Here is a 115,343-nt window from a genome sequence, read left to right as displayed (position 1 = left end):
ACGCGCCCGGCCCGATCGGGCGGTGCGCCGGGACAGTGGATCACGGCCCACAACCGATCAGGGCCATCCGGGCGCGTTCCTGACCAATCCTTTACCTTTCGCGCACAGGCGAACTCACGCCACGGCGACGACCTCGACCGCCGCCTCGCGCCGTGGGTCCCCGGCGGCCTCGAGCCGGCCGTCCTCGCGGCGGTACGCCGCGCCCACCCCGCCGAAGTACATCTGGTGGGTGCCCTGGTCGGACCCGCGCAGCCCCGCCTCGCGCACCGCGAGGGCGATGCGCTCGTCGCTCTCGTGCTCGACGACGACCGTGCCGTCGTCGTCGAACCGCACGTGCAGCCGCGGCGCCTCGATGGCGTGCCGCAGGTCGGCGCCGTGGAGGCAGCCCTGGGCGAGCACCTGCATGAGGGCGGTCGTGATGCGGTCAGCCCCCGGTGAGCCGATCGCGAGCACCCGACCGTCGCGGGTGCGGCCCGTCGTGGGTGCCATGTTCGAGGCCAGCCGGATGCCGGGCACGAGGCGGTGCAGCCCCAGCCGGTTGAGCTCGGGCTCACCGAGGGCGTTGTTGAGCAGCATCCCGGTGCCGGGGACCGTGATCCCGGCGCCGTAGCCGCTCGACATCGTGACGGCGCAGGCGGTGCCGTCGGAGTCGACGACGGAGACGTTCGCGGTGCTCGAGCTCGTCGGGAGCCCTGCGAGCCCGTGCCGGTCGACGGTGAGGAGCAGCTCGTGGCCGGCCGCGTCGAGGTCGGGGGCGAGGTCGTGCACCGAGCGGCGGTAGGCGAGCACCGCGCGCTGGATCTCGATGATGTCCGGCCAGTGCCAGTACCCACGGCGGCCCATCTCCCCGAGCATGACGGCGAGCATCGGCCCTCCGACCGACGGCGGAGGGTTGACCGCGAGGTCCCAGTCCCCGACGGTGCGGCGCACGGGCGGCCGCACGAGCGGGGTGTACTCGGCGAGGTCGCGGTGGGTGATGAGGCCCCCGTGCGCCGCCATGTCGTCGACCATCGCCCGCCCGACCTGCCCCGTCGTCAGCACCGAGGCGCCCTCGCGGGCCACGAGGTCGAGCACGTCGGCGAGGAGGTGGTTCGTCATGACGTCACCGGCCACGACCGGCGAGCCGTCGTCGCGCGTCACGACGCGGAACGCCTCCGGGTCCTCGCCGAACAGGGAGCGGGCGGTGTGCGACAGGTACTTCGCGGCGGCGCCACCGACGACGAACCCGTCGCTGCAGGCGCGGGCCGCGGGGGCGACGACGTCGGCCCACGGCACCGTGCCGAGCTCCTCGACGGCGAGCTCGCACGCGACGACGGCGCCCGGGGTCGCGACCGAGCCGTGGCCGGCGAACAGGGTGACACCTCCGCCGTAGTCGGTCGTCACCTCGTGCACCCCGGCGCCGAAGCGCTCGGCCGGCAGCCCGCGTCCCGGCATCTCGACGTTGCCGTCGAGCACGACGGGGTCGCCCGCGGCGGGCCAGACCGACACGTAGGCCCCGCCGGCGAGGGAGACGATGCCCGGCTCGGTGCTCATCGCCGTCATCGCCGCGGCGACGGCGACGTCGACGGCGTTGCCGCCGGCCAGCGCGACCTCTCGCCCGGCCGCGAGGGAGACCGGCCCGGTCGCCGCGATCGCCACGCGTCCACCCATGCCTCGCATCCTGCCACCGGGGCGTGGTGCCGGCGGGTCCGCGTCCGGCAGCCGTCACCCCCCGCGGGCTCAGGCGCAACACCCCCACCCCCCCGCGGAGTCAGGAGCACCCCACCACCCCCCGCGGACTCAGGTGCACCCCGCCCACTCAGGGGCGTGCACGGCCCTGAGTGGGCGGGGTGCACCTGACTCCGCGGGGGCGCTCGTCCCGGTAGCCTGCCGGGTCATGACCCGCGCGCCCCTCGGCCTCATCGCCGGCACCGGCTTCTACGACCTCGGGGCGCTCGTGGACCCGGCGGAGCACACGGTGCCGACCGCGTTCGGCGACGCCCGCGTCGTGCGGGGCACGTGGCACGGCATCCCGGTCGTCTTCCTGACCCGCCACGGTGCCGGGCACTCGGTCCCGCCGCACCTCGTCAACTACCGCGCCAACATCCGCGCCCTCGCCGACCTCGGGGTCCGCGACGTCGTCGCCGTCAACGTCACCGGCTCCATCGACCCCGACCTGCGCCCCGGCGACCTGCTCTGCCTCGACGACTTCCTCGACCTGACGCGGCAGCGGCCGGTCACCTTCTTCGACGGCTCCGGGCCCGAGGGGGTCGTGCACACCGACGTCGTCGAGCCGTACCACCCGGCGATCCGGCGCGAGATCCTGGATGCCGCCTCAACCGCCGGCCGCCCGGTGCGGGACGGCGGGGTCTACGCGTGCTTCGAGGGGCCCCGGTTCGAGACCCGCGCCGAGGTCCGGCTCGCCCGCCTCGCGGGCGCCGACGTCGCGGGCATGACCGGTGTCCCCGAGGTGACGCTCGCCCTCGAGGCGGGCCTGCGCTACGCCGCGATCTCGCTCGTCGTCAACCCCGCGTCCGGGGTCGGCGACTCCGACGAGCCCATCACGATGGACGAGATCAACGCCGTCCTGCGCACCTCCTCCGCCGCCGTCCTCGAGATCCTCGACGAGCTCGTCCACACCCGCGCGACCTTCCCCGACCCCACCGACCCCGACCCCACCGAGCCCTTCGCATGACCCGCGTCGTCATCACCAACGCCACCTACCTCGTCACCGTCGACGAGCACGACCGCGTCCTCACCGACGCGACCATCACCATCGACGACGGCCGCATCACCGCCATCACGACGCGCGAAGCAGGACAGCCGGGGGCGGGGCGCCCGCTGGCCGGGCCACCAGTGCCGGAGGCGGTCGCGACGCCGGCGGGTGGCCGCGGACCCGAGCCGGAGGCGGAGCCGGGTTCGGCGGGGCGGCCGCCGGCTGGGTCTGGCGGGAGCACGGGAGTCCGCACAGCGGGCGAGCGTGCGGATGGGCTGCGGCCGCCCCCCGAACCCGGCGCAGCCGGAGGCGACGTCGAGGGCGCCCCCGCGGACGTGGTCGTCATCGACGCCCGAGGCAAGCTGGTGATGCCGGGGCTGGTCAACCTGCACACCCACCTCCCCATGACCCTCCTGCGCGGCCTGGCCGAGGACGTCGATCTCCAGGGCTTCCTGACCCGCGTGTGGGCGGCCGAGGGTGCGGTCATGGACCCGGAGACCGTCGAGCTCGGCGCCACCCTCGGCGCCCTCGAGTCCCTCCTCGGCGGGTGCACGACCCAGCTCGACATGTACTTCCACCACGAGGCCGCCCACCGGGGCGCCGTCGCAGCCGGCAGCCGGCACGTCATCGGCCCGGTCTTCTTCGACGGCCCCGGCCCGGACGGCCTCGCGTGGGCCGAGCGCCTCGCCGCGATGCGCGCTTGGCCCGGGCTGCTCGACGAGATCGGCGGCCCCGCGGTGCCGGTCGCCGCGATGCCGCACGCGACGTACACGTGCCGCCCCGAGGGGTTCGCCGACGTGGTGGGCACGCTGCGCGAGCTGCTCGCCGAGGGCGACCGACCCGGCATCCTCACGACGCACGTGTCGGAGAACGAGGCCGAGAACGCCGGCATCCGCGAGCGCTACGACGCCACCCCGACCGAGCTGCTCGCGCGCTCGGGGTGGGTCGAGCCCGACCTGCCGCTCGTCGTGGGCCACGGTGTCCACCTGACCGCCGGCGACCGCGACGTGCTCGCCGCGTCCGGGGCGGCGGTCGGGCACTGCCCGGGCTCGAACCTCAAGCTCGCGAGCGGAGCCCTGGCGTGGGAGACGGTGCGGGCCAGCGGAGTTCGCCTCGGCCTCGGCACCGACGGCTGCTCGAGCTCGAACGACCTCGACATGTGGCGGGCGATGCGCCAGGCGGCACTCCTGGCCCGGCTCACGAGCGGGCGCCCGGACGTCGCGAGCGCGCACGACGTGCTGCGGGCCGCGACGATCGAGGGGGCCCGCGCGCTCGGGCTCGGCGACGAGCTCGGGTCGGTCGAGGTGGGCAAGCGGGCCGACCTCGTGCTGCTCGACCTCGCCGCGCCCCACCTGACCCCCGTGCACGACGTGGCCGCGCTCCTCGTCTTCGCCGCCGGCCGGGGGGACGTCACCGACGTCCTCGTCGACGGCGAGCCGGTCGTCCGCGACCGCCGGAGCACGCGGGTCGACACGGCCGACCTCCTTGCCCGGGCGCGGGCCCGGGGCGACGTCGCGCTCGCCGCCGTGGAGGGTGCATGACGGCGGAGAGCGCGGAGCAGGTCATCGAGCGGCTCGCGATGACTCCGATCCCGGAGGAGGGTGCGTGGTTCGTCGCGGGCCCGCGCACCCAGGGCCTCAACGCGATCACGGTGCTGCTCACCGACCGCCCCGACGGCTTCTCGGCGATGCACCGGCTCGCCGTCGACGAGGGCTGGCAGTGGCTGGCGGGCGCCCCGGCGGCGCTGCTGCGCCTGCGCCGTGGCGGAACCGGCGTGCTCAACTACGTCGGCCCGCAGTCGAGCCAGTTCCTCGTGCGCCACGGCACGTGGATGGGCGCGTCGACGCTCGGCGAGTGGACCCTCCTGTCCTGCTGGTGCGCCCCCGCCTTCCGCCCCGAGCACTTCGAGCTCGGCGACCGGGCCGAGCTCGTCGAGCGCTACCCGTCGTACGCCACGGAGATCACCGCGCTGACCCGCGACGAGCCGGTCGGGCGGATGCGGTGACGGCGCTCGTCACGGGCGCGAGCGGTGGCCTCGGCCGGGCCGTCGCCGTCGCGCTCGCCGACGCCGGCCACGACGTCGGCGTCCACTACCGCGGCGACGTCGAGGGGGCGGCAGCCACCGTCGCGGCCGTCGAGGATGCCGGGCAGCTCGCCGTCTCGCTGCACGCGGACCTCGACGTCGTGCGCGCCGAGGCGCTCGACGCCGCCTGCGACGCGCTCCTCGACGCGTGCGCCGCCGGGGTCGGCGTGCCCGACGTCGTCGTGCTCAACGCCTTCCCCCAGCAGGTCGTCGCGTGGGACGACCTCGACACCGCCGCGTGGGACGCCTACCACCGGGCCGGACTGCGCCCGACGACCGCCCTGCTGCACCGGGCCGCGGCGCGCCTCGGCCCCGGGGGGGTCGTCGTCGTCATCGGCTCCGTCGAGGGCTTCCGGCCGGCCCACGGGCACACCCCGTATGCCGTCGCGAAGGCGGCGCTGCACCACCTCGCCGCCGCCGCGGCATCCGCGCTGGGTCGCCGCGGCATCCGGGTGGTGGCGGTGGCACCCGGGCTCGTCGCGCGCGAGGGCCTGGAGCAGGCCTGGCCGGACGGCGTCGAGCGGTGGCGCCGGGCCAGCGCGCTCGGGCGCCCGGTGACCGCCGGGGAGGTCGCCGCCACGGTGGCGTTCCTCGCCTCAGGGGCAGCATCCGGCATCACGGGCACCACGGTCAGCGTCGACGCCGGATGGTCCGCCTCCCCCGCATGGTGACTTCTCGCCAGTACCGGCGTGTGTATCTCGTCACCACCCCCCTCTGGCGAGGTAACAACAGGGCAACGACACTCGGGGGTCTGCCCGTGGGACACGGCCCACGACGTAGCATCTGCACGTCTGAACCCATCTCCGAGGAGAACCTCCATGAAGTCCACGCGTTACCTCGTCGCAGCGCCCGCGGCGCTCGCCCTGGCCCTGGCCGGCTGTGGCGGCAGCACCGGCAACACCGACACCCCCGACGCCACCGGCTCCGCTGCTGCAGGTGCGCCCACCGACGACAGCAACTGCGCTGACGCAGAGGTCTTCTGCATCGGCCTCGTCACCGACACCGGCAAGGTCGACGACAAGTCGTTCAACCAGTCCGCCCACGAGGGCGCCATGGCCGCGGCCAAGGAGGCCAACGGCTTCTACAAGTACGTCGAGACCCAGGACGCCAAGGACTACGCGGCGAACATGGCTCAGTTCACCAACAAGAAGTACGACGCGGTCGTCACCGTCGGCTTCCTCATGACCGACGCGACCGTCGCCGCGGCGACCGCGAGCCCCGAGACCCGTTTCATCGGCGTCGACCAGGCCTACGACGCCAAGACGGTCACCGTGAAGAACCTCACCGGGCTGATCTTCCCCGAGGACCAGGCGGGCTACGGCGCCGGCTACCTCGCGGGCCTGATGACCAAGACGAACAAGCTCGGCCAGGTGCTCGGTCTGGAGATCCCGCCGGTGCAGAAGTTCGCGAAGGGCTTCGAGGCGGGCGCCAAGGCCGCCAACCCGGCCGTCACCGTCTCCACCGTCTACCACCCCGCCGCCGACAACGCGTTCACCGACCCGGTGTGGGGTGCCGGCGAGGCCAAGAAGCAGCTCGCCCAGGGCGCGGACATCATCTTCGGCGCCGGTGGCCAGACGGGCAACGGCGCGCTGCAGGAGGTCGCCAAGGCCTCCGGTGCGGGCACCGACAAGTTCTGCATCGGCGTCGACACCGACCAGTGGGACACCGTCCCGGCCGCGCAGCCCTGCCTCATCACCTCCGCGATGAAGCTCATCACCGAGGGCGTGACCGTCATCGGCGTCAAGGCCAAGGACGGCGACTTCACCGAGCTGCAGACGCTCGGCAAGGCCGGCCTCGCGCCGTACCACGACTTCGAGGACGTCGTCCCGGCCGACGTCAAGGCCAAGGTCGACGAGGTCGTCAAGCAGATGGAGGCCGGAACGCTGCAGACCGGCGTGACGCTCTGACACCAGTGACTGCGGGTCGCGCGCGAGCCTGACCCGAGCCACCGCGACACCGGGGGCGGGCATCCGAACGGGTGCCCGCCCCCGGCGCGTCACCACCACCTCGACGAGTCCCCGTCCCCGTCCTCGACGCGGCGCCTTTTCCCCCGGGCCGCGACACGCCACACTGTGGGGCACCCACCGACATTGGAGTCACATGTCCGAGACACCCACGGTGGCCGAGCAGGCCGCCGCCCCACCGCCCCCCGAGGGATCGTCGTCGGGCGACCAGCGCCCGCCCCGGCAGCCGCTGGCGTACCTGCTCACCCACCAGAGCGGCGTCGTCATCGTCGTGGCCCTCGTCATCGCGCTGCTCGTCGGGGCGGTGCTCATCCGCTACCAGGGGGTCAACCCGTGGTACGCCTACGAGACGCTCATCCGTGAGGCCATCCTCGTCGAGGGCGGGCTGACCCGCACCCTGCAGAAGACCGCACCGCTCGTGCTCACCGGCCTCGCGGTCGTCATCCCGCTGCGCGTCGGCCTGTTCAACATCGGTGGTCAGGGCCAGCTCATCTTCGGCGCCATGTTCGGCGCGTGGGCCGCGTACGCCCTCGGTGGCCTCGGTTTCGTCGGCGCCCTCGCCGGCATGGTCGCGGGCATCGCTGCCGGGGCGTTCATCGGATGGATCGCGGGCGTGCTCAAGGCCACCCGCGGGGTCCACGAGGTCATCACGACGATCATGCTCAACTACATCGCCGCCGGCGTCACGTGGTGGCTCGTCACCGGGCCGCTCCAGGCCGAGTCGTCGAAGACGAGCGGCATCCCGCAGACCGAGCTCATCGCCGAGGAGGCGCGCGTCGGCGCCGTCGCCGGCATCCCGATCGGCTTCGTCATCGCGGTCGCCCTGGCCATCGCCTGCTGGTGGATGCTCTCCAAGACCACCCTGGGCTTCCGGCTGAACACCGTGGGTGCCAACAAGCACGCCGCCGGCTACGCCGGCATCTCGATCAAGCGGATCATCGCCCTGTCGATGGTGCTCGGCGGTGGGCTGGCCGGCCTCGCGGGCGCGCTCGAGGCCGGGGGCACGCTCCACCGGTTCGAGCCGGCCATCGGCGGCACCCTCGGCTTCGACGGCATCACCATCGCCCTGCTCGCGCGGGCCAACCCGCTCGCGACCCTGCCCGCGGCGTTCCTCGTCGGCGTGCTGCGCACCGGCGCCCCCGGGCTGCAGTTCGCGACCGGCATCGCGCCGGAGATCGTCGACCTGCTCCTCGCGATCATCCTGCTCATGGTCTCGATCCCGGTCCTCGGCAAGTGGATCTTCCGCAGCCGGGCCGACAAGGTCACCGCCGCGTCGACGAGCTGGGGGAACTGACATGACGACCGAGTGGATCGCCAAGAACCGCACGACGCTCATCGTCACGGTGGTCGTGCTCGTCGCGGCCTACGTCTTCTACTACGCCGCCAACGACATCGCCCCGAGCATGTACACCTCGGCGTGGGGCTACGCCATCCCGCTCGTCCTCGCCGCCCTCGTCGGCGTCATCGGCGAGCGCTCGGGCGTGGTGAACATCGGCATCGAGGGACAGATGCTCGTGGCGGCCTTCGCCGGCTTCTTCGCGGCGGCCTACAGCGGGTCGCTCATCGTCGGCGTCCTGTCCGGCATCGGCAGCGGGCTCATCCTCGGCGGCTTCCTCGCCTGGACGACCGTGAAGTGGCGGATGGACCAGATCATCGCCGGCGTGGTGCTCAACATCATCGCCACCGGCATCACGTCGTTCTACTACCAGCCCGGAAAGCTGCTGCCGGGGCTCATGCCGAGCTTCGACGTGCCGCTGCTGTCGATGATCCCGCTCATCGGCGACGTGTTCTTCTCGGGCACGAGCATCTTCGCGACGCTCGCGATCGTCGCGGCGCTCGCCGTGCACTTCGGGCTGTTCCACACCCGGTGGGGCCTGCGGACCCGCTCGGTCGGCGAGTACCCGTCGGCCGCCGACACCGCCGGCATCAACGTCGAGCGCCTGCGCCTCATCAACGTCACGCTCGCCGGCTCGCTCGCCGGCTGTGCGGGGGTCTACCTGTCGATGGACGCGTCGTCGTCGTTCGAGCGCAACATGGTCGCCGGCCGAGGCTTCCTCGCCCTCGCGATCATGATCATGGGTGCCTGGCGGCCGCTGCGGGCCTTCGTCATGGCCATCTTCTTCGGCTTCATCAACGCCGTCGCCTCGCAGCTGCAGCAGAGCGGCAACATCGACGTCCCGCCGCAGCTCACGGGCACGCTCCCCTTCGTCGTCACGATCATCGTGCTCGCGATCGCCGCCGGCAGGGTGAGGGCACCGGGGGCCGTCGGACAGCCGTACGTCAAGGGAGACCAGTGATGCCCGAAGTACCCGAGTACGACCCCAGCCCGGCGCCGGACACCAACCCGGATCACCTCAAGGCCATCGTGACGAACGAGGCGTTGCTCGAGCTGCCCCCGGAGAAGTCCGGCTTCGGCGAGGGCAACGTCGGCGAGGTGCTCCTCGACATCACCGGGCTGTCGAAGAGCTTCGGGACGGTCAAGGCCAACCGCGACATCACGATGCACGTGCGCCGTGGCGAGATCGTCGCGCTGCTCGGCGAGAACGGTGCGGGCAAGTCGACCCTCGTCAACCAGATCTTCGGCCTCATCACCCCCGACACCGGCACGGTGAGCGTCAAGGGCGACACGACCCCGATCAAGGACCCACGCGACGCGATCCTGCGCGGCATCGGCATGGTGCACCAGCACTTCCAGCTCGTGCCGGTCATGACCGTCGCCGAGAACATGATGCTCGGGCACGAGCCGACCCGCCTCGGGACGATGCTCGACCTCGAGAGCGCCCGCGAGATGGTGCGCACCCTGTCCGCCAAGCACGGCCTGCCCGTCGACCCCGACACCGAGGTCGAGGACCTCCCGGTCGGCACCCAGCAGCGGGTCGAGATCCTCAAGGCGCTCTCGCGCAAGGTCGACCTGCTCATCCTCGACGAGCCGACCGCGGTGCTCACCCCACAGGAGACCGACGAGCTGCTCGGCGTCATGAAGGAGCTCGCGGCGTCGGGCACGTCGATCGTGTTCATCACGCACAAGCTGCGCGAGGTGCTCGCCGTGTCCGACCGGGTCTACGTCCTGCGCCAGGGCGCGGTCGTCGGCGAGGTCAACACCAAGGAGACCGACGCCCGCGGGCTCGCGACGATGATGGTCGGCCGCGAGGTCGTCCTGTCGATCGACAAGGCCGACGCGACGCCGGCCGAGACGGTGCTCAGCATCCACGACCTCCACGTCAAGGACGACCGCGACCTCGGTGCGGTCAACGGCTTCACCCTCGACGTGCGCGCCGGTGAGATCGTCGGGGTCGCGGGCGTCGAGGGCAACGGCCAGCGCGAGCTCGTCGAGGCGCTCGCGGGGATGCGCAAGGTCGTCTCCGGCACGATGACCCTCGGTGACCTCGACCTCACGAAGGCCAACCCGTACCAGACCCACCACGCAGGGGTCGGGCACATCCCCGAGGACCGCGAGAAGCACGGGCTCGTCGCCTCGTACTCCATCGCCGACAACCTCGTGCTCAACGAGTTCGACCAGGCGCCCTACGCCAAGAGCGGGGTGCGCCAGTTCGACCAGGTCAAGGAGCACGCCGAGGCGGTGCGCACCGAGTTCGACATCCGCTCCTCGAGCGTGCACCAGACCTCGGGCTCGCTGTCCGGCGGGAACAAGCAGAAGGTCGTCGTCGCGCGGGAGATGTCCTTCAAGCCCAGGCTGCTCATGGCCGCCCAGCCGACCCGCGGCGTCGACGTCGGGTCGATCGAGTTCATCCACCGGCGGATCGTCGACGCGCGCGACGCCGGGGCCGCCGTGCTCCTCGTCTCGGCCGAGCTCGACGAGATCCTGTCGCTGTCGGACCGGATCGCCGTCGTCCACGGCGGCAAGGTCGTCGCGGAGATGCCCGGTCGCGGCGCCGACCGCACCGAGATCGGGCGCCTCATGGCCGGGGACCACTGAGCCGGATGCCGTGCGCGGCCTCCCGCGGAGTCAGCAGCACCTCGCGGCTCCGGATGTTTTCGCCGGCTCAGGAGGTTCTCGCCGGCTCAGGGCCGGGTACGCCCCTGACCGGGCGGAGTGCTCCTGACTCCGCGGGAAGATCGTTGGTTACGTTTTCGTAGGTTACGTTGCCGTAGGTTACGCTCGCGTATGTGAGTGCACCCACCGTCGACCGACCGACCCCGGCCGCAGGGATGCCGCGTGCCCGCCTCGGCGCCCACGCCCCCGGCCCCCTCGGGGGCGTCGTGCGTGGCGCCCGCCGCGTCGCCGAGGCGCTCGCCACCCCGCTCGTGCCGGCCGACTACCTCGACCTCATCGACCCGCTGCGCTCGGGCGCCGAGCTGCGCGGCCGCATCGTCGACGTCCGCCCGGAGACCGCGGATGCCGTCACCCTCGTCATCCGTCCCGGGCGCGGCTGGCTCGGCCACGTGCCCGGGCAGTACATCCGCATCGGCATCGACATCGACGGCGTGCGTCACTGGCGCGCCTACAGCCTGACCCACCGCGCCGACGGATCGCCCGCGGCCGGCATCCCGGCCGGGTGCATCGCGATCACGACCAAGGCCATCCCCGACGGCCGGGTCTCGAACCACCTCGTCACCCGGGCCCGGCCCGGCACGCTCGTCATGCTCGACCAGGCGACCGGCGACTTCACCCTGCCGAGCCCCGCCCCGGCCAAGGTCCTCTTCCTCACCGCGGGCAGTGGCATCACCCCCGTCATGGGCATGCTGCGCAACCACCTCGACGAGCTCTGCGACGTCGCCCAGGTGCACTGCGCGCCGACGGCGTCCGACGTCATCTTCGCGAGCGAGCTGCAGTCGTATGCCGCGAGCGGTCGCCTCGCGCTCGCCCTCAACCTCGACGACGAGCACGGCGTGCTCGACCTGCAGCGGCTCGACACCCTCGTGCCCGACTGGCGCGAGCGCGAGACGTGGACGTGCGGGCCCACCGGCCTCCTCGACGCCGCCGAGGCCCACTGGGCGAGCGCCGGCATCGCCGACCGGCTGCACACCGAGCGCTTCCGTCCGACCCTCGTCGAACCCGGCGAGGGCGGGGAGATCACCTTCCTCGCCAGTGACGTCACCGTCGACGCCGACGGCGGCACCCCGATCCTCGACGCCGGCGAGGACGCCGGCGTCCTCATGCCGAGCGGATGCCGGATGGGCATCTGCTTCGGCTGCGTCGTCACGATGCGCCAGGGTGCGATCCGCGACCTGCGCACCGGAGAGGTCACCGTCGTCGAGCCCGGCGACGAGCTGCCCGTGCAGACCTGCGTCAACGCCGTCGCCGGGTCCTGCGACCTCGAGCTGTAGCCCACCTGCCGTACCGAGATCGACCCATTGGGCGATGTCGCTACGGCGCACTGCACGACCGACAGACCCGGACCACCTGACCGCCCGCCCGCGAGACCCGGAAGGACACCCCCATGACCCTCGCACCCGAGCGCCACACCGTCTCCCCCACCGCGCCGCACCACGTCGCCGCCACCCACGCGTCGACCAAGCCGCACGGCATCAACCCGCGCCTGTCGGTGACGAGCGCGACCCCGCGCCCGCAGCGCCCGGCCTTGAAGAAGTCGGGCCGCCCCAACCCGGCCGCGCACCTGACCCCCGAGCAGATCGAGGGCATCGGCGTCGAGCTCGACGCCCTGCGCAAGGAGGTCATGGACAGCCGCGGCGCTCGTGACGCGGCCTACATCCGCAAGGTCATCCGCGTCCAGCGCTACCTCGAGATGGGCAGCCGCGCCGTGCTGCTGTTCTCGGGCGTCAAGGTCAAGGGTGTGCGCCCGGCGTGGTGGATCGGCACCGCCGGCCTGTCCGTGGCCAAGATCCTCGAGAACATGGAGATCGGCCACAACATCATGCACGGCCAGTGGGACTGGATGCGTGACCCGAAGATCCACTCGACCGCGTGGGAGTGGGACAACGCCTCGCCGTCGAGCCAGTGGAAGCACAGCCACAACGAGATCCACCACACCTTCACCAACGTGCTGGGCCGCGACAACGACCTCGGCTACGGCATCCTGCGTGTCGACGAGGACCAGCGGTGGAGCCCGTTCTTCCTCTTCCAGCCCATCTGGCACGTCGGGAACGCGCTCCTCTTCGAGTACTCGATCGCGGCGTACGACCTCGAGCTGGGCGGCTACCTCGCCAAGCGCAAGCGGATGAGCGAGGAGGAGAAGGCGAAGTTCCGGCGCGACGCGCGCGAGGTCGTCGACAAGATCAAGCGCCAGGCGACGAAGGACTACGTCGTCCACCCGGCCCTGTCCGCGGCCACCTTCACCGGGTCGGCGCGCACGACGCTCACCGCGAACGTCGTCGCCAACCTCGTGCGCAACGTGTGGACGAACACCGTCATCATCTGCGGCCACTTCCCACCCGGCATCGCGACCTTCGAGAAGACGTCGATCGACGGTGAGACCCGCGGCGAGTGGTACCTGCGCCAGATGCTCGGCTCGGGCAACATCAGCGGTTCGCCGGCGATGCACGTCATGACCGGCAACCTCAGCCACCAGATCGAGCACCACCTCTACCCGGACATGCCGAGCAACCGCTACGCCGAGATCGCCCCCCGGGTCAAGGACCTCATGGAGCGCCACGACCTGCCGTACGTCGAGGGCAACCTCGCCAAGCAGGCGGCCTCGGTGTACTGGAAGGTCGTGCAGCTCTCGCTCCCGAACCAGGTCGAGGGCCGCCGCCGCCGCGACATCGTGCGCCTGTCGCTGAAGAAGGCGTGGAAGAAGAAGTCCCTCGGCCGGTTCTGACCGCTTGCGTCCGGCAGGTTGGGCCCTGCAACCCCCAAGGTGCCGGACGCTACGGGGTCAGGGGTGGGCCGAGCCACCGAGCTGCTCGGCGAACCAGTAGCCGGAGTCCTTGATGGTGCGCGCCTGCGTCTCGAAGTCGACGTGCACGAGGCCGAACCGCGGGGTGAGTCCCTCCGCCCACTCGAAGTTGTCGAGGAGCGACCACGCGAAGTAGCCGTCCACGGGGACGCCCCGGGCCCGGGCCGCGGCGACCTGCGCGAGGTGGCGCGCGTAGTAGTCGATGCGACGGTGGTCGTGGACGCGGCCGCTGACGAGCTGCTCGGGGAACGAGGCGCCGCCCTCGGTGACGACGATCCTGCGAAAGGCGCCGTAGGCGTGCACCGCGTCCAGTGCCAGGCCGAGCCCTTCGGGAATGATCTCCCAGCCCAGGGAGGTGAGCTCGTGCCCGTGCTCCGCGCCACCGAACCGAGGGACGGTCCACAACCCGGGGATCGGCAGGAACGGGGCCCGCAGCCGCGTGTAGTACTGGACGCCGAGGAAGTCGAGGTCGGCGACGGCATCCGTGGTGTCGCCGTCCCGGATGAACGGGCGCACCCCGAGCAGCAGGGGCGACTCGCGCCACGGGTAGCCCAGGCCGAGCAGCGGCTCGAGGAAGGCCCGGTTGAGCACGGCGTCCGCAGCCCGCTCGGCCACGCGGGCGAGCGGTCCCGGGCCGCTCCCGATCGGGGGGCTGAGGTAGTGCGTGGTGCCGACGGTGGCATCCGGGTCGGCGGCGCGCAGCGCGCGGGAGCCGAGTCCGGTGGCGAGGTTGACGTGGTGCAGCGCAGCGAAGTACGCGGGCAGGGATCGCCGTCCCGGGGCCATCGCCCCGGTGACGTGACCCGAGATGACGATGTTGAGCGGCTCGTTGAAGAGCATCCAGTGGTCGACGCGGTCGCCCAGCGCCTCCGCCACGACGGTGACGTAGTCGCAGTAGCGGTGCACCGTGTCGCGGGCCGTCCAGCCCCCTCGGTCCTCCAGGGCCTGCGGCAGGTCCCAGTGGAACAGCGTCACCCACGGCTCCACCCCCGCCTCGAGGCAGGCGTCGACGACGCGGGCGTAGTGGTCGAGCCCTCGCCGGTTCACCGGGCGGATGCCGGCCGGCATGATCCGGGGCCAGGACAGGGAGAAGCGGTAGGCACCGAACCCGAGGGCCTTGACGAGGGCGATGTCCTCGGCGTAGCGCCGGTAGGAGTCGGTGGCGACGTCGGCGGTGCTGCCGTCCTTGACCGGGGTCCGGCCGTGGCGGTCGCGCTGATGGGTGAAGGTGTCCCAGATGGACGGGCCCTTGCCGTCGGCGGTGGGCGAGCCCTCGATCTGGAAGGCGGCCGTGGCGACGCCCCAGGTGAAGTCGGGCCCGAGGGCGGCGAGGTCAGCCAGCTCGCCCGGGTTCACGGCACCCCCCTGACCTTGACGACGAGCACCGCCCCGAGCACGGTGACGACCGCGGCGGCGACGTAGAGACTCTGGTAGGCGACGTCATAGCCGCTGGGCCGCAGCGCGGTGATCCAGACACTCGCGACGAGCGGCGCCAGCACCTGGGGCAGCGCGTTCGCGATGTTGATGATGCCGAGGTCGCGGGCCCGGTCCCCGGCACTGGGCAGCACTCGCGAGATGAGCGCGAGGTCGACCGCGGTGTACGCGCCGAAGCCGGCTCCCATGATGACCGCGGCGACGGTGGCGGCCTCCTGGGTGCGGGCGAAGGAGAGTACGAGGATCGCCCCGGCGCACACGAGCGAGGCGCCGATGACGAACGGCTTGACCCGGCCCACCCGGTCGGACACCGGCCCTGCGACGAGCGCGGACACGAGGAGGGCGACGATGTAGAACTGCAGGATGGCCGCCACCGTGTCCCCGGCCTCGTCGGGGGACCTCCCCAGCACGTCACGGGTGAAGTAGAGGAGGTAGCTCGTGACGAAGGCGGTCCCGAGGATCACGAGGAAGCGGGTGAGGAAGACCCACGCGAAGTCCGGGTGCGCCCGGGGGCTGACCCAGAAGGCGCGGCTGAAGGTCCCCAGGTGGAAGGCTGGGATGCGGTCGCGCTCCAGCCGTGGGTCCCTCATCCTGGCCACGAAGAGCACCGCCGTCATGAGCACGACGACGGCCACCACGAGGTAGCGGGCCCGCTGGCCGTCCGCTGCGGTGTTGTCCCCGGGCACGAGGGTCGCGATGAGGGAGCCGACGATCACGCCGAGTGGCTGCGCGGCCCCGACGACGGCACCGACCGTGCCCCGTTGGGCGACGGGCGCCTGGTCCGGCAGCATCGCGGTCACCGCGGCGTAGGACGCGTTGAGGGTGAGCTGTCCGAGGGCCCACCCGAGCACCAGCCCGCCGATCGTCGTGAGCCCACCCATGAGGGCCAGGACCGCGACCGCCGCCAGGGTCGGCCACAGCACCCAGGTGCGGCGCCGCCCGAGCCGGGCGGACGTGCGGTCCGAGAAGGCGCCGGCCAGCGGGCTCGCGACGAGCGACACGAACGCGCCGACCGCCACGACCACCCCGAGGCTGGACTCCTTGGATGCCGGGGCGATCGCCTCCACCTGGAGCGGGAGGAGGAACTGGATCGGGGTGAAGAACGCGGTCCAGATCCCGAGGTTGGTCAGCGCGAGGACGGCGATGAAGCCCCGTCCGACCCTGTCGACGGGCTCCGCCAACGGGTCGAGGGCCGGTGCCGGCGACTCGGGTGCCATGACGCCCTCCTGGGTGGTGGTGGCCTGCGACGGTGCGCCGGCCGGGGGGTGCTTGCGTCCGGCATGTCGGGGCCCCCTGGCCCAATATGCCGGACGCAACGGGGTGCTCCAGCCTCCCAGAAGGCGGGTCGGCGAGGACCGATGAACGCGGCATCCCCCGCCGCGCAACACCTCGCGGACGGCATCTCGCCCGGCGGCCGCCATGCGGCATCATGGTTCGCAATCGTCCTGACAAAATGCGGTCCGGCGCGAGGAGGCACCCGCGTGGAGCTCGCCTCCGGTCCGGCCGCCCTGGCCCTGATGGCGCTCGGCGCCCTCGTCATCGGCTACTCCAAGACCGCACTCGGCGGACTGGCGGTGGTGGCCGTGGCCATCTTCGCCACCGTCATGCCGGCCAAGGAGTCCACGGCGGCGATCCTCACCATCCTCATCGTCGGCGACGTCATCGCGTGCTGGCACTACCGCCGGGACCCCGACTGGTCGCTGATCCGTCGCCTCCTGCCCGCCGTCGTGCCGGGGCTGCTCCTCGGCACGCTCTTCCTGGGGGCCATCGACGACGAGGCGCTGCGCCGGTCGATCGGGGCGGTGCTCCTCGTGCTGCTCCTGCTCCAGCTGGGCGTCAGGTGGCGGTCGGGCGACGCCCCCTCGACAGTGCACCGCCACCCCGCCGCGGCGTGGGCGGCCGGGTCGGGGATGGGGTTCACGACGATGACGGCCAACGCCGCCGGCGCCGTCATGACGCTCTACCTGTCCGCCGCAGGGATCGACAAGCGCCGCTTCGTCGGCACGAGCGCGTGGTTCTTCCTCATCGTCAACCTCGCCAAGGTGCCGTTCTCGGTCGGGCTCGGGCTGCTCCACGCCGACGACGTCGTCCGCGCGCTCGTGCTCTCGCCGGCCGTCCTGGTCGGAGGGCTGCTCGGCTACGCGACCGTGCGGCTCATCAGCCAGCGGACCTTCGACGTGGCGGTGCTGCTCGCCTCGGCCTTCGCGGCGGGAGCGCTGCTCGTCGGCTGACCCCGGGTCGTGGGTCGGGCCCGGCCGATCCGGGCGGAGGCGAGGGCCCGGCATCCATGGTGGGCGAGGTGCGTGCAGGGCGGAAGGAAGTCCTTTCGCCCTGAAAGGACCTCCACGCATGGACCCCGCGGGGCACCGCGGGGGTGTGACCGTCGACGGACAAGTACCGGGCGAGCGGAAGTCCTTTCACCCTGAAAGCATTTCCGGCCGGACCCACAGGGCACCGCGGTGGCAACGACGTCCGGCACGCGGCTAGCGTGGGCGAGGTGCAGCCGACCGGTCGACCGCCCCGCCCGCCTGCCGCGCCGCCCCGCCCGGCCGCTGGACCGCCCCGCCCGCCCGCTGCGCCGCCCCGCCCACCTGCTGCGCCGCCCCGCCTGCCCGCTGCGCCGGCGCCATGACCCCGCCCCCGACCCCGCCCTACGCCGTCGTCGGCGGCGGTCCCGCGGCCGGCGCCGGGGCACGCGCCCTCGCTGCGGCCGGTGCGGACGTCGTCCTGCTCACCGCGGAGGACCGCCCGCCCTACGACCGGACCGTGCTGTCCAAGGACTTCCTGCTCACCCCCGGCTCGGTCGTCCCACCGGTGTGGCCCCCGGATGCCGGCTGGCGGCAGCACATCGACGTCCGCACCGGGGCGACCGTCGTCGCGCTCGACCCCGATGCGCGCGAGCTGACGACGGCATCCGGTGAGCGGGTCGTGTTCGAGGCGGTGCTCCTCGCCCCCGGGGCCGAGCCGCGGCGGCTCGGCGTCCCCGGTGCGGACGGGCCGGGTGTGCACCACCTGCGCGACGTCGCCGATGCCGCCCGCCTGTCCGAGGCCATGGACGCGGCCCGACGGCTCGTCGTCGTGGGTGGCGGCGTCATCGGGCTCGAGGTCGCTGCCGCGGCAGCCATGCGCGGCCTGGACGTCGAGGTCGTCGAGGCGACCCGCCGCGTCCTGGGCCGCGGCGTGCCGGCAGCCGTCGCGGACCGGCTCCTCGCGCTCCACGCGCGGCACGGTGTGAGCGTGCGAACGTCGACGTCGCCGGATGCCGTGCAGCGCGATGCCTCGGGTGCCCTCACCGGGGTGCTGCTCGCCGACGGTGTCGTGCTGCCCGCCGACCTCGTCGTCGCCGGGATCGGGGTGCGCCCGCGGGAGGAGCTCGCCGTCGCCGCGGGGCTCACCTGCGACGACGGCATCCTCGTCGACCCCTCCGGGCGCACCTCGCACCCGGCCGTCTTCGCGGCGGGCGACGCCGTCCGGACGCGACGGCCCGGCGAGCTGCCCGGCATCCGGCTCGAGTCGTTCACGGCCGCGGGGCGGCAGGGTGAGGTGGCCGCACACGCGATGCTCGGCGGCGACGACGCCTTCACCGACGTGCCGTGGTGGTGGTCCGACCAGTACGACGCGACCCTGCAGGCCATCGGGGTCCCGCCCGTGCGGGCCCGCGAGAGGGTCCGCGAGGAGGTCGTCGAGGTGCCGGACGGCCTGCTCGTCCTGTCCTTCGTGGACGACCGGCTCGTGGCGGCGTGCGGCGCGACCTCCGGCCCGGCCATCGCCCGGCCGGTGCGTGCCGCGGGGCCGGTCATCGCCGCCGGCGCGACCGTCGACGTCGCCGCCCTCCGAGCCGCCGGCCACGACCTCGCGGCCCTGGCGTCGGTGCTGCGCTCGGCGGCGCGGGCCTCGGGCGGGTCAGGTGTTCCGGGGGAAGCCCAGCTCGATGCCGCCGTGGCTCGGGTCGAGCCACCGTGACGTGACGACCTTGCCACGGGTGAAGAAGTTGACTCCCTCCATGCCGTGCGCGTGGCTGTCACCGAAGAGCGAGTTCTTCCAGCCACCGAAGGAGTAGTACGCCATCGGCACGGGGATCGGCACGTTGATGCCCACCATGCCGACCTCGACCTCGTTCTGGAAGCGCCGGGCAGCGCCGCCGTCGTTGGTGAAGATCGCCGTGCCGTTGCCGTAGGGGTTGTCGTTGATGAGCTCCAGCCCCTCGTCGTAGGACTGCACGCGGACCACCGAGAGCACCGGACCGAAGATCTCGTCCTGGTAGATGGACATGTCCCTCGAGACGTGGTCGAACAGGGTCGGCCGGAGGAAGTAGCCCTCACCGTCGGCGTCGACGTCGCCCTCGCGCCCGTCGACGACGAGGGTGGCCCCCGCCTCGACGCCGGCGTCGAGGTACGACGCCACCTTGTCGCGGTGCTGCGCCGTGACGAGTGGCCCCATGTCGCAGCCCCGCCGGCCGTCACCGGTGACGAGCTTGCCCATGCGGTCGGTGATCTTGCTGACGAGCTCGTCGGCGACCGGCTCGACGGCGAGGAGCGCGGAGATGGCCATGCAGCGCTCGCCCGCCGAGCCGAAGCCGGCGTTGATGGCGGCGTCGGCGGCGAGGTCGAGGTCGGCGTCGGGCAGGACGAGCATGTGGTTCTTCGCCCCGCCCAGGGCCTGGACGCGCTTGCCGTGGGCGGTCCCGGTCTCGTAGACGTACCTTGCGATCGGCGTCGAGCCCACGAACGAGACGGCCTTGACGTCGGGGTGGGTCAGCAGCGCGTCGACGGCCTCCTTGTCGCCGTGGACGACGTTGAGCACGCCGTCGGGAAGCCCGGCCTCCTTCCACAGGGCGGCGACGGCGTTGACGGCCGACGGGTCCTTCTCGCTGGGCTTGATGACGACGGCGTTGCCGCACGCGATCGCGATGGGCACGAACCACAGCGGCACCATCGCCGGGAAGTTGAACGGGCTGATGACCGCGACCACGCCCAGGCTCTGACGGATCGAGTAGACGTCGACCTTGGTGGAGACGTTCTCGGAGAAGCCGCCCTTGAGCAGGTGCGGGATGCCGCACGCGAACTCCGCGACCTCGAGGCCGCGGGTGACCTCGCCGAGCGCGTCGGAGAGCACCTTGCCGTGCTCGGCCGTGATGAGCGCGGCGATGTCCTCCTTGCGCTCGTTGAGCAGCTCTCGGAAGCGGAAGAGCACCTGGGTGCGTTGGGTCAGCGAGGCCCGCTGCCAGGACGACTCCCACGCGCTCCTCGCGGAGGTGACGACCTCGTCGACGAGGGCGGCCGACGCGAGGTCGAGCTCGCCCGTCCGTTCGCCCGTGGCGGGGTCGAACACAGGGCTGGTGCGCTCGGAGCGGCCCTGCCACGGGGCGCCGCCGACGAGGTGGGTGATGCGGGTGGGGGTCGTGCTCACGGTTATCGGTCCTTGTCGTGCGATGAGGTGGAATCAGTGTGTCAGAGCGCGTACTGGTTGTGGAATGCGCGGCCGGATGCCGGGTCGCACCGTCCGATCAGTTGCCCGCGCCATGGAGGGCCGGTCGTTCGGCGAGGACGACCGGCACGGGGCGGCCGGTGGCCAGCGAGGCCATCCCGGCGGTGCTCACGGCCGTCGCGGCGTACCCGTCCCAGCCGGACGGCCCGATGGGCCGGCCGGCACGCACGGCATCCGCCCAGGCCTGCACCTCGACGTCGTAGGCCCGGGCGAACCGGGTGCGGTAGTCGTCGGGCACGACGCCACCCCACGTCCCGCCGCCGCCCGTGGCGTGCGTGGTGAGCACGCCGGTCGCCACGAGTCCCGCCGTGAGTGAGCCACGTTCGGTGACGGCCTCGAAACGCACCTCGTAGCCCACCTGGCTGTTGACGAAGACCTCGTTCGTGACCAGCCCGCCGCCCGACATCCGGAAGATCGCGACCTGGGGGTCGACGACGCCCAGCCCGGCGTGCGAGGTGGGGGTCGGCGAGAGCACGGTGACCTCGGTGATCTCCTCGCCGAAGAGGAACCGGGAGGCGTCGACCTCGTGGACGAGGCTGTCGCGCACGATCATCTCGGAGCGGAAGTCGGCGTTCGGCACGGAGCGGTTGCGGTGGGTGTTGTGCAGGAGCAGCAGCCGCCCGTGCGCTCCCGACCGGAGAGCGGCCTCGACCTGCGCGTACTCGGGGTCGAAGCGGCGCATGAAGCCGACCGTGACGAGCCGGCGGCCGAGCGCGGCCTCCGCCTCGACGATGCGCAGCGAGGATGCCTCGTCCATCGTCAGCGGCTTCTCGCACAGGACCGGCTTGCCGTGCTCGAGGCACGCGAGGACCTGCTCCTCGTGGACGACCCCGGGCGAGGCGAGGACGACGGCGTCGACGTCCGGGGACGCGACGAGCTCGAGGGCGTCGGCCACCACGCGCACGGTCGGGCGCTCGGTCGAGCGCCGGGCCGAGCGCCCGGCCGAGCGCCCGGCCGGGTGCTCGTCCAGGCGTTCGGCGAGCGCCTCGGCCCGCGGGACGTCGGGGTCGGCGACCGCGACGAGCCGGACGCCTGCCGTGCGGGTCGCGAGGCGCTGCGCATGGTCGGAGCCCATGGGCCCGACGCCGACGACACCGACCCGAAGAGGGGTGGAGGACACGGTCACCGGTCCTGCGGCGCGGCCGGCGCCAGGTAGGGCCGCTGGTGCTTCTTGGCGTCGCGGTAGGCCGCCGCCGCCGCCTGCGTGCTGTCGAGCCCCGACACCTGCGCCACCGGCACGTCCCACCACGACCCGCTGCCCGGGGAGTGGACCCGCGGGTCGGTCTCGACGTGGATGACGACCGGTCCCGTGTCCCGGGGAGCCGCCTTCGCCTGGGCGAGCGCCGCCTCGAGCCCGGCCCGGTCGTGCACCTCGATGACGTGGGCGCCCAGGCTGCGGGCGTTGGCGGCGAGGTCGACCGGCAGGTGGCCGCCGTCGAGGCGGCCGTCGGGCCCGCGGAACTCGTAGCTCGTCCCGAAGCGCTGGGAGCCCAGCCCCTCCGACAACGAGCCGATCGAGTGGAAGCCGTGGTTCTGCACGAGGACGACGATGATCTTGACCCGCTCCTGCACGGCGACGACGAGCTCGGTCGGCATCATGAGGTAGCCGCCGTCACCGACCATCGCGAAGACGTCCCGGCCGCCGTCGGCGAGGGCGACCCCGAGCGCGCCGGGGATCTCGTACCCCATGCAGGAGTAGCCGTACTCGACGTGGTAGCCCCGGTGGTCACGCACCCGCCACAGCTTGTGCAGGTCCCCGGGCATCGACCCTGCCGCGCACACGACGACGTCGTGGGGGTCGCTGAGCTCGTTGACCACCCCGATGACGGCGGCCTGGGTCAGCAGCCCGGCGGCGAGCCGGTCGGTGACGGTCGCAGGTGGGTCGTACGCGGCATCCACCTGCTCGTCCCACTCGCGCCGCAGGCTCGCGACCCGGTCGGCGTAGCCCGGCTCGACGGTGTGCCCCCGGACCGCTGCCGTGAGGGCGGTGAGCCCCTCGCGGGCGTCCGCGACGAGGGACAGCCCGCTGTGCTTGCCCGCGTCGAAGCCGGCGACGTTGAGGCTGACGAAGCACACCCCGGCATCCCGGAAGGCCGTACGCGAGGCCGTCGTGAAGTCGGACCACCGGGTACCGACGCCGATGACGAGGTCCGCCTCGTGGGCGAGCACGTTCGCGGCCGTCGTGCCGGTGGACCCGATGGCACCGACGAGCTGCGGGTGGCCGTGCACGAGCGAGCCCTTCCCGGCCTGGGTCTCGGCGACGGGGATGCCGGTGGCCTCCGCGAGCTCCGCGAGCGCGTCGTGCGCCCCGGAGTAGCGCACGCCGCCACCGGCGACGACGAGCGGGCGGCGGGAGGAGCGCACGGCATCGGCCACCGCGAGGACCCGCGCCGCCTCGGCCGGCGGGCGGGCGACGTGCCACACGCGGTCGGCGAACAGCTCGACGGGCCAGTCGAACGCCTCGGCCTGCACGTCCTGGGGGAGGGAGATCGTCACGGCTCCGGTCTCGACGGGGTCGGCGAGCACCCGCATCGCGCCGAGCAGGGCCGACGGCAGCTGCTCGGGACGGTCGACCTGGTCGTAGAAGCGCGAGAGCGGGCGGAAGGCGTCGTTGACCGACACGTCGGCGGCGTGCGGCAGCTCGAGCTCCTGGAGCACCGGGGCGCTGACCCGGGTCGCGAAGGTGCCCGACGGCAGCAGGAGCACCGGGATGCGGTTGATCGTCGCGAGCGCTGCGCCGGTGAGCATGTTCGTCGAGCCGGGCCCGACGGATGCCGTGACCGCCCACGTCGAGAGCCGGTCGCGGTGCTTGGCGAAGCCGACCGCGGTGTGCACCATGGCCTGCTCGTTGCGACCGAGGACGTAGGGCAGGCCCGGGCGCTCACCGGCATCCGTGGCCCGCAGCTCCTCCTCGAGGAGCGCCTGGCCGATCCCGGCGACGTTGCCGTGGCCGAAGATGCCGAGGCAGCCCACGACGAGGCGCTGGCGCTCGCCGTCGCGCTCGCTCCACTGGTGGGCGAGGAAGCGCACGACCGCCTGGGCGACGGTGAGCCGGACGGTGTCGGTCATCGGGTGCCTCCCACGGGCAGTCGGGGGTCGAGGTCGTCGTCGGCCCAGGTGTCGCGGACCCACGCATGGGCCGGGTCGTCGCAGATCCGCCAGGCCCGCTCCGGGCCGGGGCCGGCCATGACGTTGAGGTAGTACAGGTCGGCGTCGGGCGCCGCGACCGCCGGGCCGTGCCACCCGTGCGGGACGAGCACGACGTCACCCGTGCGGACCTCCGTGAGCACGTCGATGGGGCGGTCCCCCGCACCGTAGACCCGCAGGTAGCCGACCGGGTCGGTGCCGCGCGGGTCGGTCGAGCGCGTCTCCACGTAGTAGATCTCCTCGAGCGCGGTCTCCTCGCCGGGGCGCTCCTCGTCGTGCTTGTGCGGGGGCCACGAGCTCCAGTTGCCGGCGGGGGTGACGACCTCGCAGACGAGGAGGGAGTCGGCGTCGAGGGTGTCGGGCAGGCCCATGTTGCGCACCTCACGGCTCGCCGGGCCCGCTCCCCGCAGCTCGACGGGCACCTCGGATGCCGTGACGTGCCGGCAGGGCTTCGGGGTGTCGGCCCTGGTCGCCGGTGCCCCGCAGAGGGCGACGCGCCCGGCATCCGGGCTCGTGCTCGTGACCCGCAGTCGGGAGCCCTTCCCCGCGTAGAAGACGTCGGTCGGCCCGTCGAACACCGAGGCGCGCCCGTGGAGCGCGGCCGTGTGCGTCGACCCGTCGGCCTCGGTCACCTCGACCCGGAAGGAGCCGACGAGGGGCACGACGAGCGTCTCCTCGTCGCCGCCGTCGTGCTCGAGGGACCCGCCCGGTGGGGTCGTCGCCACCCGCAGCCGGGTGTGCTCCCAGTGCTGGACGGGGTTCGTCGCCGTCGGGGTCACCGCGACCTCGAAGGCGCCGTCGGAGGAGGAGCCCAGCGGGCGCACGTAGGCCGCGTTGTCGGCGCCGACACTCATGCGGCACCACCGTGCACGAGCTCGGCCGCGGCGTCCACGGCGGCGGCGACGTCTCCGTCGGGTGGGTAGAGCAGCGCCCGGCCCAGGACGAGGCCACGCACGCCGGGCAGCTCGAGCGCACCGGCCCAGGTCGCCTGCGCCTGTCCCGGAGCCTCGTGCGGGTCGCCACCGAGGAGGAGCGTGGGGAGCGTCGTCGCGTCCATGACCCGGGCGAGGTCGTCGACGACGGGCAGCTTGAGCCAGGTGTGCGCGCTCGAGGGACCCAGGCCGGACGCGACCTGGACCGCCCGGATCACCGAGTCGGCGTCGAGGAGGTTGCGCACCCGGCCCGCCTCGACGAGCGACCAGAACGGCTCGACCATCGCCATCCGTCCGTGCGACGCGAGCTCGCCCACGGCGCGCGCGCAGGCCTCGAGGGTGGCCACGGTGCCGACGTCCTCCAGCGCGATGCGGGTGAGCATCTTGCCCCCGTCGAGACCCCGGTCCCGGATCTCGCGGGCGGTGTAGCCGGTGAACCGGTCGTCGAGCTCCCACGCGGAGCCCTGGAGCCCGCCACGGTTCATCGACCCGATGACGACCCTGCCCTCGAGGGCGCCGAGGAGGAGGAGGTCGTCGAGCACGTCGGGTGTCCCCAGCACGCCGTCGACACCCGGTCGCTCCAGGGCGGTGGTCAGCCGGGCCAGCAGGTCGGTGCGGCTCGCCATGGCCATCGGGTCCGCGCCGACGCCGAGGGCGGCGCGCGCGGGGTGGTCGGCCGCGACGAGGAGCAGTCGCCCGTCGGCCGGCAGCAACGGGCGCAGGGTGCGCTCGTCCCAGGCCGCGGCGATCCGCCCGGGCTCGCGGGCCCGGATCTCGGTGAGGGCAGCGGTGTCGACGGCGCTCCCGGTCACGGCGGTCACCTTCCTGCGCCCGCGAGGGCGGCCTCGACCTCGGCGGTCGTGGGCATCGCGGTCGAGCACTCGAGTCGGCCGGCGACGAGGGCCCCGGCGACGTTGGCGAAGCGGATCGTGCGTTCCAGGTCCCACCCCGAGAGCAGCCCGTGGACGAGTGCGCCACCGAAGGAGTCCCCGGCGCCGAGGCCGTTGACCACCTCGACGGGGAACGCCTCGACCTCGACCCGCTCGTCGCGGGTGGCGGCGAGCACCCCCCTCGGGCCCTGCTTCACGACGGCCAGCTCGAGGCCCCGGTCGAGCAGGGCGTCGGCGGCGCGGTGCGGGTCCGTCTCGCCGACGGCCACCTCGCACTCCTCGCGGTTGCCGACGGCCACGGTCACGTGCTCCAGCGCGCGGCCCACCTCGGCGCAGGCCAGCACCGGGTCGGCCCAGAACATCGGGCGGTAGTCGAGGTCCAGCACGGTGTGGCGCTGTCGGCCACGGGCGGCCCACGCCACATGGTGGCTCGAGCGTGACGGCTCCTGGGACAGGCCGGTGACGGTCGCCCAGAACACCCGTGCGTCACGAATCGCCTCGAGAGGGAGGTCGCCCGCCTCGAGGAGGAGGTCGGGTGCCGTGGGCCAGCGGTAGAACCACAGGGGGAAGTCGTCTGGGGGGAACACCTCGCAGAAGGTGACCGGGGTGGGCGGACCCGCCGCGTGGTGCACCGCGATGGATGCCGGGTCGACGCCCAGGCGCTCGGCCTCGAGTCGCACGTAGCGGCCGAAGGCGTCGTCGCCGACCTTCGTCACGAGGCGCACGGAGTGGCCGTGGCGGGCCGCGGCCACGGCCACGTTCGTCGCGCTGCCCCCGAGGAACTTCTGGAAGGTGCTCACCTCCTCCAGGCCCACGCCGTGCTGGAGGGGGTAGATGTCGACGCCGGTGCGTCCCATCGCGACGACCTCCGGCGCGTGCCCGGCCATCGTGCTCATGGTGTCACCGCCAGGTCGTCGGCCACGGCGAGGATGTGGGCGACGCAGGCCCGCACGTCGGTGACGGGGTCCACCCCGGTGTCGGCCGGCGCCCCCGTCAGGATGGTGTCCTGCTCGAGGACGTACCACCCGGCGTAGCCGGCCCCCTCGAGCGCGCGGACGATGGCCGCGATGTCGACGTCGCCCGCGCCGAGCGGCACGTACATCCCCCGGGCGACACCCTCGGTGTAGGACAGCTCCCCGGCGCGGACCCGTTCGGCGAGGTCGAGCCGCACGTCCTTGAGGTGGACGTGCCCGATGCGGTCGGGGTGCTCGACGGCGACCCGCACCGGGTCGCCCCCACCGATGAGCAGGTGCCCGGTGTCGAGGCAGAGGGAGACGTGGCTGCCCGCGAGCACCCGGTCGGTCTCGTCGCCCGTCTCGACCATCGTCCCCACATGCGGGTGCAGCGTGGCCAGCAGGCCGCGTGCTGCGGCGGCGTCGCTGACGCGGTTGAGGGTGTGCAGCAGGGTGCGCCACTGGTCGTCGTCGAGGGCGGGTCGCTCGTCGTAGCCCTCCGCCCCGGTGGCCGCAGCGATGACCACGGTCGATGCCCCTGCGGCGACGAGGCCGTCCATCGCGTCCTCGACGGTCGGCAGGGGGTCGGTGTCGGCGCCGTGGAGCACGACGGGGACGAACTGGCCGACGGCGCGCAGCCCGGCATCCGCCAGGGTGCGGGCCTTCGCGTCGGGCGCGTCGGGGAGGAAGCCGTCGGGGCCGAACTCCGTCGCCGAAAGGCCGACGGCGCGCATGTCGCCGAGGACCCGCTCCGGGGGGAGCTGGTGGCCCCAGCCCGGGACCTCGCACACTCCCCAGGAGATGGGGGCGCCGGCGATGCGGTCGCGCAGGGGGGTCGAGGTGGTCGTGGGGCTCATCCGCAGGTCCTTCGTCACGTCGTTGCGATGTCGGTGAGGTCGACGGGTCGACCGGAGTGGAGGGAGAGGGTGCACGCCTGCGCGACCCGGAAGGCCTCGAGGGCGTCGCGCACGGTGCACGGGCTCGGCGCCTCACCGCGAGCCACGGCGAGGAAGTGGGTCAGCTCGGTCCGGTAGGCCGGACCGAAGCGGTCCATGAAGGAGTCGTGCACCGGCCCGTGGGGGAAGTCGACGTCGTCCTCGACCGACCGCAGCGCGAGGGACTCGTCGAGCCCGACCGAGACCGAGCCCTGCGAGCCGAGCACCTCCAGACGCACGTCGTGACCCTGGGCGTGGTAGCGCGTCGTCGAGAGCAGGGCCATCGTGCCGTCGTCGAGGGTGAGCAGGGCCGCCGCCGAGTCGACGTCACCGGCCTCGGCGAAGAAGGGCTCGCCCTTGTTCCCACCCGTCGCGTAGACCGTCACGACCTCGCGGCCGGTCAAGAACCGCACGACGTCGCAGTCGTGGACGGAGCAGTCGAGGAAGATGCCGCCCGAGGTCGGGACGTATCCCGGCTCGGGCGGTCGGCGGTCGCTCGTGTTCGCCCTCAGGGTGTGGACGAAGCCCAGCTCTCCGGACCGCACGGCGTCCCGGGCCCGGCGGTAGCCCGTGTCGAAGCGGCGCTGGAAGCCGACGTGCACGGGCACGCCCGACGACTCGACGACGCGCACGACGTCGATCGTCTCCTCGAGGGTGGCTGCCACGGGCTTCTCGCAGAAGGTCGGGAGCCCTGCGGTCACGCCCGCCCGGAGGAGGTGGGCGTGACCGGGGGTGGACGTGGCGACGACGAGCGCGTCGATGCCCGAGGTCAGGAGGGAGTCGACGGCCGAGGTCCGCGCCCTCGGGGCCGAGGCCGCAACCGTGGCGGCCGCCTCGGGGCGTTCGTCGGCGACGACGAGCTCGTCCACCCCGTCGAGCGCTGCCAGCGTCGTCGCGTGGAACGCCCCGATGCGGCCTGCGCCGGCGAGTCCGATCCGCATGTGACCTCCTTTGTAAGGACATACTGACATCTCCACCCGCGCGCTGTACAGTCCGTGCCATGCCACCCCGGGTCGTCGACGTGCGCATCGACCGCACGTCCCCGGTGCCACTGTGGCACCAGCTGTACGAGCAGCTGACGGCCGCGGTCCACGACGGCCGCCTCCAGCCGGGCGACCCGTTCGAGAACGAGCTCGCCCTCGCCGCCCGACTCTCCCTCTCGCGACCCACGGTCCGGCGCGCCATGCAGGAGATGGTCGACCAGGGCCTCCTCGTGCGCCGCCGGGGCATCGGCACGACGGTCGCGAACCGCAAGATCCACCGTCGTGCGGCGCTGTCGAGCCTGCACGACGACCTCGTGCGCGCGGGACAGACGCCGACCACCGCGGTCCTCGACCTCCGCACGGTCCGGGACGTTCGCGCCGCAGCGGCCCTCGACCTCCCGGGCTCCACCGAGCTCCTCGCGCTCGTGCGGCTGCGCTCGACCGACGGCGCCCCGCTCGCCGTCCTCCACAACTGGCTCCCGCCCGCCTACGCGGACATCACGCCCGAGGAGCTCGAGGCGGACGGCCTCTACGCCGCGCTCCGGGCCCGCGGGGCGACCCCCGTCGTCGCGCACCAGAGCGTCGGGGCCCGGATGCCGACGCGCGAGGAGCGCCGTCGGCTCGCCATCGTGGGCACCCAGCCCGTGCTGACGATGACGCGCACGGCCTTCGCCGCCACCGGGGACGCGATCGAGTTCGGCGACCACTGCTACCGGGCGGACGACTACTCCCTCGACCTCATGCTCGACGAACGCTGACGGCGGCGGTCCCCTCGGCCGCGCGGACGGCATCCGGGGACGGTGCGGGCCAGCGGGAGCCCGCCCGTAGGCTTGACCCTCGTGACGGACACCCCCAGCCCCGCCCCCCAGGGCGGCCAGCCCGAGGCCGACCTGCCCGAGCAGATGCGGGTCCGGCGCGAGAAGCGGGACCGGATGCTCGCGGCCGGCATCCAGCCCCACCCGGTCTCCGTCGATCGCACCCACTCCCTGTTCGAGGTCCGGGAACGCTGGGCGCACCTCGAGGCCGGCGAGGAGACCCGGGACGTCGTCGGAATCGCCGGCCGGGTCGTGTTCGTCCGCACGACCGGCAAGCTCGCATTCGCCACCCTCCAGGAGGGTGTCGGCACCCGGCTCCAGGTGATGCTCAGCCTCGCCGAGGTCGGCGAGGAGGCGCTCGCGGCCTTCAAGGCCGAGGTCGACCTCGGCGACCACGTCTTCGTCGAGGGTCGGGTCATCAGCTCGCGCCGCGGCGAGCTGTCGGTCCTCGCGACACGGTGGCAGATGGCGAGCAAGGCGCTGCGGCCGCTGCCGGTGCTGCACAAGGAGCTCTCCGAGGAGAGCAGGGTGCGCCAGCGCTACGCCGACCTCGTCGTGCGCCAGGAGGCCCGGGACATGGTGCGCACCAAGGCCACCGCCCTGCGCGCCATCCGCGCGGTGCTCGACGGGCAGGGCTACGTCGAGGTCGAGACCCCCGTCATCCAGCTCGTCCACGGCGGTGCCGCGGCCCGCCCGTTCCGCACCCACATGAACGCCTTCGACCAGGAGATGGTGCTGCGGATCGCCCTCGAGCTCAACCTCAAGAAGGCCGTCGTCGGAGGCGTCGACCGGGTCTACGAGATGGGCCGGATCTTCCGCAACGAGGGGGTCGACGCGACGCACTCCCCCGAGTTCACGATGCTCGAGGCGTACCAGGCGTGGGGCGACCAGCGCAGCATCGGCGCCCTCATGCGCGACCTGTACCTCGGCGTCGCCGACGCGCTCGGGTCACGGGTCGTCGAGACGCCGGCCGGCACCGTCGACCTCGGCGGCAACTGGCGCTGGCTGCCGGTGTACGACGCCGTGAGCGCGGTCGTCGGCGGGGCCGTGACCCCCCAGACCCCGAAGGAGACGCTCCTGCGGTACGCCGAGGCGCACGGCGTCGACGTCGACCCGGGGCTGGAGAAGGACAAGGTCTTCCTCGAGCTGCTCGGTGAGCTCGTCGAGCCCACCCTCGTCCAGCCGACCTTCCTGTGCGACTACCCCGCCATCGCGCAGCCGCTCGCCCGCCCGCACCGCGAGAAGGCGGGCCTCATCGAGGCCTGGGACCTCATCATCGCCGGGGTGGAGCGGGGCACCGGCTTCTCCGAGCTCGTCGACCCGGTCGTGCAGCGCGAGGTGCTGACCGCCCAGTCGCTGCGGGCGGCCGGCGGTGACCCCGAGGCGATGCAGCTCGACGAGGACTTCCTGCGGGCCCTCGAGTACGGGGCGCCGCCGATGGGCGGGCTCGGGCTGGGCGTCGACCGCCTCATCATGCTGTTCACCGGCGCAAACATTCGCGAGACCATTCTTTTCCCCCACCTGAAGCCGGAGGCCTGAGCCGTGTCCGACGTCTGGCCCTATGTCGCGGCCATCGTCCCGACCATTGTCGTCGCGACCCTTTTCTACTTCCTCATCAAGGGGATGATGGAGGGTGACCGCCGCGAGCGACTCGCCCAGTCCCGGTTCGAGGCGGCGCAGGATCGCGAGCGAGCCCGGTCCGAGGATGCCGCCGCGGATTCCGCCGGGCGCGAGGCCGCGACCCCGGAGCGTGGGAATGCGGAGGACGAATCCGGGAAAACCTCGGGGGAATGACCGATCTTTACTCATGCTTTACCTACGAGGGAATGCACTGATAGCGTTTCCACGGCATCCTTGGCGGTGCCCGGACACCCCCCGCACCCCCTGAAGGGAAAGCCAATGGCAAAGAAGGTCCAGGTTCTCCTCGTCGACGACGTCGACAAGAGCAGCCCTGCTGACGAGACCGTCTCCTTCGCGCTCGACGGCGTGAGCTACGAGATCGACCTGACCGCGGACAACGCCGCGAAGCTGCGCGACGACCTCGCGGTCTGGATCGGTCATGCCGAGCGCACCGGAGGCCGCCGCTCCACCGGCCGGGCCGCCGCGAAGGGCTCGGGCCGCAAGGCCGACCTCGGCGCCGTGCGCGCCTGGGCGCGCGAGAACGGCCACCAGGTCAGCGACCGCGGCCGCATCTCGGCCGAGGTCCAGGCCGCCTACGACAAGGCCCACGCCTGAGCACCGAGCACGACCCCGAAGCGGCGCCCGTCGACCCGGCGGGCGTCGCTTCGCTCATGTCGCGGCGGCACGCGTGGCTGCGCTTCACCGTCGGCGGGCCACCGCTCGCGCACGACCTCACGACGGATGCCGTCGCCTGGCAGGAGCAGCTGCGGGCGCTGCAGGGACGGTGGTACGACGTCGACGCCCCGCCGCAGGTGGCCGCGGCGTTCGTGCTCCAGTGGCTGCTGCAGGTGCCGGCCCACACGGCCGCGCACGCCGCGGCGAGCGGCCCGTGGCGGGCCGTGCTCCCCGGGCTCACCTTCGAGCTGGGGGGGTCGCTCGTCCCGTCCCAGGTGCGGTTCGCCGGGCTCGCCGGGGATGCCGGGTCGCTCGGCGAGCGGCTGGCGCGCGCCGAGCAGGACTACCGCGCGGTCGCCGTGCCGGTCGCGACGGCATACCGCTCGCTCGTGCGGCTCGGGCCGCACACCCGGGCGGCGATGGTCGACGACATGTGGGTCGCGGCACGCCGCGAGGCCGAGGGGGCGGCGGGGCTGCTGCGCCCCGGGGCGGCTGCGCGCGAGTCGTGCTGCCTCCTCTACGCCCTGCCGGGATGCGTCGAGTGCGCCGGCTGCCCACGCCTGCGCGCAGCGTCCCGCAGGTGGGGGCCCTGACAGCGTCCGGCAGGTTGGGGCCCTGAGCCCCCGAAGTGCCGGACGTCAGTGGACGCCGGCCCGCAGCGTCCGGCAGGTTGGGGCCCTACGCCCCCGAAGTGCCGGACGCACCGGGCGCGACGGGGTCAGGGGAGGTCAGCCAGCAGGTCGCCATCACGAGCGACCCGCTCGAGCACCTCGTCGTACATCAGCTGGTGCAACGAGTCCGGCTGGGCTGCGCCCCGTTCCACCTCCTCCCAGGTCCGAGGAGCGGCGACCCACGGCAGCTCCCGGCCGCGCATCGAGTAGGGGCTGATCGTCGTCTTCGCGGCGACGTTCTGGCTCCAGTCGAGGAACACCTTCCCCGGCCGCAGGGACTTCGTCATCTTCCACAGCACGAGCTCGGGATGCCGCTTGGTCATCTCCTGCGCCAGCTGCATCGCGAGGTCACGCACCTCGTCGCTCGTGAGGTCGCCCCCGAGAGCGGCGTACAGCTGCATCCCCTTGCTGCCGGAGGTCACGGGGAACAGGTCGAGGCCGAGGGCGGCGAGCCGGTCCCGGACGAGCAGGGCGACCTGGGCGCACTCGTGGAGCCCCGCCGGTCGGCCCGGGTCGAGGTCGATGACGAGACGGTCGGGCTTCCGCCGTTCCCCGTCGGAGTCGACGGTCCACTGGGGGACGTGCACCTCGAGCGAGTTGAGGTTGACGAGGTAGGTGAGGTCGGCCAGGTCGGTGACGAGCGGGTAGGTGACGTCGTCGATGGGCACGCGCGGCAGCCAGCTCGGCGCCCCGGACGGCAGGTTCTTCTCGAAGAAGCTCTCGTCCTCGACCCCGTGCGGCCAGCGGACCCGGGTCACCGGGCGGTTCGCGACGTGCGGCAGGAGGAGCGGGGCGATCCGGGCGTAGTAGCTCAGCACCTCGCCCTTCGTCGTCTCGGTCGAGGGGTACATGACCTTGTCGAGGCTCGTGAGCCGCAGGGTCCTGCCGGCGACCTCGACGCGGGTCACCTCCGGGACGTACTCAGGCATCGTCGACCTCCTCAGGCATCGTCGACCTCCTCGAGGTCGGCCGGGGTGAGGTCGGTGCGCACCCCGAGGTAGGCGGGCTGGCGCAGCCGGTGCTGCCCCGTGAGCTCGAGCGCGCGGACCTCGATCACGACCCGGGGCTCGACCCACGTCGTGCCGTTCGCGTCGATGCCGGGCACCTCGTCGGCGAACGGGGAACCGTCGCGGCGGAGGGGACGCAGACGGGCGGCGAGCGCCTCGCCTGCGGTGCCGGCGAGGCCCGACCCGACGCGGCCGGCATACCGCCACCCGCCCGAGCCGTCGGGCAGCCCGACGAGCACGGCGCCGAGCCGACCGGTCGAGCCGACCTCCGGGCGCCACCCGCCGACGACGACCGACCGGCTGGAGCGGTGTGCGGTCTTGCGCCAGTCCGGCGAGCGGCGGCCGACCGCGTAGGGGGCCGACCGACGCTTGCTCACGATCCCCTCGAGGCCCTGGTCAGCGGTGGCGGAGAGCAGCTGCTGCCCGTCGTCGTAGACCGGCGGTACCTGCCAGTGGCGTCCGGTGAGGTCGAGTCGCTCGAGCAGCTCGCGCCGGGCCGTCCACGGCTGGCCGGTGAGGTCGGACCCGAACAGCCGCAGCAGGTCGAAGACCATGAGGGTGACCGGCCGGGTGGCGGCCAGGCGGGCGGCACGGCGCCGGTCGGAGACGTGCATCCGCTCGGTGAGGGCGTGGAAGCTCGGGCGTCCGCCGTCGAGCGCGACGACCTCGCCGTCGAGGAGCATGTCGTCGTAGTGCCGCCCCAGGTCATCGAGCTCGGGGAAGGCCGCGGTGACGTCTCGCTCGCTGCGCGACCACACCGTGACCTCACCGTCGCGCACGTCGACGAGCACGCGCATCCCGTCCCACTTGACCTCGTGCACCCACGCGTCGCCGGCCGGCACGGTCTGCGCGACGGTCGCGAGCATCGGACGAAGAGGTGGCACGGACCCATCCTGCCCACGTCCTGCCCCGCTCCACCCGCCTTGGGTGCGCAAGTGGTCGTCCCGGCGACCGTTTCCGCACCCGAGGGCAGGTTTACGCTGGGAGTCTGCGCCGAGCGCGAGGAGGCGCACGGCAGACGGAAGGGTGGACGGCCATGCGGGCGATCTGGAAGGGCGCGGTCTCCTTCGGCCTCGTCAACGTGCCGGTGCGGCTGTACTCCGCGACCGAGAACCACGACGTGCAGTTCCGCCAGGTGCACCGCGAGGACGGCGGGCGCATCCGGTACAAGCGGATCTGCTCCATCGACGGTGAGGAGGTCTCGTACGACGACATCGCCAAGGGTTACGAGACCGAGGACGGCGACATGGTCGTGCTCACCGACGAGGACTTCGCCGACCTGCCGAGCACGTCGTCGAAGGAGATCGGCGTGACGAAGTTCGTCCCGTCCGACCAGATCGACCCGATGTGGCTCGACAAGAGCTACTACCTCGAGCCCGACAAGTCCGCGACCAAGCCGTACGTCCTGCTCCGCGACGCGCTCGAGAAGGAGAAGCGGATGGCGATCTGCACGGTGTCCATCCGCACCCGGATGACGATGGCCGTGCTGCGAGTGCGCGACGGCGTGATCGTCATGCAGACGATGCTCTGGCCCGACGAGATCCGCGCCGCCGACTTCGCGACGGTCACCGAGGACCAGAGCGCGAGCAAGCAGGAGATGGACATGGCGAAGATGCTCATCGACCAGCTCGCGGGCGACTACGACCCCGACGAGTACGAGGACGACTACGCCACCGCCGTCAAGGAGCTCGTCCGCGCCAAGGTCGAGGGTGGCGAGGTGCGCGTCAGGGCCGCCGAACCCGAGGAGAGTGGCGAGGTCGTCGACCTGCTCGCAGCTCTGGCCCGCTCGGTCGAGAAGGCCAAGGCGTCACGCGGCGAGGCGTCCGGGTCCGCCTCCGAGCCGGCAACCGCCGAGGCGGCGGCGAAGTCCACGAAGCCCGGGACGTCGACGGCGAAGAAGACGACGGCCAAGAAGACCGCGGAAAACAAGACCACCGCCAAGAAGACCACGGCGAAGAAGGCGGAGAGGAAGGCCAGCTGACGTGGCGGACGGTCGCAGCCCCGGCGCCGACCCACACCCGGCGGCCGACCCACACCCGGCGGCCGGCCGGCATCCGACGCGCGACCCACACGCGGAGGACGACAGGCGTTCGCGGCCACCGCACGAGGTGCACGCCATCGGCGCCCCGGCCCGCCGGGCCCTGACGAACGCCGGCCTCACGACGTGGGATGCCGTCGACGCGGCTCCCGACGCCGACCTCCTCGCGCTGCACGGGTTCGGCCCCAGGGCGCTGCGCATCCTGCGCACCACCCGCCCGGGCTGAGGGCGACAGGGATGCCGGGCGCGCGACTGTCCGCGCCCCTGACACCCCTGCCGGGCGCGACGCCACCCCCAAAGGGTGCCGAACGCGCGACTCCCCGCGCCCCTGACACCCTTGCCGTACGCCACACCCACCCAAGGGTGCCGAACGCGCGACTCCCCGCGCCCCTGACACCCCTGCCGTACGCGACGCCACCCCCAAGGGTGCCGAACGCGCCACTGTCCGCGCCCCTGACACCCCGGCCGTACGCCACACCACCCCCAAGGGTGCCGAACGCGCCACTGTCCGCGCCCCTGACACCCCACACCCCCTTCCCCTCACCACCCGCGTATGCGGACGCGCGGCATACGCTCTCGCCATGCCCGAAGGCCACACCCTCTTCGCCCTCGCCCGTGACCTCCACGAGGCCTTCGCCGGCACGACGCCCGAGGTCACGAGCCCACAGGGCAAGTTCACCGAGGGCGCCGCCGAGCTGAGCGGGCGCGAGCTGCTGCGGGCGACGTCGCGCGGCAAGCACCTGCTCGTGGAGTTCGCCGACGACCGGTGGCTGCACGTGCACCTCGGCCTCATCGGGTCCTTCACCGTCGACAGCCACGAGTGGACCGCGGAGGTCCCCGCCCTCGGCCAGGTCCGGCTGCGGCTGCGCACCGACCAGCACGTCGCCGACCTGCGCGGCCCGAACCTGTGCGAGGTCGCGAGCCCCGAACGGGTCGACGCGGTGCTCGATGGCCTCGGCCCCGACCCCCTGCGCCCCGATGCCGACCCGGACGTCGCGTGGGCTCGCATCCACCGCTCGTCACGCACCGTCGGTGAGCTGCTCATGGACCAGTCGGTGCTCGCCGGCGTCGGCAACGTCTACCGCTCCGAGGTGCTCTTCCGGCACCGCCTGTCCCCGTTCACCGAGGGCCGCCGGATGCGCCGCGCGTCGTGGCGGCTCGTCTGGGACGACCTCGAACGGCTCATGCCGCTCGGCGTCGCCACGGGGCGCATCGTCACCGTCGAGGACGAGCTGCTCGCGGTCGAGGCGGCGCTCGGCCGCGGCGAGGTGCCGCACCTCACCGAGCGGTCCTCGTACGTCTACAAGCGCGCGGGGATGCCGTGCCTCACGTGCGGCTCCAGGGTGCGCACCCGGGTCGTCGCCGGCCGCAACCTCTTCTGGTGCGGGCGCTGCCAGCGCCGCCACTGACGTCGCCGGCCGCAACCTCTCCTGGTGCGGGCGCTGCCAGCGCCGCCACTGACCCGGACCCGAGCCACCCGCACGCCGAGCGCGCCCGCGGCGGCCCGACCACCCGGCATCCGACCGGCATCCGTCGCCGTCGAACCTCGCTATGCCGAGAGCGAACGCGGAACACCCGCACCCACCCGTCACGTTGGACCCCCCGAAGGACGCGCCGCCCCCGGATGACCGCTCGGTGACGACGAGCGGGACGGACTCAGGCGGCGCGACTAGCATCGAGGTGACTCGACGTCAGGAGAAGCACCATGTTCGAACGGTTCACCGACCGCGCCCGGCGCGTCGTCGTGCTCGCCCAGGAGGAGGCACGCGGGCTCAACCACAACTACATCGGCACCGAGCACATCCTCCTCGGCCTCATCCACGAGGGCGAAGGCGTCGCGAGCAAGGCCCTTGAGAGCCTCGGCATCTCCCTCGAGGCCGTCCGCGAGCAGGTGCAGGAGATCATCGGCCAGGGCCAGCAGGCCCCCACGGGCCACATCCCGTTCACCCCGCGCGCGAAGAAGGTCCTCGAGCTCAGCCTGCGCGAGGCCCTCCAGCTCGGGCACAACTACATCGGCACCGAGCACATCCTCCTCGGCCTCATCCGCGAGGGCGAGGGCGTCGCCGCGCAGGTGCTCGTCAAGCTCGGCGCCGACCTGTCCCGGGTGCGCCAGCAGGTCATCCAGCTCATCTCGGGCTACCAGGGCGGCAAGGAGGGCTCCTCCGGGGGCGCCGGGGCCACCCAGGGCGGCCCCGCCGAGGGCGCCCCCGCGGGCTCGCTCGTGCTCGACCAGTTCGGCCGCAACCTCACCTCCGCCGCCCGCGAGGGCAAGCTCGACCCGGTCATCGGGCGCGAGAAGGAGATCGAGCGGGTCATGCAGGTGCTCTCGCGCCGCACGAAGAACAACCCCGTCCTCATCGGTGAGCCCGGCGTCGGCAAGACGGCAGTCGTCGAGGGCCTGGCCCAGGACATCGTGCGCGGCGAGGTGCCCGAGACCCTCAAGGACAAGCAGCTCTACACCCTCGACCTCGGCGCCCTCGTCGCCGGCAGCCGCTACCGCGGTGACTTCGAGGAGCGGCTGAAGAAGGTGCTCAAGGAGATCCGCACCCGCGGCGACATCGTGCTGTTCATCGACGAGATCCACACCCTCGTCGGTGCCGGTGCGGCCGAGGGAGCCATCGACGCGGCCTCGATCCTCAAGCCGATGCTCGCCCGCGGCGAGCTGCAGGTCATCGGGGCGACGACCCTCGACGAGTACCGCAAGCACATCGAGAAGGATGCCGCGCTCGAGCGCCGCTTCCAGCCGATCCAGGTCGCGGAGCCGACCCTCGCGCACGCGATCGAGATCCTCAAGGGCCTGCGCGACCGCTACGAGGCGCACCACCGGGTGTCCATCACCGACGGCGCTCTCGTCGCCGCCGCGACGATGGCCGACCGATACGTCAACGACCGCTTCCTGCCCGACAAGGCGATCGACCTCATCGACGAGGCGGGAGCGCGACTGCGCATCCGCCGGATGACCGCACCACCAGACCTGCGCGAGTTCGACGAGCGCATCGCCGCCGTCGTGCGCGAGAAGGAGTCGGCCATCGACGGGCAGGACTTCGAGAAGGCCGCGCGCCTGCGCGACGACGAGAAGAACCTGCGCAACGACAAGGCCAAGCGCGAGGCCGAGTGGAAGTCCGGCGACATGGACGTCATCGCCGAGGTCGACGAGGAGCTCATCGCCGAGGTGCTCGCCGCCTCGACCGGCATCCCCGTCTTCAAGCTCACCGAGGAGGAGTCCAGCCGCCTGCTCCACATGGAGGACGAGCTGCACAAGCGGGTCGTCGGCATGGACGACGCCATCAAGGCGCTCTCCCAGGCGATCCGCCGCACCCGCGCCGGCCTGAAGGACCCCCGCCGCCCCGGTGGCTCGTTCATCTTCGCCGGCCCCACGGGCGTCGGGAAGACCGAGCTCGCCAAGACCCTCGCGGAGTTCCTCTTCGGCGACGAGGACAGCCTCATCCAGCTCGACATGTCCGAGTACAGCGAGAAGCACACCGTCTCGCGCCTGTTCGGCTCGCCCCCCGGCTACGTCGGGTACGAGGAGGGCGGCCAGCTCACCGAGAAGGTGCGCCGCAAGCCGTTCAGCGTCGTGCTCTTCGACGAGGTCGAGAAGGCCCACCCGGAGATCTTCAACTCGCTGCTGCAGGTGCTCGAGGACGGCCGGCTCACCGACTCCCAGGGCCGGATGGTCGACTTCAAGAACACCGTCATCATCATGACGACCAACCTCGGGACCCGGGACATCACCAAGGGCTCGCTCGGCTTCTCGGCCGGCCCCGACACCCGCTCGGACTACGACCGGATGAAGGCCAAGGTCATCGACGAGCTCAAGCAGCACTTCCGCCCGGAGTTCCTCAACCGCGTCGACGACACGATCGTCTTCCCGCAGCTCAGCCAGTCCGAGATCGTCCAGATCGTCGACCTCGAGATCGCCAAGCTCGACAAGCGGCTCAAGGACAAGGACATGGGCATGGTGCTCACGCCCGCGGCGAAGAACCTGCTCGCGACCAAGGGCTACGACCCGGTCCTCGGAGCCCGGCCGCTGCGTCGCACGATCCAGCGCGAGATCGAGGACGTGCTGTCCGAGAAGATCCTCTTCGGCGAGCTCAAGGCCGGCGAGATCGTCGCGGTCGACGCCACCGGCGAGGGCAAGGACGCCACGTTCACCTTCGAGGGCGCCCCGAAGGCGCAGGCCATCGAGGTCCCCGTCGTCGCCGCGGAGGGCTGACCGCCACCGGATGCCGTGCCACGGCTCGCGAGGGGCCCCGACCACCCGGTCGGGGCCCCTCGGGCGTCGGTGGGGCCCTCGGACGTCGGTCGGGCCTTGGACTCGGGTCCCTGCCGGTCGGTGACCCTCGGCGCAATCCGCACCAAACCTTGAACGTGCCTTTACCCAACGAGGGCGGCCGGTGCCGCAGACTGGTGCGCAGGCAAGGGCCTCCGGGGCACCTTGCACAGGCGGCCCGCCACCACCCCTGCGGTGCGGGCCGCCGCCAATGCCCGGGACCAGGTGCTCCCAGCGCCGCCGGCGGGACTACGCTCCCCCCGTGCCGACCACCCCGGACCCCACCCCGCCGCCCCCGGCGGCCCCGGTCGTCGTGCGCGCCGCGCGCACGTCCGACGTGCGGGCCATCCGTGCCCTCGTCGCCCCCCTCGCCGAGCGGCGCGTCCTGCTCAACAAGGAGGCCGTCGCCTACTACGAGTCGGTGTCCGACTTCGTCGTCGCGGAGCTCGGCGGCCGCGTCGTCGGGTGCGGGGCGCTCCACGTGCTGTGGGAGGACCTCGGCGAGGTTCGCACCCTCGCCGTCGACCCGTCCGTGCTCGGGCACGGGGTGGGCTCGGCCCTGCTCCAGCGGCTCGTCGACCGGGCGCGCGAGCTGGGGCTGAGCCGGCTGTTCTGCCTGACCTTCGAGACCACGTTCTTCGGGCACCACGGTTTCGAGGTCATCGAGGGCCAGGCCGTCGACCCCGAGGTCTACGCCGAGCTCCTGCGCAGCTACGACGAGGGCATCGCCGAGTTCCTCGACCTCGAGCGGGTCAAGCCGAACACCCTCGGCAACACCCGCATGCTCCGGGTCCTCTGACCCGGGCGGCACTCGACCCGGCGGCGGCACACGCGCCGGCGGCGGCACTCGACCCGGCGGCGGCACACGACCCGGCGGGGGCACGCGCCGCACGCCTGCGCGCTCAGCCGCGTGAGCCGTCCGCGTTCGCGGGTGGGACCTGCTCGGCAGGGCCGATGCCCTGGGCCAGGAACGACCGCTGGGCCGCCAGCACCGCCGCGGCCTCGACGGCTGCTGCCTGCGCCGCCGCGCGCCGCCGCGCGCGTCGCCTGAGCAGCCTTCGGGTGACGAGGACCGCCGAGAGGAGGACGAGCACGAGCACGACGGGAAGGGCGAGACCGACGAGGAGCGCGCGGTCGGCGCGACTCGACGCGGCAGTGGCCGCCTCGGTCGCGGCCGCCAGGGCCCCCGCCTCGAGGTGCCCCGTCGCGTCCGTCGCGAGGTCCTCCACCCCGAGCACGGTGACGCCGAGGTCGCTCAGCGGGTCGCGGTCCTGCCCAGCCACGTCCTGCGCCCGCCCGACGGCGGTGACCGCCGTGGCCGCCGCCGGCAACGTCGCGCCGAGAGCGGCGTACTGCTCGTCGAACTCGGCCTGCTCGTACGACTCTCGGACCGGGTCCGGCACGTCGACGCCGGCGCGCGCCGCGGCATCCTGCACCTCGACCGCCTCGGGGCCGAGCCCGGCCACCTTCTCGTTCACCGACGAAGCCCGCTCGAAGTCCCACGCCGTCATCGCGTCGCGCAAGCCCTCCGGCGGCAGCCAGGCGCCGTCCCCCTCGTCGACCGCCGCGAACGCGGCGCGGGCCTCGGCGCGCGGTGCGAGCTGCGCCCGCTGCTCGGCCGTGAGGGCCCAGCGCTGGAAGACCTGCGCGGCATCCTCCACGCCCCCGCGCACCTCGACGAGGTCGAGCCATCGCGACCAGCTCGTGCGGCCCCCGTCGGCGTCCTTCGTCCCGGGTGGGTCGTAGGCCCGCTCCCCCCGGATGCCGGCACCGACCACCGCGGCCAGCTCGGTGTCGTCGAGGTCGGCGAGCAGCGCACTCGTCGCGGTGTAGGCGGCGGGGTACGCGTAGGCGTCGACGTCCTCGGACCGCCCGCTCGCGGAGCCGTCCCACGCGTTGAGCGGCACGGCATCCTCATCCCGGTACGAGACCCGCTCGCGGTCGGCGGGCTCGCCCCCGGTGGCACGCACCGTCCGCTCCGCGAGCACCTGGGCCAGGCCCTCGAAGACCCACCGCTCGTCGAAGCGCTCACCCGAGACCCACGCGTGCGAGAGCTCGTGGAAGAGCAGGTCGGCATCGAGCCCCTCACCGATGACGATCTCGTCGTCACTCGGGTCGAACCAGCCGTCGTAGCCACGCAGCGAGGGGGAGGCGTCCTCCCGGATCCGCTCGAGACCTCCCGGCCACGGCGTGCCGACGAGGCGTTCGAGGGCGGGGATGCCGGTGGTCACCCGGTCCGCGACGAAGTCGGCCCACTTGGGGTCGTCGGGAAAGCCGTTGAGCAGCAGGGCATTCCCCGACACCTCGACCGCGCGCTCCTCGGCCTTCGCCGGGTCGCGCAGCGACACGACGGCCCAGAACCCGTCCTCCTCCGTCGAGGTCGTCGCGACGTGGGTCGTCGTGGCGCCCTCCGTGCTCGACGTGAAGTCGTCGCTCGTGGCGTCGAAGGTCATGTCGGTCGGCGCCACGACCTCGACGCGGTTGCTCCCCGGGTCTCCGACGCCGTAGACCGCGAAGGTGGCGTAGCCCGGCCCGACCCGGGTGCCGTCCTCGTCGCGCGGCTTCTCGCCCGGCACCGAGAAGGTCAGCTCGATGGTGCGTGAGCGGCCGTAGCGCAGGTCCGGGAACGAGATGCGCGCCAGGCTCGTCGAGGGGTCCTGCGTCGGGGTGAGCCGCACCGGCAGCGACGTCCCGGCGCTGCGGGCCCGCAGGTCCTCGGCGCCGGCGGGCACCGGAACGGTGAAGGCGTCGTAGTAGAAGTAGACATCGCCGCGGTCGGGGGCGACGTTGCGCAGGTCGATCGTCACCGCCGCGTCGACGGTCGTCTGCTTCGCGTCGAGGACGTAGCGGCTCGTCGCGGTCGTCGCGAGGCCCTCGTCCGCCCGCGCCGGCTGCCCGGCGAACAGCGCCCCGACGACCAGGGCGACCCCGGCGACCCGGGCGGTTCGGGTGAGCCGGCCGGTCCGGGCGGTCCGGGCGGTCCGGGCGAGCCGGGCCGTCCTGGCGAGCAGGCCGGTCCGTGTCGTGCCTGCCCCCACCGATGCCTCCGCGCCGCGCTGCACCTCACCCTCTTGGACGTGCTCGGGTGCACTGTATGCCGCGATCCTGAGCGCGGTCAGCAGGTGGCGTCAGGACAGCCGGTCGAGCATCCCCTTCATCTGGGCGATCTGCTTGGTCTGGGTCACCGAGATGTCGGCAGCCGTCTCCTCGATGCGCGCGTCCGTGGCCTTCGCGAGGTGCTCCTCGACCATGGTGATCGCCCCTTCGTGGTGGCGGATCATGAGGGCGAGGAAGAGCCGGTCGGCCTCCGGCCCGGTGGCGGCCGCGAGCCGCGCGAGGTCCGCCTCGCTCGCCATGCCCGGCATCGAGTGCGTGCCGTGGTCGGTGAGGTTGGGGTTCGTCGCCTCGGGCGGCACGGACTGACCGCGCCCCTCGAGCCACCTGGCCATCGCGTCGATCTCGGGCTCCTGCTCATCGCCGATGCGCGAGGCGATGCCCTTGACCTCCGCGTCGGTGAGCTCGGGGAGCACGGCCCGGACCATGACGAGGGCCTGGGCGTGGTGGACGATCATGTCCTGGAGGAAGCGGGCGTCCGCCGGTCGCGCGGTCGGGGTGACCGTCGGTGCGGCCGCCGACCCGGTGAGCGTCGCGTCGGGCTCGCCGGGCTGACCCGGCTGCAGCACAGGGACGCTCGGCGGCGGAGCGGTGACGGCAGCGGCAGACCCGTCGTCTCCGGTGCAGGCGCCCAGGGAGATCACGAGGGCGGCGGCCCCGGCGGCTACCGCGAGGCGCGGTGCTCGGCGTGCGTCGGGGCGGCGGTCAGGGCTCGTCACGCGCGTCACTGTAACCCGGCCGAACCCATGGGATTTCCTTACGTTTCAAACTCCCCACGCCCCCGTCGCGTCGTGCAGTGTGACCGACACCACACCCCTTGCCGGGTGGGCCCGGTCGACCACCGGACCGCGCCGGCCGATCAGATCGAGGTGGACATGACACGGACGAGACTTCTCGCGGTTGCAGCCGCGGGAACCCTCATGCTGGCGCTCGGAGGCGTGGGCGCCGCATCAGCGGGGGACGGCCTCAACGTCTCCGGTACGGACCTGGCCCCCGACCAGATCGGGTACAGCAAGAACATCAAGCACCTGAGCAACACGCCGCACGTCGGTCCGTTCGCGGGCCAGTTCGGCACCGACCTCGCGTTCCAGGGCGACCGCGCCTACGTCGGCAACTACCAGGGGTTCATCATCTACGACATCTCGAACCCGTCGTCCCCCAGGACCCTCGCGCAGGTCAACTGCCCCGGTTCGCAGAACGACATCAGCGTGCGTGGCGACCTGGTCTACCTGTCCACCGACTCATCCCGCTCCGACGACAGCTGCGAGAGCACCGGCCAGCCGGCCACGATCAAGGAGTCGTGGGAGGGCATCAAGATCTTCGACGTCTCCGACGTGACGAAGCCGAAGTACATCAAGTCGGTCGAGACGAAGTGCGGCTCGCACACCCACACCGTCGTGCCGGGTGAGAGCGCTGACTACCTCTACGTCTCGAGCTACGGCCCACGGGACAGCTTCCCCGACTGCCAGGCCCCGCACGACCTCATCTCGATCGTCAAGGTGCCGCACGCCGCCCCGACGAGCGCGACCGTCGTCGAGACACCGGTCCTCTTCCCGGACGGCGGCAACTCCGGCACGGCCGGGTGCCACGACATCACCGCCTACCCGAGCAAGAAGATCGCCGCCGGCGCGTGCATGGGTGACGGCGTCATCATGGACATCTCGGACCCGGAGGACCCGAAGGTGGTCGAGACCGTGCGCGACACCAACTTCGCGTTCTGGCACTCGGCGACCTTCAACAGCGACGGGACCAAGGTCGTCTTCACCGACGAGCTCGGCGGCGGAGCGGGCGCGACGTGCGACGCCGCCACCGGACCCAACCGCGGCGCGAACGCGATCTACGACCTGTCGGCCGGCAACGACCTGACGTTCAAGTCGTACTACAAGATCCCGCGGCACCAGAACACCACCGAGAACTGCGTCGCCCACAACGGGTCGATCATCCCGGTCAAGGGTCGCGACGTCATGGTCCAGTCCTGGTACCAGGGCGGCGTCTCGCTGTGGGAGTTCACCGACTCCACCAGCCCGAAGGAGCTCGACTACTTCGAGCGTGGTCCGCTGTCCCCAAGCAACCTCGGCGGCACGTGGTCCGCGTACTACTACAACGGGTTCGTCTACAGCTCGGACATCCAGAAGGGCTTCGACGTCCTCATGCTCAAGGACCCGACGCTCCGCAAGGCCAACTCCGTGCGGCTCAAGGAGTTCAACGCCCAGACGCAGCCGGTCTACCCGATCAGGTGACCTGCGGCTGACGCATCGGCACGCGGCGCGGCCCACCCCCTCGGGGGTGGGCCGTGTGTCGTCCTGCCTACTCGTCGACGGCGCCGCGCCGGGTCACGGTGACCGGGTCACCGGGTCGGACCCGGCCGGGCACGACGACCCGGGCGTTGAGCCCGCGCAGCCGCAACGGACGGCCGACGGCGCCGTTGACGAAGCGCATCGCCTCCGCCCCGAAGCGTTCGACGAACTTCGCGCAACCCGTGTGCGGCTGCGCGGTCACCTCGATGACCGCGAAACGCAGCGCAGGGTCCCCGATGGTGAGCCGGGAGCCCGCCGGCAGGTTGTCGTGCGACAGGTCGAGGTCGAGGTAGAGCTGGTCGCCCGCGAGCGCCCGCCGCCCGGGCGCGCCGGCGAGGAACCCGACGAGGGGTGCGCTCATGACGTTGAGCTGCATGTCCGGGTGCGGTCCGCCGTCGGCCGTGCGGCTGCTCGGTCGCTGCGACCACGAGTCACCGACGAGCCCCAGCACGACGTCGAGCTCGCCCTCGTGGAGCACCTCCCGATGCCCGACCCGGGGGCGCCGGACGACGAGCTCCAGCGTCCCGGCATCCCGGGGCGCCGCCAGCAGCATCGGGAGGACCGCGGCCAGCTCGTCGGCGGTGCGGTGGGTCGCGCCGGGCGCCTCCCGGACGCTCCACACCGTGGAGACGCCGGAGGCCGTCACGTCACCCACACGAGATGCCGTCGCCATGTCACCGACACCGGATGCCGACGCCGTGTCGTCGGCCTCGGCCGTCGTGCCGGTCCACGTACCCATGCCGACCAGTGTGGCGCGGCGGGAGGTCGCCGCCGACCGGGTTCCACCCCTCGACCCCCTCGACCCGGCGGCGAGTGCGGAGGTCGTCGCCCGGGCGGCGCGGGTTCACGGCGTGTGCGCAACTTCCCGAAGGAAGGAGCTGTCCATGGCTCGTCCGAATCGACTGGGTCGAGGCGCTGCCGGGGCGGGGGTGGAGGCCGCTCAGGCGGGGAGGCGGAACCGGTCGTGCTCGAGTGGCTCGAGCAGGCCGTCCTCGACGAGTGAGCCGATGCACCGCTCGACCTGGCCGGCATCCGGCCCAGCCGCGTCGAGCGCCTCGCGCGTCAGCGGTCCCGGGCTGTCGCGCAGCAGCTGGAGCACCGCACCGCGCACCTGGCGGTCGGTGCCGTGCCACCCCTGGCCGCGCCGGGGCGGCCCGTCATGAGGAGGGCGCCCCGCGAGCACCCACGCGCACCGGTCGAGGAGTGGGCACGCGTCGCAGCGCGGCGCCCGGGCCTGGCAGACGAGGGCCCCGAGCTCCATGACGGCGACGTTCCACGTCGCGGATGTCGGGGCGTCCTCCGGGACGACGGCTGCCGCGAGTGCCGACTCGGCGGCGGTGAGCGACGGAGCGGCGTGCTCGCGCCCCCCGACGGCGCGGGCGAGCACCCGCCGGACGTTCGTGTCGACGACCGTCGTGCGGCGGCCGAAGGCGAACGCGACGACCGCCGCGGCCGTGTACGAGCCCACCCCCGGCAGGGACAGCAGCCCCGCCTCGTCCGAGGGCACCTGCCCGCCGTGGTGCTCGACGACGGCCACCGCCGCCTCGCGCAGCCGCAGGGCCCGGCGCGGGTAACCCAGCCGCCCCCAGGCGCGCACCACCTCCCCCGGCGACTCGGCGGCGAGCGCCGCGGGCGTCGGCCAGCGCTCCATCCACTCCCGCCACACCGGCTCGATCCGCCCGACGGGCGTCTGCTGGGACATGACCTCCGACACGAGCACGCCCCACGGCGAGCACGACGGGTCGCGCCACGGCAGGTCCCGGGCGTGCCCCGCGTACCAGGCGAGCACCGGCCGGTGGAGGGAGCCGGCATCCACCGGCCACCGCCCGGCGTGAGGCACGCCGGGGTGGAGAGGGTCTGACGAGGGGACCACGTGCGGCGAGCGGGTCAGACGTAGCGCTCGAGGATGCTCGACTCGGCGAGCCGGGACAGCCCTTCGCGCACGAGCCGGGCCCGGCCCTCACCGACGCCGTCGACGTCCATGAGGTCGTCGATGTTGGCCGCGAGCAGCTTCTGGAGGCTGCCGAAGTGGCCGACGAGCCGGTCGACGATGGCGCCGGGCAGGCGCGGCACCTTCGACAGCAGCCGGTGCCCGAGCGGGCTCACCGACGAGTCGAGCGAGTCCCCGACGATGGTGAAGCCGATGGCCCGGGCACCCGCGGCGGGGTCGAGGAGCTCGGTGGAGTCGATGGCCTCGAGGTTGGCGATGGCCTCCTCGAGGCTGAACTCGGCCTTGGCCTCGGGCAGGTAGTCGCGGATGACGAGGCCGAGGTCGTCGGACAGCCCGCCGGTGAGCTCCTCGAGCTGGAGGCTGAGCAGGCGCCCGTCGGTGCCGAGCTGGACGACGTACTCCGCGATCTCGTCCTTGATCCGCCGCACCATCTCGAGGCGCTGGAGGACGTTGGCGACGTCGCGCACCGTGACGAGGTCCTCGATCTCGAGGGCCGAGAGGGTGCCGGTGACCTCGTCGAGGCGAGACTTGTAGCGCTCCAGGGTCTGCAGGGCCTGGTTGGCGCGCGACAGGATGGCGCTGGAGTCCTCGAGGACGACGCGGCGCCCGGCAACGTACAGGGCGATGATCCGCATCGACTGGCTCACGGACACGACGGGGAAGCCGGTCTGCTTCGCGACCCGCTCGGCGGTGCGGTGCCGGGTGCCGGACTCGCTCGTCTCGATGCGCGGGTCGGGCACGAGCTGGGTGGCCGCACGCAGGATGCGGGTGACCTCACGGTCGGTGACGATCCCACCGTCCATCTTCGCGAGCTCGCGGAGCCGGGTCGCCGAGAACTCGATGTCGAGGGGAAAGCCCCCGGTCGAGACGGTCTCGACGACCCTGTCGTTGCCGAGGACGATGAGGGCACCGGTGCGTCCGCGCAGGATGCGTTCGAGCCCGTCGCGCAGCTCGGTGCCCGGCGCGACGGCCGCGAGCGTGGTGCGCAGGAGGTCGTCGTCGGACTGCGGCGTCGGCACGCTCACCTCCTGCAGTCTCCGGTCCCCGGGCCGACGCGGTCCGCGGCCAGTGCGGGCATCCTATCCGGGTCCCGAGTGGCGCCGTGCGAAACGGCGCCGGGCAAGAGCCTTCCGGCTCACCGGGGGGCCCGGTCGTGCAACCCGCGCAGCACGGCCTCCGCGACGGTCCCGGCCTCGACGAGCTGCACTCCGTCGGGAACCGGCCCCGCGCCGAGCACCCCCGGCGGAACGACGGCGCGGTCGAAGCCGAGCCGGGCCGCCTCGGCGAGGCGGCGGTGGGCCCCGGTGACCGGCCGGACCTCGCCGGCGAGGCCGACCTCGCCGAAGGCGACCGTGCCGGGCGGGAGCGGCCGGTCGGTGATGGCGCCGGCGAGGGCGAGGCTGACCGCGAGGTCGGCCGCGGGCTCGGTGATGCGCACGCCCCCGACGGTCGACAGGTAGGCGTCGCTGCTGCCGATCGGCGCCTGCGCTCGCTTGTCGAGGACGGCGAGGATCATGTTGACCCGGGCCGGGTCGAGGCCGCTCGTCGCCCGTCGGGGGGTGGCCAGGCTCGACGCGGTGACGAGGGCCTGCACCTCGGTGACGAGCGGCCGGCGACCTTCGAGGGTGACGGTGACGCACGTGCCGGGCACCGCGGCGGTGCGCCCGGACAGGAACAGCCCGCTGGGGTCGGCGAGCCCGACGATCCCGACGTCGGACAGGTCGAAGCAGCCGACCTCGTCGGTCGGGCCGTACCGGTTCTTCACGGCCCGCACGAGGCGCAGCCGCGAGTGCCGGTCGCCCTCGAACTGGACGACGACGTCGACGAGGTGCTCGAGGACGCGCGGGCCGGCGATCGAGCCGTCCTTCGTGACGTGCCCGACGAGCAGGACGGCGATGCCACGCTCCTTGGCGACCTGGATGAGCGAGGCCGCCACCTCGCGCACCTGGCTGACGTTGCCCGCCGAGCCCTCGACCTCGGCGCTGCCGATCGTCTGGACCGAGTCGACGACGACGAGCTCGGGCTGCACGGCATCGACCTGGCCGAGCACGGTCGCGAGGTCGGTCTCGCTCGCGAGGAACAGCGATCGCGCCATCGCCTCGATCCGCTCGGCCCGGGTGCGCACCTGGGCGGCGGACTCCTCACCGCTGACGTAGAGGACCCGGCGGTCGCCGTGCTCGCCCGAGCGGGCGGCCCGCGCCGCGACGTCGAGGAGCAGGGTGGACTTGCCGATGCCGGGCTCGCCCGCGACGAGCACGACCGCACCGGGGACGATGCCGCCACCCAGTACCCGGTCGAACTCCGGTACCCCCGTGGGCCGGGCGACCGCCCGCCGCACGTCGACCTCGCCGATTGGGACCGCGGGCCGCTGCGCCGTGGTCGCCGCCGTCGTGCGCGCGGTGACCGCACCGACCTCGGCGACGCTCCCCCACGCCTGGCACTCGCCGCACCGGCCGACCCACTTCACGGCCTGCCAGCCGCACTCGGCGCAGCGGTAGGCCGCGGAGGGGCGCGCGGGACGTCTCGAGGGGGGGCCGGCCATGCGGCACACGGTATGCGAGGCCGGTGACAGGGGGCCCGGTCGGGCCATTGCCCCGGCGGGGTCCGGACCGGAATGCTGTGGCCATGCGCGTGCTCGTGACCGGTGGCACCGGCATCCTCGTGGATGCCGGTCACGTCCCGCCGCGAGACCGCCCGGCGGTGCGCTGAGCCGCGCCCACCGCCACAGGACGCCCGGCCGACGCCCCGGAGGTCGGCCGGACGCGACGAGGCCCCGGACCGTTCGGTCCGGGGCCTCGGGTGCGCGTCGGCGGATGGTGGGCGCGTCAGCCGGCCACGACGTCGAGCTCGACGGTCGCCTGCACCTCGGGGTGGAGGCGCACGAGCGCGGAGTGCGTGCCCGTCGTCTTGATCGGGGTCGGAACCTCGATGCGGCGCTTGTCGAGCTCCGGGCCGCCGGCCGCCTGGACGGCCGCGGCGATGTCGGCGGTGGAGACGGCGCCGAAGAGGCGGCCCCCGGTGCCGGCGTGGGCGGCGACGGTGATCGCCTTGGACTCGAGGGTGCCCTTGATGGACTGCGCCTCTTCGAGGGACTTCACGGCGCGGACCTCGCGGCCCTTGGCGAGCGCGTCGACCTGCTTCTGGCCGCCCTTGGTCCACGCCGTCGCGAGCCCGCGACGGAAGAGGAAGTTGCGGGCGTAGCCGTCCTTGACGTCGACGACGTCACCGGCGGTGCCGAGGCCGGTGACCTCGTGGGTGAGGATGACCTTCATCGTTCTGGCTCCTTCTCGGGCGGTCAGCGGGACGAGCTCGAGTACGGCAGGAGAGCCATCTCGCGCGCGTTCTTGACGGCGTTGGCGATGAGGCGCTGCTCCTGAACGGTGACACCGGTCACCCGACGAGCGCGGATCTTGCCACGGTCGGAGATGAACTTGCGCAGCAGCGCGGCGTCCTTGTAGTCGATGTTCTCGACCTTCGCCGCCTTGAGCGGGTTGGCCTTCTTCTTGGGCTTGCGAATGGCGGGCTTGGCCATCGTGGTGCTCTCCTTCTGCCGGCGTGCTGCCGGCGGACGAGCCCTGGTCTCCCAGGGATGGTGTCGTTCGGTGATGGGGGGTGCGTCACCGTGGTGGCGCAGCCCCGGATGTCGGTCGGGTCAGAAGGGGGGCTCGTCGTAGCTCGGGGCCTGGCCCCAGCCACCCTGCTGCCCACCCTGCGGCTGCTGCGGCTGCTGGGGGGCCGGCGGGCCACCCCACCCGCCCTGGCCACCCTGCTGGGGAGCCGGCGGGGAGCCACCGGTGGCCCACGGGTCGTGCTGCTGGGCACCACCCTGACCACCGCCGAAGCCGCCCCCGGACCCACCGCGCTCGGCCTTGGTGACCTTCGCCGAGGCGTAGCGCAGCGACGGGCCGACCTCGTCGACGTCGAGCTCGACGACGGTGCGCTTCTCGCCCTCCTTGGTCTCGTACGAGCGCGACTTCAGCCGGCCCGACACGATGACCCGCGTGCCCCGATGGAGCGACTCGGCGATGTTCTCGGCCGCGTCGCGCCAGACGGAGCAGCGCATGAACAGGGTCTCCCCGTCCTTCCACTCGTTGGCCTGCCGGTCGAACGTGCGCGGCGTGGACGCCACGGTGAAGTTCGCGACGGCGGCCCCCGAGGGGGTGAACCGGAGCTCGGGATCGGCAGTGAGGTTGCCGACGATCGTGATGGTGGTCTCGCCTGCCATGGGTCAGGGGGCTCCTTCGTCAGTCGTTCCGACGGTGTGCGGTGTGGACGTCGCTCAGGCGCCGGGGCGCATCAGCTTGGTCCGCATGACCGACTCGTTGAGGCCGAGCTGGCGGTCCAGCTCCTTGGCCGTCGCCGGCTCGGCGGTGAAGTTGACGACGGCGTAGATGCCCTCGGACTTCTTCTTGATCTCGTACGCGAGGCGACGGCGGCCCCAGATGTCGACGGTGTCGACGGACCCGCCGTCGGTGGTCACGACCTTGAGGAACCGCTCCAGCGACGGCTGGACGGTCCTGTCGTCGAGCTCCGGGTCGAGGATGACCATGAGTTCGTACTGACGCATGCGTTAACCCGCCTCCTTTGGTCTGTGGCGGTCACGGTCCTTCCGTGACAGGAGGGTATGCACTGCTGCCGACAGGGCCCGGGGAGTTGTCCACAGGCCGCTCAGAGGGCAACCTGCTCAGGGTACCGGCCGCGGCGGGATCCCCCCAACTCGCGAAGGGGCGAGGCACGGCATCCGGCAGGCCTCCCGACACCCACGCCTGCCGGGCGACCCACCCGACGGCCACGAGCCGCAGCACGAGCGCGAGGGCGTACCACCCCGCCGGCAGCCCGTGGGTGGGGTCGGTCTGCGCGGTGAGGTGCCCGAAGAGCGCCACCGCGTGAACCGCCTCGGCGAGCGCCCAGACGAGGTGGTCGCGCCACCGCACCCCGACGAGGGCGACGAAGGGGACGACCCAGATCGCGGCGTACGGGGGGAACGAGGGAGCCGTCATGAGCACGGCCGCGACCCCGACGAGCGCGGCCGCCGCGACGACCGGGCGGGGCCGACGCCGGGAGAGCACGACGACGAGGGCCGCGGCGAGCACCCAGCCCAGCCCGGCGATGACGGCGACGTGACCGGGGCGCACCGGCAGGCCGGCCAGCGTGAAGAGGTACCACGGTGACCCCGGGCCCGCCCCGGCACCCGACCACGCGGCATACGGGCGGGCGAGGGTGCCGACGTCGAGCAGGGCCACCGGCACCGCGACGGCGAGGGCGGTCACGGCCGCCGTGCCGAGCAGGCGGCGCACGACCGCCCGGCCACCCGGGGCGGGCAGCAGCGCCGCGGCCAGCAGGACGAGCGCCGACACCGGGCCGGCGAGCAGCGCGAGACCGCCGGCGACGCCCGCGAGGCGCACCCGGGCGTGCGTCCAGGCCCACAGCGTGAGCACCGCGAACGCGAGCGGCACGAGCTCGGAGGACAGGAGCACCGTGAGGGCGAGCACCGGTGACAGGGCGAGGGCGACCGGGTCGGCGCGCGGGTGGTCGCGCACGGTTCCCACGGCGACGACGAGCCCGGCGAGGACGAGTGCGACGAGCACGACCCACAGGGCGAGGAACCACCGCTGCTGCGTGGTGCCGCCACCGGGCGCCAGCCCGGCGAGCAGGGCGGTGACCGCTCCCGACAGCGCCGGCTCGTCGAGTCGGACCGCCCCGGTGAGGTAGGCCGCGAGGCCCCGCCCGAGGTCGGCGGCCGGCAACGACTCCACGAGGGGGGAGGCGCACTGCCGCCACACCGGCGTCCCCCCGCGCCAGCCGGTCCCGAGGCACCCGGCCTGCCGCAGCAGCGCCGTCGCCAGGGGCAGCGCGAGCAGCAGGACGACTGGCGCGAGCGCCGCGAGCGGGCCGCCACCCGAGGGACGCAGCCGACGCCCCCGGGGACCACCGAGGGCGGTGGTCAGGCCCGGGGGCAGGACCGGCTCAGGCGCGGCGTCCACGCACCGCGGCGACGTCGGTGACCACCGTCAGTCGTCCTCCGGGGCGACCGGTTCGATCGTCCCGGTCGGTTTCGGCCCTCCGGGGTTCGGGTTGCCGTTCGTCTTCGACGGCTCGGGCTCCGGCTCGGGCTCCTTCTCGGTCTCGGTCTCCGACGGCGTCGGCGTCGCCGGGGGCGCGCTCGTCGTCGGCGGGGGGGCGTTCGTCGGCTCGGCCGGCTGGGGAGCCTGGGTGCGCGTCGGCGGCGGCGGGGGCGCGGCGTCCTTGTTGATGTTCGCCGGCTCGGGGAACTGCTCGACGTCGACGCCCTCCAGGGCGTCCTCCATGAAGGCAGTCCAGATCCGCGTGGGGTAGGTGCCGCCGGTGATGTCGCCCGACTCCGGCAGGTCCTCCATCGCGAGCTCCTCGCCGTCCTCACCGCTGCGGTACAGGCCGACGGCGGTCGCGAGCTGGGGGACGTAGCCGTCGAACCAGGCGGACCGGAAGCTCTCGGAGGTGCCGGTCTTGCCCGCGGCCGGGCGGCCGAGGTTCCGGCCGACGTAACGGGCGGTGCCGCCCTCGACGGGGTAGGTCATCGCGTCGATGACGTCGGACATGAGGTCCTTGTCGAAGACCTGCTGGGTCTGCGGCTCGACGGTGATCGGGGCGACGCCCTCGTCCTGGAAGCCGATCTCCTGGACGATGTACGGCTCGGCCCGCACCCCCTCGGCGGCGATCGTCGCGTAGGCGCTGACCATGTCCATGACGGTGACGTAGTCGGTGCCGAGCACGTTGGCCATGTTCGGCTCGAGGGGGCTGCGGACCCCGGCGTCCTCGGCGGCCTTCATCGACTTCTCGGGGCCCGCCTCGATGTTGAGGGCGGCGTAGACGGTGTTCACCGAGCTCCCGGTCGCCCGGCGCAGGTCGATCCGGCCGAACGACTCGTTGCCGAAGTTCTTGACCCGGCCGCGGCGCTCGGTGGCGCTGTCGGCGCCGGGTGACGCGAACTCCTCGAAGTACTGCGGGCTCGACCCGTCGTAGCGGGACCTCAGGCTGACGTCGCCGGTCTGCAGCGCGGCGATGAGGGTGAAGATCTTGAAGGTCGAGCCGGCCTGCATCTTGTCCTGGGTCGCGGCGTTCTGCTGGCGCTTGGCGTAGTCGGACCCGCCGTAGAGCGCGACGATGGCGCCGTCACCGGGCTTGACCGAGGCCATGCCGACACTGACGTCGTCCTCGGCGGGCCGCTCGTCCTTGATGGCCTTCTGCATCGCGGCCTGCTTGGGCCGCTCGATCGTCGAGGTGACGCGCAGGCCGCCGCGGTCGATGTCGGACTCGGAGATCTTGTGCTTGGTGACGAGCTCGTCCTTGACCATCTCGACGAGGTAGCCCGTCGTGCCGCCCTGCGAGCGCGGCTTGTACTTCACGAAGGTGTCGGGGAACGTCGCGGCGTCCCGGTCGGCCTGGCTCAGCCAGCCCTGCTCGACCATTGCGTCGAGGATGTAGCCGGAGCGCTCCTGCGCGTTGGCCACCTGCTCCTCGCCCAGGCCGGGGTCGTAGAGGGACGGCCCGCGGATGACCGCGGCGAGGAAGGCGCTCTCGGCGACCGTCAGCTTCGAGACGTCCTTGTTGAAGTAGGCCTTGGCGGCCGTCTGGATGCCGTACGCACCGCGGCCGTAGTAGATCGTGTTGAGGTAGTTCTCGAGGATCTCGTCCTTGGTCTGCTGCTGGTCGATCTTGACGGCGATGAGGATCTCGCGGGCCTTGCGCTCGATCGTGCGGTCCGAGGTGAGGAAGTAGTTCTTGACGTACTGCTGGGTGATCGTCGACCCGCCCTGGGTCGCCTGCCCACCCTTGACGGCGACCCACACGGCCCGGGCGATGCCCGTCGGCGAGATGCCCTGGTTCTGGTAGAAGTCCTGGTCCTCCGCGGCGAGCATCGCCTTCTGCATGTGCTCGGGCACCGTGGACAGCGGCACCGACTCGCGGTTGCCCTCGCTGTCCGACAGTCGCGCCATCTCGGTCTTGCCGTCGGCGTAGTAGACGATCGACGCCTGGGCCGTCGCGATCTCGTTCGGCGCGGGGATGTCGGTCGTCGCGTACGCGACACCGAGGCCGAGCAGGCCGAGGATGCCGAGCCCGAGCACCGCCCACAGCCCCCGGCGCAGCCACCTGCGGCCGGTCGAGGGCGATGCGGATGCCGTGGCGCGGCGGCCGCCGGAGCGGCTCGATGCCGCCTCGGCGGCAGCGGCCTGCCGGGCCTCGGCGCGGGTGCGGGGCTTGCGTTGACTCATGCGACTTCCGGGGAGGGAGCGGGGAGGAGAGCGGGGCGGTGCGCACGGGGAGGAGCGCACGGACCCAACGGCCAGTATGACCGCCTTCCTTGGGGAAACCTGAATCCGCCGTCGGCCGGCGGCCGGGCACGACCTCGAAACCGATGTATCGCACCGATATATCTGTGTTACCATCGACCTGACAAACGCCGCGTTTGTCAGGTCCGTTCTTGTCGTCGCCGAGGAGGCACCCGTGGTGAGCCGTCGCGCCCATCTCCTCGAGTTCGCCGTGCTCGGCCTGCTCCACGAGGGACCGACCCACGGCTACGACCTGCGCCGCCGGCTCAACACCGCCCTCGGCCCGTTCCGGGCGCTGTCGTACGGCACCCTCTACCCCGCGCTCAAGGGGCTGCTCGGCCGGGGACTCATCGCCGAGACCCCCGACCCGGCCGCTGCCCACGTGGGGAAGCGGGCCCGGGTCGTCTACGAGCTGACCGCCGCCGGCAAGGAGCACTTCGCCGACCTCGTCGCCCGCTCGGACGCCTCGGCCTACGACGACGACGGCTTCGACGTGCGCTTCGCCTTCTTCGCCCGCACCGAGCGCGACGTGCGGCTGCGCATCCTCGAGGGTCGCCGCTCCCGGGTCGAGGAGGACCTCGAGCGGGTACGCGCCGCCTCCGCACGCAGCCGCGAGCGGCTCGACGCCTACACCTCGGCCCTGCAACGGCACGGCGAGGAGACGACCGAGCGCGAGGTGCGCTGGCTCACCGAGCTCATCGACGCGGAGCGGCGCCACCCCACCGACCCCGGTCCGCAGCCGTAGCCGCCAGCCGGCGCGACCGGTCCCAGACCACCACCCACCGTCCACCAACCCACCACGACAACCCCAGGAGAAGCCCATGGGAACCATCCGCGTCGCCATCGTCGGTGTCGGCAACTGCGCGTCCTCACTCGTCCAGGGCGTGCACTACTACCGTGACGCCGACCCGACCCAGACCGTGCCCGGCCTCATGCACGTGCGGTTCGGTGACTACCACGTGAGCGACGTCGAGTTCGTCGCCGCGTTCGACGTCGACGACAAGAAGGTCGGCAAGGACCTCTCCGAGGCCATCAACGCCTCCGAGAACAACACGATCGCGATCGCCGAGGTGCCCACGACCGGGGTGACCGTCCAGCGCGGCACGACGCTCGACGGCCTCGGCAAGTACTACCGCCAGACCATCGAGGAGTCGGCGGCCGAGCCGGTCGACGTCGTCGCGGCGCTCAGGGACGCGCGGGTCGACGTGCTCGTCTCGTACCTGCCGGTGGGGTCCGAGCAGGCCGACAAGTTCTACGCGCAGTGCGCCATCGACGCCGGCGTCGCCTTCGTCAACGCCCTGCCCGTGTTCATCGCCTCCGACCCCGAGTGGGCGGCGAGGTTCGAGGCGGCCGGTGTGCCGGTCATCGGCGACGACATCAAGAGCCAGGTCGGCGCGACGATCACCCACCGCGTCATGGCCAAGCTGTTCGAGGACCGCGGCGTGCAGCTCGACCGCACCTACCAGCTCAACGTCGGCGGCAACATGGACTTCAAGAACATGCTCGAGCGCGAGCGCCTGGAGTCCAAGAAGATCTCCAAGACCCAGGCCGTCACCTCGAACCTCACCGGCTCGCTCGCCGGCAAGACCGAGGACCGCAACGTGCACATCGGCCCGTCCGACTACGTCGCATGGCTCGACGACCGCAAGTGGGCGTACGTCCGCCTCGAGGGCCGCGCCTTCGGCGACGTGCCGCTCAACCTCGAGTACAAGCTCGAGGTGTGGGACTCCCCCAACTCGGCCGGCATCATCATCGACGCGATCCGCGCCGCGAAGATCGCCAAGGACCGCGGCATCGGCGGCGCCCTGCTGTCGGCGTCGTCCTACCTCATGAAGTCCCCGCCGGAGCAGCGACCCGACGACCTCGGTCGCGCCAAGCTCGAGGCGTTCATCCGCGGCGAGGAGGAGCGCTGACCGCGCGCTGACCCACCGACCCGAGCGGGCGGCATCCGGACGAGACACACGCGTCCGGATGCCGCCCGCTCTCGTCGTGCGCCTCGAGTCGGGTGCTCAGGTGGTCGCCCGGGCCGCCAACTGAGCACCCGACTCGAGGTCACTCGGGGTCGACGGCCACGACGACGACGGAGACGTTGTCCCGGCCCCCGGCCCGCACGGCGGCCGCGACGAGCGCGTCGGCCGCGGCCTGCGGGTCCGGCGCGGCCGTGAGGAGGTGCTCGATCTCGTCGTCGGCCAGCTCGTTGGACAGCCCGTCGCTGCACACGACGAAGCGCTCACCCGCCGTCGGGGGCAGCACCCACAGGTCGGGCTCTGGCGCCGGGTCGGAGCCCAGGGCGCGGGTGATGACGTTGCGCAGGGGGTGGGTCGGCACCTCGTCGGCATCGATGAGGCCGGCCTCGAGGAGCTCGCGCACCTCCGAGTGGTCGCGCGTCACGAGCCCGAGCCCGCCCTCGGCGAGCCGGTAGACCCGCGAGTCGCCGACGTTGAGGACGACCCACTGCTCGTGGTCGCCGGCGTCGACGACGACGAGGCCCGTCGCCGTCGTGCCCATGCCCCGCTGCTCCGGGTGGGCGGCCTCGGAGCGCAGGATGTGCTCGTTCGCCTGCCCGAGAGCGCGCGTGACGTCGTCGGCACCCGCCGGCGGGTGCTCGTCGAGGGTCGCGAGCGCCTCGACCGCGAGCCGGCTCGCGACCTCACCGGCGGCGTGCCCGCCCATGCCGTCGCAGACGGCGAAGACCCGGCCGGAGGCGAGCAGGGCGTCCTCGTTGTGGTCGCGCACCCGGCCGACGTGGGTCGCCGCGCCCGCTCGCACGACGAGCCCGGTGCCGCGCAGCTCGCGCGGCGCCGACCCGCTCACGACCCGCTCCCGGCGACCCCGGACTCGGGCTGCTCCGCCCACCACCGCAGGAGGCGCTCGCGCGCGGCGTCGGGCCCGATCGGGCCCTCGTCCAGGCGCACCGCGAGCAGGTGCTTGTAGGCCCGCCCGAGGACCGGGCCGGGACGGATGCCGAGCGCGGCCGCGATCTCGTTGCCGTCGAGCTCGGGGCGCACCGCCTTGAGCTCCTCCTCCTCGAGGAGGCGCTCGATGCGGTTCTCGAGGTCGTCGTACGTCGCCGCGAGCCGCCGGGCCTTGCGCACGTTCCGGGTCGTGCAGTCGGCCCGGGTCAGGCGGTGCAGGCGGGGCAGCAGGTCGCCGGCATCCGTGATGTAGCGGCGCACGGCGGAGTCGGTCCACTGCCCCTCGCCGTAGCCGTGGAAGCGCAGGTGCAGCTCGACGAGGCGGGCGACGGCCTTCGTCGTCTCCTTGTCGAAGCGCAGCGCCCGCAACCGCTTGGCCGCGAGCTTGGCGCCCACGACCTCGTGGTGGTGGAAGGAGACGCCCCCGCCGGCCTCGAAGCGACGGGTCGCGGGCTTGCCCACGTCGTGCAGGAGCGCCGCGAGGCGCAGCACGAGGTCGGGACCGGGCACCGAGTCGGGCGGTCCCCCGGGTGGGCCCTCGAGGTCGATCGCCTGCTCGAGGACGGTCATCGAGTGCTCGTAGACGTCCTTGTGGCGGTGGTGCTCGTCGACCTCGAGCTGCAGGGCCGGCAGCTCGGGCAGCACGTGCGTCGCGAGGCCGCTCGCGCAGAGCAGCTCGAGGCCGGCGCGCGGGTGCGGGGCCAGCACGAGCTTGACGAGCTCGTCGCGCACCCGCTCGGCCGAGACGATCGCGATCGACGGCGCCATGTCGCGCATCGCCGCGTACACCTCGGGCGCGGGCACGAAGCCGAGCTGAGCGACGAACCGGGCGGCGCGCATCATCCGCAGCGGGTCGTCTCCGAAGGACACCTCGGGGGGAGACGGCGTGCGCAGCACCTCGGCGTCGAGGTCGCGCAGCCCGCCGTGCGGGTCGACGAAGGTGAGGTCGGGCAGGCGCAGGGCCATCGCGTTGACGGTGAAGTCGCGACGCACGAGGTCGTCGTCGAGCGAGTCGCCGAACGCGACGACGGGCTTGCGGGTCACGCCGTCGTAGGCGTCGGCCCGGTAGGTCGTCACCTCGACGACGGTGCCGTCGCCGCGGGCCCCGATCGTGCCGAACTCGCGCCCCATGTCCCAGGTCGCCGTCCCCCAGTCGCGGAGCACCGCCTCGGTCTCGTCCGGGCGGGCCGACGTCGTGAAGTCGAGGTCGGTCGCGGTTCGGCCGAGGAGGGCGTCGCGCACCGGCCCCCCGACGAGCGCCAGGTCGTGCCCGGCGGCCGCGAAGCGATCGCCGAGGTCGGTGAGGAGCGGCAGGACGGGCGCCAGGTGGGCGACCGCCCGGCGCAGCAGGGCGGTCGGCGGCTGACGGGTGGACACGAGGACCAAGGGTATGCGGCCGGCGCTCGGTGCGTGCCCGCCCGCGCCCGGTGCGTCCCCGCCCCCAGACGCGTCGTGCCCGCCACTCGCCCGGTGGGCCTGACTGCGCGGGTGGGGGGCGGCCCACCGTCGTCCCGGCCGGTGCGCGCCCCACTGGTTACAGTGACCAGATGAGCCACGCCGCCGCCGATCCGCCCGGGGTGCCCCCCCGGCGGCTCCCGGCGGTCGAGGAGCGCAGCGCCGGAGGGGTGGTCGTCGACGTCCACGAGGGTGAGGCACGGATCGCCGTCATCGCCCGGCGCAACCGGGCCGGGCGCGTCGAGTGGTGCCTGCCGAAGGGGCACATCGAGGGCGAGGAGACGCTGCCGCAGACCGCGGCGCGCGAGGTGGCCGAGGAGACCGGCATCATCGGCAAGGTCCTCATCGAGCTGGGCACGATCGACTACTGGTTCGCCGCCGGGGAGCGGCGTATCCACAAGTACGTCCACCACTACCTCCTCGAGGCCGTCGGCGGCTACCTCACGATCGAGAACGACCCCGACCACGAGGCCATCGACGTCGCGTGGCTGCCGCTGCGCGACGCGCACCGTCACCTCACCTTCCCCAACGAGCGGCGGATCGCCCGGGTCGCGTGGCAGCGGCTCGCCGGCGACGCCTGACCGCGCCGGATGACCGACCCCCACGACCCGGACGTCCGGCAGGTCGACCCCGACGAGGGTGGCCCGGCGGACGCTGCGGCAGGCGACGCACCCACCGCACCCGGCGCCCCCACCGCACCCGGCGCGCCCACCGCACCCGGCGCGCCCACGGCATCCACCGAACCAGCGCAGGTGTCGGGGCCGCGGACGACGCAGCCGAGCATCGGGCGATCCGGCGCGATCATGGCCTCGGGCTCGCTCGTCAGCCGGGCCGTGGGGCTGGTGCGCGCCGCCCTGCTCACCGGCGTCATCGGCACGACGGGCTACGCCGCCGACGCGTTCACCATCGCGAACAACCTGCCGAACCAGTTCTACATCCTCATCGCGGGCGGCACCCTCAACGCGATCCTCGTCCCGCAGATCGTCCGGGCCAGGCTGCGCCCCGACGGCGACGAGTTCGTCAACCGGATCATCACCCTCTCGCTCGCCCTGCTCGGGGTGGCCACGGTCCTGCTCACCCTCGCGGCGCCGCTGCTCGTGCGCATCTACTCGCGCTTCGACGACCCGGCCGCGATCCGCCTGGCCACGGTGTTCGCCGTCATCTGCCTGCCGCAGATCTTCTTCTACGGGCTGTACACGATCCTCGGCCAGGTGCTCAACGCCAACGGGCGCTTCGCGGCCTACATGTGGGCCCCGGCGATCGCGAACATCGTGGCGGTCATCGGGCTCGTGTGGTTCCAGCAGGCGGGTCTGCCCACGGGCGCGGCACCGGAGGACTGGACACCCGAGATGATCGGCATCCTTGCGGGCACCGCCACGCTGTCGATCGTCATCCAGGCCGTGTCGCTCATCATCCCGCTGCGCCGGATCGGGTTCCGCTACCGGCCGGTGTGGGGCATCCGCGGGCACGGCCTCGGCGAGGTCAGCAACGTCGCGAAGTGGACCTTCGGCTCGATCGTCGTGAGCCAGCTCGGCTACGTCGTCACGTCGAACGTGCTCACCGGCGCGACCCGGCGCGGCACCGAGCTCGGCGAGGACGTCGCCGGTCTCACCGCGTTCTCGCAGGCCCTGCTCATCGTCATGCTGCCGCACGGGCTCGTCACCGTCTCGCTCGTCACCGCGCTGTACACCCGGCTCTCCGAGGCTGCGAGCCACGGCGACCACCGGCTCGTGCTGCGCTACCACGACCAGGGCATGCGCCTGCCGTCGGTCATCATCGTGCCGGGCATCGTCTTCATCGGGGTCATGGCGCCCTACGTCGCGTCGACCTTCTTCTTCAAGAACAGCCTCGAGGAGACCCGGGCCATCGCCGTCGTGCTCCAGGGCCTGGTCTGGATGGTCGTCCCGATGGCCTGGACCTACCTCAACGACCGGGTCTTCTACGCCCACCAGATGACGTGGATGTCCTTCCGCCTCCAGTGCGTCACGACGAGCGTCGCGACCGTCGGAGCCCTCGTGGCGCTCACCCTGCACCCCTCCGTCACCGCCTTCGCGCTCAGCCTCGGGCAGTCCCTCGCCTTCGTCATGTCGGCGGCGGTCGGCTTCTGGGTGCTGCACCGCCGGCACGGGCACCTCGGGCTGCGCGGCACGGGGCTCGTCTACCTGCGCCTCGCCGCACCGGCCGCCGTCACGGCCCTCGCCCTCGCGTGGGCGGTGGGCGAACTCTTCCCCGACCTCGGCGAGACCCGTGGGGTGCCGGGGCTCGTCGCCGGCGCCCTCGTGCTCGCCGCGGCGGGGGTGGTGCAGCTCGGGGTCACCTGGGGCGTCGCCCGGGCGCTCGGGGTGCGCGAGATCTCCACGGCGCTCGATCCCGTGACGCGGCGGCTGCGTCGTCGCTGAGGTCGCAGTGCCTACTATGGGGCGGGGCACCCGTCGGCCGCGGATGGCGGGGGCGCCGCGCGCGCTGACCGACGATCGAGAGGAGCACCGGTGAGGGGTGTGGGTCCCGGCACCGTCCTCGGTGGCCGATACACCGTTCGCCGGCGGTTGGAGCAGCTCTACGACACCGAGCGGTGGTCGGCCGACGACACGACCCTGGGACGCAGCGTGTCGGTGCTCTGCATGGCCGCCGACGACCACCGGGCCGCCGCCCTGCTCGACGCCGCCCGCCGGGCCGGCTCGGTGACCCACGCCGTGTTCGTCCGCATCCTCGACGTCGGCGAGGATGCCGACGTCGCCTACGTCGTCGAGGAGGACCTCGGCGAGGCCCGCACCCTCGCCGCGCTCGTCAGCGACGGCGGGGTGCCCGGCGACGAGGTGCGCCGCCTCACCGGCGAGGTCGCCGCGGCCCTGGAGTCGGCGCGCCAGCGCGGCATGCACCACCTCGACCTCACGCCCGACGACGTCCTGCGCACCATCGACGGCGACGTGCGCCTGCGTGGCCTCGAGACCGCCGCCGTGCGCTCCGGCCAGGACGGCGCCGAATCCGAGGATGCCGCGCGGCGCGACGCCGTCGGAGTCGTGGCCCTCGCGTACGCCGGCCTCACCGGGCTGTGGCCGCTCGGTGCCGGGGACAGTGGTCTCGGCGCGGCGCCGCGGGTGCCCGGGGGGGTCGCCGCGCCGTCGGAGATCGCCGCCGGCGTGCCCCGCGACCTCGACGCGATCTGCCGCCTCACCCTCAACGACGACCAGGGGCCCACGAGCCCCGGCGACTACGCCCGGCAGGTGGCCCCGTGGCCGTCGCGGCAGGTGGCCGGGCGCACGGGGGCCCGTCCGACAGGCGCCGGTGCCGGGGCTGCCGGAGGTGCCGCCGCAGGAACCGTTGCCGCCGCAGGAACCGGTGCCGCCGCAGGAACCGGTGCCGCCGCGGTGGGGGTGGGGGCCGCCACCACGGGCGCGCCGGGGGTCGCCGACACCGGCTCGCCCGGCGACGACACCGCCCGCCCGGGGTCGGACCCGTCCGCCGCGAACGCGTCCCCGTCCGCCACGCGCGGGTCGCCGTCCGCCACGAGCGCGTCCCCCTCCGACACCCTCGAGCAGCCCGTCCTCCCCCCTGCCGACGAGCCCACCTCGCGCCCACCGGACGCGCTCGACGTCTTCAGGGATGCCGGTCCAGCCCGCAGCGAGACCGCAGGGCCTCCCGCGGCGGGCCGGCCGAGGAAGCGGCCGCTCGGGCGGCGGGGTGCAGCGGTGGGTGCCGGCGCCGCGGCTGCTGGTGGTGCCGTCGGTGGCGACGCGAGCGCGGGCGCCGCCACACCTGGTCCCGCCGGGGGACGTCCTGACGCCGACGGGCGCGGCGGAACACCGGCTGCCGCCGCTGCCGGCCCCACCGAGGGCGCAGATTCCGCCACCGGCGGTCCGGCCCACGCCGCTGCGGCGCGCGTCGGCGCGGCCGGCGTCGGCGCCACGACCGCAGCGGCCACGGCATCCGTGGCGCGCGCCCCGGCATCCGGCAGCCCTGCCCGTGCGGGCGACGACCACGTGGGCAGCACGACCGAGGCCACTCGCGTGCTCCCCCGCACCGAAGCGCCGGGGTCCCTCACGGCGGGCCCACCTGCCGTCGGGCCCGCTCGTCCCGCCGACCGCCGGGCCGAGCGCGACGCCGGAGACGGCTGGGACGACGAGCCGGGCACCACGTCCGGCGGCGACCGCGCGCGCGGTGCGGCTGCCGGTGCCGCCGTCGCGGGCGCGCTCGGGTCGGTCGGTGAGCGCGTCGGCGGCCTGGCCCGCCGGGCCGTCGACCGGGTCTCCGAGCTCAGCACCGACACGGCACCGCGGCGCACCGTCGACGGGCTCGAGGCGCCGGCCCCCCTCGTGCCCGCCGAGCCGCTGACCAAGGACGAGTCGAAGCTCGCGCTCGGCATCGTCGCCGGCTTTCTCGTGCTGGCGCTCGTCATCGGCATCTGGGGCGTGTCGCGCATCGGCTCCAACAGCGGGGACATCTTCGGTGGCACCGCGGCCCCGGCCCCCCGGACGACGACCGTGGCACCGTCCTCGCCGGCACCGTCGGACAGCGCGTCGCCGCAGCCGAGCGAGGGCACGGCCGGCCCCCCCGAACCGTTGGCCATCCTCAAGGTCGAGGCCTACGACCCCGAGGGCGACGGCGAGGAGAACAACCGCCTCACCCCACGGGTCTACGACGGCGACCCGGCCACCGGGTGGTTCTCCGAGAACTACCGGTCCGAGGAGTTCGGCGGACTGAAGAAGGGCCTCGGGGTCATCGTCGACCTCGGCCCGAACAAGAAGCCGCAGGCGGTCGAGCTCGTCATCCCGGTCCCCACCGACGTCGAGGTGCACGTCGGGCCCGACAACCGCCTCGACGGCGCGACGAAGATCGGCGAGAAGGACCGGGCCGAGGGCACCGTGCGGTTCGAGGTGCCCGCCGACGTCAGCGGTCAGTACATCGTCGTGTGGTTCACCGGCCTGACGACCGACGACGAGGGCAAGAACCGGGCCTGGCTCAACGAGGTCGTCGTCACCGGCTGACGCCGGGCGGTCCGGGATGCCTGACGACCTCACGACGCTCACCGACCGCGACCTCATCGCCCGACACGTCCACGGGGACGGCGGCGCGGCGTTCGGCGAGCTGTTCCGCCGGCACCGCGACCGCCTGTACGCCGTCGCCCTGCGCACGACGGCGAACCGCGAGCTCGCGGCGGATGCCGTGCAGGAGGCCTTCATCTCGGCGTTCCGGCGTGCCGACGCCTATCGCGGCGACGCCGCGGTGACGACGTGGCTGCACCGGATCGTCGTCAACGCGTGCCTCGACCGGATCCGCCGCGAGCGGGACCTCGTGCGCCGGGCCGGGGACCTCGGCGAGCTCGACCTCCCGGACCGTCACGACCACCACGCGTCAGCGGAGGCACGTGTCGACGTGCACCGGGCGCTCGCGCGGCTGCCGGAGGGGCAGCGCCTGGCGCTCGTGCTCGTCGACATGCACGGGCTGTCGGTCGCCGAGGCCGCGCAGGTGCTCGAGGTCGCCGAGGGCACCGTGAAGTCACGGTGCTTCCGCGGGCGCGAGGCCCTCGCCGCGCTCCTGCGACCAGGCGAGGGCGTCGGCGACACCGGCGGCGGCGATCCGTCGGCCCGGGAACCGGGGAGGGCCCCGTGACGTCCCATTCCCGGACCGCACCACGGGTGCGCCACCCCCTGTCCCGCTCAACTCCCCCCGAGGGCCCGTCCCGGAGGACCACGTGACCCACCCGCACGACGACACCGCCCCCGTCGAGCACGACCCGACGGGCATGCGGGAGCTGCTCGCGGCCCTGCCCGACCCCGGGCCGATGCCCGACGACCTCGTCGCGCGGATCACCCGGGCCCTCGCGGAGGAGACCGCCACGGGGAGCGGGCACGTCGTGCCGATGCCGCGACGGTCGCGGCCGCGGCTGCGCCACCTCGGGGTGGCGGCGGCCGTCGTGGGCGCCATCGGCCTCGGCGGCATCGCGCTGAGCGGCCTGCCCGGCGAGGTGACGGCCTCCCTCGAGGCGGGTGCGGGGTCGGACTCGGCGGTGAGCGACACCGCGGAGTCGGCCGCGGGCGGCACGGCACCCTCGGCCGGGGGCGAGGCGGCCGACGAGGGCGGCGGTGCTGACGAGGGCGGTGTTGACGAGGGCGGTGTTGACGACCGCTCGCTGCTCGTGCCGGGGTCCGGGTCGGGGCGGGTCGTCGTCGTCATGTCCGGCACCGGGTACTCCTCGGCCTCGCTCGCCACCTCCGCCCTTGCCCTCGGGCAGGGCGGCGCCGACCCGCTGCCACCCCTGGCCGCCGAGTCGCCGGGCACCGGGCCGATCGCCACTCCCATCGGCGCGCGGGCCTGTGCCGACGCCCTCGGGATCGCGCCGGCCGCCGGGATCCTCGTCGACGTCGCCGACGTCGACGGTCGGCCGGCGGCGGTGCTCGTCGTCGACGACGCCGACGGGCGCACGGCCTACGCGGTGGAGCGCTCGTGCACCACCGGCTCCCCGGGGCTCATCACCGGCCCGGTGGCGCTCGGCTGAGCGGCCGGTCGGCCTGGCACGGCCGCCCGTGGGCTCGGTCGACCCTTGGACGGCCGCCCCGTGGGCCCGGTCGACCTTCTGCGCCGCCCCGTGGGCCCGGTCGACCTTCTGCGTCACCCCGTGGGCCCGGGCGGTCCTCTTCGTTTGCGGCGGGGCGCGTCACCCGCGGGAACACCCCGGGCCTAGGATCGGTTCATCACCATGGCACCGCATGTTGCGGTCCGTACCCGCCACCACCACAAGGGGATGTGTCCTTTGACCTCGGACGTCCGCAACGTCATCATCATCGGTTCCGGCCCGGCCGGGTGGACGGCCGCGGTCTACGCCGCCCGGGCGAACCTCGAGCCGCTGATGTTCGAGGGGTCGGTCACCGCTGGTGGGGCGCTGATGAACACGACCGAGGTCGAGAACTTCCCCGGCTTCCGGGACGGCATCATGGGTCCGGACCTCATGGAGAACATGCGCGCCCAGGCCGAGCGTTTCGGCACCGAGATCATCACCGACGACGTGCAGTCGGTGCGCCTCGAGGACGACGTCAAGGTCGTCACCGACTCCGAGGGCACCGAGCACCGGGCCCGTGCGGTCATCCTCGCGATGGGCTCGGCCTACCGCGAGCTCGGCCTGCCCGACGAGAAGCGGCTGTCCGGGCACGGGGTGTCGTGGTGCGCGACGTGCGACGGGTTCTTCTTCCGCGACCAGGACATCGCCGTCGTCGGCGGGGGCGACTCGGCCGTCGAGGAGGCCACCTTCCTCACCAAGTTCGCCCGCTCGGTCACCATCGTGCACCGGCGCGACGAGCTGCGGGCCAGTGCCATCATGGCCGAACGAGCCCACGCCAACCCCAAGATCCGCTTCGCGTGGAACAGCGTCGTCGACGCCATCCACGGCGCGGACAAGCTCACCGGCGTCACGCTGCGCGACACCGTCACCGGCGAGACCCGGGAGCTGCCGGTCACCGGCCTGTTCGTCGCGATCGGCCACGACCCGCGCAACGAGCTCGTCAAGGGCGTCGTCGAGCTGGACGCCGAGGGCTACGTCCTCGTCGAGGGCCGGTCCACCCGCACCAACGTGCCCGGGGTCTTCGCCTGCGGCGACCTCGTCGACCACACCTACCGCCAGGCCATCACCGCGGCCGGGTCCGGCTGTGCCGCCGCCCTGGACGCCGAGCGGTTCCTCTCCCACTGACCCACGGCCCGTGTCGGACCCCTCCGGCAGGATCGGGCACCTCGCACCCACCCACCCGTTCGAAAGGATCCCCATGGGAGCCGTCTCCAGCACCTCCGACGCCAGCTTCGAGGCCGACGTCCTGCGCAGCGACAAGCCCGTGCTCGTCGACTTCTGGGCGCCGTGGTGCGGCCCGTGCCGCGCGGTCGCGCCGATCCTCGACGAGATCGCCCGCGACCACGACGAGGTCTCGATCGTCAAGCTCAACACCGACGAGAACCCCGCCATCACCGGTCAGCTCGGCATCACGAGCATCCCGACGATGCACGTCTACCAGAACGGCGAGATCGTCAAGACGATCATCGGCGCGCTGCCCAAGCCGAAGCTGCTCCGCGAGCTGGAGCCCTTCCTGGGCTGACCCGTGCCACTGCGTCAGGAGGCGCGTAACCCGGTGCGTTGCAACCGTGTTGCGCGCCTCTTGGCAATTCGGTGTGGACCGAGTGGTGCGGCCGGCCCGTCAGCCCTCGCGCCCGTCGCGCAGGTGCATCGCGTCGAGGATGCGGTTGAGGTCCTCGACGGAGGCGAACTCCACGGTGAGGCGGCCCTTGCGCTGGCCGAGCGCGATGCGCACCCGGGTCTCGAGCCGGTCGGACAGGTCGGCGGCGAGGTCGTCGAGCTGCGGCCGCCGGGCTCCGGCGCGGGGAGCGCGACGGGCGGGTGGCGTCGTCCCGTCGCCGACGGTGACGAGCTCCTCGACCGTACGCACCGAGAGCCCTTCGGCGACGACGCGCTGGGCCATCCGTTCCATGGCGCCGGCGTCCGGCAGCCCGAGCAGCGCCCGGGCGTGCCCGGCGCTCAGCACGCCGGCCGCGACCCGACGCTGGACGAGCGGCGGGAGCTTGAGCAGTCGGAGGGTGTTCGAGATCTGTGGCCGCGACCGTCCGATCCGACGGGCGAGCTCCTCCTGGGTGCACCCGAAGTCGTCGAGCAGCTGCTGGTAGGCCGCGGCCTCCTCCAGCGCGTTGAGCTGGCTGCGGTGGAGGTTCTCGAGCAGGGCGTCGCGCAGGAGGTCGTCCTCCTCGGTCGCCTTGATGATCGCCGGGACGACCTCCTTGCCGGCCTCACGGGAGGCCCTCCAGCGGCGTTCGCCCATGATGAGCTCGTAGCGCACCCCGTCGGCGGCCGTGCCGTGCGGGACGCGCCGCACGACGACCGGCTGGAGCACCCCGATCTCGCGGATCGAGTGGACGAGCTCGGCCAGCTCGTCCTCGTCGAACGCGGTGCGCGGCTGGCGGGGGTTGGGCCGGATCTGGTCGAGCGGGATCTCGGCGAACTCGGCGCCGGGCACGGGACGAAGGTCGTGCTCGCCGTGGGGAGGGGAGGCAGACGCGACGTCCTCGGCATGGTCGACGGGCGCCTGACCTGCGTCGTCGCCCGGTCCGAAGGCGGCCGGACCCGGCTGGCCCGGGGACGTCTGGGTGGGCTGCCCGGCATCCTGGTCGCGGAAGAACACGTCGACGGGACGGTCCGCAGCGGGCGCACCGCTCGGGATGAGCGCGCCCAGGCCTCGGCCCAGGGCGCGACGCTTCTCGCTCATGCCGACTCCTGCGTGGGCTGGTGGGCGGCGGCGCCGCGCTCGGCGAGCTCGACCGCAGCCTCGAGGTAGGACAGCGCGCCACTGCTGTTCGGGTCGTAGGTCAGCACGGTCTGGCCGTGGCTCGGCGCCTCGGAGATCCGTACCGAACGAGGCACGCTCGCCCGCAGGGTCTGGTCGGGGAAGTGCTCGCGCACCTCCTCCGCGACCTGGGCCGACAGGCGGGTGCGACCGTCGTACATCGTGAGCAGGATCGTCGAGACGTGCAGCCGGGGGTTGAGATGGCTGCGGATGAGCTCGATGTTCTTCAGCAGCTGCGAGAGGCCCTCGAGGGCGTAGTACTCGCACTGGATGGGGATGAAGACCTCGCTCGCGGCGACGAAGGCGTTGACCGTGAGCAGACCCAGGCTCGGCGGACAGTCGATGAGGACGTAGTCGACCCGCTCCCCCGCATCCTCGCGCTCCGCGACGAAGGCGCTGACCGCCTTCTGGAGCCGGGTCTCGCGGGCGACGAGCGAGACGAGCTCGATCTCGGCACCGGCGAGGTCGATCGTCGCGGGGACGCAGGTGAGGCCGGGGACGTCGGGGCACTCCTGGACGACCTCGGCGATCGGGCGCCCCTCGACGAGCACGTCGTAGACGCTCGGCACCTCGGCGTGGTGCTCGATGCCCAGAGCGGTGCTCGCGTTCCCCTGGGGGTCCAGGTCGATGACGAGGACGGAGCTGCCGGCCTGCGCCAGCGCGGCGGCGACGTTGACGGTCGTCGTCGTCTTGCCGACCCCGCCCTTCTGGTTCGCAACGGTCAGCACACGGGTCCGGGATGGACGGGGGACGCTGCGCCCGCTCAGCGTGATGCGCTTGCGTGCGTCGTCGGCGACGGCCTGGGCGAGAGGGGTCTCGTCGCCGGCGCCGGGCAGGGCGGCCGCGATCTGCTCACGCTCCTCGGTGTCGTCCTGGGCCCCGTCGGGCGTGCGGTCCTCTGCACCCGGTGCGGTCTGCGCCGTCGACGGCGTCGGAAGGCGCCCGGTGCCGGGTGCGGGTTCGGCTTCGGATGCCGCCTGGGCGGTTTCACGTGAAACGGTGTCGGGGCCGGGCCAGCCGAGCGGCGTCGTCGCCGGACCACCCAGCGCGGGAAAGCCGATTCCGCGGACGACGGTCCGGTGCTCCGGATCCTGGGTGGTGGCTGTGCTCACGCGTCTGCTTTCGTCGATGGTCCTCGGGCCCCGCCATCCAACAACACCATGCGGCGACACGCCAAAGCCGCGCCGGCCGACCTGTGGACGAGTGAGCGTGGCCGACCCGGCGGAGCGCGCCGCGTTTGCGGAGAGGCGCACCTCCCGGTGGGCGGGCGCGTCTCTTGCCTGCTGGCGGACCGCTGACCGCCCTGCGTGTCTTCATCGGGACGGGGCCGCGGCGGTCCCTTCGACAGCCTCCCTCCCGGAGCGCGGTCGAGGCCCTCGACCACGACGCGTACCACCTCCGGAGGGATGCCCTGACGACGTGTGACAGACAGGGGTCGGAGCTCTCGAGGCGTTCAGCGCCGTTGGAGGGTGGGCCCGCGACCGTGCAGCCCCGGTGGGAGCTGTCGGCCTGTCTGGAGCGCCGGCCGACTGGGTCCCGCAGGAACGCACCTGGATGCCTCCGTCATCCCTGGGCGTCCTGCGCGATCGGACCAGCGCGGTGCCCACCGCGGCGCCACCCCAGGAGGTCACCCGTCCGGCAGCACCGATCCGGTCCGTCGGGGCCACCCGCCACCGTCAGACCCACGCAGAGGCACGGCCGCACCTCGCGCCTCCGGCTCGCGACCATGGGCGATCGGACCACCCGTGCACCCCACCAAGATCGTGAGCCGAGCCACGTGGGCCGAGCCAGGTCAGGTCCGGGGACTCCACGTTCGACGGGGAGTCTGCCATCGAGCCGGGCAGAGACGTTTCACGTGAAACCTGCCACGGGCGAGGGCTTGCGCGTTGGCTGTCCGTGCCCGAAGACGCCGTTCATGGCCCGGGGCCCGGCCGCGTCCTCCCCGGTTCGCGCCGTCACGCCCGACGTGCCGCGCCCGGTCCGGGTCGGACGCCGGCTCGTGTTTCACGTGAAACACCGACCTCAGGGATCGCACTCGTCGGGGCGATCCGGGCTGCGGCGAGGCGGGACGCCATCGCTGGTGAGTCGAGCCTCCGCTGAGGCTGTCGGTGCGCCGGCCGTCGGGGGCCCGGCCTGCCCGGGCAGCGACGCTCATACGGTCTCGTGGTGCGTGCCCGCCCCGGTGTCTGTCGCGGCAGGCCACTGGACGAGGCCCTCGAGCACGCCGTGACCCCCGTCCCCGGGCCCGGGCCCATCAAGCACCGCGGCGCCACCCGCTCAGCGGCGTGTCGGACCGCGTCGGCGCTTCGTGGCCCCGGCCACCGCTCGCCGTGCTGAGGGCTGGGCTCTCCGCTCGAACCGCAGGTCGACCGTCAGGACCGGCTCGTCGAGCAGGCCGGCGCCGTGCTCGCTGACGACGGCGGAGGACAGTCCGAGCCGCTCGAGCGCCCGACGGTCCTGCGCCAGCTCCTCGGCCGCCGAGCGCCCCTTCATCGCGACGAGGGTCCCCCCGGGCGCGAGGAGCGGAACACACCACCGCGCCAGCTTGTCGAGGCGGGCGACGGCCCGAGCGGTGACGAACGGGGCGACGAGCCTGCCGGCGAGCTCCTCGGCGCGGCCCCGGTGCACGGTGACGTTGTCGAGCGCCAGGTCGCCGACGACCCCGTCGAGCCACTGGGTGCGTCGCAGCATCGGTTCGACGAGGTGCACGTCGAGGTCGGGTCGCACGAGGGCCAGGACGACGCCGGGCAGTCCGGCGCCTGACCCCACGTCGACGAGCCTGGTCCCCTCGGAAAAGGTCCCGGCGATGACCGCGCAGTTCATCACGTGCCGGTCCCACAGGCGCGGCACCTCGCGGGGACCGATGAGCCCGTGACTGACTCCGGTGTCCGCGAGGATGTCGGTGAAACGCACGGCGAGCGGCATCCGGTCGCCGAACACGCCAGCCGCACCCGGGGGTGCGGCTGGCGTGCTCACGGGACGGTCATCAGCACCGTCCTGTTTCACGTGAAACGTCGCCTATGCCGGGAGGATGACGACGTAGCGTCGCGGCTCGGAGCCCTCGGACTCGGAGGAGAGACCCGCCGCGAGGACCTCGTCGTGCACGACCTTCCGCTCGAAGGCCGTCATCGGCGTGAGCGGCTTCCGCTCGCCCGTGGTGCGCACCTCGTCAATGGCCTCCCGAGCGAGGGTGACGAGGGAGGCTCGGCGCTCGGCACGGTGGCCGGCCACGTCGAGCATGAGCCGGCTGCGCTCCCCCGTCGCGGACTGGACCGCGAGCCGGGTGAGCTCCTGCAGCGCATCGAGGACCTGGCCGTTCTGGCCGACCAGGCGGCGCGGAACGCGGCCGTCCTCGGAGTCGACGACCGACACGGCGGCGCGGTCACCGTCGATGTCGACGTCGATGTCCCCGTCGAGGTCGCAGATGTCGAGGAGCGTCTCGAGGAAGTCGGCGGCGACCTCGCCCTCCCTCTCGAGCTGGTCGCGGCGGCTCGCCGGGGCCGGGGCGGAGCCGGCGTTCGCCGTCCCTTCCTCGTCGTCGGTCTCGCCGCCGTCGGCGGACTCCACCGACTCGGCGGACTCCACGGACCCGACGGACTCGACGGACGCGGTGGACTCCGCCACCGCGGCGGCGTCCGGCGCCGAGTCCGACTGGTCGTCGAGGGTGCCGCCCGCGGCGTCGGGGGTGGCGGCGTCGCCGCCCGCGGCGTCGGGGGTGGCGTCGGGGGGGGTGGTGGCGTCGGCAGTAGCCTGCGTCATCTCGGGTTCCTGCGTGAGGTTCTCGCTCATGGGGTCTCCTGTGCTCAGGGGGGATCAGGTCGTGGGGGGTGTCGACTCGCCCGGCGTCGCCCGACCGCTCGGCTTGGGGCCGGTCGACTTGGGACCCGTCGACCTGGGCCCGCTCGACTTGGGGCCGGTCGCCTGGGACTTCTTGCGCTTCTTCGACGTGGGCTGCTGGCGCTGGCCGGACTTCTTCGTCGCCGCCGCATCCGCCGCTGACTGGGCCTGCGTCTCCGCCTCGGCGGCCGCGACGGCCTCGGCCCCGGGGATCGGCTTGCCCTTCTTCGCCAGGCGGGCGTGGTAGGACTTCTCGGCGGCGGAGCCGGGCGCCGGCATCCGTCGGATGACGTAGAACTGCTGGCACATCGACCACACGTTCGTCGTGAACCAGTAGATGAGGACGCCGATCGGGAAGTTGACGCCGGACACCGCGAAGACGATCGGCAGGATGTACAGCAGCAGCTTCTGCTGCTTGGCGAAGGGGTTGTCGAGGGCGGACGCCGGCATGTTCTTCGTCATGAGCTGGCGCTGGGTCAGGAAGGTCGTCGCCGACATGAGGACGATGAGCACGGCCGTGACGATCTTGACGTTGAGCGAGTCGGAGCCGAGGAAGGTCGCCGACAGGGACGCGCCGAAGATCGTCGCCGACTCGGCCTGGGCGGCCACCTCCTGGGTGATCGGACCGATGGCGTCCGTCGTCCCCGCGGCGATCTCGTCGAGCCCGTTGAGCACGCGGAACAGTCCGAAGAAGAAGGGTGACTGCACGAGGATCGGCAGGCACGAGCTGAACGGGTTCGTGCCCTCCTTCTTGTACAGCTCCATCGTCTCCTGGGTCATCGCCTGCCGGGACTCAGGGTCGTTCTTGCCCTTGTACTTCTTCTGGATCTTCTGCAGCTCGGGCTGGATCTGCTGCATCTTGCGCGAGGCCATGATCTGCTTGTAGAAGAGCGGGATCATCGCGGCGCGCATGACGATGACGAGGCCGACGATGGACAGCGCCCAGGTCCACCCCCCCGCGGGGTCCATGCCCAGGGCCGTCAGGGCCTGGTGGAACCCGTACATGATCCACGCGACGAGCCACTCGATCGGGGCCATGATCGCGTTGAAGAAGTCGCCCATGATGTCCTTACGGCTGTGCCGGCCGGGGCCGGCGGGGTGGGGTCACGGTCGTGACGGGTTCAGTGGGGGTCCGCCGGAGCGGTGCCCGCGACGGGGCGGTGGGCGGGCTCGCCCCCGGGGCCGCGCGGGCCCGTCGTTCCGGGGATCGGGCGGCCCGTGGCGTCGTCGCGCAGCGGCACGTGGTCGACACCCCCCGGGGTCCACGGGTGGCAGCGCAGCAGGCGCCGCGCCGCGAGCCACGAACCGCGCAGCACGCCGTACCGCTCGAGCGCCGTCACGGCATAGGCGGAGCACGAGGGGTAGTACCGGCACGTCGGGGGGCGCATCGGCGAGATGAGGTTCTGGTAGCCGCGCACCAGCCAGATGAGCGGGGTCGCGAGGAGTCGACCGATGCTCACGCCGCGCCTCCCAGTCGTCCGACCACCCGACGGACCAACGGGTCCAGGGCGCCGGCCAGTTCCCCCGAGGTGGCCGTGCCCGCCGGCGGGTTGGCTCGCACGACGAGGTCGACGCCGGCCGGGATGCCGGGCAGCCGCTGCGCCACGAGCGCCCGCAGCCGCCGCTTGGTCCGGTTCCGGACGACGGCCCCCCCGATGCCGCGCGACACGACGAAACCGACCCGCGGCGGGAGCCCCGCACGCGCGTCGGTTCGGATGCCGTGCACCACGAGCAGCTTCGAGCCGGCCCGACAGCCCCCGGAGGAGCGCACCGCCGACGTGAAGTCCGCCCGCTGACGCAGTCGGTTCGGCGCCGGCAGCACCGCCGGCCTCAGGCGGAGAGCTCGGAGCGGCCCTTGCGGCGACGGGCGGCGAGGATCGAGCGGCCGGCACGCGTGCGCATCCGCAGACGGAAGCCGTGGGTCTTGGCGCGACGACGGTTGTTCGGCTGGAAGGTCCGCTTGCTCACGTTGGTTCTCTCATCTGGAGGCGGGCCGCGAGGGCCCGGGTGGTCGTGGAGCCGGTGGCGCTCGGCCGCCATCGGAAACCCATGACCTCTGCGGGGAAGCACCGGGGCGGTGCGGGTCACGGGCATGCGAAAACAGCCGAGCAACAGGCCTGTCCACGGTACGCGAGAGCGGCCTCGAGGGTCAAACCAGCGGCGCACTCCCCTGCCGCGCGGAAAAGACCCTAGGATCTCACGGAGCAGAGCCCGCACCACGGCACGACACGCCGCTCGACCCCGCGTTGCATACCCACAGCCTGTGGACAACCATGTGGACGCAGGGGTCGGTCCCGGTGACCGGGCACAGTCGATCGGCCGTGCGGCCATCGGAAGGACGGGGACCCGAGTGGCGGACGCGACGATGACCCAGTTGTGGCGCACGACCCTCGAGGTGCTCGACTCCGACGGCATCCCGGTGCAGCAGAGAGCGTTCCTGTCGCTGGCCAAGCTCGTCGGGCTGCTCGACGACACCGCGCTCATCGCCGTCCCGAACGACTTCACCAAGGACGTCGTCGAGACCCGGCTGCGCGACCGGGTCACGGCCACCCTGGGCAGCCAGCTCGGCCGCGAGGTGCGGCTCGCCGTCACCGTCGACCCCTCGCTCGCCGAGGCACCGGCCCTCGACGGGCACGGGCTCGACGGCGAGGTCCACGGCCACGAGGTCGACGGGGCACTGTCGGGCGGCGGGGGGAAGCGGCCGGCAGACGGCCACGACCTCCGGGTGGCCGACCGGCGCCGCCAGATCGACGACCTCGACCTCGGCGTCGACGAGGTCGCCGAGCACGACGGGCACGGCTTCGGTGGCGACCATGGCGCCGCGGACGCGGCACGCGGCACCGACCCGCGCGGCATCCCCGGCCTCGTCGAGGTCCCGGGGGCCCGCCGCCCCCGCCCGGGGGCCCAGGTGCCGGAGCAGGTCGAGGTGACCCGGCTCAACCCCAAGTACACCTTCGACACGTTCGTCATCGGGGCCAGCAACCGGTTCGCGCACGCGGCGGCCGTCGCCGTCGCCGAGGCCCCGGCCAAGGCCTACAACCCGCTGTTCATCTACGGTGACTCGGGTCTGGGCAAGACGCACCTGCTGCACGCCATCGGGCACTACGCCCGCAACCTGTTCCCCCACGTCAAGGTGCGCTACGTGAACTCGGAGGAGTTCACGAACGACTTCATCAACAGCATCCGCGACGACAAGGCCGCCAACTTCCAGCGCCGCTACCGCGACGTCGACGTGCTCCTCATCGACGACATCCAGTTCCTCCAGGGCAAGGTGCAGACGCAGGAGGAGTTCTTCCACACCTTCAACACCCTGCACAACGCGAACAAGCAGGTCGTCATCACGAGCGACGTGCCGCCCAAGCTGCTCAGCGGCTTCGAGGCGCGGATGCGCAGCCGGTTCGAGATGGGGCTGCTCACCGACGTCCAGCCCCCCGACCTCGAGACGAGGATCGCGATCCTGCGCAAGAAGGCCATCCAGGAGCGCCTGTCCGTGCCCGATGACGTCCTCGAGTTCATCGCCTCGCGGATCTCGACGAACATCCGCGAGCTCGAGGGCGCCCTCATCCGGGTCACCGCCTTCGCGAGCCTGAACCGGCAGCCCGTCGACATGAGCCTGGCCGAGATCGTGCTGCGCGACCTCATCCCCGACGACGCCTCGAGCCAGGTGACGCCGGCGACGATCATGGCGCAGACCGCCGCGTACTTCGGCCTGACCCTCGACGACCTGCAGGGACAGTCCCGGTCCCGGGTGCTCGTCACCGCCCGGCAGATCGCCATGTACCTCTGCCGCGAGCTGACCGACCTCTCGCTGCCCAAGATCGGCCAGCAGTTCGGCGGCCGCGACCACACGACGGTCATGCACGCCGACAAGAAGATCCGTCAGCTCATGGCCGAGCGCCGCGCCATCTACAACCAGGTCACCGAGCTGACGAACCGGATCAAGCAGCAGTCGACCTGACCCGGCCCCGGCCCCTGGGTTGTCCACAGCCCGTCCACATCCGCTGTGGCACCTTTGTCGATGGCAGGGTCACCACGGCGTCCACAACGCGACGCTCGTCGCCGCCCGACCGGACCCCCTCCGCCCCGCACGGACACCGTACGGCGCCGTCCACGAGCTGTGGCCAAACCTGTGGACAACTCGGGCAGCCGTCGCGAACCGACGCATCCGGGAGGCACGGTTGTCCACAACGCCTGTGGACGGCTGTGGACAACCGGCGCGTCGAGGTGGACGGCCCGCGACCGCGTCGTGGACACCCTGTGAACGCCCGACGGCCGTCACCAGCCGACCCCTGTCCTCCACGGGCACGTCCACCGCGCGTCCACACCCCCCATCGAGGCGCCGACCAGCGCGGACACCGCGCCGTCCACAGCATCCACAGCTCCTACCACGATGACGAGATCCAGCAATCTCCCATCCCGCCCCGACCACGACCCGACCGAACCGGCACCCCGACGACGAGCTCCCGCGACCGGCTGTCGCGGTCTGGGGGCGTGCACTAGTGTCGTGACCCCGCCTGCGTCGGCGCCGCCTCCGCGCGAGACCCGCCGCGCGGACGGGGACACATGTGTGCACAGAGCAGGCGCGACGCACCTCGCGCCCGACGAAGGTGGTTATGCCGTGAAGTTCCGCGTCGAGCGCGACGTCCTGGCCGAGGCGGTCACCTGGGTGGCCCGGGGGCTCCCCGCGCGTCCCCCGGTGCCCGTGCTCGCCGGCATCCTTATGCAGGCCGACGACGACGGCACGCTCACCCTCTCGGCGTTCGACTACGAGGTCTCGGCCCGGATCACGGTCGCGGCCGACGTCGCCGAGCCCGGCACCGTGCTCGTCCTCGGCCGCCTCCTCGCCGACATCTCGCGCAACCTGCCGGACCGGCCGATCGACGTCGCCACCGAGGGCTCGAAGGTCCAGGTGACCTGCGGATCCTCGCGCTTCAGCCTGCTCATGATGCCCTCCGACGACTACCCCACCCTGCCGACCTCCCCGGAGCCGAGCGGCTCGGTCGACGGCCATGTGTTCACCCAGGCCGTCGCGCAGGTGTCGGTCGCCGCCGACCGCGGCGACACCCTGCCGATCCTCACCGGCGTGCGCGTCGAGATCGAGGGCGACCGGATGACGCTCCTCGCCACCGACCGCTACCGCCTCGCGATGCGTGAGCTGCACTGGAACCCCAGCGCCACCGACGCGAGCCACGTCGTGCTCATCCCCGCGCGCACCCTGTCCGAGACCGCCCGCTCCCTCGGGGCGAGCGGCTCCATCGACGTCGCCCTCGGCACGGCGGCCGGCGGTGACGGCCTCGTCGGCTTCGAGGCCGGGCGGCGGCGCACGACGACCCGCCTGCTCGACGGCGAGTACCCCAAGGTCTCCTCGATCTTCCCGACGACCTCGGAGACCGAGTCCGTCGTGCGCACCCACGACCTCGTCGAGGCGGTCAAGCGGGTGGCCCTCGTCGCCGAGCGCAACACCCCGGTGCGGCTGCGCTTCTCCGAGGGCCAGGTCGCCATCGAGGCCGGCACGGGCGACGACGCCCAGGCGTCCGAGGCCGTCGAGGCGACACTGACCGGCCCCGAGATCGAGATCGCGTTCAACCCCACCTACCTGCTCGACGGCCTCGGCGCGGTGGGCACGCCGTTCAGCCGCATCTCGTTCACCCAGGCCTCGCGCCCGGCGGTGCTCTCCGGCCAGGCCGAGGAGGACGGCGAGGCGGACACCTCGTACCGGTACGTCCTCATGCCGGTGCGCTTCGCGTCCTGACACCCCACCTCAGGATGCCGTCGGCGTAGCCTTCGCTTCCAAGCGCACCCCCCGTCGCCGCACCACACACCACGAGGAGTCACGAGATGCAGCTGGGTCTGGTCGGACTGGGCAAGATGGGCGGCAACATGCGCGAGCGGATCCGCCGCGCGGGCCACGAGGTCGTGGGGTACGACCGCAACAAGGCCGTCTCCGACGCCCGGTCGCTCGCCGACATGGTCGCCCGGCTGCAGGCACCGCGCGTCGTGTGGGTCATGGTCCCCCACGGGGCCCCCACCCGCGACACGGTCGGCAGGCTCGCCGAGCTGCTCGACAAGGGTGACCTCGTCATCGACGGCGGGAACAGCAAGTTCACCGACGACGTCGAGAACGACAGGCTGCTCCGGGCGCGCGGGATCGGTTACCTCGACTGCGGGGTCTCCGGCGGCATCTGGGGGCTCGACAACGGCTACGGGCTCATGGTCGGGGGGACCGCGGCGAACGTGAAGCGGGCGATGCCGATCTTCGACGCCCTGCGCCCCGAGGGGCCGCGCGACGAGGGCTTCGTCCACGCCGGCAAGGTCGGTGCGGGGCACTACACGAAGATGGTGCACAACGGCATCGAGTACGGCCTCATGCACGCCTACGCCGAGGGCTACGAGCTGCTCGAGAAGAAGGACATCGTCGAGAACGTCCCCGGCGCGTTCAAGGCGTGGAGCCGCGGCACGGTCGTGCGCTCCTGGTTGCTCGACCTCATGGTCAAGGCGCTCGAGGAGAACCCCGGCCTCGACGACGTCTCCGACTACACCTCCGACTCGGGCGAGGGGCGGTGGACGGTCGAGGAGGCGATCAACCTCTCGGTGCCGATGCCGGTCATCTCCGCGGCGCTGTTCGCCCGCTTCGCCTCCCGGCAGCAGAGCTCACCGACGATGCAGGCGGTGGCCGCGCTGCGTGGCCAGTTCGGCGGGCACAAGGTCATGACGACCGCCGAGGGGGAGGATCTGCGGGCCGAGGCCGTCGCCGGTCCGAAGAGCGCGACGGCCGCCCGGAGGAAGGCCGAGCGCAAGGAGGCGCCCACCCGCTCGGCGAAGGCCGCCGCCGCGAAGGGCCGCAAGGCCGCGAGCGCCGGGCCGTCGTCCGGTGGCGGGTCCACGTCGGGGCGCGCGGCAGGCTCCGGGGCGGCATCCGCCGGCCCCACCTCGGGCACCGGCTCGACGCGGAAGCGCGCCGCCAAGAAGAGCTGACGGGTGCACGTCCGCCACCTGACCGTCGTCGACTTCCGCAGCTACGCCGCCGCCGAGCTGCCCCTCGAGCCGGGCGTCACGACCCTCGTCGGGCTCAACGGGCAGGGCAAGACCAACCTCGTCGAGGCCCTCGGTTACCTCGCGTCGCTGTCGAGCCACCGGGTCGCGACCGACGCCCCCCTCGTCCGGTTCGGCACGAGCCAGGCCGTCGTGCGGGGGGTCGTCGTGCGCCACGGGCGCGAGACGCTCGTCGAGCTCGAGATCACGCCGGGGCGGGCCAACCGGGCCCGGCTCAACCGCTCCCCGGTGGCCCGGCCCCGTGACGTGCTCGGCACGCTGCGCACCGTGCTCTTCGCCCCGGAGGACCTCGCCCTCGTCAAGGGCGACCCCGGCGAGCGGCGCCGCTTCCTCGACGACCTGCTCGTCGCCCGCCAGCCGCGCTGGGCCGGCGTCCGCTCGGACTACGACAAGATCCTCAAGCAGCGCGGGGCCCTCCTGAAGTCCGCGGCTCCGGTGCTGCGGCGCGGGGGGCGCGGAGGGCACGGGCAGCCACGGGGCGGGCCGGCATCCGATGCGGGAGACGTTGCGGCACAACGTGACTCGGCGCTGCACACCCTCCACGTCTGGGACTCGCAGCTCGCCGGTGCCGGGTCGCACCTGCTCTATGCGCGGCTGCGGCTGCTGCGCGACCTCGGCCCCCACCTGGCGTCGGCCTACGACGAGGTGAGTGCGGCGGAGTCGAACGCCCGGGTGTCCTACCGGTCCTCGCTGCGCGACGAGACCGCGGCCCGGATCGCGGCCGGCGAGGTGCCCGAGGTCGACGAGCTCGAGCAGGAGATCCTCGCCTCCCTCGCGCTCGTGCGCGAGCAGGAGATCGAGCGCGGGGTGAGCCTCGTCGGGCCGCACCGCGACGACCTCGTGCTCACCCTCGGCGAGCTGCCGGCCAAGGGCTACGCCAGCCACGGCGAGTCGTGGTCGTTCGCGCTGGGGCTCAAGCTCGCGGCATACCAGCTGCTGCGCACCGACCTCGGGGACGACCCGGTGCTCGTCCTCGACGACGTGTTCGCCGAGCTCGACTCGGGGCGGCGCGAGCGCCTGGCCGCGATGGTCGCGGACTGCGAGCAGGTCGTCATCACCGCCGCCGTGCCCGAGGACGTCCCCGGCAGCCTCGAGGGCCGCACCTACGCCGTGACCCTGGGCGCGGTGGTCGAGTGTGAGTGACACCGAGAACCCCTCTGCCGCAGCCGGACCCCCACCTCAAACCCCTCCCGGTTCGGGTTCCTCGGGTGACCCGAAGAACCCCCACCCTGCCGGGGAAGGCCGGTCCGCTGAGGACGGGGCTTCGCCCGGAGAGTCCGACGACCGGATGCCGGTCGGGGACGCCGAGGAGGCGGCCGCCGCGGCGCTCGCCCGGGCTCGCGCCGCCGCCCGGGCGAAGGGCCTGAGGCCCGGGCTGCGACCCCGCCGCCGGGTCAAGGACGTGCCGGTCGGCGAACGGTCGTCGACGGGGCGTGACCCCAGGCTGCTCGGCGAGCAGCTCGACCAGTTCGTCGTCGAGCGCGGGTGGGCCGTCGACGTCGCCGTCGGTGCGGTCATCGGGCGCTGGCCGCAGATCGTCGGCCCCGAGATCGCCCAGCACTGCACGCCGGTCGAGTTCGTCGAGGGCGTGCTCACCGTGCGGGCCGACTCCACCGCCTGGGCGACCCAGCTGCGGCTGCTCTCCTCGAGCCTGCTCACCCGCCTCGCCGAGGAGGTCGGGGAGGGCACCGTCGCGGAGCTGCGCGTCGCGGGCCCCGGGTCGCCGTCGTGGTCGCGTGGCCAGCGCCGGGTGCAGGACGGCCGCGGACCACGCGACACCTACGGCTGACGCCGCCGCTCGGCCGCGACCCCTTGCACATCACCCACCTCGGACCCCCGTGATCCGCCCCGGCGACGTGGGTGATGTGCAAGACGTCGGATGCCGGGGGGCCTCGCCGAGGGGCCACGAGCCGGGCCATTGGCTAGGGTCGGGCGCGTGAGCGACGCACTGGTGCACCGGACCGACGACGACCGGATCGCCGTCCTGACGCTCGACTCCCCGGCCAACCGCAACGCCCTGTCGCGCCGCCTCGTCGCCGAGCTGACCCAGCACCTCGCCGAGGCCGGGGCCGACGAGTCGCTCCACGGTGTGCTGCTGCGCTCCTCGCACCGGGTCTTCTGCTCGGGCGCTGACCTCAAGGAGGCCGCGACCGTCGACATGGTCGCGTCGGCGCGGGGCATCATCGGGCTCCAGCACACCATCGCCGCGCTGCCCGTCCCCGTCGTCTGTCGCCTCGACGGGCCGGTGCGCGCGGGCGGCCTGGGCCTCGTCGCCTCGAGTGACCTCGTGCTCTGCCGCGACGACGTGGGATTCGCGCTCACCGAGGTGCGCCTCGGCCTCGCGGCGGCCGTCATCTCGATCCCGCTGCGTGCTCGCCTCAGCCCGCGCGCGGCATCCGACTGGTTCCTCACCGGTCGCGAGTTCGGCGCCGCCGAGGCGCGCGAGCACGGCCTCGTCACCCACGTCGTGCCGGGTCACGAGCTCGACGCCGCCGTCGGCCGGGTGCTCGACGACCTGCGGGCGGGCGCCCGCCAGGGTCTCGTCGAGGCCAAGCGGCTGCTCGGCGCCGACCTCCTCGCCGCGTTCGACGCCCACGGCGACGAGATGGCGCGCCTGTCCGGTCTGCTCTTCCACTCCGACACCGCCCAGCGGCTCATGGCCGCCGCGGTGCGGCGCTGACCCGGGCGCCGTGGACGAGATGCCGGGTGGCGCGCCGGGCGGTGCGCCGGACGAGATGCCGGGTGGGACCGCGCCCCGGATGCCGGGCGCCGGCCACCGACCGCTCGTGCACCTCACGCCACGCACCGGCTGGGTCAACGACCCGCTCGGGCTGACCTGGCACGCCGGGCGCTACCACCTGTTCGCCCAGCACGTGCCCGGTTCGGTCGACTGGTCGCCGGCCTGCCACTGGTCGCACGCGACGAGCGAGGACCTCCTGCGCTGGCGGCACCAGCCGGTGGCACTCGCTCCGGGGGACGGCGACGCCGGCGTGTGGTCGGGGTGCGTCGTCGTCGACGAGCGCGACCCGGCGGCCACCGCGCGCCTCTTCTACACCTCGGTCGCCGACGGGGCCCTCGACGTCGGCTCGATCCGGGTCGCCCGCCCGCTCGACGACGACTGGACGGCCTGGGAGAAGGGGCCCGTCGTCGTCACGGTGCCGGAGGGCTACGACGTCACGGCCTTCCGCGACCCGTTCGTGCTGCGCGACGGCGACCGGTGGCGGATGCTCGTCGGTGGCGGGCTCGCCGACGGCACGGCCGTCGCGTGGACGTGGGTCTCCCCCGACCTCGAGACGTGGACCCCCGACGGCGAGCTGGCCCGCCGGCACACGAGCCGCACCGACCCCGTGTGGACCGGCAGTGCGTGGGAGTGCCCGCAGCTGCTCGTCATCGATGACCGCTGGGTGCTCCTGCTCTCGGTCTGGGAGCCCGGCACCGGCCACCACGCCGCGTACGCGCTGGGCGAGCTCGCCGACGGCAGGTTCACCGCGACGGCGTGGGCCCGGCTGAGCTTCGGCCCCGCCCCCTACGCCCCGTCGGCGTTCGTCGACCGGGAGGGCCGGCCCGGGGTCATCCACTGGCTGCGCGGGGTGCTCGACCCCGACGGGGCCTGGGCGGGCGCCCTCAGCGTGCCGCACGTGCTCTCCCTCGACGGTGACGTCCTCGTCGCCGAACCCCACCCCGTCGTCACCACCGGCCCGGTCGTCGGCGTCGCCGCGGCCGACCACGGGGTCGAGCTGCCCGCGGCCGCGTGGGTGGAGTGGGACGCATCCGGCGAGCACCGCGGGGAACCGGTCCGGCTGGCACTCACCGACGCCACCGGAACCCACGTCGCCGAGCTCGTCCGCGAGGGCGCCCGGGTCACCGTGACGACCGCCGCCGGCAGCTGGGACCTCCCGACGAGCATCGCGAGCCCGGCACCGAGCCGGCCGACCGGCATCCTGATCGACCACCTCGTGCTCGAGGTCTTCACGCACGCCGGGGTGCTCGGCGCACCCCTGCCACCTGCGACCGGCCCGGTCCGACTCGCCGTGGACGGGCCGGGCCGGGCCCGGGCGCGCCGCGTCGGCTGACGACCCGACGACCGACCCGCGCGAGGGTGCCCGACGTTCCATCGTGAGGAACGTGTGTGGTTCCCGCCCCGCGCCCCGGCGACTCTCGATGAAGGAGCGGCACCGCGCCGCTCCCTCACTGAACGCAAGGGAGCGCCAGTGCCGACCGTCACGATCCAGCCCACGGGCGAGGTCATCTACCTCGAGCCCGGGGAGACCGTGCTCAGCGGTCTCTACAAGGCCGGCTTCGCCTACACGGTCGGATGCCGGCGCGGCGGCTGCGCGATCTGCAAGGTCGACTGCCGCTCCGGAGAGTTCCACTACGACCACCCGGTCGCCGACACCGTGCTCACCGAGGCCGAACACCTCGACGGCACCTGCCTCACGTGCCGGGCCGTGCCCGACACGGACATCACGATCGAGTTGAGGGGCGAGAACGTCCGGCTCGTCAACACCTTCCTCCACCTGATCAACGAGAAGGCTCGGCAGCGCGCCGAGGCCCACGCTGCCGCGACCCAGATGGCCGGCACCACCCACAAGGAGCAGTAAATGGCAGTCATGAGGCTGGGCTACGCCCACGTCCGCGTCACCGACCTGGCCGAGGCCAAGGACCACTACGCCAACACGATGGGTCTGTACGAGACCCTCGCCGAGGGCAACAAGGTCTACTACAAGGCCTGGGACGAGTGGGACCACCACTCGGTCGTCCTCGAGGAGGGCGGCGTCGGCCTCGTCAAGTACGGCTGGAAGGTCCAGTACTCCAGCGACATCGACGACATCGAGAAGAAGGCCCAGGCCTTCGGTGTGACCGTCGAGCGCATGAGCAAGGGCGAGAACCCGGAGATCGGCGACGGCATCCGGTTCACGACCCCGTCCGACCACGTCTTCGAGGTCTACCACGAGGCCACCCTCGTCGGCACCGAGGTCGGCACCCACAACCCCGACTCGTTCCCCCGCCACCTCATCGGCGTCGGGGTGCCGGCCCTCGACCACTCGCTCATCACGGCCGAGGACCCGGGCCAGATGGACCGCTTCCTCAGCGACGTCTTCGGCTTCTACGCGACCGAGCGGGTGCAGACGAGCCTGGACGACGACGCCGACATCATCGCGACGTGGATGACGAACTCCACCCAGATCCACCAGCTCGCCGTGCTCGCCGGTCCCCAGGGCAAGCTGCACCACTTCGCCTTCCGGCTCGGTGACTGGGTCGAGGTGGGCCGCGCGGCCGACCTGTTCTCGATGGACGACGTGCCGATCGACGTCGGCCCGACCCGCCACGGGATCACCCGCGGGCAGACCGTCTACTTCTTCGACCCGTCGGGCAACCGCAACGAGGTCTTCGCCGGCGGCTACCTCGCCTACCCGGACCGCCCGATGAACGTGTGGACCCCGGACGCGCTCGGCAAGGGCGTGTTCTACCACGCCCGCGAGCTCAACGACGCGTTCACCTCGGTCCTCACCTGAGTCGGCCCCCACGCCGGTGACGGCGGCACCCCTCGCGCCGCCGTCACCGCGCCGCACCCTGTTCCACCACCGCCCGTCACTGCCCGTCACCGCCACCCGCCGTCACCGCCGACGAGGAGAGCCATGCTGGTCCGTACCGAGACCGTCCTGACGTATGCCGGGGCACGGGTCGCGCTCGACGCGGCCCTCGCGCGGGCGGAGGAGGTCGGCGGCGCCTTCAACGTCGCCGTCACCGACCGCACCGGCGGGCTCCTCGCGTTCGCCCGGATGGACGGGGCCTTCGCGGTCTCGGGCTCGATCGCCCAGGACAAGGCGTGGACCGTGGCCGGCTTCGGCGGCATCCCGACGGACGACTTCTACGACGCGATCGCCGGTGAGGACGCCGTGCGCGAGGGCATCGCCCAGCGTGGCCGGGTCGCCGCCTTCGGCGGTGGTGTACCGGTCGTCGTCGACGGCCTGCTCGTCGGCGCCGTCGGTGCGTCCGGCGGGTCCGCCGCCCAGGACAAGGCGGTCGCGACGGCCGGTGCCGCCGCCGTGGCCTCGGCGCTCGCCCACAGCCCAGCCTCCCTTCGAGCAGAGGACACCCGATGACCCCCTTCATGCTGCGCGTCGCCGAGCTCGTCGACGTCGACGAGTCCGAGGTCGCGGACGCCGACCTCGACGCGCTGGCGCCCATGCCGATGACGCGCATCAGCCAGAAGATCGCCACGAGCACGGGAGCCGACCGACACGTCGCCATCCGTGCCCTGGCCGAGCAGCTCGTCTGCGAGGCCAACGTCGTGCTCGCCCACGGCGACGAGCGCCTCACCCTCGTCGACGAGGTCCTCGCCAACGAGCTCGCCTTCACGGTCGGCTACCGCGGCCGCGGAGCTCGCGTGTCGACGACCTTCGAGGACGGGACCGCCTACGGCCGGCTCGTCGGCGACGGGTTCGCGAGCGAGCTGCCCCACGAGCTCGCGGACGCCGACGCCGTCCCCGACCTTCTCGTCCGACTCCTCGTGGAGTCCGGTCTCCCGCACCACCACGTCAACGTCTGACCCCGCCCCGGGAACAGCACCCCACCCAAGGAGGACTCGTGCAGATCGAGCTGCGAACGCAGGTCATCGAGCCGCGCCGCAAGACATTCACACACGTCAGCAACCGCTACGGTGACCGCCCGGCCTCGCGCTACGAGGAGGGGACGGTCGACCTCCAGGGATCGGCCAACTTCCAGTACAAGCCACTGTGGGCCCCGGACATGGAGATCTACTCCCCCGACTTCAGTGCGCTCAAGCTGGCCGACCCGTACTCCTACATGGACCCGCGGCAGTACTACTACACGCCGTACGTCTCGGCCCGGGCCGACCTTCACGAGGCGTTCGCGGCGACGCTGTCCTACCTCGAGAAGCGCGGCCTGTTCGACCGCCTCCCGGAGTCCTGGCACAGCCTCCTCCAGAACATCGTCCTGCCGCTGCGCCACTACGAGGGCGCGGCCCAGATGATCAGCGCGGCTGCGGCGCGCTACGGCTGGGGCACGTCGATCACGCAGTGCTTCTCGTACGCCTCCTTCGACCGGATCGGCAACGCGCAGATGCTCTCACGGGCCGGGATCTCCCTCGGTGGCGGCACGGCGGAGCCCCTCGCGGTCGCCAAGACGGCGTGGGTCGAGGACCCGACCTGGCAGGGACTGCGCAAGCACGTCGAGCTGACGCTCGTCGAGCAGGACTGGGGCAAGGCCATCGTGGCCCTGGACGTCACCGACCGGGTCATCTACCAGCTGCTCTTCACCCACCTCGACGACGTCGCGATCGGCGCCGGAGCGGGGTCGTACTCGCTCGTCGCCCAGCACTTCTCGACGTGGTTCCTCGACCAGCGCAAGTGGTTCGACGCGCTCTACAAGGCGTGGGCCGCCGACCCCGAGCACGGGACGGCGAACGTCGAGACCCTCTCGGCGGTCGTCTCGCAGACCCTCACCACCGTGGGCGAGGCGCTCGCGCCGGTCATGGAGGCGGTCGACGGACTCGTCGACGCCGGGGCCGTCGAGGCGCTCACGGCCACCATCGAGCAGACCCGTGCGGCCTACGCCGCCCTCGGTGTCGCCAAGGAGCTGACCCCGTGACCGCCACCGCCGATCGCCCCGTCGGCGTCGACATCCAGGAGAACGAGCAGAACCGCGCCGTCATCGAGGCCATCGAGGCCGACAACGACGACGCGACCGTGCGCCACATGCCCGGTCTGGTCCGGGTGACGTCCCCGGGTCGCCTCGTCATCCACCGCGCGAGCGTCGAGGAACGCCTCGGAAGGGAGTGGGAGACCCACGAGTTCCAGCTCGCGATCATCTCCTACTTCGGCCACATCAAGGAGTGGGACGACGACCAGATCCTCATTGCCTGGGACCACTGAGACCGCCTCGTAGACAAGGACTTCGCACATGACCATTGCACCGAAGGCTCAGCGCAAGCTGAGCATGAAGGACCGCTACTCGGCCCTCACCCGTGACCTCGACTGGGAGCCGAGCTACGTCTCCAGGGAGCAGCTCTACCCGCTCACCACCTTCGAGGGGATCACGATCCACGACTGGAGCAAGTGGGAGGACCCCTTCCGCCTCACCGTCGACGCGTACACCAAGTACCAGGCCGAGAAGGACAAGCGGCTCTACGCCGTGCTCGACGGCTTCGCGCAGAGCCAGGGGCACCTGAGCCTCACCGACGCGAGCTACCTCAACGCGATGAAGCTCTTCATCCAGGGCATCGCGCCGAACGAGTACAACGCGCACCGCAACTTCGCGATGCTGGCTCGCCACCTCGAGGGTGGTGGCCCACGGTTCGCCGCGCTGTGCCAGTGCCTCGACGAGATGCGCCACGCCCAGACCGAGATCCACACGCTGTCGAACTACAACAAGTACTACGGCGGCTTCCACAACTTCTCACAGCAGCACGACCGCGTCTGGTACCTCTCCGTGCCGAAGTCCTTCTTCGAGGACGCGCTGTCGGCCGGGCCGTTCGAGTGGCTCATCTCGATCGGCTTCTCCTTCGAGTACCTGCTGACCAACCTGCTCTTCGTGCCGTTCATGTCCGGGGCGTCGTTCAACGGTGACCTGCCGACGATGACCTTCGGCTTCTCGGCGCAGTCGGACGAGAGCCGGCACATGACCCTCGGCCTCGAGGCGATCAAGTTCCTCCTGGAGCAGGACGAGAAGAACGTCCCGATCGTCCAGTACTGGCTCGACAAGTGGTTCTGGCGCGGGTACCGCCTGCTCGCGCTCGTCGCCCAGATGCTCGACTACATGCTCCCTCGCGAGTTCATGAGCTGGAAGGAGGCCTTCGAGCTGTACTTCGAGGAGCAGATGATGAAGGGCCTCTTCGAGGACCTCGCCTACTACGGCATCCGGCCCCCGATGCACGTCGACAAGGCGATCCAGGAGAAGGAGCACATCTCCCACCAGACCTACTGGATCCTCTACCAGTTCAGCCACGCGGCGGCGTTCACGACGACCGTCCCGACGGCTCAGCACATGGACTGGCTCGAGGAGCAGTACCCCGAGACCTTCCCCACCTACCGGAAGCTGTGGGAGAAGGAGCAGCGCAACATCGAGAACGGCGGTCGCCACTTCATCCGCGGCCTTCCGCAGCTGTGCCAGGTGTGCCAGATCCCGATGGGCTTCACCGAGGCCGACGACCCGTTCGTCCAGGCCCAGCGGGAGAGCATCTTCGAGGGCGAGCGCTACAACATGTGCTCGGACGGGTGCCAGTACATCTTCGACCACGAGCCGGTGAAGTACCGCCGGGCGTGGCTGCCGGTGCACCAGATCTACCAGGGCAACTGCGGTGGCCCGACGCTGCCCGACGTCCTGGAGTGGTACGGCCTCGAGGAGGGCGACGGCGGCGAGTACATCGGGTCGGTCGACCACCAGAACTGGCTGAAGTGGCACGGTGACCCCGCCCACGTGGAGAACGACCACGCCCCGGCGGCCGCCGGTGCCGAGGGAGGACAGTGACATGACGCTCCAGGACACCATCACGCGCCCCGAGACCAGGTCCATCGGCGAGTACAACCCCGCGTCCCGATCGGCCCAGGAGCTCTACGGCGACGACATCCTGCTGCACGTCTGGTGGAAGGGGAACCCGTGGTTCGTCGCGGCTTCCACCCACCGGGTCTCGCCGCAGATGACCTTCGCCGACTTCTGGAGCGGGGTGTTCGTGCCCTACCACGAGGAGGACCCGGACTTCGACGCGAGCAAGGGCTGGGAGCAGTTCGACTGGTTCCTCGCCGTCAACCGGGACACCGAGCCCATCCAGGTCTCGGCGGAGAAGACCCTCGCCGACCTCGGCCTGACCCACAAGGCCGTGCTGGGGTTCACCAGCACGTGACCCGAGGCCGGGGTGGGGTGTGCCGTGCCCGGAGCACGGCACGCCCCACCCTCGTCTCCTCCCCCCTCCACAGACCCACCAGGAAGTGACACCTGATGCCTGAGTCCTTTGTCGTGACCATCGAGCCCCTCGGCCGCCAGGTCGTCTGCCGCGAGGACCAGCCCATCCTGGACGCCTGCCTGCGCGCCGGCGTGTGGCTTCCGCACTCGTGCACCCACGGCACCTGTGCGACGTGCAAGTGCGACATCGTCGACGGTGACGTCGACCACGGCGAGGCGAGCACGTTCGCCCTCATGGAGTTCGAGCGGGACGAGGGCAAGCTGCTCACGTGCTGCGCGACGCCGCGCAGCGACGTGACGATCGAGGCCGACATCGACGTCGACGAGGACATCGAGATGCACTCCGTCGAGGACTTCGTCGGCACCCTCGTGTCGCTCGACGAGGTCGCCCGCGACACCGTGCGCCTCGTCGTCGAGCTCGACCGGGACATGGCGTTCAACGCCGGCCAGTACATGAAGTTCACCGTTCCCGCCGCCGCCGACGGGTCGGCGGGGAGCGTCGACCGCACGTGGTCGATCGCCTCACCGCCGTCGCAGCCGCGGACCCTGGAGTTCCACGTCCGCAAGGTCCCCGGCGGGCGCGGCACGGACGGGTGGGTGTTCAGGACCCTCGCCGTTGGCGACCAGATCCCCATGTCCGGGCCGTACGGCCGGTTCGTCCTCCACACCGGCCAGGACAACCACACGATCATGGTGGCGGGCGGCACCGGCCTCGCCCCGATCAAGTCGATGCTCCGGCACGGCCTGGAGAACGGCAGCTACGAGGGCGAGATGACGCTCTACCAGGGCGGGCGGTCGCGCGAGTGGCTGTACGACGTCGACGTCTTCCGCCGCCTGGCCGCGGAGTACGACCAGTTCACCTACCGCCCGTGCCTGTCCGAGGAGACGGCCGAGGACGTGGCCGCGTCCGGCGACGACCCCGACGCCTATGCCTACGGGATGGTCACCGACGTCCTCGCGGCGGACCACGCCTCGCTCTCCGGGTGCAAGGGCTACCTGTGCGGCCCTCCGCTCATGGTCGAGGCCGCGCTGAAGACCCTGATGAGCAAGCGCCTCTTCCCCCGCGACATCTACCGCGAGGAGTTCTTCAACGAGGGCGACAAGGCCGGCGGCGTGAACTCCCCCCTCATCAAGCGCTGACCCGCCCCCGGCATCCGGGCGCCGGGCGCGGACCCGCCCCCCGGCATCCGGGCGCCGGGCGCTGACCCACCCCGCGGCATCCGACCTCGTGCGGTTTACGCACGGTTCTCACCGGCCCGGACGTGCGAGAACCGTGTGTAAACCGCACGAAGTCGAGGCCTGACGAGGGCGGACGTGTCGCCGGGGCAGCCACCCCCCGCTCTCACGCCGGATGCCGGGCGAGGGTCAGAGGCCGGAGTCGCGCAGCGCCCGGCTCAGGGTGAACGCCGCGGTGCGCACCGCCGGGCCGAGCGTGCCGGGGTCCATCGTGCGGGTCGTCCCGGTCACCGACAGCCCGGCGCGCACCTTGTGGTCGGCCCCGAACACCGGGGCCGCGACGCACGAGACGCCGAGGTGCGACTCCTCGAGGTCGAGGGCCATGCCCACGGTGCGGATCTTGCGCAGCTCCTGGGTCAGGGCCCCCGGCGTGCAGATCGTCCGGGGGGTGAGCCGCGGCAGCCCGGCCTCGACGCGCGCCCGCACCGTCGCCGCCGAGCTGTAGGCGAGCATCGCCTTGCCGACCCCCGTCGCGTGCGCCGGCAGGCGCCCCCCGGTGCGGGAGGCGACGTCGACCCCGCTCGTCCCGAGGATCTCGACGTAGACGACGTCGACCCCCTCGAGCACGGCGAGGTGGATGCGCTGGCGGGTCGCCTCGCGCAGGTCCTCCATGACCGGCAGCGCCACGTCGGACAGCGACCGGTGCGCCGGCACGAGCTCACCGCGCTCGAAGAGCCACATGCCGAGCCGGTACCCCTCCCCCGACGGCCCGTCGTCCTGCCGCTCGAGCACCCGCAGCGCGACGAGCTCGGCGACGATCCGGTGCACCGTCGTCTTCGGCAGCCCGGTGCGCCTCGCGAGCTCGGCGAGGCCGAGCACCGGGGCGTGCTCGTCGAACGCCCCGACGATCGCCGCGGCGCGTGCGAGCAGGGTCACGGGGGGACCGTTCCGCTCAGTGGAACGCATTCGTTGATCGAACCACGGTGCGGCGGGCAGTGTCACCCCATCGGACGAGGCAAGGGAGCCCAGGATGTCGATCGCCGCCCAGGAGCACGCATGGTGCGCCACCACCCCGAAGCGAGCCCAGGGCATCGCGACCCACGGCTCCTCGCTCAAGTCGGTCGGCAGCGCCCTCGACGTCCTCGAGTGCTTCGCGACCGACGGTGAGCTCGGAGTCTCCGACATCGCCCGCCGCCTCGGCGTCGCGAAGTCCACGGCCCACCGGCTGCTGCAGACCCTCGCCAGCCGCGGCTTCGTCGAGCAGGACCAGCACAGCGGCCAGTACCGCCTCGGCATCCACGTCTACGAGCTCGGCTCGCTCGCCCTCGCCCGCAACGAGCTGCGGCACGCCGCGCTGCCCTTCCTGCGCCAGGTCGCGATGGCGACCGGCCTCACCGTCAACCTCTCCGTGCCCGACGGGCCGGACATCGTCTTCGTCGAGCGGATCGAGAACAGCGACGGCGTGCGCATCCTCGGGCACTTCGGCCGCCGACTGCCCGCCCACACGGCGAGCAGCGGCAAGGCGATCTCCGCCTGGAACCGCGACGCCGACCTGGCTCGCCGCCGCGCCGGCTTCCCGCCCCGGGTGAGCAAGACGGTGCGCACCGAGGCCGACTGGGACCGCTGCCTCGAGAACGTGCGCCGGCTCGGGTACGCCGTGTCGCACAGCGAGTCCTTCGACGGCGCCTCGTCGGTGGCCGTCCCCGTCATGCACCGTCGCCAGGCCGTCGCCTCGGTGTCGGTCTTCGGCCCCACCGAGGTCATCGAGCCGCGGGTCGACCGGCTCGTGCCCGTGCTCCTCGCCGCGAGCCGCCGGATCACCCGGGCGCACGCGGGCTGACCGACCGGTACGCCGGCACCCGACGCCGGATGCCGTCCGCACACCTGCGCCCGACGGCGGATGCCGTCCACCTCCGCCCGACCGGCGCCTTCCCACGTTCCCGGGAGCGGAACGTGGCGGGCGCCACCACCCCGGACATCCGTACCGTCGAGGGGGTCGGCGCCGGCGCGTCCCCGCCCGGGGGCGCGCAGCCCCTGAGGAAGGACACCCCGTGGACCACGAGACCCGCACGCAGGTCGCCGGTCGGCTGCTCGCGGCCTACGACTCCAAGGAGCCGCTCGAGCCGCTCACCGCGACCCACGAGGGCATGACCCTCGAGGACGCCTACGCGATCCAGCTGCTCCAGATCGAGCAGCGCCTCGCCGCCGGGCGCACCGTGCAGGGCCACAAGGTCGGCCTGACGAGCGCGGCGATGCAGAAGCTGCTCGGCGTGAGCGAGCCCGACTACGGCCACCTGCTCGACGACTTCTTCCACCTCGAGCACATGCCGATCCCGACCGACGCCTTCCTCCAGCCGAGGGTCGAGCCCGAGGTCGCCTTCGTGCTCAAGAAGCCCCTCAAGGGCCCCGGCGTCACCGTGCACGAGGCGCTGCGCGCCGTCGACTTCGTCCTGCCGGCCCTCGAGATCGTCGACAGCCGGATCCGGGACTGGAAGATCGGCCTGTTCGACACGATCGCCGACAACGCGAGCTCGGGCGCCGTCGTGCTCGGTTCGACCCCCACCGACGTCGGCGCCGTCGACCTGCGCCTCGCCGGCGCGACGTTCCACCGCAACGGCCAGGTCGTCGGCACCGGCGCGGGCGGCGCGGTGCTCGGCTCGCCGCTCAACTCCCTCGTCTGGCTCGCCAACACCGTCGGCGCGCGCGGCATCACCCTCGAGGCCGGCCACGTCGTCCTCCCGGGCGCCGTGTGCGCGATGTCCCCCGTCGCCGCCGGCGACACCTTCACCGCGACGTTCGCCGGGCTCGGCAGCGTCACCGCCCGTTTCGCCTGAACCCCCACCGCCTGAGGAGCGCCATGTCCACACCCACCAGGACCAAGGGCACCGCCGCCATCGTCGGCCCCGGCAACATCGGCACCGACCTGATGTTCAAGCTCATGCGCCGCAGCGACGTGCTCGACCCGCGCTTCATGATCGGCGTCGACCCGGCATCCGACGGCCTGCGCCGCGCGAAGTCGCTCGGGCTCGAGGCCAGCCACGAGGGCGTCGACTGGCTCCTCGCCCAGGACGAGCTGCCCGACATCGTCTTCGAGTGCACCTCGGCCAAGGCGCACGAGGCGAACGCCCCGCGCTACGCCGAGGCCGGCATCCTCGCCGTCGACCTCACGCCCGCGGCGGTCGGCCCGTACCTGTGCCCCCCGGTCAACCTCGACTTCAACCTCGACGCGACGAACGTCAACATGATCACCTGCGGCGGTCAGGCGACGACGCCGATGGTCAAGGCCGTCTCGTCCGTCGTGCCCGTGCCGTACGCCGAGATCGTCGCGTCGATCTCGAGCAAGTCGGCGGGCCCCGGCACCCGCGCGAACATCGACGAGTTCACCGAGACGACCGCCGCGGCCCTCGAGGTCGTCGGCGGCGCCGACCGGGGCAAGGCGATCATCATCCTCAACCCCGTCGAGCCGCCGCTCATGATGCGCAACTCGGTGTTCTGCGCGGTCCCCGCCGAGGCGGGCGAGCCCGGTGAGCTCCAGGACCGCATCCTCGAGTCGATCCACGCGATGGTCAAGCAGGTGCAGGACTACGTGCCGGGCTACCACCTGCGCGCCGAGCCGCAGTTCGACCACGCCCGCGACCTGTGGCAGGGCATGGCCCGCGTCTTCGTCCCGATCGAGGTCAAGGGCCGCGGCGACTACCTGCCGGACTACGCCGGCAACCTCGACATCATCACCGCGGCGGCCGCGCGGGTCGGCGACATCATGGTCGCCCACCGCCTCGGCGTCGCCTCGACGTGGAAGTCCTCGAGCGACCTCGGCGACGTCCCCGACCCGCTCGTCGGCTCCGACGCCACCGCCGACGGCACCACCACCGCCCAGAAGGCAGGAGTCTGACATGGGTGACATGACCATCCGCCCCGAGGACGCCCCCGTCGTCACCGACGAGGTGACCGAGTCCGAGGTGCTCGCGAACACGCCGGCCGCCGGTGGTGAGCGCGACCTGCGGATCACCGACTCGACGCTGCGCGACGGCTCGCACGCCATGCAGCACCAGTTCACCGAGGAGCAGGTGCGCGGCGTCGTGCACGCCCTCGACGCGGCCGGTGTGCAGGTCATCGAGGTCTCGCACGGCGACGGCCTCGGGGGCTCGAGCTTCAACTACGGGTTCTCCAAGGTCGACGAGATGAAGCTCATCGCGGCGGCCGTCGAGGAGGCGACCCAGGCGAAGATCGCGATCCTCATGCTCCCCGGCCTCGGCACGGTGCACGAGCTGAAGAGCGCCCACGCGGCCGGCGCCTCGGTGGCCCGGATCGCGACGCACTGCACCGAGGCCGACGTGTCGATCCAGCACTTCGGGGCGGCGCGCGCGCTCGGGATGGAGACCGTCGGGTTCCTCATGCTCAGTCACAAGGCGTCGCCGGAGAAGCTCGCCGAGCAGGCCCGGATCATGGTCGACGCCGGGGCGCAGTGCGTGTACGTCGTCGACTCCGCGGGCGCCCTCGTGCTGTCCGACGCGCAGGAGCGGATCAAGGCCGTCATCGACGAGATCGGCGCGGAGGCGCAGGTCGGCTTCCACGGTCACCAGAACCTCAGCCTCGGCATCGCCAACTCGGTGCTCGCCTACCAGGCCGGCGCGCTCCAGATCGACGGCGCGCTGTGCGCCCTCGGTGCCGGTGCCGGCAACAGCCCGACCGAGGTGCTCGCCGCGACCTTCGAGCGGATGGGCATCCGCACCGGCGTCGACCTCGGCGAGGTGCTCTCGGCCGCCGAGGACGTCGTGCGACCGTTCATCCCCCGCCTGCCGTGGATGGACCGCGCGTCCATCACCCAGGGCTACGCCGGGGTGTACAGCTCGTTCCTCCTCCACGCCGAGCGGGCCGCCGAGCGCTACGACGTGCCGGCCCACGAGATCCTTCAGAAGGTCGGCGAGTACGGCTACGTCGGCGGCCAGGAGGACATGATCATCGACATCGCCCTCCAGCTCGCCGAGGAGCGCCGCAACCTCGTCGACCTCGGCGACCTCGCCGGCATGGGGGTGCGCTGATGGCCGGCCCGCCCCCGGGCGGCTGGGACGTCGCGTCCGTCGCCGCCGAGCTGCTCGCCTGCGAGGACGAGCGCCGCGAGCGCGAGCCGTTCACGGACGACTGGCCCGGCCTCGACCTCGACACCGGCTACGAGATCCAGGACCTCAACCTGCAGAAACGCCTCGAGCGCGGCGAGAAGCTCATCGGGGTCAAGCTCGGGCTCACGAGCCGGGCCAAGCAGGAGCGGATGGGCGTGCACTTCCCGTTCGTCGCCTGGCTCACCGACGCCATGGTGCTGCCCGTCGGCGACCCCGTGCCCCAGGGCAAGCTCATCCACCCGCGCATCGAGCCGGAGATCGTCTTCGTCATGGGCGACCGGCTCGAGGGCCCGGGCGTCACGTGCGCCGAGGCGATGGGCGCCGTCGAGACGGTGTGGGGCGGCGCGGAGGTCATCGACAGCCGCTACAAGGACTTCCGCTTCACCGCGGGGGACGTCTCGGCCGACAACGCCTCGTCGGGGGCGTTCGTCACCGGGCCGATCGGCCTGCCCCCGGCCGAGCTCGACCTCGCCCTCGAGGCGGTGCTCGTCGAGACGAACGGTGTCGTCGTCGACTCCGCGACGGGGGCCGCCGTCCAGGGCCACCCGGGCGAGGCGCTCGCCCTCGCGGCCAACGACCTGGCCCGCCGCGGCCACGCCATCGAGGCCGGGTGGATCGTGCTCACCGGCGGCATGACGGATGCCGTGTTCGCGCCTCCCGGGTCGAGCACGGCGCTGCACTTCACGAACCTCGGCTCGGTGTTCCTCAACGGCGGACCGGAGGCCTGAGGTGCCCTACATCGAGGTGACGATGGTGGAGGGCCGCACCCCCGCCCAGGTGCGGGACCTCATCTCCGCCCTGACGCAGGCGGCCGTCGACACCGTCGGCGCCCCCGTCGAGAGCGTGCGCGTCGTCGTGCGCGAGGTGCCGACGACGCACTTCGCCGCCGGCGACGTCACGATCGCCGAGCGCCGGGGTGATCCGGACCCCCGAGCCTGAGCCACGGCATCCGACCGCGGCACCCCACCGCGGCTCCGACCGCGGCACCCGAACCCGAGACCCGGCATCCGGGCGAACCCCACCGCAGAAGGTGAACGACATGAGCGACATCCAGTTCTTCGGCCACATCATCGACAACGAGGAGGTCGAGTCGATCGACGGCAAGCGCTTCGACGTCTGGAACCCCTGGACGCGCGAGGTGTGGGCCCAGGCGGCGGAGGGGTCCGAGAAGGACGCCGAGCGCGCCATCGAGAGCGCGCGGCGGGCCTTCGACGAGGGGCCCTGGCCACGGATGGGGCGCGTCGAGCGGGCGGCGGCCATCCACCGGCTCGCCGACCTCATGGAGGAGCGCGCCGACGAGCTCGCCCGCCTCGACTCGACGAACATGGCCAAGCCGTTCGCGCAGGCCAAGCACGACGTCGCCCGGTCGGTGTGGAACTTCCGGTTCTTCGCCGACCACCAGCGCGACCACGTCGGTGAGGTCTACCCGATGGACTCCGGCCACCACACGTACAGCGAGTTCGGCCCGGCCGGCGTCGTCGCGGCGATCAGCCCGTGGAACTTCCCGCTCATGATGGCGTCGTGGAAGATCGCCCCGGCGATCGCGTGGGGCAACACGTGCATCATCAAGCCGAGCGAGGACACCCCGGCCTCGGTGACGATGCTCGGGCGCCTCGCGGCCGAGGCCGGCTTCCCGCCCGGCGTGCTCAACGTGCTCAACGGGTACGGCGCCCCGGCGGGGGCGACCCTCACCGGTGACGACCGGGTCGACCGGGTCACCTTCACCGGCTCGTCGACGACCGGCAAGCACGTCATGGCGTCGGCGGCGACCCACCTCGCCCCGGTCTCGCTCGAGCTCGGCGGCAAGGGTGCGAACATCGTCTTCGAGGACGCCGACGTCGACAACGCCGTGTACTGGGCGGTCGAGGCGATCTTCCGCAACGCCGGGCAGATCTGCCTCGCCGGCTCGCGGCTGTTCGTCCACTCCTCCCTCTACGACTCCTTCATGGCCCGGTTCGTCGAGGCCGCCGAGGCGCTCACGATCGGCGACCCCTTCGACCCGGCGACGAAGTTCTCCTCGCTCGCGAGCAAGCGGCACTTCGACAAGGTCGTCTCCTACGTCGAGGGCGCCAAGGCGCTCGGCGGGACGATCCACACCGGTGGCGTGGCCGACGACGGCTCCTGGGTCGTGCGCCCGACGATCATCGACGGCTTGGCGCTCGACGCCGCCCCGTACTGCGAGGAGATCTTCGGGCCGGTCTGCGTCGTCAACTCCTTCGACACCGAGGAGGAGGCCGTGCACCTGGCCAACGACACCCGCTACGGCCTCAACGCGATGCTCTTCACCGAGAACCTCTCGCGCGCCCACCGGGTCGCTTCCAGGCTGCGGGCCGGCACGGTGTGGGTCAACTGCTTCTTCATCCGCGACCTGCGCACCCCGTTCGGCGGCGTCGGGGACTCGGGCGTCGGGCGCGAGGGCGGCAACTTCTCGCGGGAGTTCTTCACCGAGCCCAAGGCCGTCGTCATGCAGATCGACCGCGGCTGACCGACCGGGGCTGACCCACGTGACCGACCGGGGCTGACCCACCTGACCGACCGGGCCCGACCCTTCCGCTCGCCTCCCTCCGTCGAGAGTGGAGAACCCGCCGGGGGCCACCCGCCGCAACGGCGTGTCCTCCACTCCCGACCGGGTGCCAGCCGCTGCAGCGCCCGTTACCGCCTGGTACTCGCTGCCCTGACAGCGACTACTGCGCGGTAGCCGCGGTCGAACCGTCGGACCTCGGCCTCCTCCTCGGCCTCCCGAGCTCCTCCGGGAGCGAGCGCACCCGGGTCGCGGCTGTCGGTGGCGCGGGGCAGGGTTGCCGCATGCCGTCCCGAGAGCTCCCGTCGTCGTCCTTCCCCTCGTCCCGGCCCGGCGCCGCCCGGATGCCGTCCGCCGCCCGGGTGCCGTCCTTCCACCGGATGCCGTCCGCCCGCGTCTCGTCCTTCCACCCGATCCCGTCCGCCCGTGTCTCGCCCTCCCGGATGCCGTCGCCGCCCCGCCCGGTGTGCGCGATCGTGCCGCCGTACGTCCTCGAGGCGCTCGCGGCCTCCGACGACCCCCACGTTGCCGCCCACGCCCGGGCGACGCTCGAGGTCGACGAGCAGCTGCGCCTGTCGCGCCGTACCGCCGAGGTGCGCCCCCCGACCGCCGACCCCGGTGCCCGCCCGCGCCCGCGCCGGGCCCGCGGCACCGCCGAGGGCCCGCAGCGTTCCGTCCACGACGCCGAGCGCGGCAGCACGCTCCCCGGCCGACTCGTGCGCAGCGAGGGCGACCCCGACACCGGCGACCGCGAGGTCCGCGAGGCCTACGACGGGCTGGGCAGCACGTGGCAGCTGTGGCAGGACGCCTACGGCCGCAACTCGCTCGACGGGCGCGGCCTGCCCCTCGTCGCCAGCGTCCACTTCCGCCGCGACTACGACAACGCCTTCTGGGACGGCACCCAGATGGTCTTCGGCGACGGTGACGGCGTCGTCTTCCTCCCCTTCACCCGCAGCCTCGACGTCATCGGCCACGAGCTCGCCCACGGCGTCACCCAGTACACCTCCGGCCTGAACTACCGCGACCAGTCCGGCGCCCTCAACGAGTCGGTCTCCGACGTCTTCGGCGTCCTCGTCAAGCAGCGCCTGCTCGGCCAGGGCGCCGACGAGGCCGACTGGCTCGTCGGGGCCGAGCTGCTCGGACCCGACGTCCAGGGCGTCGCCATCCGGTCGATGGCCGCCCCGGGCACCGCCTACGACGACCCGCGCCTGGGCACCGACCCCCAGCCGGCCCACATGCGCGACTACGTCGACACCGACGACGACAACGGCGGCGTCCACATCAACTCCGGCATCCCCAACAAGGCGTTCCACGTGCTCGCGACGACCGTCGGCGGCCCTGCCTGGCAGGTCGCCGGCCAGGTCTGGTTCGACACGGTCACCGGCGACATCAGCGCCGACTGCGACTTCGACACCTTCGCCGGGCTCACCGTCGCGGCCGCGACGGCGCGGTACGGCGAGGGCTCCGAGGTCGTCGACGCCGTCCGCGCGGCCTGGGACTCGGTCGGCCTCCCGGCATCCGGCAGCCTCGGCCGGGCCCCCGCCCCGACCCGCCCGGATGCCGTCACCGCACCCGGCGCGGGCACCGCCGTCAGCGTGCGCCGCACCGGCGGCTTCGCCGGTCGCACCCTCGAGCGCACGGTGACCCTCGACGAGCTGCCCCGCGGCGACGCCCGGGCCTGGCGCTCGCTGCTCGCGCACGACACCCTCCCCGCGATCGCCGACCGGGCCGCCGAGCGCCCCGCCGTCCCCGACGCGTTCTGCTACGGCGTGCGCTGCGACGCACCACCCCTCGACGTCGAGCTGCCCGAGGTCGAGCTGAGCGACGAGGTGCGCACCCTGCTCGAGCGCACCCTGGGCCTACGATCGGCACCGTGACCGATCCCGACCCGCGCGAGCTGCGCCGCGGCGACTTCGACGTGCTGCGCCCGGTGCCCACCCGCTGGTCGGACAACGACATGTTCGGGCACCTCAACAACGCGGTCTACCTCGAGCTGTTCGACAGCGTCCTCAACGCGTGGATGCAGGAGGAGACCGGCATCGACGAGAGCGTCGCCCCCACCCTCGGACTCGTCGCCGAGACGAGCTGCCGCTACTACCGCGAGGTGTCCTTCCCGGTCACCGTCGACGTCGGGGTGCGGGTGCGGCGCACCGGGCGCACGAGCGTCGTCCTCGAGTTCGGGCTGTTCCTCCCCGACGACGGCGACATCGCCGCGCACGGCCTGTGGGCCCAGGTCTACGTCGACCGCGAGACGCGCCGCCCGGTCCCCATCCCGGATGCCGTGCGCACCCACCTCGAGTCGACCGTCGGCTCCCGGGCGTCGACGCCTCAGCCCTCCGGCCGGTAGGCCGGTGAGCACCTGCGACTGACGGCGGGCACGGCATCCGTTTCGGCCTGCTTCAGGACCGCCTCCCGAGCACCGACCTGCCGGACGCAACGGGCCCGTCAGGGCCCCTGAGGGCCCCGGTCGCGTGTCGGGGGTCGCATCGGACCCCCCGTCCGCCGGAAACCCGCCCGCACGGGCCTTGTCGAGGCATGTCCCGTCGGTCCTGACCGGTAGACTGGGCGAAGAAATCGCGCCCAAGGCGTTCGACGCCCTTGGGCGTGCGCCATGAGTTCTGCCGGTCGGTCCGGTGGGGCCAGCCGACGAAGGAGACCCGTGGCGGACCAGCAGCCCGACGTGACCCCCGACGAGACGGAGGGCACGGCATCCGACCCGTCCGTCGAGGCCGTCCTCCCCGGCGGTGAGGGCGAGGCCTACGACGCCGGGTCGATCACGGTCCTCGAGGGGCTCGAGGCGGTGCGCAAGCGCCCCGGGATGTACATCGGCTCCACCGGCGAGCGCGGCCTGCACCACCTCGTCTGGGAGATCGTCGACAACGCCGTCGACGAGGCCCTCGCCGGCTTCGCCGACACCATCGACGTCACCCTCATGGAGAACGGCGCGGTCCGGGTCAAGGACAACGGGCGCGGCATCCCCACCGACATCCACCCCACCGAGGGTGTGAGCGCCGTCGAGCTCGTGCTCACCCAGCTGCACGCCGGCGGCAAGTTCGGCGGCGGCGGCTACAAGGTGTCCGGTGGCCTGCACGGCGTCGGCTCCTCCGTCGTCAACGCCCTGTCCACGCGGCTCGACGTCTGCGTGCGCCAGAAGGGTCACGCGTTCCGGATGTCGTTCGAGCACGGCGTGCCGGTCAGCCCGCTCGAGCAGATGGAGGAGACCGACCGCACCGGCACGACGATCACGTACTGGGCCAACCCCGACATCTTCGAGACCGTCGACTACGACTACGAGACGATCCGGGCCCGCTTCCAGCAGATGGCGTTCCTCAACAAGGGCCTGACGATCAACCTCGTCGACGAGCGGGTGCCCGACGCCGCCCCGGACGGCGAGCCGGACCTCGACGGGGTCGACGCCGACATCGCCGTCGTCGAGGACCACGAGGACGAGGTGGCCGAGGGTGGCGCCCGCACGACGACCGCCCGGTCGGTGTCGTACCGCTACGACGGCGGGCTCGTCGACTACGTCAACCACCTCGTCGGGTCCAAGAAGTCCGAGCCGGTGCACGACGACGTCATCGCGATCGAGGTCGAGGATGCCGTGCGCAGCCTCTCGCTCGAGCTCGCCATGCAGTGGACCAATGCCTACTCGGAGTCGGTGCACACCTACGCCAACACGATCAACACCCACGAGGGTGGCACTCACGAGGAGGGCTTCCGCGCGGCGCTCACCAAGCTCGTCAACGACTTCGCGCGCAAGCAGAACCAGCTCAAGGACAAGGACGACAACCTCACCGGCGACGACGTGCGCGAGGGCCTGACCGCGGTCATCTCGGTCAAGCTCGGGGAGCCGCAGTTCGAGGGGCAGACCAAGACCAAGCTCGGCAACTCCGAGGTCAAGGGCTTCGTCCAGCGCGCGATGACCGAGGAGTTCGGCGGCTGGCTCGACAGCCACCCCACCGAGGGCCGCGAGATCGTCCGCAAGGCGATCCAGGCCTCCGCCGCCCGGATGGCCGCCCGCAAGGCCCGCGAGGCCACCCGCAAGCGGGTGCTCGAGTCGGGCGGGCTGCCCGGCAAGCTGCGCGACTGCCAGGCCAAGGACCCGGCCATCTCCGAGGTCTTCATCGTCGAGGGCGACTCCGCCGGCGGCTCGGCGGTGCGCGGGCGCAACCCGTACACCCAGGCGATCCTGCCGATCCGGGGCAAGATCCTCAACGTCGAGCGGGCCCGCCTCGACAAGGCCCTGGGCAACCAGGAGGTCCAGGCGCTCATCTCGGCATTCGGCACCGGCATCGGTGAGGACTTCGACATCGACAAGGCCCGCTACCACAAGATCGTGCTCATGGCCGATGCCGACGTCGACGGCATGCACATCCGCACCCTCCTGCTCACCCTGCTCTTCCGCTTCATGAAGCCGCTCATCGAGGCCGGCTACGTCTACCTCGCGCAGCCGCCGCTCTACCGCCTGAAGTGGAGCAACGCGACGCACGAGTTCGCGTTCACCGACCGTGAGCGCGACGCCCTCATCGCCGAGGGCCAGAGCAAGGGCCGCCGCCTGCCCAAGGACAACCCGATCCAGCGCTACAAGGGCCTCGGCGAGATGGACTACCAGGAGCTGTGGGAGACCACGATGAACCCCGACTCGCGGGTGCTCCTCCAGGTCACCCTCGACGACGCGGCCGCGGCCGACGAGATCTTCTCGATCCTCATGGGCGAGGACGTCGAGTCGCGCAGGTCCTTCATCCAGCGCAACGCGCGCGACGTCCGCTTCCTCGACATCTGATGCGGATGCCGTGTGCTCACTTCCGCGCTCCGCAGGAATGGGGATGCCGGCTCAGACCATCCGCACTCCCTCGCTGGCGCTCGGTCGCGCTCCCGCCAGACCCAGCCATGCGCCGGCATCCCCATTCCTGCTGCACGCTCCCCGCGCGGGTCACCTCCGCTTCCCTCCTTCTGAAGAACCGCTAGGCAAGGACACCGATGACTGAGCAGCCCCCGGTCGAGACCGACCGCACGGAGCCGATCGACCTCAACACCGAGATGCAGCGGTCGTACATCGAGTACGCCATGAGCGTCATCGTGAGCCGTGCGCTCCCCGACGTGCGCGACGGGCTGAAGCCGGTGCACCGCCGGGTCGTCTACGCGATGTACGACGGCGGCTACCGCCCCGACCGTGGCTTCAACAAGTGCAGCCGCGTCGTCGGCGAGGTCATGGGCCAGTACCACCCGCACGGCGACTCCTCGATCTACGACGCCCTCGTGCGGCTCGTCCAGGACTGGAGCCTGCGCTACCCGCTCGTCCAGGGCCAGGGCAACTTCGGCAGCCCGGGCGACGACCCGGCCGCGGCGCCGCGATACACCGAGTGCCGGATGGCACCGCTCGCCATGGAGATGGTGCGCGACATCGACGAGGAGACCGTCGACTTCCGCCCCAACTACGACGGCAAGACCCTCGAGCCCGAGGTGCTGCCCAGCCGCTTCCCGAACCTGCTCGTCAACGGCAGCGCGGGCATCGCGGTCGGCATGGCCACGCAGATCCCGCCGCACAACCTGCGCGAGGTCGCCGCGGCCGCCGAGTGGGTGCTCGCGCACCCCGACGCGACCCGCGAGGAGACCCTCGAGGCGGTGATGCGCGAGATCAAGGGGCCGGACTTCCCGACCGGCGCGCTCATCATGGGTTCGCGCGGCATCGACGACGCCTACCGCACCGGTCGCGGCTCGATCATCATGCGCGCCGTCGTGCAGGTCGAGGAGATCCACAACCGGCAGTGCCTCGTCATCACCGAGCTGCCCTACCAGGTCAACCCGGACAGCCTGGCCCAGAAGATCGCCGAGCACGTCAAGGACGGCCGGCTCTCCGGCATCGCCGACATCCGTGACGAGACCTCCGGCCGCACCGGGCAGCGTCTCGTCATCGTGCTCAAGCGCGATGCCGTGGCGAAGGTCGTGCTCAACAACCTCTACAAGCACACCCAGCTGCAGACGAACTTCGGCGCGAACATGCTGGCCCTCGTCGACGGGGTGCCCCGCACCCTGCCGATCGACGCGTTCATCCGCTACTGGGTCGACCACCAGGTCGACGTCATCCAGCGGCGCACGGCCTACCGCTTGCGCAAGGCCGAGGAGCGCATCCACATCCTGCGCGGCCTGCTCAAGGCGCTCGACGCGCTCGACGAGGTCATCGCCCTCATCCGGCGCTCGCCGACCGTCGACGAGGCGCGCACCGGGCTCATGGGGCTGCTCGAGATCGACGAGATCCAGGCCCAGGCCATCCTCGACATGCAGCTGCGCCGGCTCGCGGCCCTGGAGCGCCAGAAGATCGTCGACGACCACGACGAGCTCGCGGCGATGATCGAGGACTACACCGACATCCTCGCCAAGCCCGGGCGTCAGCGCGACATCATCTCCGACGAGCTCGCCGAGATCGTCCGTCGCTACGGCGACGAGCGGCGCAGCCAGATCCTGCCCTTCGACGGCGACATGTCGATGGAGGACCTCATCCCCGAGGAGGACGTCGTCGTCACGATCACCCGGGGTGGCTACGCCAAGCGCACCCGGGTCGACGCCTACCGCTCCCAGCGCCGGGGCGGCAAGGGCGTGCGCGGGGCGACGCTGCGCGGCGAGGACATGGTCGACCACTTCTTCACGACGACCTCGCACCACTGGCTGCTCTTCTTCACCAACCTCGGGCGCGTCTACCGGGCCAAGGCGTACGAGCTGCCGGATGCCGGCCGCGACGGCAAGGGGCAGCACGTCGCGAACGTCATGGCGTTCCAGCCGGGCGAGCAGATCGCCCAGGTGCTCGCCGTTCGCGACTACGCGTGCGCCGCCTACCTCGTGCTCGCCACCCGCAGCGGCCTGGTCAAGAAGACCCGGCTCTCGGAGTACGACAGCCCGCGCAGCGGTGGCCTCATCGCGATCAACCTGCGCGACGGCGACGAGCTCGTCGGCGCCGGTCTCGCCGAGTCGAGCGACGACCTCCTCCTCGTCTCGCGCAAGGGGCAGTCGGTGCGCTTCCACGCCGACGACGCGACGCTGCGGCCGATGGGGCGGGCCACGTCCGGCGTCACGGGCATGAAGTTCCGTGGCCACGACTCGCTGCTGTCGATGTCGGTCGTCGAGGACGGCACCGACCCCGACGTCTTCGTCGTCTTCGAGTCGGGCCTGGCCAAGCGCTCGAAGGTCTCGGAGTGGAACGTCAAGGGCCGGGCCATCCTCGGCGTCGCGGTCGCGAAGCTGAGCGACAAGGGCGGCGACCTCGTCGGGGCGCTGACCGTCGACGAGGACGACGAGGTGCTCGTCATCTTCGAGAAGGGCAACATCGTGCGCTCGCGGGTCGACGAGGTGCGCCTCACCGGGCGCAACACGATGGGGGTCCAGTTCGCCAAGGCGGGTCGCAACGACGCGATCGTCGCCGTGGCCCGCAACCCCGAGCGTGAGGTCGAGGAGGCCGTCGAGGCGGTCGAGGCGGCTGCCGAGGCGGCCCAGGGGGCGGTGCCCGCGTCCGCCGACCCGGGTGACGATGATGTCTCGATCCCCGAGCGCCCGGCGCTGCAGGTCGCTGCCGAGGGGACCGATGCCGTACCGTCGTCGGACGACGAGGACTCAGGAGGTCGTGAGTGAGCACCGCAGACCACGCGGGGCGCCAGGTGCGCCCGTCGGCGTCCTCCGCCGGTGGCTCGGCCCGTCGTGCACCCTACGCCGACGGCGGCACGTCGGGGGGCCAGGCCCAAGACCGTGGCGACGGCAGCGCCCTGCGCCGCATGGCCGACGCCGACACCGCGCCGGGCTCTCCGGCTCCGCCGAGCCAGTCGGGCGCGCCGACGGCCCCCGTTCCGGTGAACCGGTCGGGCGGCACCCCCGCCGACGCGCCGTCCGTGCCGGCGAGCCAGGCGCCCACCGCGCCGCCGCCGCCTGCCGCGGCCACGCCGGCGGCGCCGACCGCAGCGGCCGCCGAGGCTCCGCGCCCGGCCGCGCGCCCGGCATCCGCCCGCCGGGTCCGGCTCACCGTCTCGCGCATCGACCCGTGGTCGATGATGAAGATCTCGTTCCTGCTGTCGGTCGCGCTCGGCATCGCCGGGGTCGTCATGGTCTTCGTGCTGTGGACGATCCTCGCCGGCATGGGCGTGTTCGACCAGATCAACGGCATCGTCGGGCAGGTCGTCCAGGACGGCCAGCAGCGCTTCGACATCATGGACTTCGTCGGCCTCGGCCGGGTGCTGTCGCTGTCGATCGTCATCGCGGTCATCGACGTCATCCTCGTGACGGCGATCGCGACCCTCGCGGCGTTCCTCTACAACGTCTCGAGCGCCCTGGTCGGCGGCGTGCAGCTCACCCTCACCGACGACTGACACCCGCTCCGACCTCGTGCGAGTTGCGCACGGTTCGGTGCCCGTCGGCGCCCGGAACCCGCGCTCAACCCCGCACGGAGTCGGTGCTCAGCGGGCGGGCCCGCGGCAGCCGCTCCGTTTTGAGTGCAGGGGCGGTGGTGAGGTAGCCTCGTGCACCGCGCCACCCTCCGTGGGCGGTGCAACCGATCGCGGTGCACGGGCCTATAGCTCAGACGGTTAGAGCGCTTCCCTGATAAGGAAGAGGCCACAGGTTCAAGTCCTGTTAGGCCCACCACCCGGTCCCTCTCTCAGGTGGTGAATCCCGTGAAGAAGGTCCTTCTCCTCGTCGCGACGGCCGTCGGCGCGCTCGCGGTGCAGAAGCAGATCCAGGCCAAGAAGGCCGAGAACCGGCTCTGGGCCGAGGCCACGGACAACCCCAAGAGCTGAGATCCCGGATGCCGTCCGCTCGCCTCGTGCGCGCGGGCGCGGCGTCCACGGGGCCATGGCGCAATTGGTAGCGCACCTGCTTTGCAAGCAGGGGGTTAGGGGTTCGAGTCCCCTTGGCTCCACCGCAGGTCAGAGGCCCTTTCCGCTTCCCGGGAGGGTCTTTGTCGCCTCCGTACCCCACTGAAGTACTGCAGTCCTGGGGCCTTGTGTTGGGAACGTCGCGTCCGGGTCCCAACTCGTTGCGCTCACACGTGGTGGAACCAAGCCTCGCAGTCGCGACAGTTCTGTAGGTCGAAGGTGGGCAACCTTGGCGCGGTCGGGGTAGGGAGTGACATCCGCTGAGTAGCATCCGCCCAAACGCTTGAGCCGACCTGACCTCTCGTGCCTTCGTACTGGCAACACACCGCCGCAAGCATCAAGCCCCGCGAGACTGCAGCACGCAACTCGCCAGGGCACAGGGAACTGTCATGGATCTTGTCGAGCGGAACAGCGTCGAGGATGCCTGACGTAAGCCAATCCCCCGCGCCCCCCGCATCTACGAGAGGGGCGCGTAGCTCGCTTGGAAGGTGCACCCAGTCGGTGTCTCCTGCGAGCCGGAACCGGACACCCTCACTCCCCAGACCCACCACTTGGACTTGGGGTGAAGCAGCCTCAGTGCCAGCTTCGATCTCAAGTTCTGATGACACCCGGAGCAGGTGGCTGGACGACGCCAGGGCCGCCGTTGCCGCAGGTCTGCCGGGCGTTCCGGGCTCGAACACGACGACTGCACTCCGGTTGACCCCTTCGGCCAGCCGCGTGGCGTACGAACTCGCGCGATCAAAGAAGTGTACGGAGGCCTCAGGCGCCGCCGACACTTTGCCAGGGTCGAGGGGCCGAAACTTCGCGTACTTTGATCCGCATTGGGGGCAGGAGAAGCGGAAGCGATGCCTTCCCCGGACGACCTCATGAATGAGCACCGGGGTTCGCACGCCGGGGTCGAGGACGACACCGCTGGTGTCTACGCCGTAGTGGCTCAGCTGCCGCACGACCTCTTTGCCAGCCCGATCGTCGCCGAGTAGAGCTGTTACGCAACTGTCCCAGCCAAGAACAGAGAGGTTCACTGCGACGTTCGCTGCCGTCCCTCCCACGATGGGAGTCATGCGGCCGTCGGCTACAAGCAGGTCAAGGACTATGAACCCTGCTGCGTGGACTGATCGCCTCTGAACCAATGCGGGCTCCATGCGGTTGGGCTTCATTCGGGGAAGCGTGCCATCCGGATCGTGCTCGCGCGAGGCGGTCCGGTTCTCAACGACCTCAGTCAATGCTCCACCTGAAGGTGTGGATTCGTCGGCGGTCGGCTTTAATGGCCAGGAGGTATCGAGTGAGCAACTCTGGTCCACCGCGACCGTCTGCGGCTAGGTTCCAACACCTGCTTGGATCGCCAGACACCTCGTCGACGCTCAAGGTAAACGCGTCGAATGCGAGGAGTTCAAAGTCGTTGCCACCGACACCGCCACGATCGCCGATGGCGAGCGTCCGACCCTGCGTGCCTTGGAGCCTAGATAGGTCCTTACGGACGAGGTTCTTGCTGGAGGTTGCGGGAATGACGTCGATCGAGTGCGCCGAACGAACCGCCTTGAAGGCAGGCTCACTGGCGTTCCCGCGGGCAATCAGTTCATCGACTGCCCTCGTAAAGGCTGGCCACAGGCTCGCGTTGCTAGGATGCGGCTCGACACTAACTTGGAATGGTCGTTCATCGACCCGGCCGCCGTATCGACCCGCGATGCGCTGCAGTTCTCGAACGATCCGACGCCCCTTGGCAGTTTGTGTGAACGGGCCGTCCAGGTCGGCGACGAGCGCGCGGCGATCGTCGAGAGAGCCGCGAATGGCTCCGTTGTATAGCCCGACCACGACTTGGCTTTGGAGGCTGCGCGGAATCCATTCGTCCAGTGAACTCGGCAACGATTTCCCCCGACCGCTGACGAACCCGACCGGGACTCCCTGCTGTAGCAGGCGCAAGAACGCGGAGCGCACCGGTTCAGCTGGTGAATCGAACCGCCCCTCGGTGGTGCAGACCGTTCCGTCGTAGTCCACGACGACGCTGGCAATCGGAGCTCCGGTGAGATGTCGCAGCCAACTCTTCCGTCGGCGGTCAAAATCGAGAAGGGTCGCTTGCGTGACTGGGAGCGACGCAGCCTCAACTTTTCCGATCACGTTCGAGGCACCTGGGCTGGATGGAATGTGACGTCGGCTTTCGAGCCGATAGAGCTGTCGCCCGAAGGACGGGACCTCGGGTCTGGCAGGGTCGAACCCTGCGCTGTCCGAAACCAGCCCGGTGAGCTGCATCGACCGGACCAGCAGATCGAGATTGGCGATCGGATAGACGACATCGCTGTTGAGATGCAGCACGGGGATGTCGTGCGGCAAGAGAGCGAGGGTGGCGTCCGCAAGCGCCTTAGTCCGAGCGTCGCTCATAGCGATGACGGAGACGTGGCCGGCCATGCGACTCAGACCAAGGTGGCGCCCGTGGGCGAAGTTGCGGAAGTCCGTCTTCTGGACCGTCGCCAAGCCGGTCTCGACCAAGCGTGTCTCTAGGTCGGTTGCCGCGGACCATGTGCCCACTGAGGAGAGGATCACCAAGTCATCACTTGGTCGAAGTGCCATCTCCGGTCGAGTCGTGAACGCTGGGAGGGTCTCAGGGAGTTGCAAGGAGTACGCGGCGGCGAACGCCGTGGCCATGCTCAGCACACTGTTGGTCGCCAGGAAGCCATCGCGCGGGCCCGGGCGGGGAATGCTGATGACCTCCACCTGGGGAGATGCGAACGCGCCGGTGAGTTCAGACCTGTTCCGCTCGGTGACCAAGACGACTCGCGCGAGGTTGCGGTCCAGGGCAGCGCGGACCGTCGATGCGGTGTCGGGGTGCTTGGCCCCCGCCGAGATGATGACCACGGCGCTTCCGCCGGCGACGCGACTCGTCGCAAATCCGAGCGACGTCGTTGCGGTCGCGGGCCGCCCAGTTCGCTCGTTATGAAGTTCAGCGGCGTACTGCGCCACCGCCATGGTCCCGCCGTTGCCGACGTACCACGTGGGCGTCCACAACAGCGACTCCAGAACGCGCTGGAGAGTCGGCGAACCGGACCTTGCGTTGGCGTACGTCCTCTCCAGCGACTGCAGCTCGACGTCGTAGGACTCTCTGCGGCGACGCAGCGGCACGTAGGCGGCGTTAGAACGTTCCTTCGGCGGTGGTGCCATGGATGTTGCTCGTCTCCGAATCTGTGTCTTCACTGCGCCGGGGGCTCGATTGTTGCTCATCGCTCCTGGCCCTCGCTCACCTGTACCCCTGTGGCCTCCTGTAGGGGTGTTTGGCGAAGCGTCCGGTGTGGCCACTGCTCATAGGGTTCTCCGGCGAGCCAGAGGCAGGTGGGTCGGCTCTCTTCTGCAAGGTCGCGGATCGTTCCGTCCGTACTCTCCGGGTCGAGAACGCTCGTCGGCGCCCCGGCGTTGACGACACTCAGATCCGCCTCGTACGCCCCCAGGAGAACACCTAGGCTGAGCAGTTTCGAACCGTGCGTACTAGGAACGATGATGGTCGGGCCGAGCGGTTCGAGCGCTGTGGAATATCGGCCACTGATCGTCAGCAGCACCTTGTAGAGATCGAACGGATTGGAGCCGTCGGCATAGATGAACTTCTGCGCATCGACTTCGAGCGTGTCGAACAGCAGTTCCCCGTATTCGGCTACCAACGAGTCGCCCCGCCGTGGGTCGGGGGCAGGGAAGGGCACCACCGGACAGATCTCGTGCGGCGCGAAGGCGCTGCTGATCGCCTCCATCTGGGCCTGGCGTGCATGGCCGAGAACGGGGACCCAGATGCGCGTGCCTTCGTCACGCAAGTCCTCGAGTGAGCCGTGAAGGTTGAACCCGGGCAGGAACTGCGGAGCGAGAGTCCCAGAGTCCAGGATCAGATCGTCCAACCAGTGGTTTTCTGCCGCGGCCACTTGCAGCTGCCGTCCATCGGCACCCTCGTCCAGGAAAGCGCGGATCAGCGCAAAGAAGATCGCGGAGGGCAGCGAGGAGATGTCGACGACGACGTGGGGTGTTGCCCACTCCTGGCGCTCTCGCAGCTCGCGGACCAGCCACACTCCGTGAAATCGCGTGTCGAGGGCGCCGGGATTGGGCTGGACAACCTCCAGGTCGAGAGAATGCTTCTCGGCGATTGCCTGCGCGTGTTCCTGATTGCGTCGCTGGAAGGCGGACTCACGACTCTCCCCGCTCGACGTCGCCTTCGGCACGATTGCGATCACTCTGGAGCCCTTAGGTAGGGCCGGTGCCGCGACGTCGAAGGCAACAGTCGCCCGCGGATCGAAGCCCAGACCCATCACGTACAGCGAGGGCACGTTCGGGCGGACTCCGGCGCCGAGGATCTCCTCGAAGCCGAACCCGAAACGTCCATCGACCCTCCCGACCACATGGTCGATCCATCGCCGTCGGGACGCAGACAGTGGGTCCTCAGTCGTGAACTCACCCATCGGACTCACTCACCGAACTCATGCATCGAACAACCACTGGGCTCGTGGGTCATCGTCGTCTCCCCCAAAACCGGGGTCGGTGGATCGACCCCTCATCCAGCCTGCCACCTCGTGAAGTCTTCTAGTCCGGTACCCGCCCTTTCCAAGCGGAAGGTTCCAGACCGGGCACAGCAAGCGGTTGAGGTAGAAGACCACCCGACGTTCGGCTCGAGTGCCGCGGGGTGCGTCCTCGACTTTGGTCAGGTAGTCGTTCGCAACCGCGGCGGCCAGGGCACGCAGCAAGTCGTCTCCACCGGGGATGCTGTCGCGGCGCGTGGGGTCGAGCAGCGTCCGCAGGTCGCTCATGGTCATCGCGAACCCGCTGATCCCGGGCGCATAGGAGGTCGGGCGCTCGTCGTTCATCTTCGTGGCGAACTGGCCGACAGCTTGCAGGAGCATTTGGACCTTCCGCCCATCCTCTAGGCGGGCCGGAATCTCCTTCCATAGCCGGTCGCTCGCCGTCTTGATCGTTCGGTGTTGCTCTCGAGGCGTGGGCGCCGGCGATTTCCACGCACTCGCGGCCGCGCTGAGCACGACGTCGAACAAGTCAGCGCCGACGCGCAGCAGTTGGGAAACGTTGTGGTTCGCCAGAGCGAGGAAGTCTCGTTGCCCGTAGTAGACCGGAACCTGGTTGGGGTACTCCTTGCCGAGCGCAAGCAGGGCAGCTTCTCGAACACTGCTGCTGAGCCGGCGATCTAGCTCTACTGGGGAGATCGGGACACCAAGGAACAGTTCCGCCTGTTGCTTGCGTTGCTCGGCCTCGATCAACGCCAACGTCGCCCGCAGGTCGGCGACGCGCTCGCGATCCGATTTCGCAGACATTGACGCTGGTGAGGCCACATGCAGAATCCAGTCGTCGAAGCGTCGGTCATCCACCGAGGCAAGGCGCTCCGTGATCGCTTCCTCGACCGGACCCCAGTCCGCGACCTCTTTCTCGTCAAGGAGAAGGAGGAACTCGGTGCTCGTATCGGCGAAGTTCTGCAGGTCAGTGGCCGCTCGCTTGCGCGCCACGCTCCTCAGCATCCGCTCGTAAGCGCTGTACGCGGCGGCGGAGCCGGCTCCGAGATCGATGATCTCGACGTCTCGTCCCCGCTCTAGGCTGGCACGAGGACCCGGGGGCCCCGATGCGACAGATTCGTTGTCACCGCCGACCAGTTGTTCGGGGTTCAAGACCTCGACACGCTCAGCAACCCAGACACCTCGCGTAAGGGCGCGGCTCTCCATCAAGCCCATGATCTGGTCCCGCTGGCGATCACGAAGGCGATGTAGATCGTCGAGAAAAGTGACCGGGCGGAGCCCGGAATCGGTTCCGTCGAAGTGGACAGCGGCGCTCTCCAGAAGCTTGAAGCCGAGAAAGTCGTTGGTGTACTCAACCGTTGACCCCCAGTCGAACGGAGCCAGATCGTAAAGAAGCCGTCGGACCACAGTCTCGATCTGGAGCGCCCACTGCAGGATTGTTGCGCCCGTGATGTGCTCGTCCGCCTCACTGCCCATCTCACGCAGAATCGCAGTGAGATCCGGCCGGCCCTGCGGGATGACGAATGTCAGCTCAAACTCAGGAGCGACCTCGTCGAAAGCGCCAGCCAGGATGCGTGCGGACTCGACATGGGCTGCCAGGACGCGGGCATCCACCAGACGCTTGAAGATCCGCTCGGCCGCGTCGTCTGGCGCTCCGATGTCGAGGATCGAGGAAAAGTCACGTTCGAGGTTCACCAGCGCGCCTGAGACAATGGGTCGGCCAGACTCATCGAGAACCCCGATCGAGGCGAGCTGTTGAGCCAGAGCCTCATAGTCGTTGGGACGCCGCACCACCTCAACAAGCCAGGGTGCCGACAGAATCTGCATCAAGCTCGTCTTGCCCGTACCCGGGACGGATCGGAGCACGACCGGCAGGTCGAAGTGACGTTGCTCGATGCTGTCTAGGACCTCGGCCGCGAAGTTGTTGCAGAAGGCGGTGGTACGTCCGCGGTTGAACTCAGCCGCCCGAATGCGGAACGAGTTGGGTAGCGAGGTCATCGATCGGCCTTGTGACGCTCATGGCGAGGGAACAGCGGGGTGAACTTCTTGCTGGATCGGGGGTCATCGACGGTGTTCTCCCAGAGCACCCCGACGCTGTTGTTTGGGGTGTTATGGCTCAACACCAGCGGCAGTCGCGAGTCGCGGAATCCCAGTGCAGCTGTGGACGATGCCGCCTCGGTCTTGACCTTGTCGTCGACCACCGGATCGTGGTAACGCCGGCAGAGCTCGGCGAATGGCGAATCGGGGTCCACCAGTTGGGAGTCCGGGATTACCTGCACCACCGACAAGGACCATTTCTTGAGACCGGCGGCTCGCAACTGAGCACAAAGGACACGGGTAGCGGCCTCGCTCGCCGTGTACAGGACCACGTCTACGGTGTATCCCGTTGCGGCGACGCCGTCCACGACAAGCTGGTCGAGCGCCTTCCTGACGTGATGAAGCTTCCCGGACCAGATGCCGTTCTTCTCCCGCAGGGCGGTGTAGCCACTGCCGGAGAAGTCGTCGACAAGAACGAAGTGGCAAAAGGTCGGTTCCACCCCGGGAGCGCTCCTCTTCAACCACTCGGCGAGGTCGCCTTGTAGGCCAGCCGCCACACGTGGGGGCGGCTCGGCGGTAACACTGAACTGGTCATGGACCAACGCGGGGTTGGCTCGTCGGAACTGGTCGAGGCGTGCCCCGTCAGCTAGGCCCATGAACATCGTCCGACGTTGAAGGGTGCGAAACTCGATCGACTCCAAAACCGTCGAGATTCGCCACGGGTCGACTCCGAGTTCGCCCGCCGCGCGTCGGATGAGCGCCGGTCGCACCAAGTCCTGGTAGGCCAACGAGAGTGCGTGCTGAATCTCTCGGTCGCTCAGAAACACCAAGTCATTCCGAATGAAATCAAGCGCTACCTCGCGCTCGTCCTCGTTGAACTGGTTTAGCCAGATCGACAACGTCTCCAAGAATTTGATCCCTGCCCCGTACCCGCCATAGCTGTCGAATTTGTAGTCCGACATGTGCCTGAGCGGTCGAACGAGACGAACCAGTTCGTCGGTCTCGCCCGCGCCGAGACCCATGACCGCGCCGAAAAGCTCCTCGGCGAGCGCGTACTTCATGCTCCGCGGCTTCGCTTGGGTCGGTGCGACCCAGCTGGTCGTCGATACAGCACGTGGACTCCTCCGCAACGCGTTCGAGGGTGGACGGGAATCATTACAGCGCATGCCACCGACAGCCTGCCTGACCGTCGCCGAGCCAGTAGCCGCCGCTCTGGACCAGCGCCGCGACTTTGAGGCTTCCTTGTCCTCGAGGCACGACGTCAGGGCGTGCGGTCGATTCCGCCGTTCCAGGCATTCCCGCCGTTTTGGGTGGCGGCAGGATCGCCTGCCGCTCCGGTATCACTGGGTGCGAGTACGTGGCAGGAGGATGTCGAGGCCCAGACCTCGGCCGGGACGCCCGTAAGCCTTCCGGTTGCGGAATCTGCGTCTCACCGCCGCCACCGTGCCATCTGTCAAGGGACAGTGGGACTTCCCTTGGTGCGGACAGTAGGTCTCCTTGGTGGCGGACAGTTGATCTCCCTGTCCGCGGTCGGCTGATC

General features: G+C 72.0%; 102 protein-coding genes and 2 tRNA genes. 63 read left to right on the top strand and 41 right to left on the bottom strand.

The annotated features are described in order from the left end of the window. Positions 1–114: 114 nt before the first annotated feature. Entirely contained in the window at positions 115–1,650 is a 1,536-nt protein-coding gene (locus ABD899_RS13905; RefSeq protein WP_345207017.1) for a gamma-glutamyltransferase, read from the bottom strand. A gap of 226 nt (positions 1,651–1,876) precedes the next feature. Here ABD899_RS13905 and ABD899_RS13900 point away from each other — a divergent pair, with 226 nt between their 5' ends. The 10 genes from ABD899_RS13900 (at position 1,877) to ABD899_RS13855 (ending at position 13,482) form a co-directional block, all read left to right on the top strand. Further along, positions 1,877–2,674, top strand: a complete 798-nt coding sequence (locus ABD899_RS13900; RefSeq protein ID WP_345207015.1) for an S-methyl-5'-thioinosine phosphorylase — start codon at positions 1,877–1,879, stop codon at positions 2,672–2,674. Then, complete coding sequence (locus ABD899_RS13895; protein ID WP_345207013.1) at positions 2,671–4,236, top strand: amidohydrolase family protein; 1,566 nt, start codon at positions 2,671–2,673, stop codon at positions 4,234–4,236. Before ABD899_RS13900 ends, ABD899_RS13895 begins: the two co-directional genes overlap by 4 nt. Next, on the top strand, positions 4,233–4,700 hold the full coding sequence (locus tag ABD899_RS13890) for a cupin domain-containing protein (RefSeq protein ID WP_345207011.1): 468 nt from the start codon (positions 4,233–4,235) through the stop codon (positions 4,698–4,700). Before ABD899_RS13895 ends, ABD899_RS13890 begins: the two co-directional genes overlap by 4 nt. Further along, positions 4,697–5,449, top strand: coding sequence for an SDR family NAD(P)-dependent oxidoreductase (locus tag ABD899_RS13885; protein ID WP_345207009.1), 753 nt, complete (start codon positions 4,697–4,699; stop codon positions 5,447–5,449). The genes ABD899_RS13890 and ABD899_RS13885 overlap by 4 nt, the downstream gene beginning before the upstream one ends. Positions 5,450–5,596: 147 nt before the next feature. Beyond that, positions 5,597–6,685, top strand: coding sequence for a BMP family ABC transporter substrate-binding protein (locus ABD899_RS13880; protein ID WP_345207007.1), 1,089 nt, complete (start codon positions 5,597–5,599; stop codon positions 6,683–6,685). Positions 6,686–6,878: 193 nt separating this feature from the next. Then, the gene (locus tag ABD899_RS13875; RefSeq protein ID WP_345207005.1) at positions 6,879–8,036 is read left to right on the top strand and encodes an ABC transporter permease; all 1,158 of its coding nucleotides are present in this window, start codon (positions 6,879–6,881) and stop codon (positions 8,034–8,036) included. A gap of 1 nt (position 8,037) precedes the next feature. Beyond that, a complete protein-coding gene (locus ABD899_RS13870) occupies positions 8,038–9,039 on the top strand; it encodes an ABC transporter permease (protein WP_345207003.1) in 1,002 nt (333 codons plus the stop codon). Further along, entirely contained in the window at positions 9,039–10,679 is a 1,641-nt protein-coding gene (locus ABD899_RS13865; protein WP_345207001.1) for an ABC transporter ATP-binding protein, read from the top strand. Before ABD899_RS13870 ends, ABD899_RS13865 begins: the two co-directional genes overlap by 1 nt. A gap of 191 nt (positions 10,680–10,870) precedes the next feature. Then, the gene (locus tag ABD899_RS13860) at positions 10,871–12,031 is read left to right on the top strand and encodes a ferredoxin reductase (protein WP_345206999.1); all 1,161 of its coding nucleotides are present in this window, start codon (positions 10,871–10,873) and stop codon (positions 12,029–12,031) included. 113 nt (positions 12,032–12,144) lie between these two features. Next, complete coding sequence (locus ABD899_RS13855) at positions 12,145–13,482, top strand: fatty acid desaturase family protein (RefSeq protein ID WP_345206997.1); 1,338 nt, start codon at positions 12,145–12,147, stop codon at positions 13,480–13,482. Positions 13,483–13,539: 57 nt separating this feature from the next. Here ABD899_RS13855 and ABD899_RS13850 read toward each other — a convergent pair whose 3' ends face one another. Both ABD899_RS13850 and ABD899_RS13845 read right to left on the bottom strand, forming a co-directional pair. Next, a complete protein-coding gene (locus ABD899_RS13850) occupies positions 13,540–14,916 on the bottom strand; it encodes a GH1 family beta-glucosidase (RefSeq protein ID WP_345206995.1) in 1,377 nt (458 codons plus the stop codon). Continuing rightward, complete coding sequence (locus ABD899_RS13845; RefSeq protein WP_345206993.1) at positions 14,913–16,211, bottom strand: MFS transporter; 1,299 nt, start codon at positions 16,209–16,211, stop codon at positions 14,913–14,915. The genes ABD899_RS13850 and ABD899_RS13845 overlap by 4 nt, the downstream gene beginning before the upstream one ends. A gap of 264 nt (positions 16,212–16,475) precedes the next feature. Between ABD899_RS13845 and ABD899_RS13840 the strand changes: the two genes are divergently transcribed. Further along, positions 16,476–17,225, top strand: coding sequence for a sulfite exporter TauE/SafE family protein (locus ABD899_RS13840; protein WP_345206991.1), 750 nt, complete (start codon positions 16,476–16,478; stop codon positions 17,223–17,225). Between the two features lie 397 nt (positions 17,226–17,622). Then, positions 17,623–18,957, top strand: coding sequence for an NAD(P)/FAD-dependent oxidoreductase (locus ABD899_RS13835; protein WP_345206989.1), 1,335 nt, complete (start codon positions 17,623–17,625; stop codon positions 18,955–18,957). On the opposite strand, the gene ABD899_RS13830 is transcribed toward ABD899_RS13835, so the two are convergent. The 8 genes from ABD899_RS13830 to ABD899_RS13795 form a co-directional block, all read right to left on the bottom strand. Next, complete coding sequence (locus tag ABD899_RS13830) at positions 18,898–20,403, bottom strand: CoA-acylating methylmalonate-semialdehyde dehydrogenase (RefSeq protein ID WP_425474974.1); 1,506 nt, start codon at positions 20,401–20,403, stop codon at positions 18,898–18,900. The two genes, ABD899_RS13835 and ABD899_RS13830, sit on opposite strands and share 60 nt — an antisense overlap. A 97-nt stretch (positions 20,404–20,500) precedes the next feature. Continuing rightward, entirely contained in the window at positions 20,501–21,601 is a 1,101-nt protein-coding gene (locus tag ABD899_RS13825; RefSeq protein ID WP_345206987.1) for a Gfo/Idh/MocA family protein, read from the bottom strand. A 2-nt stretch (positions 21,602–21,603) separates the two neighbouring features. Continuing rightward, entirely contained in the window at positions 21,604–23,550 is a 1,947-nt protein-coding gene (iolD, locus tag ABD899_RS13820; protein WP_345206985.1) for a 3D-(3,5/4)-trihydroxycyclohexane-1,2-dione acylhydrolase (decyclizing), read from the bottom strand. Then, positions 23,547–24,482 carry a 5-deoxy-glucuronate isomerase gene (gene iolB, locus ABD899_RS13815; protein WP_345206984.1) on the bottom strand — a complete coding sequence of 312 codons (936 nt, stop codon included), beginning with the start codon at positions 24,480–24,482 and terminating at the stop codon, positions 23,547–23,549. Before iolB ends, iolD begins: the two co-directional genes overlap by 4 nt. After that, positions 24,479–25,381: a Cgl0159 family (beta/alpha)8-fold protein gene (locus ABD899_RS13810; RefSeq protein WP_425474973.1), complete on the bottom strand. Its 903-nt coding sequence runs from the start codon at positions 25,379–25,381 to the stop codon at positions 24,479–24,481. Before ABD899_RS13810 ends, iolB begins: the two co-directional genes overlap by 4 nt. Further along, positions 25,378–26,346 (bottom strand): 5-dehydro-2-deoxygluconokinase, encoded by a 969-nt coding sequence (gene iolC, locus ABD899_RS13805; RefSeq protein WP_345206980.1) that lies wholly within the window; start codon positions 26,344–26,346, stop codon positions 25,378–25,380. Before iolC ends, ABD899_RS13810 begins: the two co-directional genes overlap by 4 nt. Then, positions 26,343–27,260 (bottom strand): TIM barrel protein, encoded by a 918-nt coding sequence (locus ABD899_RS13800; protein WP_345206978.1) that lies wholly within the window; start codon positions 27,258–27,260, stop codon positions 26,343–26,345. The genes iolC and ABD899_RS13800 overlap by 4 nt, the downstream gene beginning before the upstream one ends. Before the next feature lie 14 nt (positions 27,261–27,274). Further along, a complete protein-coding gene (locus tag ABD899_RS13795) occupies positions 27,275–28,279 on the bottom strand; it encodes a Gfo/Idh/MocA family protein (protein WP_345206976.1) in 1,005 nt (334 codons plus the stop codon). Between the two features lie 59 nt (positions 28,280–28,338). Between ABD899_RS13795 and ABD899_RS13790 the strand changes: the two genes are divergently transcribed. The 5 genes from ABD899_RS13790 to ABD899_RS13770 all read left to right on the top strand — a co-directional run bounded on the left by ABD899_RS13790 (position 28,339) and on the right by ABD899_RS13770 (position 32,024). Then, a complete protein-coding gene (locus tag ABD899_RS13790; RefSeq protein WP_345206974.1) occupies positions 28,339–29,079 on the top strand; it encodes a GntR family transcriptional regulator in 741 nt (246 codons plus the stop codon). A gap of 81 nt (positions 29,080–29,160) precedes the next feature. Continuing rightward, positions 29,161–30,675, top strand: a complete 1,515-nt coding sequence (gene lysS / locus ABD899_RS13785; RefSeq protein ID WP_425474972.1) for a lysine--tRNA ligase — start codon at positions 29,161–29,163, stop codon at positions 30,673–30,675. Positions 30,676–30,678: 3 nt separating this feature from the next. Beyond that, positions 30,679–30,930 (top strand): hypothetical protein, encoded by a 252-nt coding sequence (locus tag ABD899_RS13780; protein WP_345206972.1) that lies wholly within the window; start codon positions 30,679–30,681, stop codon positions 30,928–30,930. A gap of 105 nt (positions 30,931–31,035) precedes the next feature. After that, positions 31,036–31,371: a histone-like nucleoid-structuring protein Lsr2 gene (locus tag ABD899_RS13775; RefSeq protein ID WP_345206970.1), complete on the top strand. Its 336-nt coding sequence runs from the start codon at positions 31,036–31,038 to the stop codon at positions 31,369–31,371. A gap of 56 nt (positions 31,372–31,427) precedes the next feature. Continuing rightward, positions 31,428–32,024 carry a (2Fe-2S)-binding protein gene (locus tag ABD899_RS13770; RefSeq protein WP_345206968.1) on the top strand — a complete coding sequence of 199 codons (597 nt, stop codon included), beginning with the start codon at positions 31,428–31,430 and terminating at the stop codon, positions 32,022–32,024. Between the two features lie 125 nt (positions 32,025–32,149). Here ABD899_RS13770 and ligD (ABD899_RS13765) read toward each other — a convergent pair whose 3' ends face one another. After that, positions 32,150–33,031: a non-homologous end-joining DNA ligase gene (gene ligD / locus ABD899_RS13765; RefSeq protein ID WP_345206966.1), complete on the bottom strand. Its 882-nt coding sequence runs from the start codon at positions 33,029–33,031 to the stop codon at positions 32,150–32,152. 11 nt (positions 33,032–33,042) lie between these two features. Continuing rightward, the gene (ligD, locus tag ABD899_RS13760; RefSeq protein ID WP_487249868.1) at positions 33,043–33,993 is read right to left on the bottom strand and encodes a non-homologous end-joining DNA ligase; all 951 of its coding nucleotides are present in this window, start codon (positions 33,991–33,993) and stop codon (positions 33,043–33,045) included. Positions 33,994–34,145: 152 nt separating this feature from the next. On the opposite strand from ligD (ABD899_RS13760), the gene ku reads away from it, so the two are divergent. The 5 genes from ku to ABD899_RS13735 all read left to right on the top strand — a co-directional run bounded on the left by ku (position 34,146) and on the right by ABD899_RS13735 (position 40,219). Further along, a complete protein-coding gene (gene ku / locus ABD899_RS13755) occupies positions 34,146–35,090 on the top strand; it encodes a non-homologous end joining protein Ku (protein WP_345206964.1) in 945 nt (314 codons plus the stop codon). A 1-nt stretch (position 35,091) separates the two neighbouring features. Then, positions 35,092–35,373 carry a helix-hairpin-helix domain-containing protein gene (locus ABD899_RS13750; protein WP_345206962.1) on the top strand — a complete coding sequence of 94 codons (282 nt, stop codon included), beginning with the start codon at positions 35,092–35,094 and terminating at the stop codon, positions 35,371–35,373. Positions 35,374–35,728: 355 nt separating this feature from the next. Continuing rightward, positions 35,729–36,556 carry an Fpg/Nei family DNA glycosylase gene (locus ABD899_RS13745; RefSeq protein WP_345206960.1) on the top strand — a complete coding sequence of 276 codons (828 nt, stop codon included), beginning with the start codon at positions 35,729–35,731 and terminating at the stop codon, positions 36,554–36,556. 296 nt (positions 36,557–36,852) lie between these two features. Further along, entirely contained in the window at positions 36,853–39,363 is a 2,511-nt protein-coding gene (locus tag ABD899_RS13740) for an ATP-dependent Clp protease ATP-binding subunit (RefSeq protein WP_345206958.1), read from the top strand. A 319-nt stretch (positions 39,364–39,682) separates the two neighbouring features. Continuing rightward, the gene (locus ABD899_RS13735) at positions 39,683–40,219 is read left to right on the top strand and encodes an amino-acid N-acetyltransferase (protein ID WP_345206956.1); all 537 of its coding nucleotides are present in this window, start codon (positions 39,683–39,685) and stop codon (positions 40,217–40,219) included. Positions 40,220–40,322: 103 nt separating this feature from the next. On the opposite strand, the gene ABD899_RS13730 is transcribed toward ABD899_RS13735, so the two are convergent. Together ABD899_RS13730 and ABD899_RS13725 are read right to left on the bottom strand one after the other, a co-directional pair. Continuing rightward, complete coding sequence (locus tag ABD899_RS13730; RefSeq protein WP_345206954.1) at positions 40,323–42,458, bottom strand: hypothetical protein; 2,136 nt, start codon at positions 42,456–42,458, stop codon at positions 40,323–40,325. Positions 42,459–42,548: 90 nt separating this feature from the next. Beyond that, positions 42,549–43,253 (bottom strand): DUF305 domain-containing protein, encoded by a 705-nt coding sequence (locus ABD899_RS13725; RefSeq protein WP_345206951.1) that lies wholly within the window; start codon positions 43,251–43,253, stop codon positions 42,549–42,551. A 219-nt stretch (positions 43,254–43,472) separates the two neighbouring features. Here ABD899_RS13725 and ABD899_RS13720 point away from each other — a divergent pair, with 219 nt between their 5' ends. Further along, positions 43,473–44,774 (top strand): LVIVD repeat-containing protein, encoded by a 1,302-nt coding sequence (locus ABD899_RS13720; protein ID WP_345206949.1) that lies wholly within the window; start codon positions 43,473–43,475, stop codon positions 44,772–44,774. Between the two features lie 67 nt (positions 44,775–44,841). Here ABD899_RS13720 and ABD899_RS13715 read toward each other — a convergent pair whose 3' ends face one another. From ABD899_RS13715 to ABD899_RS13670, 10 genes are all read right to left on the bottom strand, one after another. Further along, positions 44,842–45,570, bottom strand: coding sequence for a hypothetical protein (locus tag ABD899_RS13715; protein ID WP_345206947.1), 729 nt, complete (start codon positions 45,568–45,570; stop codon positions 44,842–44,844). 201 nt (positions 45,571–45,771) lie between these two features. Further along, on the bottom strand, positions 45,772–46,671 hold the full coding sequence (locus ABD899_RS13710) for an HhH-GPD family protein (protein ID WP_345206945.1): 900 nt from the start codon (positions 46,669–46,671) through the stop codon (positions 45,772–45,774). A 47-nt stretch (positions 46,672–46,718) separates the two neighbouring features. Next, a complete protein-coding gene (gene disA, locus ABD899_RS13705) occupies positions 46,719–47,801 on the bottom strand; it encodes a DNA integrity scanning diadenylate cyclase DisA (protein ID WP_345207098.1) in 1,083 nt (360 codons plus the stop codon). 116 nt (positions 47,802–47,917) lie between these two features. After that, entirely contained in the window at positions 47,918–49,324 is a 1,407-nt protein-coding gene (gene radA / locus ABD899_RS13700; protein ID WP_345206943.1) for a DNA repair protein RadA, read from the bottom strand. Positions 49,325–49,607: 283 nt separating this feature from the next. After that, positions 49,608–50,054, bottom strand: a complete 447-nt coding sequence (rplI, locus tag ABD899_RS13695; protein ID WP_345206941.1) for a 50S ribosomal protein L9 — start codon at positions 50,052–50,054, stop codon at positions 49,608–49,610. Between the two features lie 23 nt (positions 50,055–50,077). Next, positions 50,078–50,314, bottom strand: coding sequence for a 30S ribosomal protein S18 (rpsR, locus tag ABD899_RS13690; protein ID WP_345206939.1), 237 nt, complete (start codon positions 50,312–50,314; stop codon positions 50,078–50,080). Between the two features lie 120 nt (positions 50,315–50,434). Next, positions 50,435–51,007 (bottom strand): single-stranded DNA-binding protein, encoded by a 573-nt coding sequence (locus tag ABD899_RS13685; RefSeq protein WP_345206937.1) that lies wholly within the window; start codon positions 51,005–51,007, stop codon positions 50,435–50,437. 54 nt (positions 51,008–51,061) lie between these two features. Further along, the gene (gene rpsF / locus ABD899_RS13680; RefSeq protein ID WP_345206934.1) at positions 51,062–51,349 is read right to left on the bottom strand and encodes a 30S ribosomal protein S6; all 288 of its coding nucleotides are present in this window, start codon (positions 51,347–51,349) and stop codon (positions 51,062–51,064) included. Between the two features lie 31 nt (positions 51,350–51,380). Then, on the bottom strand, positions 51,381–52,766 hold the full coding sequence (locus tag ABD899_RS13675) for a hypothetical protein (protein ID WP_345206932.1): 1,386 nt from the start codon (positions 52,764–52,766) through the stop codon (positions 51,381–51,383). Between the two features lie 27 nt (positions 52,767–52,793). Beyond that, positions 52,794–55,034, bottom strand: a complete 2,241-nt coding sequence (locus tag ABD899_RS13670; RefSeq protein WP_345206930.1) for a transglycosylase domain-containing protein — start codon at positions 55,032–55,034, stop codon at positions 52,794–52,796. A 232-nt stretch (positions 55,035–55,266) separates the two neighbouring features. Between ABD899_RS13670 and ABD899_RS13665 the strand changes: the two genes are divergently transcribed. Together ABD899_RS13665 and ABD899_RS13660 are read left to right on the top strand one after the other, a co-directional pair. Beyond that, entirely contained in the window at positions 55,267–55,836 is a 570-nt protein-coding gene (locus ABD899_RS13665) for a PadR family transcriptional regulator (protein ID WP_425474971.1), read from the top strand. Between the two features lie 76 nt (positions 55,837–55,912). Further along, the gene (locus ABD899_RS13660) at positions 55,913–57,004 is read left to right on the top strand and encodes an inositol-3-phosphate synthase (RefSeq protein ID WP_345206928.1); all 1,092 of its coding nucleotides are present in this window, start codon (positions 55,913–55,915) and stop codon (positions 57,002–57,004) included. A gap of 139 nt (positions 57,005–57,143) precedes the next feature. On the opposite strand, the gene ABD899_RS13655 is transcribed toward ABD899_RS13660, so the two are convergent. Together ABD899_RS13655 and ABD899_RS13650 are read right to left on the bottom strand one after the other, a co-directional pair. After that, complete coding sequence (locus tag ABD899_RS13655) at positions 57,144–57,905, bottom strand: PP2C family protein-serine/threonine phosphatase (protein WP_345206926.1); 762 nt, start codon at positions 57,903–57,905, stop codon at positions 57,144–57,146. Further along, positions 57,902–59,383, bottom strand: coding sequence for a CCA tRNA nucleotidyltransferase (locus ABD899_RS13650; protein ID WP_345206924.1), 1,482 nt, complete (start codon positions 59,381–59,383; stop codon positions 57,902–57,904). Before ABD899_RS13650 ends, ABD899_RS13655 begins: the two co-directional genes overlap by 4 nt. 170 nt (positions 59,384–59,553) lie before the next feature. Between ABD899_RS13650 and ABD899_RS13645 the strand changes: the two genes are divergently transcribed. The 7 genes from ABD899_RS13645 (at position 59,554) to trxA (ending at position 67,539) form a co-directional block, all read left to right on the top strand. Continuing rightward, positions 59,554–60,042, top strand: coding sequence for an NUDIX hydrolase (locus tag ABD899_RS13645; RefSeq protein ID WP_345206922.1), 489 nt, complete (start codon positions 59,554–59,556; stop codon positions 60,040–60,042). Between the two features lie 9 nt (positions 60,043–60,051). Beyond that, entirely contained in the window at positions 60,052–61,860 is a 1,809-nt protein-coding gene (murJ, locus tag ABD899_RS13640) for a murein biosynthesis integral membrane protein MurJ (protein ID WP_345206920.1), read from the top strand. 90 nt (positions 61,861–61,950) lie between these two features. Next, complete coding sequence (locus tag ABD899_RS13635; RefSeq protein ID WP_345206918.1) at positions 61,951–64,446, top strand: protein kinase family protein; 2,496 nt, start codon at positions 61,951–61,953, stop codon at positions 64,444–64,446. A 16-nt stretch (positions 64,447–64,462) separates the two neighbouring features. Next, positions 64,463–65,071 carry an RNA polymerase sigma factor SigM gene (gene sigM / locus ABD899_RS13630; RefSeq protein WP_345206916.1) on the top strand — a complete coding sequence of 203 codons (609 nt, stop codon included), beginning with the start codon at positions 64,463–64,465 and terminating at the stop codon, positions 65,069–65,071. A gap of 82 nt (positions 65,072–65,153) precedes the next feature. Further along, complete coding sequence (locus tag ABD899_RS13625) at positions 65,154–65,957, top strand: hypothetical protein (RefSeq protein ID WP_345206914.1); 804 nt, start codon at positions 65,154–65,156, stop codon at positions 65,955–65,957. A 246-nt stretch (positions 65,958–66,203) separates the two neighbouring features. Next, entirely contained in the window at positions 66,204–67,142 is a 939-nt protein-coding gene (gene trxB, locus ABD899_RS13620; RefSeq protein WP_345207094.1) for a thioredoxin-disulfide reductase, read from the top strand. A gap of 73 nt (positions 67,143–67,215) precedes the next feature. Beyond that, a complete protein-coding gene (gene trxA / locus ABD899_RS13615) occupies positions 67,216–67,539 on the top strand; it encodes a thioredoxin (protein ID WP_345206912.1) in 324 nt (107 codons plus the stop codon). Positions 67,540–67,638: 99 nt separating this feature from the next. On the opposite strand, the gene ABD899_RS13610 is transcribed toward trxA, so the two are convergent. The 8 genes from ABD899_RS13610 to rpmH all read right to left on the bottom strand — a co-directional run bounded on the left by ABD899_RS13610 (position 67,639) and on the right by rpmH (position 74,601). Continuing rightward, a complete protein-coding gene (locus tag ABD899_RS13610; protein WP_345206910.1) occupies positions 67,639–68,718 on the bottom strand; it encodes a ParB/RepB/Spo0J family partition protein in 1,080 nt (359 codons plus the stop codon). Further along, on the bottom strand, positions 68,715–69,908 hold the full coding sequence (locus ABD899_RS13605) for a ParA family protein (protein WP_345206908.1): 1,194 nt from the start codon (positions 69,906–69,908) through the stop codon (positions 68,715–68,717). Before ABD899_RS13605 ends, ABD899_RS13610 begins: the two co-directional genes overlap by 4 nt. A 1,165-nt stretch (positions 69,909–71,073) precedes the next feature. Next, positions 71,074–71,772, bottom strand: coding sequence for a 16S rRNA (guanine(527)-N(7))-methyltransferase RsmG (rsmG, locus tag ABD899_RS13600; protein WP_345206906.1), 699 nt, complete (start codon positions 71,770–71,772; stop codon positions 71,074–71,076). A gap of 42 nt (positions 71,773–71,814) precedes the next feature. Beyond that, positions 71,815–72,585 (bottom strand): R3H domain-containing nucleic acid-binding protein, encoded by a 771-nt coding sequence (locus ABD899_RS13595; protein WP_425474970.1) that lies wholly within the window; start codon positions 72,583–72,585, stop codon positions 71,815–71,817. Between the two features lie 24 nt (positions 72,586–72,609). Continuing rightward, a complete protein-coding gene (yidC, locus tag ABD899_RS13590; RefSeq protein WP_345206904.1) occupies positions 72,610–73,695 on the bottom strand; it encodes a membrane protein insertase YidC in 1,086 nt (361 codons plus the stop codon). Between the two features lie 59 nt (positions 73,696–73,754). After that, complete coding sequence (gene yidD, locus ABD899_RS13585; RefSeq protein WP_345206902.1) at positions 73,755–74,093, bottom strand: membrane protein insertion efficiency factor YidD; 339 nt, start codon at positions 74,091–74,093, stop codon at positions 73,755–73,757. After that, positions 74,090–74,404 carry a ribonuclease P protein component gene (gene rnpA, locus ABD899_RS13580; protein WP_425474977.1) on the bottom strand — a complete coding sequence of 105 codons (315 nt, stop codon included), beginning with the start codon at positions 74,402–74,404 and terminating at the stop codon, positions 74,090–74,092. Before rnpA ends, yidD begins: the two co-directional genes overlap by 4 nt. Positions 74,405–74,463: 59 nt before the next feature. After that, the gene (gene rpmH, locus ABD899_RS13575) at positions 74,464–74,601 is read right to left on the bottom strand and encodes a 50S ribosomal protein L34 (RefSeq protein WP_345206898.1); all 138 of its coding nucleotides are present in this window, start codon (positions 74,599–74,601) and stop codon (positions 74,464–74,466) included. Positions 74,602–74,998: 397 nt separating this feature from the next. Between rpmH and dnaA the strand changes: the two genes are divergently transcribed. The 16 genes from dnaA to ABD899_RS13495 all read left to right on the top strand — a co-directional run bounded on the left by dnaA (position 74,999) and on the right by ABD899_RS13495 (position 90,750). Beyond that, positions 74,999–76,591: a chromosomal replication initiator protein DnaA gene (gene dnaA, locus ABD899_RS13570; protein ID WP_345206896.1), complete on the top strand. Its 1,593-nt coding sequence runs from the start codon at positions 74,999–75,001 to the stop codon at positions 76,589–76,591. Positions 76,592–77,251: 660 nt separating this feature from the next. Next, on the top strand, positions 77,252–78,385 hold the full coding sequence (gene dnaN, locus ABD899_RS13565) for a DNA polymerase III subunit beta (protein WP_345206894.1): 1,134 nt from the start codon (positions 77,252–77,254) through the stop codon (positions 78,383–78,385). A gap of 86 nt (positions 78,386–78,471) precedes the next feature. After that, complete coding sequence (gene gnd, locus ABD899_RS13560) at positions 78,472–79,608, top strand: phosphogluconate dehydrogenase (NAD(+)-dependent, decarboxylating) (RefSeq protein WP_345206892.1); 1,137 nt, start codon at positions 78,472–78,474, stop codon at positions 79,606–79,608. 3 nt (positions 79,609–79,611) lie between these two features. Continuing rightward, on the top strand, positions 79,612–80,829 hold the full coding sequence (locus ABD899_RS13555; protein WP_345206890.1) for a DNA replication/repair protein RecF: 1,218 nt from the start codon (positions 79,612–79,614) through the stop codon (positions 80,827–80,829). Between the two features lie 145 nt (positions 80,830–80,974). After that, a complete protein-coding gene (locus tag ABD899_RS13550) occupies positions 80,975–81,475 on the top strand; it encodes a DciA family protein (RefSeq protein ID WP_345206888.1) in 501 nt (166 codons plus the stop codon). A gap of 147 nt (positions 81,476–81,622) precedes the next feature. After that, positions 81,623–82,366 (top strand): enoyl-CoA hydratase-related protein, encoded by a 744-nt coding sequence (locus tag ABD899_RS13545; RefSeq protein WP_345206886.1) that lies wholly within the window; start codon positions 81,623–81,625, stop codon positions 82,364–82,366. Positions 82,367–82,385: 19 nt separating this feature from the next. Then, positions 82,386–83,759: a glycoside hydrolase family 32 protein gene (locus ABD899_RS13540; protein ID WP_345207090.1), complete on the top strand. Its 1,374-nt coding sequence runs from the start codon at positions 82,386–82,388 to the stop codon at positions 83,757–83,759. A gap of 138 nt (positions 83,760–83,897) precedes the next feature. Beyond that, complete coding sequence (locus ABD899_RS13535) at positions 83,898–84,287, top strand: 2Fe-2S iron-sulfur cluster-binding protein (protein ID WP_345206884.1); 390 nt, start codon at positions 83,898–83,900, stop codon at positions 84,285–84,287. Continuing rightward, positions 84,288–85,202 (top strand): catechol 2,3-dioxygenase, encoded by a 915-nt coding sequence (locus tag ABD899_RS13530; protein WP_345206882.1) that lies wholly within the window; start codon positions 84,288–84,290, stop codon positions 85,200–85,202. Between the two features lie 123 nt (positions 85,203–85,325). Continuing rightward, positions 85,326–85,793 (top strand): GlcG/HbpS family heme-binding protein, encoded by a 468-nt coding sequence (locus ABD899_RS13525; protein WP_345206880.1) that lies wholly within the window; start codon positions 85,326–85,328, stop codon positions 85,791–85,793. Continuing rightward, the gene (locus ABD899_RS13520; RefSeq protein ID WP_345206878.1) at positions 85,790–86,239 is read left to right on the top strand and encodes a hypothetical protein; all 450 of its coding nucleotides are present in this window, start codon (positions 85,790–85,792) and stop codon (positions 86,237–86,239) included. Before ABD899_RS13525 ends, ABD899_RS13520 begins: the two co-directional genes overlap by 4 nt. Before the next feature lie 38 nt (positions 86,240–86,277). Beyond that, on the top strand, positions 86,278–87,300 hold the full coding sequence (locus ABD899_RS13515; protein ID WP_345206876.1) for a ferritin family protein: 1,023 nt from the start codon (positions 86,278–86,280) through the stop codon (positions 87,298–87,300). Continuing rightward, positions 87,297–87,584, top strand: a complete 288-nt coding sequence (locus ABD899_RS13510) for an MmoB/DmpM family protein (RefSeq protein ID WP_345206874.1) — start codon at positions 87,297–87,299, stop codon at positions 87,582–87,584. Before ABD899_RS13515 ends, ABD899_RS13510 begins: the two co-directional genes overlap by 4 nt. Positions 87,585–87,612: 28 nt before the next feature. Beyond that, a complete protein-coding gene (locus ABD899_RS13505; RefSeq protein WP_345206872.1) occupies positions 87,613–89,178 on the top strand; it encodes a ferritin family protein in 1,566 nt (521 codons plus the stop codon). A gap of 1 nt (position 89,179) precedes the next feature. Further along, positions 89,180–89,551 (top strand): phenol hydroxylase subunit P4, encoded by a 372-nt coding sequence (locus ABD899_RS13500; RefSeq protein WP_345206870.1) that lies wholly within the window; start codon positions 89,180–89,182, stop codon positions 89,549–89,551. A gap of 95 nt (positions 89,552–89,646) precedes the next feature. Next, the gene (locus ABD899_RS13495) at positions 89,647–90,750 is read left to right on the top strand and encodes an NADH:ubiquinone reductase (Na(+)-transporting) subunit F (protein WP_345206868.1); all 1,104 of its coding nucleotides are present in this window, start codon (positions 89,647–89,649) and stop codon (positions 90,748–90,750) included. Between the two features lie 225 nt (positions 90,751–90,975). On the opposite strand, the gene ABD899_RS13490 is transcribed toward ABD899_RS13495, so the two are convergent. After that, positions 90,976–91,722: an IclR family transcriptional regulator gene (locus ABD899_RS13490; protein WP_345206866.1), complete on the bottom strand. Its 747-nt coding sequence runs from the start codon at positions 91,720–91,722 to the stop codon at positions 90,976–90,978. 94 nt (positions 91,723–91,816) lie between these two features. Between ABD899_RS13490 and ABD899_RS13485 the strand changes: the two genes are divergently transcribed. The 15 genes from ABD899_RS13485 to ABD899_RS13415 all read left to right on the top strand — a co-directional run bounded on the left by ABD899_RS13485 (position 91,817) and on the right by ABD899_RS13415 (position 107,326). Then, positions 91,817–92,626, top strand: a complete 810-nt coding sequence (locus ABD899_RS13485; RefSeq protein ID WP_345206864.1) for an IclR family transcriptional regulator — start codon at positions 91,817–91,819, stop codon at positions 92,624–92,626. A gap of 211 nt (positions 92,627–92,837) precedes the next feature. After that, a complete protein-coding gene (locus ABD899_RS13480; RefSeq protein ID WP_345206862.1) occupies positions 92,838–93,620 on the top strand; it encodes a 2-keto-4-pentenoate hydratase in 783 nt (260 codons plus the stop codon). A 23-nt stretch (positions 93,621–93,643) separates the two neighbouring features. Then, positions 93,644–94,678 carry an acetaldehyde dehydrogenase (acetylating) gene (locus ABD899_RS13475; protein WP_345206860.1) on the top strand — a complete coding sequence of 345 codons (1,035 nt, stop codon included), beginning with the start codon at positions 93,644–93,646 and terminating at the stop codon, positions 94,676–94,678. Between the two features lies 1 nt (position 94,679). After that, positions 94,680–95,828 (top strand): 4-hydroxy-2-oxovalerate aldolase, encoded by a 1,149-nt coding sequence (gene dmpG, locus ABD899_RS13470; RefSeq protein WP_345206858.1) that lies wholly within the window; start codon positions 94,680–94,682, stop codon positions 95,826–95,828. Beyond that, positions 95,828–96,634, top strand: a complete 807-nt coding sequence (locus tag ABD899_RS13465; RefSeq protein WP_345206856.1) for a 2-keto-4-pentenoate hydratase — start codon at positions 95,828–95,830, stop codon at positions 96,632–96,634. Before dmpG ends, ABD899_RS13465 begins: the two co-directional genes overlap by 1 nt. 1 nt (position 96,635) lies before the next feature. Next, the gene (gene thmT, locus ABD899_RS13460; RefSeq protein WP_345206854.1) at positions 96,636–96,845 is read left to right on the top strand and encodes a 2-hydroxymuconate tautomerase; all 210 of its coding nucleotides are present in this window, start codon (positions 96,636–96,638) and stop codon (positions 96,843–96,845) included. Between the two features lie 100 nt (positions 96,846–96,945). Then, on the top strand, positions 96,946–98,391 hold the full coding sequence (locus tag ABD899_RS13455; RefSeq protein WP_345206852.1) for an aldehyde dehydrogenase: 1,446 nt from the start codon (positions 96,946–96,948) through the stop codon (positions 98,389–98,391). A gap of 320 nt (positions 98,392–98,711) precedes the next feature. Continuing rightward, the gene (locus tag ABD899_RS13450; RefSeq protein WP_345206850.1) at positions 98,712–100,304 is read left to right on the top strand and encodes a protealysin inhibitor emfourin; all 1,593 of its coding nucleotides are present in this window, start codon (positions 98,712–98,714) and stop codon (positions 100,302–100,304) included. Then, positions 100,301–100,774 carry an acyl-CoA thioesterase gene (locus ABD899_RS13445; RefSeq protein WP_345206848.1) on the top strand — a complete coding sequence of 158 codons (474 nt, stop codon included), beginning with the start codon at positions 100,301–100,303 and terminating at the stop codon, positions 100,772–100,774. The genes ABD899_RS13450 and ABD899_RS13445 overlap by 4 nt, the downstream gene beginning before the upstream one ends. Positions 100,775–101,038: 264 nt before the next feature. Next, positions 101,039–103,210, top strand: a complete 2,172-nt coding sequence (gene gyrB / locus ABD899_RS13440) for a DNA topoisomerase (ATP-hydrolyzing) subunit B (protein ID WP_425474969.1) — start codon at positions 101,039–101,041, stop codon at positions 103,208–103,210. Positions 103,211–103,407: 197 nt separating this feature from the next. Next, positions 103,408–106,050: a DNA gyrase subunit A gene (gene gyrA, locus ABD899_RS13435; RefSeq protein ID WP_345206844.1), complete on the top strand. Its 2,643-nt coding sequence runs from the start codon at positions 103,408–103,410 to the stop codon at positions 106,048–106,050. After that, positions 106,047–106,778 (top strand): DUF3566 domain-containing protein, encoded by a 732-nt coding sequence (locus ABD899_RS13430; protein ID WP_345206842.1) that lies wholly within the window; start codon positions 106,047–106,049, stop codon positions 106,776–106,778. Before gyrA ends, ABD899_RS13430 begins: the two co-directional genes overlap by 4 nt. Positions 106,779–106,975: 197 nt before the next feature. After that, a tRNA-Ile gene (locus ABD899_RS13425) sits at positions 106,976–107,052 on the top strand. Between the two features lie 29 nt (positions 107,053–107,081). Then, positions 107,082–107,204: a DLW-39 family protein gene (locus tag ABD899_RS13420; RefSeq protein WP_345206840.1), complete on the top strand. Its 123-nt coding sequence runs from the start codon at positions 107,082–107,084 to the stop codon at positions 107,202–107,204. A 49-nt stretch (positions 107,205–107,253) separates the two neighbouring features. Beyond that, positions 107,254–107,326, top strand: a tRNA-Ala gene (locus ABD899_RS13415). 123 nt (positions 107,327–107,449) lie between these two features. On the opposite strand, the gene ABD899_RS13410 is transcribed toward ABD899_RS13415, so the two are convergent. Genes ABD899_RS13410 through ABD899_RS13390 form a run of 5 tightly spaced genes read right to left on the bottom strand, consistent with a single transcriptional unit; the run spans position 107,450 to position 114,864 of the window. Then, positions 107,450–108,439, bottom strand: a complete 990-nt coding sequence (locus ABD899_RS13410) for a PfkB family carbohydrate kinase (RefSeq protein ID WP_345206838.1) — start codon at positions 108,437–108,439, stop codon at positions 107,450–107,452. Positions 108,440–108,497: 58 nt separating this feature from the next. Next, positions 108,498–110,435 carry a hypothetical protein gene (locus ABD899_RS13405; protein WP_345206836.1) on the bottom strand — a complete coding sequence of 646 codons (1,938 nt, stop codon included), beginning with the start codon at positions 110,433–110,435 and terminating at the stop codon, positions 108,498–108,500. Between the two features lie 56 nt (positions 110,436–110,491). Then, positions 110,492–111,709 carry a hypothetical protein gene (locus ABD899_RS13400; RefSeq protein ID WP_345206834.1) on the bottom strand — a complete coding sequence of 406 codons (1,218 nt, stop codon included), beginning with the start codon at positions 111,707–111,709 and terminating at the stop codon, positions 110,492–110,494. An 18-nt stretch (positions 111,710–111,727) separates the two neighbouring features. Next, positions 111,728–113,764 (bottom strand): ORC-CDC6 family AAA ATPase, encoded by a 2,037-nt coding sequence (locus ABD899_RS13395; protein WP_345206832.1) that lies wholly within the window; start codon positions 113,762–113,764, stop codon positions 111,728–111,730. Next, a complete protein-coding gene (locus ABD899_RS13390) occupies positions 113,761–114,864 on the bottom strand; it encodes a phosphoribosyltransferase-like protein (RefSeq protein WP_345206830.1) in 1,104 nt (367 codons plus the stop codon). Before ABD899_RS13390 ends, ABD899_RS13395 begins: the two co-directional genes overlap by 4 nt. Between the last annotated feature and the right edge of the window lie 479 nt (positions 114,865–115,343).

The sequence above is a fragment of the Fodinibacter luteus genome, assembly GCF_039541575.1.
Taxonomy (GTDB): Bacteria; Actinomycetota; Actinomycetes; order Actinomycetales; family Dermatophilaceae; genus Fodinibacter; species Fodinibacter luteus.
Note: the sequence above shows the minus strand (reverse complement) of the source record. Positions and strands in the feature narration are given on the sequence as shown.

What these genes read in the sequence shown, in the direction of transcription:
- ABD899_RS13670 (WP_345206930.1), bottom strand. Translation starts at nt 55,034, where the DNA reads ATGAGTCAACGCAAGCCCCGCACCCGCGCCGAGGCCCGGCAGGCCGCT.
- ABD899_RS13500 (WP_345206870.1), top strand. Translation starts at nt 89,180, where the DNA reads ATGACGCTCCAGGACACCATCACGCGCCCCGAGACCAGGTCCATCGGC.
- gyrB (WP_425474969.1), top strand. Translation starts at nt 101,039, where the DNA reads ATGAGTTCTGCCGGTCGGTCCGGTGGGGCCAGCCGACGAAGGAGACCC.
- ABD899_RS13505 (WP_345206872.1), top strand. Translation starts at nt 87,613, where the DNA reads ATGACCATTGCACCGAAGGCTCAGCGCAAGCTGAGCATGAAGGACCGC.
- ABD899_RS13660 (WP_345206928.1), top strand. Translation starts at nt 55,913, where the DNA reads ATGGGAACCATCCGCGTCGCCATCGTCGGTGTCGGCAACTGCGCGTCC.
- ABD899_RS13795 (WP_345206976.1), bottom strand. Translation starts at nt 28,279, where the DNA reads ATGCGGATCGGACTCGCCGGCGCAGGCCGCATCGGGGCGTTCCACGCG.
- ABD899_RS13450 (WP_345206850.1), top strand. Translation starts at nt 98,712, where the DNA reads ATGCCGTCCCGAGAGCTCCCGTCGTCGTCCTTCCCCTCGTCCCGGCCC.
- gyrA (WP_345206844.1), top strand. Translation starts at nt 103,408, where the DNA reads ATGACTGAGCAGCCCCCGGTCGAGACCGACCGCACGGAGCCGATCGAC.
- ABD899_RS13685 (WP_345206937.1), bottom strand. Translation starts at nt 51,007, where the DNA reads ATGGCAGGCGAGACCACCATCACGATCGTCGGCAACCTCACTGCCGAT.
- ABD899_RS13475 (WP_345206860.1), top strand. Translation starts at nt 93,644, where the DNA reads ATGTCCACACCCACCAGGACCAAGGGCACCGCCGCCATCGTCGGCCCC.
- iolC (WP_345206980.1), bottom strand. Translation starts at nt 26,346, where the DNA reads ATGAGCACGATGGCCGGGCACGCGCCGGAGGTCGTCGCGATGGGACGC.
- ABD899_RS13540 (WP_345207090.1), top strand. Translation starts at nt 82,386, where the DNA reads ATGCCGGGTGGCGCGCCGGGCGGTGCGCCGGACGAGATGCCGGGTGGG.
- ABD899_RS13410 (WP_345206838.1), bottom strand. Translation starts at nt 108,439, where the DNA reads ATGAAGCCCAACCGCATGGAGCCCGCATTGGTTCAGAGGCGATCAGTC.
- ABD899_RS13715 (WP_345206947.1), bottom strand. Translation starts at nt 45,570, where the DNA reads ATGGGTACGTGGACCGGCACGACGGCCGAGGCCGACGACACGGCGTCG.
- ABD899_RS13890 (WP_345207011.1), top strand. Translation starts at nt 4,233, where the DNA reads ATGACGGCGGAGAGCGCGGAGCAGGTCATCGAGCGGCTCGCGATGACT.
- ABD899_RS13485 (WP_345206864.1), top strand. Translation starts at nt 91,817, where the DNA reads ATGTCGATCGCCGCCCAGGAGCACGCATGGTGCGCCACCACCCCGAAG.
- rpsF (WP_345206934.1), bottom strand. Translation starts at nt 51,349, where the DNA reads ATGCGTCAGTACGAACTCATGGTCATCCTCGACCCGGAGCTCGACGAC.
- ABD899_RS13610 (WP_345206910.1), bottom strand. Translation starts at nt 68,718, where the DNA reads ATGAGCGAGAAGCGTCGCGCCCTGGGCCGAGGCCTGGGCGCGCTCATC.
- ABD899_RS13645 (WP_345206922.1), top strand. Translation starts at nt 59,554, where the DNA reads ATGAGCCACGCCGCCGCCGATCCGCCCGGGGTGCCCCCCCGGCGGCTC.
- ABD899_RS13455 (WP_345206852.1), top strand. Translation starts at nt 96,946, where the DNA reads ATGAGCGACATCCAGTTCTTCGGCCACATCATCGACAACGAGGAGGTC.
- dnaA (WP_345206896.1), top strand. Translation starts at nt 74,999, where the DNA reads ATGACCCAGTTGTGGCGCACGACCCTCGAGGTGCTCGACTCCGACGGC.
- yidC (WP_345206904.1), bottom strand. Translation starts at nt 73,695, where the DNA reads ATGGGCGACTTCTTCAACGCGATCATGGCCCCGATCGAGTGGCTCGTC.
- murJ (WP_345206920.1), top strand. Translation starts at nt 60,052, where the DNA reads ATGACCGACCCCCACGACCCGGACGTCCGGCAGGTCGACCCCGACGAG.
- ABD899_RS13855 (WP_345206997.1), top strand. Translation starts at nt 12,145, where the DNA reads ATGACCCTCGCACCCGAGCGCCACACCGTCTCCCCCACCGCGCCGCAC.
- ABD899_RS13775 (WP_345206970.1), top strand. Translation starts at nt 31,036, where the DNA reads ATGGCAAAGAAGGTCCAGGTTCTCCTCGTCGACGACGTCGACAAGAGC.
- ABD899_RS13595 (WP_425474970.1), bottom strand. Translation starts at nt 72,585, where the DNA reads ATGAGCGAGAACCTCACGCAGGAACCCGAGATGACGCAGGCTACTGCC.
- ABD899_RS13845 (WP_345206993.1), bottom strand. Translation starts at nt 16,211, where the DNA reads ATGGCACCCGAGTCGCCGGCACCGGCCCTCGACCCGTTGGCGGAGCCC.
- rplI (WP_345206941.1), bottom strand. Translation starts at nt 50,054, where the DNA reads ATGAAGGTCATCCTCACCCACGAGGTCACCGGCCTCGGCACCGCCGGT.
- ABD899_RS13400 (WP_345206834.1), bottom strand. Translation starts at nt 111,709, where the DNA reads ATGGGTGAGTTCACGACTGAGGACCCACTGTCTGCGTCCCGACGGCGA.
- ABD899_RS13550 (WP_345206888.1), top strand. Translation starts at nt 80,975, where the DNA reads ATGCCGGTCGGGGACGCCGAGGAGGCGGCCGCCGCGGCGCTCGCCCGG.
- ABD899_RS13530 (WP_345206882.1), top strand. Translation starts at nt 84,288, where the DNA reads ATGGCAGTCATGAGGCTGGGCTACGCCCACGTCCGCGTCACCGACCTG.
- ABD899_RS13390 (WP_345206830.1), bottom strand. Translation starts at nt 114,864, where the DNA reads ATGAAGTACGCGCTCGCCGAGGAGCTTTTCGGCGCGGTCATGGGTCTC.
- ABD899_RS13900 (WP_345207015.1), top strand. Translation starts at nt 1,877, where the DNA reads ATGACCCGCGCGCCCCTCGGCCTCATCGCCGGCACCGGCTTCTACGAC.
- ABD899_RS13525 (WP_345206880.1), top strand. Translation starts at nt 85,326, where the DNA reads ATGCTGGTCCGTACCGAGACCGTCCTGACGTATGCCGGGGCACGGGTC.
- rpsR (WP_345206939.1), bottom strand. Translation starts at nt 50,314, where the DNA reads ATGGCCAAGCCCGCCATTCGCAAGCCCAAGAAGAAGGCCAACCCGCTC.
- ABD899_RS13770 (WP_345206968.1), top strand. Translation starts at nt 31,428, where the DNA reads ATGTCGCGGCGGCACGCGTGGCTGCGCTTCACCGTCGGCGGGCCACCG.
- ABD899_RS13520 (WP_345206878.1), top strand. Translation starts at nt 85,790, where the DNA reads ATGACCCCCTTCATGCTGCGCGTCGCCGAGCTCGTCGACGTCGACGAG.
- ABD899_RS13745 (WP_345206960.1), top strand. Translation starts at nt 35,729, where the DNA reads ATGCCCGAAGGCCACACCCTCTTCGCCCTCGCCCGTGACCTCCACGAG.
- trxB (WP_345207094.1), top strand. Translation starts at nt 66,204, where the DNA reads ATGTGTCCTTTGACCTCGGACGTCCGCAACGTCATCATCATCGGTTCC.
- ABD899_RS13870 (WP_345207003.1), top strand. Translation starts at nt 8,038, where the DNA reads ATGACGACCGAGTGGATCGCCAAGAACCGCACGACGCTCATCGTCACG.
- ABD899_RS13865 (WP_345207001.1), top strand. Translation starts at nt 9,039, where the DNA reads ATGCCCGAAGTACCCGAGTACGACCCCAGCCCGGCGCCGGACACCAAC.
- iolD (WP_345206985.1), bottom strand. Translation starts at nt 23,550, where the DNA reads ATGACCGACACCGTCCGGCTCACCGTCGCCCAGGCGGTCGTGCGCTTC.
- ABD899_RS13790 (WP_345206974.1), top strand. Translation starts at nt 28,339, where the DNA reads ATGCCACCCCGGGTCGTCGACGTGCGCATCGACCGCACGTCCCCGGTG.
- ABD899_RS13880 (WP_345207007.1), top strand. Translation starts at nt 5,597, where the DNA reads ATGAAGTCCACGCGTTACCTCGTCGCAGCGCCCGCGGCGCTCGCCCTG.
- ABD899_RS13405 (WP_345206836.1), bottom strand. Translation starts at nt 110,435, where the DNA reads ATGGCACCACCGCCGAAGGAACGTTCTAACGCCGCCTACGTGCCGCTG.
- ABD899_RS13895 (WP_345207013.1), top strand. Translation starts at nt 2,671, where the DNA reads ATGACCCGCGTCGTCATCACCAACGCCACCTACCTCGTCACCGTCGAC.
- ABD899_RS13875 (WP_345207005.1), top strand. Translation starts at nt 6,879, where the DNA reads ATGTCCGAGACACCCACGGTGGCCGAGCAGGCCGCCGCCCCACCGCCC.
- ABD899_RS13905 (WP_345207017.1), bottom strand. Translation starts at nt 1,650, where the DNA reads ATGGGTGGACGCGTGGCGATCGCGGCGACCGGGCCGGTCTCCCTCGCG.
- ABD899_RS13800 (WP_345206978.1), bottom strand. Translation starts at nt 27,260, where the DNA reads ATGAGCCCCACGACCACCTCGACCCCCCTGCGCGACCGCATCGCCGGC.
- trxA (WP_345206912.1), top strand. Translation starts at nt 67,216, where the DNA reads ATGGGAGCCGTCTCCAGCACCTCCGACGCCAGCTTCGAGGCCGACGTC.
- sigM (WP_345206916.1), top strand. Translation starts at nt 64,463, where the DNA reads ATGCCTGACGACCTCACGACGCTCACCGACCGCGACCTCATCGCCCGA.
- ku (WP_345206964.1), top strand. Translation starts at nt 34,146, where the DNA reads ATGCGGGCGATCTGGAAGGGCGCGGTCTCCTTCGGCCTCGTCAACGTG.
- ABD899_RS13495 (WP_345206868.1), top strand. Translation starts at nt 89,647, where the DNA reads ATGCCTGAGTCCTTTGTCGTGACCATCGAGCCCCTCGGCCGCCAGGTC.
- ligD (WP_345206966.1), bottom strand. Translation starts at nt 33,031, where the DNA reads ATGCCTGAGTACGTCCCGGAGGTGACCCGCGTCGAGGTCGCCGGCAGG.
- ABD899_RS13740 (WP_345206958.1), top strand. Translation starts at nt 36,853, where the DNA reads ATGTTCGAACGGTTCACCGACCGCGCCCGGCGCGTCGTCGTGCTCGCC.
- radA (WP_345206943.1), bottom strand. Translation starts at nt 49,324, where the DNA reads ATGGCCGGCCCCCCCTCGAGACGTCCCGCGCGCCCCTCCGCGGCCTAC.
- ABD899_RS13465 (WP_345206856.1), top strand. Translation starts at nt 95,828, where the DNA reads ATGGCCGGCCCGCCCCCGGGCGGCTGGGACGTCGCGTCCGTCGCCGCC.
- ABD899_RS13835 (WP_345206989.1), top strand. Translation starts at nt 17,623, where the DNA reads ATGACCCCGCCCCCGACCCCGCCCTACGCCGTCGTCGGCGGCGGTCCC.
- ABD899_RS13395 (WP_345206832.1), bottom strand. Translation starts at nt 113,764, where the DNA reads ATGACCTCGCTACCCAACTCGTTCCGCATTCGGGCGGCTGAGTTCAAC.
- iolB (WP_345206984.1), bottom strand. Translation starts at nt 24,482, where the DNA reads ATGAGTGTCGGCGCCGACAACGCGGCCTACGTGCGCCCGCTGGGCTCC.
- dmpG (WP_345206858.1), top strand. Translation starts at nt 94,680, where the DNA reads ATGGGTGACATGACCATCCGCCCCGAGGACGCCCCCGTCGTCACCGAC.
- gnd (WP_345206892.1), top strand. Translation starts at nt 78,472, where the DNA reads ATGCAGCTGGGTCTGGTCGGACTGGGCAAGATGGGCGGCAACATGCGC.